Annotated in this window: 86 protein-coding genes and 2 tRNA genes (2 of these 88 cut by a window edge); 49 read left to right on the top strand and 39 right to left on the bottom strand. The window is 43.3% G+C overall.

The features are described from left to right. Window positions 1-1,822 carry the 3' portion of a PAS domain S-box protein gene (locus PHU20_RS11870; RefSeq protein ID WP_274825587.1) on the top strand. It extends 1,421 nt beyond the left edge of the window, so 1,822 of the gene's 3,243 nt are visible here — the last part of the coding sequence; the start codon falls outside the window, past its left edge; its stop codon occupies window positions 1,820-1,822. A 188-nt stretch (window positions 1,823-2,010) separates the two neighbouring features. Further along, complete coding sequence (locus PHU20_RS11865; RefSeq protein WP_274825586.1) at window positions 2,011-3,081, top strand: response regulator; 1,071 nt, start codon at window positions 2,011-2,013, stop codon at window positions 3,079-3,081. Between the two features lie 53 nt (window positions 3,082-3,134). Here PHU20_RS11865 and PHU20_RS11860 read toward each other — a convergent pair whose 3' ends face one another. Further along, a complete protein-coding gene (locus tag PHU20_RS11860) occupies window positions 3,135-5,789 on the bottom strand; it encodes a cation-translocating P-type ATPase (protein ID WP_274825585.1) in 2,655 nt (884 codons plus the stop codon). 108 nt (window positions 5,790-5,897) lie between these two features. Continuing rightward, window positions 5,898-6,362, bottom strand: a complete 465-nt coding sequence (locus PHU20_RS11855) for an Hsp20/alpha crystallin family protein (protein ID WP_274825584.1) — start codon at window positions 6,360-6,362, stop codon at window positions 5,898-5,900. Window positions 6,363-6,690: 328 nt separating this feature from the next. On the opposite strand from PHU20_RS11855, the gene PHU20_RS11850 reads away from it, so the two are divergent. The 10 genes from PHU20_RS11850 to PHU20_RS11805 all read left to right on the top strand — a co-directional run bounded on the left by PHU20_RS11850 (window position 6,691) and on the right by PHU20_RS11805 (window position 17,061). Next, window positions 6,691-8,631: a tetratricopeptide repeat-containing sensor histidine kinase gene (locus PHU20_RS11850; RefSeq protein WP_274825583.1), complete on the top strand. Its 1,941-nt coding sequence runs from the start codon at window positions 6,691-6,693 to the stop codon at window positions 8,629-8,631. A gap of 12 nt (window positions 8,632-8,643) precedes the next feature. Next, the gene (locus tag PHU20_RS11845; RefSeq protein WP_274825582.1) at window positions 8,644-9,312 is read left to right on the top strand and encodes a DNA-binding response regulator; all 669 of its coding nucleotides are present in this window, start codon (window positions 8,644-8,646) and stop codon (window positions 9,310-9,312) included. Window positions 9,313-9,430: 118 nt separating this feature from the next. After that, a complete protein-coding gene (locus tag PHU20_RS11840) occupies window positions 9,431-9,649 on the top strand; it encodes a hypothetical protein (protein ID WP_274825581.1) in 219 nt (72 codons plus the stop codon). Window positions 9,650-10,070: 421 nt separating this feature from the next. Beyond that, window positions 10,071-10,382 carry a hypothetical protein gene (locus PHU20_RS11835; RefSeq protein WP_274825580.1) on the top strand — a complete coding sequence of 104 codons (312 nt, stop codon included), beginning with the start codon at window positions 10,071-10,073 and terminating at the stop codon, window positions 10,380-10,382. A gap of 31 nt (window positions 10,383-10,413) precedes the next feature. Next, window positions 10,414-11,139, top strand: coding sequence for a hypothetical protein (locus tag PHU20_RS11830; RefSeq protein ID WP_274825579.1), 726 nt, complete (start codon window positions 10,414-10,416; stop codon window positions 11,137-11,139). A 989-nt stretch (window positions 11,140-12,128) separates the two neighbouring features. Further along, on the top strand, window positions 12,129-12,533 hold the full coding sequence (locus PHU20_RS11825; RefSeq protein ID WP_274825578.1) for a hypothetical protein: 405 nt from the start codon (window positions 12,129-12,131) through the stop codon (window positions 12,531-12,533). A 2-nt stretch (window positions 12,534-12,535) separates the two neighbouring features. Then, the gene (locus PHU20_RS11820) at window positions 12,536-13,801 is read left to right on the top strand and encodes a hypothetical protein (RefSeq protein ID WP_274825577.1); all 1,266 of its coding nucleotides are present in this window, start codon (window positions 12,536-12,538) and stop codon (window positions 13,799-13,801) included. Next, window positions 13,798-14,715 carry a hypothetical protein gene (locus PHU20_RS11815; RefSeq protein WP_274825576.1) on the top strand — a complete coding sequence of 306 codons (918 nt, stop codon included), beginning with the start codon at window positions 13,798-13,800 and terminating at the stop codon, window positions 14,713-14,715. The genes PHU20_RS11820 and PHU20_RS11815 overlap by 4 nt, the downstream gene beginning before the upstream one ends. Next, entirely contained in the window at window positions 14,708-15,205 is a 498-nt protein-coding gene (locus tag PHU20_RS11810) for a thermonuclease family protein (protein WP_274825575.1), read from the top strand. The genes PHU20_RS11815 and PHU20_RS11810 overlap by 8 nt, the downstream gene beginning before the upstream one ends. Before the next feature lie 1,064 nt (window positions 15,206-16,269). Next, on the top strand, window positions 16,270-17,061 hold the full coding sequence (locus tag PHU20_RS11805) for an aspartate dehydrogenase domain-containing protein (RefSeq protein ID WP_274825574.1): 792 nt from the start codon (window positions 16,270-16,272) through the stop codon (window positions 17,059-17,061). A 96-nt stretch (window positions 17,062-17,157) separates the two neighbouring features. Here the strand turns inward: PHU20_RS11805 and PHU20_RS11800 are convergent, their stop codons facing one another. Further along, window positions 17,158-17,853 (bottom strand): LrgB family protein, encoded by a 696-nt coding sequence (locus tag PHU20_RS11800; protein ID WP_274825573.1) that lies wholly within the window; start codon window positions 17,851-17,853, stop codon window positions 17,158-17,160. Beyond that, on the bottom strand, window positions 17,850-18,215 hold the full coding sequence (locus PHU20_RS11795) for a CidA/LrgA family protein (protein ID WP_274825572.1): 366 nt from the start codon (window positions 18,213-18,215) through the stop codon (window positions 17,850-17,852). The genes PHU20_RS11800 and PHU20_RS11795 overlap by 4 nt, the downstream gene beginning before the upstream one ends. 525 nt (window positions 18,216-18,740) lie before the next feature. On the opposite strand from PHU20_RS11795, the gene PHU20_RS11790 reads away from it, so the two are divergent. From PHU20_RS11790 to PHU20_RS11770, 5 genes are all read left to right on the top strand, one after another. After that, a complete protein-coding gene (locus PHU20_RS11790; RefSeq protein WP_274825571.1) occupies window positions 18,741-19,733 on the top strand; it encodes an N-formylglutamate amidohydrolase in 993 nt (330 codons plus the stop codon). Window positions 19,734-19,757: 24 nt separating this feature from the next. Next, entirely contained in the window at window positions 19,758-21,128 is a 1,371-nt protein-coding gene (locus tag PHU20_RS11785) for a M14 family metallopeptidase (protein WP_274825570.1), read from the top strand. A 466-nt stretch (window positions 21,129-21,594) separates the two neighbouring features. After that, window positions 21,595-22,749 (top strand): iron-containing alcohol dehydrogenase, encoded by a 1,155-nt coding sequence (locus PHU20_RS11780; RefSeq protein ID WP_274825569.1) that lies wholly within the window; start codon window positions 21,595-21,597, stop codon window positions 22,747-22,749. 529 nt (window positions 22,750-23,278) lie between these two features. Next, window positions 23,279-23,803, top strand: a complete 525-nt coding sequence (locus tag PHU20_RS11775) for a sigma-70 family RNA polymerase sigma factor (protein ID WP_274825568.1) — start codon at window positions 23,279-23,281, stop codon at window positions 23,801-23,803. A gap of 354 nt (window positions 23,804-24,157) precedes the next feature. After that, on the top strand, window positions 24,158-25,198 hold the full coding sequence (locus tag PHU20_RS11770; RefSeq protein ID WP_274825567.1) for a zinc-dependent alcohol dehydrogenase family protein: 1,041 nt from the start codon (window positions 24,158-24,160) through the stop codon (window positions 25,196-25,198). A 154-nt stretch (window positions 25,199-25,352) separates the two neighbouring features. Here PHU20_RS11770 and PHU20_RS11765 read toward each other — a convergent pair whose 3' ends face one another. After that, on the bottom strand, window positions 25,353-26,747 hold the full coding sequence (locus PHU20_RS11765) for a hypothetical protein (protein WP_274825566.1): 1,395 nt from the start codon (window positions 26,745-26,747) through the stop codon (window positions 25,353-25,355). A 48-nt stretch (window positions 26,748-26,795) separates the two neighbouring features. Continuing rightward, window positions 26,796-27,533, bottom strand: coding sequence for a beta-ketoacyl-ACP reductase (locus PHU20_RS11760; RefSeq protein WP_274825565.1), 738 nt, complete (start codon window positions 27,531-27,533; stop codon window positions 26,796-26,798). Window positions 27,534-27,917: 384 nt separating this feature from the next. Here PHU20_RS11760 and PHU20_RS11755 point away from each other — a divergent pair, with 384 nt between their 5' ends. The 5 genes from PHU20_RS11755 to PHU20_RS11735 are packed head-to-tail and all read left to right on the top strand — an operon-like array spanning window position 27,918 to window position 35,352. After that, window positions 27,918-29,429 (top strand): sodium:solute symporter family transporter, encoded by a 1,512-nt coding sequence (locus PHU20_RS11755; RefSeq protein WP_274825564.1) that lies wholly within the window; start codon window positions 27,918-27,920, stop codon window positions 29,427-29,429. Window positions 29,430-29,466: 37 nt separating this feature from the next. Continuing rightward, window positions 29,467-30,369: an alpha/beta fold hydrolase gene (locus tag PHU20_RS11750; RefSeq protein ID WP_274825563.1), complete on the top strand. Its 903-nt coding sequence runs from the start codon at window positions 29,467-29,469 to the stop codon at window positions 30,367-30,369. 25 nt (window positions 30,370-30,394) lie between these two features. Further along, window positions 30,395-32,836, top strand: coding sequence for a TonB-dependent receptor (locus PHU20_RS11745; protein ID WP_274825562.1), 2,442 nt, complete (start codon window positions 30,395-30,397; stop codon window positions 32,834-32,836). 20 nt (window positions 32,837-32,856) lie between these two features. Continuing rightward, window positions 32,857-33,843 (top strand): 3-oxoacyl-ACP synthase III family protein, encoded by a 987-nt coding sequence (locus tag PHU20_RS11740; RefSeq protein ID WP_274825561.1) that lies wholly within the window; start codon window positions 32,857-32,859, stop codon window positions 33,841-33,843. Between the two features lie 9 nt (window positions 33,844-33,852). Continuing rightward, a complete protein-coding gene (locus tag PHU20_RS11735; RefSeq protein WP_274825560.1) occupies window positions 33,853-35,352 on the top strand; it encodes a class I adenylate-forming enzyme family protein in 1,500 nt (499 codons plus the stop codon). Window positions 35,353-35,638: 286 nt separating this feature from the next. Here the strand turns inward: PHU20_RS11735 and PHU20_RS11730 are convergent, their stop codons facing one another. The 5 genes from PHU20_RS11730 to PHU20_RS11710 form a co-directional block, all read right to left on the bottom strand. After that, window positions 35,639-36,544 (bottom strand): type ISP restriction/modification enzyme, encoded by a 906-nt coding sequence (locus PHU20_RS11730; RefSeq protein ID WP_274825559.1) that lies wholly within the window; start codon window positions 36,542-36,544, stop codon window positions 35,639-35,641. Between the two features lie 269 nt (window positions 36,545-36,813). Then, the gene (locus PHU20_RS11725; protein WP_274825558.1) at window positions 36,814-37,695 is read right to left on the bottom strand and encodes a polysaccharide deacetylase family protein; all 882 of its coding nucleotides are present in this window, start codon (window positions 37,693-37,695) and stop codon (window positions 36,814-36,816) included. Window positions 37,696-38,029: 334 nt separating this feature from the next. Beyond that, a complete protein-coding gene (locus tag PHU20_RS11720; RefSeq protein ID WP_274825557.1) occupies window positions 38,030-38,407 on the bottom strand; it encodes a hypothetical protein in 378 nt (125 codons plus the stop codon). Between the two features lie 188 nt (window positions 38,408-38,595). Then, window positions 38,596-39,279, bottom strand: coding sequence for a hypothetical protein (locus tag PHU20_RS11715; protein WP_274825556.1), 684 nt, complete (start codon window positions 39,277-39,279; stop codon window positions 38,596-38,598). A 32-nt stretch (window positions 39,280-39,311) separates the two neighbouring features. Beyond that, window positions 39,312-40,061: a hypothetical protein gene (locus tag PHU20_RS11710; protein WP_274825555.1), complete on the bottom strand. Its 750-nt coding sequence runs from the start codon at window positions 40,059-40,061 to the stop codon at window positions 39,312-39,314. A gap of 416 nt (window positions 40,062-40,477) precedes the next feature. Here PHU20_RS11710 and PHU20_RS11705 point away from each other — a divergent pair, with 416 nt between their 5' ends. Then, window positions 40,478-41,569, top strand: coding sequence for a Fic family protein (locus PHU20_RS11705; protein WP_274825554.1), 1,092 nt, complete (start codon window positions 40,478-40,480; stop codon window positions 41,567-41,569). A 100-nt stretch (window positions 41,570-41,669) separates the two neighbouring features. On the opposite strand, the gene PHU20_RS20155 is transcribed toward PHU20_RS11705, so the two are convergent. The 5 genes from PHU20_RS20155 to dnaE form a co-directional block, all read right to left on the bottom strand. Then, a complete protein-coding gene (locus PHU20_RS20155) occupies window positions 41,670-41,849 on the bottom strand; it encodes a GIY-YIG nuclease family protein (RefSeq protein WP_420828678.1) in 180 nt (59 codons plus the stop codon). Window positions 41,850-41,901: 52 nt separating this feature from the next. Then, window positions 41,902-41,975 (bottom strand) — tRNA-Asp (locus tag PHU20_RS11700). 75 nt (window positions 41,976-42,050) lie between these two features. After that, entirely contained in the window at window positions 42,051-42,980 is a 930-nt protein-coding gene (locus PHU20_RS11695; protein ID WP_274825553.1) for a DUF58 domain-containing protein, read from the bottom strand. Window positions 42,981-43,060: 80 nt separating this feature from the next. Then, window positions 43,061-43,378, bottom strand: a complete 318-nt coding sequence (trxA, locus tag PHU20_RS11690; RefSeq protein ID WP_274825552.1) for a thioredoxin — start codon at window positions 43,376-43,378, stop codon at window positions 43,061-43,063. 101 nt (window positions 43,379-43,479) lie between these two features. Further along, window positions 43,480-47,916, bottom strand: coding sequence for a DNA polymerase III subunit alpha (dnaE, locus tag PHU20_RS11685; RefSeq protein ID WP_274825551.1), 4,437 nt, complete (start codon window positions 47,914-47,916; stop codon window positions 43,480-43,482). Between the two features lie 227 nt (window positions 47,917-48,143). Between dnaE and PHU20_RS11680 the strand changes: the two genes are divergently transcribed. Together PHU20_RS11680 and rimM are read left to right on the top strand one after the other, a co-directional pair. Beyond that, window positions 48,144-48,689, top strand: a complete 546-nt coding sequence (locus PHU20_RS11680) for a 30S ribosomal protein S16 (protein ID WP_274825550.1) — start codon at window positions 48,144-48,146, stop codon at window positions 48,687-48,689. A gap of 15 nt (window positions 48,690-48,704) precedes the next feature. Continuing rightward, window positions 48,705-49,232, top strand: a complete 528-nt coding sequence (rimM, locus tag PHU20_RS11675) for a ribosome maturation factor RimM (protein ID WP_274825549.1) — start codon at window positions 48,705-48,707, stop codon at window positions 49,230-49,232. 175 nt (window positions 49,233-49,407) lie between these two features. Here the strand turns inward: rimM and PHU20_RS11670 are convergent, their stop codons facing one another. Both PHU20_RS11670 and PHU20_RS11665 read right to left on the bottom strand, forming a co-directional pair. Beyond that, complete coding sequence (locus PHU20_RS11670) at window positions 49,408-50,865, bottom strand: SusD/RagB family nutrient-binding outer membrane lipoprotein (protein ID WP_274825548.1); 1,458 nt, start codon at window positions 50,863-50,865, stop codon at window positions 49,408-49,410. Between the two features lie 27 nt (window positions 50,866-50,892). Continuing rightward, window positions 50,893-54,012, bottom strand: coding sequence for a SusC/RagA family TonB-linked outer membrane protein (locus tag PHU20_RS11665; protein ID WP_274825547.1), 3,120 nt, complete (start codon window positions 54,010-54,012; stop codon window positions 50,893-50,895). A 531-nt stretch (window positions 54,013-54,543) separates the two neighbouring features. On the opposite strand from PHU20_RS11665, the gene PHU20_RS11660 reads away from it, so the two are divergent. The 3 genes from PHU20_RS11660 to PHU20_RS11650 all read left to right on the top strand — a co-directional run bounded on the left by PHU20_RS11660 (window position 54,544) and on the right by PHU20_RS11650 (window position 58,537). After that, window positions 54,544-55,257 (top strand): tRNA1(Val) (adenine(37)-N6)-methyltransferase, encoded by a 714-nt coding sequence (locus PHU20_RS11660; RefSeq protein WP_274825546.1) that lies wholly within the window; start codon window positions 54,544-54,546, stop codon window positions 55,255-55,257. A 99-nt stretch (window positions 55,258-55,356) separates the two neighbouring features. Next, window positions 55,357-57,108, top strand: a complete 1,752-nt coding sequence (locus PHU20_RS11655) for a gamma-glutamyltransferase family protein (protein ID WP_274825545.1) — start codon at window positions 55,357-55,359, stop codon at window positions 57,106-57,108. 253 nt (window positions 57,109-57,361) lie between these two features. Continuing rightward, window positions 57,362-58,537, top strand: a complete 1,176-nt coding sequence (locus PHU20_RS11650) for an acyl-CoA dehydrogenase family protein (RefSeq protein WP_274825544.1) — start codon at window positions 57,362-57,364, stop codon at window positions 58,535-58,537. A 285-nt stretch (window positions 58,538-58,822) separates the two neighbouring features. On the opposite strand, the gene PHU20_RS11645 is transcribed toward PHU20_RS11650, so the two are convergent. The 7 genes from PHU20_RS11645 to PHU20_RS11615 form a co-directional block, all read right to left on the bottom strand. Beyond that, window positions 58,823-61,264 (bottom strand): glycoside hydrolase family 2 TIM barrel-domain containing protein, encoded by a 2,442-nt coding sequence (locus PHU20_RS11645; protein WP_274825543.1) that lies wholly within the window; start codon window positions 61,262-61,264, stop codon window positions 58,823-58,825. A 123-nt stretch (window positions 61,265-61,387) separates the two neighbouring features. Continuing rightward, window positions 61,388-61,756, bottom strand: coding sequence for a DUF7009 family protein (locus tag PHU20_RS11640; protein ID WP_274825542.1), 369 nt, complete (start codon window positions 61,754-61,756; stop codon window positions 61,388-61,390). Window positions 61,757-61,884: 128 nt separating this feature from the next. Further along, on the bottom strand, window positions 61,885-65,337 hold the full coding sequence (locus tag PHU20_RS11635; RefSeq protein WP_274825541.1) for a methylmalonyl-CoA mutase family protein: 3,453 nt from the start codon (window positions 65,335-65,337) through the stop codon (window positions 61,885-61,887). Between the two features lie 227 nt (window positions 65,338-65,564). After that, window positions 65,565-65,966 (bottom strand): ACT domain-containing protein, encoded by a 402-nt coding sequence (locus PHU20_RS11630; RefSeq protein WP_274825540.1) that lies wholly within the window; start codon window positions 65,964-65,966, stop codon window positions 65,565-65,567. Next, complete coding sequence (locus PHU20_RS11625) at window positions 65,967-66,206, bottom strand: CBU_0592 family membrane protein (protein WP_274825539.1); 240 nt, start codon at window positions 66,204-66,206, stop codon at window positions 65,967-65,969. Window positions 66,207-66,331: 125 nt separating this feature from the next. Beyond that, a complete protein-coding gene (locus tag PHU20_RS11620) occupies window positions 66,332-67,216 on the bottom strand; it encodes a hypothetical protein (protein ID WP_274825538.1) in 885 nt (294 codons plus the stop codon). Between the two features lie 75 nt (window positions 67,217-67,291). Further along, window positions 67,292-68,824, bottom strand: a complete 1,533-nt coding sequence (locus PHU20_RS11615; protein ID WP_274825537.1) for an amidase — start codon at window positions 68,822-68,824, stop codon at window positions 67,292-67,294. Between the two features lie 351 nt (window positions 68,825-69,175). On the opposite strand from PHU20_RS11615, the gene PHU20_RS11610 reads away from it, so the two are divergent. Together PHU20_RS11610 and PHU20_RS11605 are read left to right on the top strand one after the other, a co-directional pair. After that, window positions 69,176-70,474 (top strand): serine hydrolase domain-containing protein, encoded by a 1,299-nt coding sequence (locus tag PHU20_RS11610; protein ID WP_274825536.1) that lies wholly within the window; start codon window positions 69,176-69,178, stop codon window positions 70,472-70,474. Window positions 70,475-70,718: 244 nt separating this feature from the next. After that, complete coding sequence (locus PHU20_RS11605) at window positions 70,719-73,130, top strand: outer membrane beta-barrel family protein (protein ID WP_274825535.1); 2,412 nt, start codon at window positions 70,719-70,721, stop codon at window positions 73,128-73,130. Between the two features lie 20 nt (window positions 73,131-73,150). Here PHU20_RS11605 and PHU20_RS11600 read toward each other — a convergent pair whose 3' ends face one another. After that, window positions 73,151-73,777: a class I SAM-dependent methyltransferase gene (locus PHU20_RS11600; protein WP_274825534.1), complete on the bottom strand. Its 627-nt coding sequence runs from the start codon at window positions 73,775-73,777 to the stop codon at window positions 73,151-73,153. Between the two features lie 398 nt (window positions 73,778-74,175). On the opposite strand from PHU20_RS11600, the gene PHU20_RS11595 reads away from it, so the two are divergent. After that, the gene (locus tag PHU20_RS11595; RefSeq protein WP_274825533.1) at window positions 74,176-74,814 is read left to right on the top strand and encodes a hypothetical protein; all 639 of its coding nucleotides are present in this window, start codon (window positions 74,176-74,178) and stop codon (window positions 74,812-74,814) included. A gap of 14 nt (window positions 74,815-74,828) precedes the next feature. Here the strand turns inward: PHU20_RS11595 and PHU20_RS11590 are convergent, their stop codons facing one another. The 4 genes from PHU20_RS11590 to PHU20_RS11575 form a co-directional block, all read right to left on the bottom strand. After that, window positions 74,829-77,798, bottom strand: coding sequence for a DNA polymerase III subunit alpha (locus PHU20_RS11590; RefSeq protein WP_420828676.1), 2,970 nt, complete (start codon window positions 77,796-77,798; stop codon window positions 74,829-74,831). 184 nt (window positions 77,799-77,982) lie between these two features. Then, window positions 77,983-79,197, bottom strand: a complete 1,215-nt coding sequence (gene dinB, locus PHU20_RS11585) for a DNA polymerase IV (RefSeq protein ID WP_274825532.1) — start codon at window positions 79,195-79,197, stop codon at window positions 77,983-77,985. Window positions 79,198-79,317: 120 nt separating this feature from the next. Continuing rightward, window positions 79,318-79,488: a DUF6747 family protein gene (locus tag PHU20_RS11580; protein ID WP_274825531.1), complete on the bottom strand. Its 171-nt coding sequence runs from the start codon at window positions 79,486-79,488 to the stop codon at window positions 79,318-79,320. Window positions 79,489-79,625: 137 nt separating this feature from the next. Continuing rightward, window positions 79,626-80,561, bottom strand: a complete 936-nt coding sequence (locus tag PHU20_RS11575; RefSeq protein ID WP_274825530.1) for a pyridoxal-phosphate dependent enzyme — start codon at window positions 80,559-80,561, stop codon at window positions 79,626-79,628. Window positions 80,562-80,747: 186 nt separating this feature from the next. Here PHU20_RS11575 and PHU20_RS11570 point away from each other — a divergent pair, with 186 nt between their 5' ends. Together PHU20_RS11570 and PHU20_RS11565 are read left to right on the top strand one after the other, a co-directional pair. Continuing rightward, the gene (locus PHU20_RS11570; RefSeq protein ID WP_274825529.1) at window positions 80,748-81,695 is read left to right on the top strand and encodes a hypothetical protein; all 948 of its coding nucleotides are present in this window, start codon (window positions 80,748-80,750) and stop codon (window positions 81,693-81,695) included. A 274-nt stretch (window positions 81,696-81,969) separates the two neighbouring features. Beyond that, window positions 81,970-82,854: a dienelactone hydrolase family protein gene (locus tag PHU20_RS11565; RefSeq protein ID WP_274825528.1), complete on the top strand. Its 885-nt coding sequence runs from the start codon at window positions 81,970-81,972 to the stop codon at window positions 82,852-82,854. A 97-nt stretch (window positions 82,855-82,951) separates the two neighbouring features. On the opposite strand, the gene PHU20_RS11560 is transcribed toward PHU20_RS11565, so the two are convergent. The 6 genes from PHU20_RS11560 to cobA all read right to left on the bottom strand — a co-directional run bounded on the left by PHU20_RS11560 (window position 82,952) and on the right by cobA (window position 92,711). Next, window positions 82,952-84,382: a rubredoxin gene (locus PHU20_RS11560; protein ID WP_274825527.1), complete on the bottom strand. Its 1,431-nt coding sequence runs from the start codon at window positions 84,380-84,382 to the stop codon at window positions 82,952-82,954. A gap of 30 nt (window positions 84,383-84,412) precedes the next feature. Beyond that, complete coding sequence (locus tag PHU20_RS11555) at window positions 84,413-87,940, bottom strand: nitrate reductase (RefSeq protein WP_274825526.1); 3,528 nt, start codon at window positions 87,938-87,940, stop codon at window positions 84,413-84,415. Window positions 87,941-88,103: 163 nt separating this feature from the next. Then, the gene (locus tag PHU20_RS11550; protein WP_274825525.1) at window positions 88,104-88,772 is read right to left on the bottom strand and encodes a response regulator transcription factor; all 669 of its coding nucleotides are present in this window, start codon (window positions 88,770-88,772) and stop codon (window positions 88,104-88,106) included. A gap of 166 nt (window positions 88,773-88,938) precedes the next feature. Next, on the bottom strand, window positions 88,939-90,243 hold the full coding sequence (locus tag PHU20_RS11545; RefSeq protein WP_274825524.1) for an alginate export family protein: 1,305 nt from the start codon (window positions 90,241-90,243) through the stop codon (window positions 88,939-88,941). A 36-nt stretch (window positions 90,244-90,279) separates the two neighbouring features. Continuing rightward, complete coding sequence (locus tag PHU20_RS11540) at window positions 90,280-91,695, bottom strand: MFS transporter (RefSeq protein ID WP_274825523.1); 1,416 nt, start codon at window positions 91,693-91,695, stop codon at window positions 90,280-90,282. A gap of 242 nt (window positions 91,696-91,937) precedes the next feature. Next, window positions 91,938-92,711, bottom strand: a complete 774-nt coding sequence (gene cobA / locus PHU20_RS11535) for a uroporphyrinogen-III C-methyltransferase (RefSeq protein ID WP_274825522.1) — start codon at window positions 92,709-92,711, stop codon at window positions 91,938-91,940. 125 nt (window positions 92,712-92,836) lie between these two features. Between cobA and nirB the strand changes: the two genes are divergently transcribed. The 9 genes from nirB (at window position 92,837) to PHU20_RS11490 (ending at window position 103,210) form a co-directional block, all read left to right on the top strand. Beyond that, window positions 92,837-95,350, top strand: a complete 2,514-nt coding sequence (gene nirB, locus PHU20_RS11530) for a nitrite reductase large subunit NirB (protein ID WP_274825521.1) — start codon at window positions 92,837-92,839, stop codon at window positions 95,348-95,350. A gap of 90 nt (window positions 95,351-95,440) precedes the next feature. Next, window positions 95,441-95,818: a nitrite reductase small subunit NirD gene (gene nirD / locus PHU20_RS11525; RefSeq protein WP_274825520.1), complete on the top strand. Its 378-nt coding sequence runs from the start codon at window positions 95,441-95,443 to the stop codon at window positions 95,816-95,818. Window positions 95,819-95,839: 21 nt separating this feature from the next. Next, window positions 95,840-96,430, top strand: a complete 591-nt coding sequence (locus tag PHU20_RS11520) for a DUF4202 domain-containing protein (RefSeq protein ID WP_274825519.1) — start codon at window positions 95,840-95,842, stop codon at window positions 96,428-96,430. A gap of 48 nt (window positions 96,431-96,478) precedes the next feature. After that, window positions 96,479-98,320: a sensor histidine kinase gene (locus tag PHU20_RS11515; RefSeq protein WP_274825518.1), complete on the top strand. Its 1,842-nt coding sequence runs from the start codon at window positions 96,479-96,481 to the stop codon at window positions 98,318-98,320. Between the two features lies 1 nt (window position 98,321). Beyond that, a complete protein-coding gene (locus tag PHU20_RS11510) occupies window positions 98,322-98,918 on the top strand; it encodes a precorrin-2 dehydrogenase/sirohydrochlorin ferrochelatase family protein (RefSeq protein WP_274825517.1) in 597 nt (198 codons plus the stop codon). A gap of 558 nt (window positions 98,919-99,476) precedes the next feature. Next, window positions 99,477-99,890 carry a hypothetical protein gene (locus PHU20_RS11505; protein WP_274825516.1) on the top strand — a complete coding sequence of 138 codons (414 nt, stop codon included), beginning with the start codon at window positions 99,477-99,479 and terminating at the stop codon, window positions 99,888-99,890. Between the two features lie 124 nt (window positions 99,891-100,014). Continuing rightward, window positions 100,015-101,163 carry a COG1470 family protein gene (locus PHU20_RS11500; RefSeq protein ID WP_274825515.1) on the top strand — a complete coding sequence of 383 codons (1,149 nt, stop codon included), beginning with the start codon at window positions 100,015-100,017 and terminating at the stop codon, window positions 101,161-101,163. Continuing rightward, window positions 101,163-102,137 (top strand): ABC transporter ATP-binding protein, encoded by a 975-nt coding sequence (locus tag PHU20_RS11495; RefSeq protein WP_274825514.1) that lies wholly within the window; start codon window positions 101,163-101,165, stop codon window positions 102,135-102,137. Before PHU20_RS11500 ends, PHU20_RS11495 begins: the two co-directional genes overlap by 1 nt. Beyond that, window positions 102,134-103,210, top strand: a complete 1,077-nt coding sequence (locus PHU20_RS11490) for an ABC transporter permease (protein WP_274825513.1) — start codon at window positions 102,134-102,136, stop codon at window positions 103,208-103,210. The genes PHU20_RS11495 and PHU20_RS11490 overlap by 4 nt, the downstream gene beginning before the upstream one ends. A 147-nt stretch (window positions 103,211-103,357) precedes the next feature. Here PHU20_RS11490 and PHU20_RS11485 read toward each other — a convergent pair. Beyond that, a tRNA-Leu gene (locus tag PHU20_RS11485) sits at window positions 103,358-103,438 on the bottom strand. Window positions 103,439-103,588: 150 nt separating this feature from the next. Between PHU20_RS11485 and PHU20_RS11480 the strand changes: the two genes are divergently transcribed. From PHU20_RS11480 to pth, 3 genes are all read left to right on the top strand, one after another. Beyond that, window positions 103,589-104,530, top strand: a complete 942-nt coding sequence (locus PHU20_RS11480) for a ribose-phosphate pyrophosphokinase (protein ID WP_274825777.1) — start codon at window positions 103,589-103,591, stop codon at window positions 104,528-104,530. A gap of 38 nt (window positions 104,531-104,568) precedes the next feature. Next, window positions 104,569-105,195, top strand: a complete 627-nt coding sequence (locus PHU20_RS11475) for a 50S ribosomal protein L25/general stress protein Ctc (protein ID WP_274825512.1) — start codon at window positions 104,569-104,571, stop codon at window positions 105,193-105,195. Between the two features lie 78 nt (window positions 105,196-105,273). Next, window positions 105,274-105,906 carry an aminoacyl-tRNA hydrolase gene (gene pth, locus PHU20_RS11470; RefSeq protein WP_274825511.1) on the top strand — a complete coding sequence of 211 codons (633 nt, stop codon included), beginning with the start codon at window positions 105,274-105,276 and terminating at the stop codon, window positions 105,904-105,906. A 9-nt stretch (window positions 105,907-105,915) separates the two neighbouring features. Here the strand turns inward: pth and PHU20_RS11465 are convergent, their stop codons facing one another. Together PHU20_RS11465 and PHU20_RS11460 are read right to left on the bottom strand one after the other, a co-directional pair. Beyond that, window positions 105,916-106,596, bottom strand: a complete 681-nt coding sequence (locus PHU20_RS11465; protein ID WP_274825510.1) for a hypothetical protein — start codon at window positions 106,594-106,596, stop codon at window positions 105,916-105,918. Next, on the bottom strand, window positions 106,593-110,369 hold the full coding sequence (locus PHU20_RS11460; protein ID WP_274825509.1) for a reprolysin-like metallopeptidase: 3,777 nt from the start codon (window positions 110,367-110,369) through the stop codon (window positions 106,593-106,595). The genes PHU20_RS11465 and PHU20_RS11460 overlap by 4 nt, the downstream gene beginning before the upstream one ends. Before the next feature lie 52 nt (window positions 110,370-110,421). Here PHU20_RS11460 and PHU20_RS11455 point away from each other — a divergent pair, with 52 nt between their 5' ends. The 4 genes from PHU20_RS11455 to PHU20_RS11440 all read left to right on the top strand — a co-directional run. Next, the gene (locus PHU20_RS11455; protein WP_274825508.1) at window positions 110,422-111,354 is read left to right on the top strand and encodes a bifunctional riboflavin kinase/FAD synthetase; all 933 of its coding nucleotides are present in this window, start codon (window positions 110,422-110,424) and stop codon (window positions 111,352-111,354) included. Beyond that, window positions 111,347-112,678, top strand: coding sequence for an HTTM domain-containing protein (locus PHU20_RS11450; RefSeq protein ID WP_274825507.1), 1,332 nt, complete (start codon window positions 111,347-111,349; stop codon window positions 112,676-112,678). Before PHU20_RS11455 ends, PHU20_RS11450 begins: the two co-directional genes overlap by 8 nt. Window positions 112,679-112,744: 66 nt before the next feature. After that, a complete protein-coding gene (serS, locus tag PHU20_RS11445; RefSeq protein ID WP_274825506.1) occupies window positions 112,745-114,016 on the top strand; it encodes a serine--tRNA ligase in 1,272 nt (423 codons plus the stop codon). Window positions 114,017-114,083: 67 nt separating this feature from the next. After that, window positions 114,084-115,343, top strand: partial view of a tetratricopeptide repeat protein gene (locus PHU20_RS11440; RefSeq protein WP_420828675.1) — the 5' portion only. Its footprint extends 525 nt past the window's final position; 1,260 of the gene's 1,785 nt are visible here — the first part of the coding sequence; it begins with the start codon at window positions 114,084-114,086; its stop codon lies beyond the right edge, outside the window.

The raw sequence follows: 115,343 nt of genomic DNA, 5'->3' as shown, positions 1-115,343 counted from the left end.
CGGAAAATTGACCCATTATATCGGTATTCAGAACGATGAGACCGAACGCATCAAAGAAATACAGATCAAGGACCAATTACGGCGAATTCTCGAATGTATCGCCAAGCAAGATCCCATAGAAGAAATAGGTACGACCATTGTTGAAGTCGTAGAGGATCATTTAGACTGCTGTATGGCTTCCATATACAAGTTAGACCCGAAAAAGCAAACCCTGCACAAATTGGCCGCCCCCAATATGCCCGAAGGATTTTGCGATATCATTGAAGGTGCACCCTTAGGGCCCGACATAGGCTCCTGCGGAAAAGCCGCTTATCTAAAACAAGAGATCATCGTTACCGATATTACCACAAATCCCCTTTGGAAAGATTACCATGAAGCGGCCATAAAATACGGATTGAATTCATGTTGGTCCTTTCCCATTTTTTCTTCGGAACAAAAGATACTGGGCATATTCGGAATATATTGCAAAAAACGGGTTAAACCCAATGATGCCCAAAGGGACATCATTGCCGATCTCATCCAATTGATCAGCATCGCCATAGAAGACCACCTAACACGGCTTCAACTCGAAAAATCACATTGGTTGTTAGAGGACTACGCCCGTGAACTGGAAGAAACCGTAAATGAACGCACCAATGAACTAAAGGTAACGGTACAAAAAATGGTAGAGGCCAACCTGAACCTCGAGAACCAGATCAGGGAAACGAAAAGGGCCGAAATTAGGGCCTTGGAGAATCAGGCCATGTTTACGTCCATAGCCAAGAACTATCCGAACGGGGTCATTATCGTCTTTAATGCCACCTATGACATTGTCTATATCGATGGTCGGGAATTGCAACGTATGGCCATGGACAAGCATGATTTTGAAGGAAAAAATCTCGAGGATATCCCTGTCTTTTCCGAAGAACGCGTACAGCGTCTTAAAAAGGATATCGATAGGACCCTGAAAGGCGAAACCCTTTCCTTTGAAATCGAGTTCGCCAACAAGTATTTTGCGGTAAATACTTCTCCCTTAATGGTCGAAAGCAATGAGGTCAAATGGTCACTTTTCGTATACAATGACATTACCCAACTAAAACTGGCAGAGACCGAAATACGAAAAGCCTTGATACGCGAACAGGAACTCAATGAATTGAAATCGCGTTTCATCTCCATGGCCTCCCATGAATTCAGGACTCCTTTGAGTGCCATACATTCCTCGGCCATTCTTATCGAAAAACAAAATACCCCCGGAAAAGAAGCCAAGCGCGAAAAATACGTAAACCAAATCAGACGGAATGTAAAGGCCTTGGTGGTGATCTTAAACGATTTCCTTTCCTTGGGCAAATTGGAAGAAGGTCAGGTACGGCCCAATCCCGAACCCATGGATCTGGTAAGTTTCACCAAAAAAAGTGTCATGGAATTCGATCCCAACCGAAAAAAGGGGCAGCATATAAAGGTGAAAACAAATGCAAAAAGCATCGTGGCCCACCTAGACCCCAAACTCATGCACCATGTACTGACCAATCTTTTGAGCAATGCCGTTAAATACTCCCATGAGGGCCAAGCCATTACCGTCTCGGTCGAAAAAGAACAGGATACCGTAACGATCAAAGTGACCGATCAGGGTATCGGCATTCCCGAAGGGGAACAGGACCAACTCTTCGAGAGGTTCTTTAGGGCCAAGAACAGTGTAAACATACAAGGTACCGGACTGGGACTTAATATCGTAAAACAATATACCGAACTTATGGGTGGCAGCATTGGCATGGAAAGTGTTGAGGGCGAGGGATCCTCATTTTGGGTGACCTTTTCAACAACATTCGGGACAAAGGCCGACTAGGTTCGCAAAAATTCCGGAAGACCGGAACGACCAACGTAACTATAAATGTAAACTGAAAAACAAGATGATCCATTAGATGAAAAACAAACCGTGAACGCCCCTAAATTCATGGTGTACATATAATAAGACCTTTATAACAGGAGGTCTGTAGCTAAATTACCTATCGCTATAATGTTACACATAAAGCCATGAAAAAAATACTGTTGATCGAAGACAATAAGGATGTACGTGAGAATACCGCGGATATCCTAAAGCTACATGATTATGAAGTGCTTACCGCCGAAAATGGGCAAGTTGGCATAACAATGGCCAAACAGCACTTACCGGACTTGATCCTTTGCGATATCATGATGCCCGTTAAGGATGGGTATATGGTGTTGGAAGAGTTAAGCAACACTACCGATACCTTGCACATACCGTTCATATTCCTGACCGCCAAATCGGACAGGACCGATTTCCGAAAAGGAATGAACCTTGGGGCCGACGATTACCTCACAAAGCCCTTTGAGGAAAATGAACTGCTTGAAGCTGTCGACACCCGTATCCGAAAGAACAATTTCCTTCGCAAGGAATTTTCGAAGAACTTGGAGGGGATCAACGAATTTTTCCAAGATGCCTATAATTACCTTACCCTAGATCATATCCAAAAGGAATACTATTCGAAACTTTACGATAAGAAGGACTTTATCTTTAGGGAAGACGATGGTGCGCATACCTTGTACTTCATACATAATGGCATGGTGAAGACCTATAAATCGACCGAATCGGGGAAAGAATTCGTAACCGGCATCCATACGACCGGTGATTTCATTGGGCAGCTATCGCTCTTAAACCCGAAAGGAACGTATCTCGAAACCGCAATCGCCATACACGATACCGAGGCCTACGCCATTCCCAAGGCCGATTTCATCCATCTGGTAAACGACAAAAAGGATGTCTCCCATAAATTTATGGAACTCATTTCGAACAACCTTATCGAAGTGCAGGACCAATTGGTGAATATGGCCTACTCCACAGTAAGGCAACGCGTCGCCAAAGCCCTATTGGCACTCTATGCAAAGGGGATCATAAAGGATTCGTACTATGAAGGTCTGGATATTCCCCGGGAAGACTTCGCCGGCATGATCGGTACCGCAACGGAAACCGCCATACGTACCCTTTCGGATTTCAAGGAAGAAAAACTGATAACCATGGGACATGCCCGAAGGATCATACTACTTGACAAGGAGCGCTTGCAGTGCATTGCCGATAATTATTGATCGCCAATATAGCCGTCTTGGCAAAGTAGCCATGCCCATTCGGGGAATACCGCCTAGGGCATTTTATGGCCGGTGATGGGCACCACCACCCTTTTCAACACCTGGGCCAGTACCAAGGAGCCGAAGGCAAACAAAAAGACAACGACAAAAAATCGTTCCGATAGCATCTTAAACGATAGTACTTTCGCTATGGGCGTTATGTAATAGGCCATGGCGGTGATGATGATCGACAACACTATGGCACCCCATACCCATATATTCTTGGTCACTTCGTTCACAAAAAATGACCCTTGGATCTTCGGCATATTGAACACATTCAAAAGTTGGGCCAGTACCAAGGTATAAAAGGCCATGTTATTGATGATGGCCGGTTCCAATTGCAGTACAAAATGGGCATAGGCCACCATGCCGATTACCGAAAAACAGATACTCAACCCATAGATGGCAATGGCAACCCATTGCAACCGATTTATTAACGGGGCCTTGGGATTTTTCGGCTTTTGTTCCATAATATCAGATTCACCCCGCCCCAAACCCAAGGCCAGTGCGGGAAAGATATCGGTGACCAAATTCAAAAACAGGATCTGCAAGGGCAATAAAGGGGATGGCAGATTCAGTATCGCGGCAAAACCTACCGATAATATCTCGGCCAAATTACACGACAGTAGATACACCACGAACTGACCTATATTCTGAAAAATGACCCTTCCTTGCCGTATCCCCAGTTCTATGGCCGTAAACTTATCATTTTTAAGGATAACGTCGGCCACTTCCCGTGCTGCCTCCGTTCCGCGAATACCCATGGCAATTCCTATATCGGCTTTCTTCAATGCCGGCACGTCATTGATGCCATCCCCGATCATTCCCACGATATGGTTGTTTTGTTGGTATAAAGCGACCAGGTTCAATTTCTGTTCCGGGGATACCCGCGCAAAAATGGTGGCGTCGAGCAAGGTATCAATGTGCTTTTTATCCTTATGCCCTACTAGGTCCAGTTCACTCCCTTTAATGGTCTTTGCCTTAGGGGCATTTACGGCCAACAAGCCCACTTCTTCCGCAATTTTCTTGGAAGTACTTGGGTGGTCTCCCGTTACCATGACCACCTTAATACCCGCTTTCCTATAAATATCAAGGGTTGCCTTTACATCTTTCCTTGCCGGATCCAAAAAACCGATGACCCCCAATAAAACGAGTTGATCTAAAATAGTTTCTTTGGTGGGTTCAATGTCGGTTTCCTTATAGGCAAAGGCCAGTATACGCATCCCCTGACCGGCCAAGGTTTCAACTTTTTCATTCCATTCCTGGACGTTTACCAGAGGCTGCTTTCCATTTTCATCCAAATAATACCTACAATGGGAGACCAAGGATTCAAAAGCCCCCTTGGCATAAACGACGAAGTCGCCGTGCCGATGTGCCGTGGCCATAAGTTTACGCTTGGCACTAAAGGGAAGTTCCAGATACTCCGGATAGGCATTTTTCAGCTCGGGGATATCATAGCCTATGGCCCGTGCAAAATCGATCAGGGCCAATTCAATGGAATCACCGATAGGGTCCTTGGTATCCAAATCCACATTATTGCACAGGACCGAAGCCCGTATCATACCCTGTAGTACGGGATTATTCCTGACCCCTGCCCCAAAAGCCCTTTCCTCCACATTGGAAAACACCCTGTCGGCGGTGGCCATAGCGTGTACTTTCATGTTGTCTTCGGTCAACGTACCCGTCTTATCGGTACATATGACATCGGTAGCCCCTAAGGTCTGTACGGCTTCCAGCTTTTTGATGACCACATTTTTTTTGGACAATCGATACATTCCTTGGGCCAGGGCAATGGTAGCCACGATGGGCAATCCTTCAGGAATGGAAGCAACGGCCAGGGCCACCCCGGTTTCGATCATAAAAAGTATTTCCTCTCCCCTAAGCCACCCCATCAAGACAATACAAACGGTGAGGATCAAAGTAAGCCAGATAAGCCTTTTGCTCAATTGGTTCAATTTTATCTCCAAGGGGGTCCGTTCCTTAATGGCGTTTACCCCCATCTGTTGGATCCTGCCCAATTGGGTGGATTTACCCGTTGCGGTAATGACCGCCTTGCCCACACCTGTTAAAACGGTGGTGCCCCGAAAGACCATATTCGACCGATCTGTCAGCGAAGTATCCGGGGGTAAGGTATTTGTTGTTTTGGATACGGGGGTGCTTTCGCCGGTAAGGGCAGACTCCTTAATCGATAAACTGTCTACCGCGATCAAGCGGCCGTCGGCGGGGATCACATCCCCCCTTTGCAAACTGATCAAATCGCCCGGGACGACTTCAGCGGCTTTAATGACCATTTTGCCCCCGTCACGGATGACGGTGGTTTTTGCCTCTCCCAATTTACGCAATGCCTCTAAGGAGCGTACCGCCTGCAACTCCATGAAAAAACCGATCCCTACCGATATCAATATGACCGTTATGATGGCAAAAGCCTCCAGGATATCGCTGAAAATATAGGCCAGTACACCGGCTACTGCAAGAATATAGACAATGGGGTCTAAAAATCGATCTACAAGAATACGGATCCTACTTTTAGGCTTGTGTTCCGGAATCTGATTCACCCCATACTGCTGAAGACGCGATCGGGCTTCATCAGAAGTAAGACCGTTTCGGTAATGGGTCCCTACACGGTCCAAAAGCTCAGCAGACGATATTGCGAAAGGGTTATGGACCATTTTAGGGTATTGAATGTATTTTTAAAATGAGAAATGCCCTAAGGCCAAACCTAATCACATGGACGTATTTTCGGTTAAGGCGTAAGGGCATTTTAAACTCGAAGATCTTTAGGCGATCTCTACCTTTTTAGGCGGTTTTTTCTTGGCCTCCTCTTTTTTCAGAAGATCGAATCTCAAAATACCGTCATTGTACTTCGCTTTTATGGCTTCCTCCTTAACGGATTTTGGCAACTGCAAGGCACGTTCAAAGGCCTTATAGCTGAATTCGCGCCGGGTATAATCATCCTCTTTTTCCTCTTCCGATTTCGATTTCTCGGCAGAAATGTTCAAACAACCATCGTCTATGGTTATTTCAAAATCCTTTTTGGAAAAGCCCGGGGCAGCAAGTTCAATTTCAAATTTATCGTCGGTCTCCTTGATATTCAAAGCGGGTTGGGTGGTCCTACCGTTCCAAAATGTGTCAGGCAACATATTCCTGACCCAGGAACGATTGTCAAAAAAATCATCCATATCGAAAAAATCCTGGCTTACCAGATTTCCGAAAGGTCTTCTTTTAAATTTTACTAATGACATAACATTGTGTTTTTAGGTTAAACATTCCTTTAAATCCTGTGCTAAATTACATGCATAGGCAGGCCTTTGAAATGACCTAGGTCAGTACCTTGGAATTTTTGAAATACCGTATAAATGCTTAAGGCCGGGCAACTGTATTTTTTGGTGTCTTCCCCTATCGACAACCCACCGTACCTGTTATGGCCACGGGCGGCACGGGGCTATTCGCCCTCCCCCTATGGGACAGTACCGCCAGCACCCAAGAAACCCATGGGACATTCTGTATTTATTTGGGCTAAACGGTTGGGGCATAGCCCATTTTTGAATACTTTTAAGGAAAAATTTTTTCTTGAAAGGATTTCTGATTTTAGTGGGTATCGCATTGCTTGTTTCCTGTACCGGGAATCATGGGGACAACCCCTTGGAAACCGAAATGGCCACCGATAGTATCCTACATTATTATGGGATCGCCAAAAACAGAAACAATGACCTGAAAAAGCGGTATGATGCCGTGAACAAATCGTTGCGATTTTTTAAGGAAGGCCAAAAAGACACCCTATTTTCCCAAGTGCTCTATCAAAAGAACCTTATCCTTTTTTCGTTACAGGAATACGACAGCCTTCAAATACTGAACGAATTCCTTCTTGACCATACGTCAAAAATAAGTGACAACGCCATCTTTGCCCGGCAGTACTATTTAATGGCCTACTATTATGACAATATCGCACATAAGCCCGAAAACGCTTTTTATACCTATAGCAACTCCGAAAACTATCAAAATCGCGTCAATGATAGTAGCTGGGTGGGTAAAAACCTGTACAATATGGCGGTCATCCAAAAAATCCATGACGATTTTTTTGGCAGTAAGGAAACCATTACCCAGGCCTTAAAATATTTGAACCCGAAAAAGGACACCAAATATATCGCTTCCAGTTATGATATGCTTGCCACGGACCACCGGGAATTATTGAATTACGAAGAGGCGGTAAAATATTATGGCAGGGCCCTTTCCTACTCCACTTCCAAAAGCGACAAGCTGTTGTACCAAAACAATCTGGCGGCGACTTTTATCGATTACAAAAAGTATGGCAATGCCATTGCCTTGCTCGAGGGGCTTACCCATGACCCCCAAATGCAGGAAAACAAAGGTGAATATGCCCGTGCCCTCGACAACCTGGCCTATGCCCAATGGTTGGCAAACAAAAATGTGAAACCGGAAGCATTTCTGCACCCTTTGAACATGCGTAAGACGGCGAAAGACCACAAGGGACAGATCGCCAGTTACACCCATTTGGGGGAATATTACAGTGCGGTAGACCATTCAAAGGCCTGTACCTATTTTGATACCGTTGTACAACTGTCAAAAACCTTCAAAATGCCTAAGGCGGAACAAGAGGCTTTAAAACATTTGATGCGGTTATATCCGAAAAATATAGCCCTACGCGATCGTTATGTTTTTCTGCAAGACAGTTTGCATAAGCAGGAACTACTGGTCAAAACCCAATTTGCCAAATACAAGTACGACGACACCCTAAAGGAAGAATCCATTTATCGCCTGGAAAAGACGAATGCGGAACATGCCTTGGAAGCTGCCAACCAACGCAACCAAAAGATCATATCGATCGCCAGTTTGGTACTGCTCCTGGTTGCCTCTTCGGCTATCGGGTATATTCTGGTACAGCGCAACAAGCATTTACAACAAAAAAACAAAATCGACATCTTGGAGGCCACCTATGAGACCGAAGCCGCGCTCTCCAGGAAATTACATGATGATTTCGGTGCCAAATTGAACCATGCCATGTTAATGCTCCAAAATGGTTCGGACCCTGAAAAAGTGCTCGATATCGTTGAGGTCCTGTACGACCAGAGCAGGAATTTCTCGAGAAGGATCAACGATGTCGATACCGGGCCCAAGTTCAAGGAGGTATTGTTCGGAATGTTGGGTACGTACTGTAAAACCACCAAATTGATCGTTACGGGTAGCAAGTACATCATCTGGGAACAAATATCGGCCACATCAAAGAAGACCCTTTACAAGGCACTCCAAGAACTTATGACGAACATGCAGAAACACAGTTCGGCCACCATGGTCTACTTGGATTTTGAACAGACCAAGAAAACCCTTCGGGTCGATTATATAGACAATGGGAAAGGGGCCACAGCAGAGGCTTTACAAAATAAAAATGGACTCTGGAATACCGAAAAACGTATTGAAGCCATCAACGGAAGCATTGATTTCGAAACCAAGAAGGGCGATGGTTTTAAGTCCCATATCGAAATTCCCATTTAAACAGTGCAGACCATGATGTTCAAAAAAATTCTGATTGCCGAAGATTTCCAAGATACCAACAAGGGTATATCGGATGCCTTGGCCGATCGCTTACAGATTGAAAACCTACATGAAGAGTTGTATTGCGACAAGGCTTTTAACCGCTTTAAGGTCGCCCATGACCAAGGGAACCCTTTTGACCTTTTGATCACCGACCTTACCTTTAAGGAAGGGCTTATAGACCGTAAGCTTACTTCGGGCAAGGAACTGATCCAGGCCGTACGTAAAATAGACCCGGACATCAAGATCATCGTGAACTCCATGATCGATGATCCCTCCGAAATAAATCCGTTGTTTACAGCCCAAAAGATAAACGGTTATGTGTGCAAGGGCCGCAATAGCCTTAACGAATTGATCAGTGCCCTACATGAAGTGCGTCAGAACAGGACCTTTGTCTCCCCCCAGATCAATTTGAACAATGCCGAAAATATTATCGAGATGGACAAATACGACATCTTGATCCTTAAGGACCTGGCCGATGGGTATACCAAGAAAGAGATCTCGAAAAGACTGAAAAAAAAGCGCATTTATCCCAATAGCGAAAGTACCGTAAATAAGAAGGTAAGTCAGTTATTCGATGATTTCGGGGCAAAAAATACCCAACACCTGATTGCCAAATTGATAAAATCGGGTAAAATTTAGGCTTCGCAGCCCCCTGTTTCATTGGGGTTAAAAAGAAAATGAATTCCCTTACAGATATCTGTAAGGAATTGTCCTTTAAGGGTGTTATGTTTGTAATGGCTTAAACTGATTTGAAAGAATGACCAAATACTATGTCGACCAAACCGCGCAACCCAATGGAGACCATGTGGTTCATAAGGAAGGTTGCCATTTGCTTGCCCTTGCCAAATACACCAAAGGGCTGGGATTACATGTAGACTGTCATTCGGCCTTGGTAAAAGCAATGGATTATTACCCCAATACCGCCAATGGGTGTAAATCATGTGCCATGCAGTGCCATTGCCCCAAAAACGAATAAAATATATACGGGCCGGCTTATTGAAAAGGTGATGGGGGAATCTTCCGATTTGATAAGTTTGGCCTTTATATTTTCCTTTTACGAATGTGCGGGCATCCCATCTTATTTTGCATAGACCATATCCCGTGTTCCACGTTGATCGCCCTATCCCCGATTTTTAAATTCAAATGCCCTTTAATCAATTTTCTGCCCCTATGGTCATTTGAACCACGGAATTTTCGGTTGAGGTAACGACTGTACATAAATGCCCCCCGCAAAGTTGCCAACTTCGCGGCCCAGGGTGCCATCAAGGTAACACCGATCAAATGGAAACAAACCACAACATGCCCCCTCTATAAACAAAAAATATTTAATTACCTTACAGATATCTGTAAGGTATTACTTTTTTTTCACCTTAGTTTTATGGGATTAAACCAATTCCATGAAAACACCTTTATTAATTGTTGCAATAGCAACAGTACTGTACTCCTGTACATCCCCCATGGAGCGGAAATACAATGAAAGATCCTATCATTCCGATATCGAGGTCTTGAAAGAGCACCTCGATCCCGGCGAATTCATGATCTTGGCCGGTACCCTGGTCAGACTTAAAATGGAGAACGGCCCTTTGGAAACCATGACCTATGCCGAAATTTTGCAGAACGGCAAAAAATGGAAACGCCAACAGCAGGCCAAACGAAAAAGGGAAATGGGCATCCATATCGACCGGCGTATCAGCGACCTGTCGAATTGAACCAAAACCGACCAACCCCTAAACCATACCGATGAAAAGAGTCCTTATCGTATTAACCGTATTTCTATCATTGCTGCCTAAACACAACCATGCCCAAGACAAAGGTGCCGTGGCCGCAGGTGCCATAGGCGCTTTAGCGGCCATTGGTGCCGGAGTCGCAGCGGTAGAACAAATGAAAGAGCGGGCAGAACTAACAGCAACCGAATGGTTATTGGCCAATAACCCGGAATTGACCGGCTTTTCATTAAAAACGATGGATTTTGAGGGCAAAAAATTGAAAGACATGTCCGATGTCTCTGTCATCACCTTTAAGATACAGGAGTTCGTACCAGCCGACGACCCTAAATTGGATGGAAAAAAACAAGTACTCCTAGGGTTTACCAGCCATGGCTGGATCAATGAATACGGTATCGATTTCAATAAAATCAAATGGTTTTTGATCGACAAATCCGAATGGACAAAAATGATGACCTCCTATGTACAGGTGGCCTCCGGGGAATGGGAAAATACCCATGTGGCCGAAACCCTTGCCCATGGGAAGATCGTCAACAAAGGGGTAAAGGTCAAAAGTAAAATGGCCATCCCTTTCTACAAACTCTCTGGCGATATGTACGTGGTCACCGATTATTCGGAAGACATGAAGTTTATCTATAACGAGCGCTCGCTAGGCATTTTCTTAAAGGCCACCCAAGACCTGGTACAGATAAAACGGGGAAGCCTTATCGAATTGCACGAGTTCTTTTTTGAGGAAGGATAACCTTTTGGCTAGGGAATTGGAGGCCACTTTGTTTTAAACACCCCCAAAAACCGTGATTCCCACTTGTTCCGAATTTTTGGGGATATGTATACCCGAACTATAACGGGAATAGGACCCATACACGATTATTAGCAAATATTATGAGAAAATTATTCAGAAATATTGGGTTAATGTTACTTCCATTTATGGTAATGTTTTTAGTAAATGAAATTATAAGACCAAGTATTCTCGAGAAACCTCACTTAATTGATGGTATAGAAACAATTAATTCCAATAAAAAGATAATAGATAAATGCACTTGGATTTGTTATTATCAAACAACAAATATTTGTAAAAAACAGCACGTGAAATACTTAAATTCATATTATGGATATACAGATAGCTTTTATTTCAGTATAATTAAAATACTTCATAGCACAGGCAACTACAAATTAGCCAATCTTATTTTCCTTGTGATTTTATTTCCTTTCTTGATTTGGTTTTTTACAATTAAATCTTTGAACATACAAGTCGAAATTAATGAAATAAGGAAAAAACAATGGATAAACTAACCGAATTTTTAAGCTTCATATTCAGTTATTGTACTGACTTTGTTATCAATTTGGCCAACATTTTTAAACTTTCATACTATGAAGTAAACTTTATCTTATTCTGTTTAATTTATCCTGTTTTAATTTTTGGTTCAATAGGGACATATATTATTCAAAAACAAAGATTGAAGAATATTATTAATAAAAATGATGCTAGAAATGGTACAAATCAAAAGTTATGAGCGTATTAAAAATAAAGGGAAATCTGAAGTAATAAACATTTGTTAACACAATAAAATATTAAATGCAAAAGCAGGCCAACTTACTATACACTTCGTGGATTTTCTTACTTGGTTTGTATTTACTAAATGCATTTCTAATCTACGCAAATAACCCTACATAAGACCATTGGACACAAGTCATGAAAAACCATAAGACAAACCAACCAATAAATACGATATGATAAATAATGAACTTAAAGGTCATTTTCTAAACCTTTATATGCTTGCATTAAGTGATAACAATTTCGATGAAACTGAATTAGAAGTAATCTTACAGATTGGGAGAGAAAAAGGTATATCTCGAAAGACCTTTGAAGAAATCATAATCAATCCAACCACGATAGAAATACAATATCCAATCAATTTTATTGATAAAATCAAACTTCTTTATGATTTCACAAGAGTAATTTGGGCTGATAAAAAAGTTGATGATGATGAAAAGTATTCGTTCCTTAAATTTTGCAATAGATTCGGTTTTGAGCCTCAAGAAAGCGAAGAACTATTTAATTGGCTTTTAGATTTAGCTAAAAAAGAAACACCAACAAACCAATTAGATATTGAAATAAAAAAACTCACCAATTAATTATGGCACTATCCAAACTAAAAACATTATTCAAAGAAAATTTGAATAATAAAAAGAATTCAGCTACAGAAGTTGACGAAAGTTATCATATAGAAAAACCTATTACGGAAAATTACGAAGATTGGGGTTTTAAAAAAGGTGGGCATTTGAACGGCTCACATTCAGGATTACTCTCCTGCCTGGCTAGAATTCGTGAGGATCATAAACGAATAGTTAGGAATGATGAGATTAAACAAAGAAAACTCAAAGAGCCATTAATAACTTTGAGGGATACATATTTGGAAGAAATCAAATACAAACAAGAAGAAAGTATCGATATAATTAAAGTAAAATCCCCAGCCTTAAAAAACAAAATAGAAGGATTAGTAAAAGAGATTATATCTATTAAGCAAAACCCAGATAGCATTTTACCGGACAAAATGAGTAAAGTTAGCTTTACTATTGGACTATTTATTCTAATTGCATTAAGTATTTATCTTTTCATTTTCTATAGCTCTGCCTCATTTTCAGCATTTTTTAAAGAATTTACGTTAAACGAAATTGGCGTAGCCAATTCAATCTTTGACCCGCAAGCCATCTCAAAGGCATATCAAGATGGTGTTACCGAATTGATTTTAATAATTTCAATGCCATTTGTATTTATTGGGTTGGGTTTTTTAATCCATAAATTTCAAGAAAAGAAAGGTTTAGGCAAGTTCTTAAAAATAGGACTGTTAATAGTAATTACATTTGTTTTTGACGCAATTCTTGCTTATGAAATAACAGAAAAGATATATAACATTAAGGCAGAAAATAGTTTTCAAGAATTTGAACCATATTCAATTGAGTTAGCGTTTCAAGCAATAAATTTTTGGCTAATAATCTTTGCAGGATTTGTCGTTTATCTTATTTGGGGTTTTGTGTTTGACTTCACAATTGACAGTTATGACAAGATTAATGTAGTGAAACAAGCTATTAAAGCAAGGAAATTAGAAATTAAACTTTATAAAGAGCAACTCGCTAAACTCGAGGATTCCACCAATCAATTAAAAGTTGAAATAAACGAATTAAAAATTAAATGCAAAAAATTAAAAACAAAAATTGACGGAGTTATTATTGATACTGCAGAATTTGACAAAATTCTTCACGAATTTTTAGGAGGCTGGACACATTGGATGACTGCCAACAAAAAAAGCATGGAGGATATTGACCTAGCAAATGCAAAGGCAAATGAATTTATTGAAGTTAACATCATGACTTTAGAAACACATAACTTAACTACCGTATGAAAAACCTATTATTCCTATGTTCGTTAGCACTAGCACTTTTAAGTTGTTCCAACAATAAAAAAGCGAAAACATCTCAGAATGAACCTGCTGTTCTTACTGCAGGAAACATTACCTCTGATAAGCAACTAAACATTACAATTCTATTAGATCTTTCTGATAGAATTGAGCCAACAAAATATCCCATAAAACCAGAACATTTCGAAAGAGATATTGAGATTGTAAATTATTTTACGGAAATTTTCAAAATAGACATGGAGCAAAAAGGCGCTTTTATGGCCAACGGTAAGATTAAAGTGATATTTAGTCCAAGACCAGACGACGACGAAATAAATAAAATAGCTTCGGAACTTTCCATTGACCTTTCAAATGTGAAAAACACGAAAGAGAAGAAGAAAATTTTTGATAATGTATCATCTACCTTTAGAACGAATCTTGAACGGATATATGCTAAAACTATTGAAACTAAAAACTATCCCGGAAGTGATATTTGGCGTTTTTTCAAAAATGATGTTGCCGATTATGCTATATCTGACGATAAAGACTATCGAAATATTTTAGTCGTACTAACCGATGGATATCTTTATCATGCCAGCTCAAAAGACAAAGATGGCAATAGAAGTATGTACTTATTACCAATTGACATCAAAAAAAATGGTTTCCGTTCAAGTAATTGGAAAGAAAAATTTGAAGAAGGTGATTATGGGTACATATCTACCCGAGATAATTTAGACAATTTAGATGTATTGGTTCTGGAAATAAGTCCTACTCCTCAAAATAAAGACGATGAGGACATCATTAAATCATATTTGAAAAAATGGTTTAGAGAGATGAACGTAAATTACTATGAATTGTACAACTCTGACTTACCGCAATACACCAAAACAAGAATTGACAAATTTATTAAGAATGGGTAATAAATTAATTGCCTTTATCCTCCTGCTAACGGTGTTAGGGTGTAAGAAGGAAAGACAAATTAAACAAGACACCTACCCTTTTAATTTTATAGCAAATGTTATTGGGATAAAGGACGGTGATACTATAGAAGTTATTTATAATCAAGTACCAATAGTTATAAGACTTGAACATATTGACTGCCCTGAGAAAAAACAACCTTTTGGGAATAAGGCAAAACAATTCACATCGAATTTTATTTTCAAACAAAATGCTCGTATAGTATCCCAAGGTAAAAAAGACAGATGGGGCAGATTAATAGCAGTTGTTTACAATGAAGATGGTAAAAATTTAAATAAGGCCATAGTTGAAAATGGTTTTGGAATGCATTTCAAAAAGTACTCTTCAGATTTATCTTATAATAAACTTGAAGTAGAGGCCAGAAATAATGAAAGAGGTATGTGGAGGGACAAAAATATAATTGAACCTTGGACATACCGTAAAAATAAGTAAATGATGCATAAAAATATTATCCTAATATTTTTAACCCTTTTATTGACTGTCTGTTAATGCCAATTCGTAAGAAAAAAGAAGCTGAAGAAATAGCTTTATCTGAAAAGCAAGACCGAATTGAGCGTATTGAAAAAGAAACGAAAATTCAAAAACAGAGAAAGAAGAAGCTGTATATTATAAGTTAAAAACTAAATCTATGGTCCATGGGCGGGAAAGGTACCACTTTCCGGCAAGCGTTGATCGATTTCATCGTTGAGAGCTGGCTATCAGAACGTTGGGAACGTACATCAACGCTATGTCAAGGTATGGGAAAAAAATAAGAAAGTCAAGTTTCCCAAGATAACGGCCCTTGGTGAAATACTACGACAGGTCCATCGCCACCCATGTTTCCCCACGAACGCAACCTTAGCGGTCTTGGCGCTAAAATTCATTCGCGGGGACGGATCAAAGTGTGACGGACGAAACGAAACCAATGGGACTGACCCCGTAATTTAAAAAAAAAGCAATAAATTACTACCTACAACAATCTGTATAGATCATGGCCCCTACTCGTTGTTGATCGGAAAAGGGACCACGCTCCATACAGGGACCGTTACCACACATTTCGAAAAAACTAAAATGAAAAAATTATTTAGTCTTTACAATCTAAAACTTGGACTCGTAATCATAGCTGTATATGCTTTATATAATTATTTTGTCCACGGACAAATTGACTGGACAGAGGAAATAGTTACAACTATCTTAGCAGTTGTTATAATGTCTATTTATGATGGAATTAAAAAATCAGATTAGAATCTTCCGATCTGAATACAAATGAATCGTACCCCCCGCTGGCGCGAGCATCCTGCTCGTGCCCGTAACCTATAAACCCTTAGATCCAACCTTTTTTGCTCCTTTAGAAGTCGTAAACCCCGCTGGCACAAACCTGCCCCGTACCGTACAATCGAAAAAAGGACCCGACACTACCCCTTCATTTTCAGCTCTTTACACATTCCCTCCTACAATTAAAACTTATTGTCATAAATTTGGCCAAAATTTTTTAATCAAATTATAAAATCAACCCAGTGAGAATAGCGATAATAGGTTTTGGAAATATTGGTAAATATCTTGGGAAATGGATCATGAACGATCCTTTCTTCGAATTAAGATATGTAGTGGATGCAAAAGAGTTAAATGAAGAGGATATCGATTTCAAAAATCAATCCATACGATTCAGGAAAGAAATTACTTCGGAGCTGATCAATGATGTGGACATGATTATTGAATGCGCCAATAAGGATGTGGTAACCCAGCTATTGCAATTTGACGAAATAGACCGTAAGGGCATGAAATTGATCATCATAAGTACGGGCGGGCTGTACCAAAATCAAGTGAGTTTGAAAAAGTTGCAAAACTGTGAGATCATCATTCCGGTAGGTGCGATTGCAGGGCTTGATGCGATAAAAGCGGTGAATGATGAAATCACTTCAATTAAACTAAAGACCACCAAGCACCCCAATAGTTTGGAAGGGGCACCGTTTTTCGACGGTTCAGCGATCGATCTAGCATCGATCACAACCACCCAGACGATTTGGGAAGGCGACGTAAATGAGGCCGTAAATTTATTCCCTAAAAACATCAACGTAGCCGCAAGTATCTATTTTGCCTCCAAATGTGAAGATCTGAAAATTGAAATCGTAGCCGATCCCAACGCCAGTAGCAATATGCATGAGATAACCTGTGAAGGTGATTTCGGGAAAATTTATACACGTACCGAGAACAAACCTAGTCCGGCGAACCCCAAAACAAGTTTTTTAGCGGTCAAGAGTGTGGTGAGTATCCTCAGAAATATGAATTCCACGATTCAAATCAACTAACATGGCCTAACATGGCGTTGTCCGGTAGGGGATTTTTTCCCTACCGAAAAACAGGCTTTACCCGTCGGGCATAAAAACGACATCACTTACCCCTTATTATATTAACCCAAGCATGGCCAAAATAATAGGGGTACATAGGGCCGTGAACAATCCGTTTAAAATAAGTCCCATACTTGAATACGCCCCGAAACGTTGACTTATGGCCATAGCCTGGGCGGTTCCAAGACCATGGCTTGCGGTACCCATAGATAGACTTTTAGACATGGGGTTCTTTACTTTAAAGAGGTGCAGGATCTTAAAACCCGCTACAGACCCAAAGATCCCTACCATTACGACCATTGAGGCCGTAAGGGACGGTATACCCCCTATGGAAGTCGAAATATCTATGGCCAGGGGCGTTGTTACCGATTTGGGTGCTATCGAAATGATGACCGCATCGGAAGCCCCCAACCATTTGGCGATAAGCACGCCCGAAATGATCCCTACTATGGCCCCCACCAATTGCGAAATAACAATAGGTACGACCTGTTTCTTTATTTTACTCAATTGAAGGTATAGGGGCACTCCCAAGGCCACAATAGAGGGCTTTAGAAAAAACTCGATATACTTACCGGCTTCATGATAGGTATCATAGGAGATCCCCGCAGCTTTTAAAATGGCTATTACCGCGATTATGGTTATTAATATGGGATTCAAAAAAACCGAGTTGGTTTTGTTTTGAAGATACTTTGTTGACCAATAGATCCCTATAGTGAGGGTCAATAGGATATAAGGTTCTGAAATCAGTTTCATTTTTTATCGGTATTTGGTTTCTTGGATCTTGTTTTCCGCAATACCTGATGCGTGAAACTCGTGCTGATCAATACCAAGACCGTGCTTCCGATAACCGATGCCAGTATGGGCATCCATTCTTTGGATATCAAATCCAAATAACACATAACGGCGATGCCCGGTGGAATAAAGAAGAACACCATATTGTCCAAAAGAAAATCGGCAATACCTTGGATCCATTTAAGTTTGATGATTTTAAAATGAAGGCCTGCCGTCAACAACAGCATGCCTATGATGCTCGAGGGGATCTTAATACCCGTAAAATAAACGACGATCTCACCCAGGGCAAGACATACGAGTATCAAGAACATTTGTCTGATCATAATTAATTTTTTTCGACCACAAAAGTACTACCCACCTAGAACTATAACTAATAATGATGGTTGAACATTCCTATTCTTTCTTTGGGGTTTACAAGAACCCCCCACTTATGCGCGCACATGTCCACTTGATGCAAAATAGGTTCAAAGCATACGGCACGTACGAAATGGATGGAACCACTGATTGACAGGGGAACCCGACTGCACCCTATGCAACCCTTAAGATAATTTCCACCACCAAAACGCAAAATGTACCTTCTCTGACAACACCTCAAGGACACCAATATAGGTCATCTACGCCCTAGGGCGATCTTGATACCATCGTTGGTCATATGGACCATTCGATAATCTGTAATCAAGACCTGTAAAAATTACATAAAACCAAAAAAAAGGACTGAAATATTCAAGGAGAAGCAATCATTTCAAAGAAATACCCCTTGGATTCGGAAGGCTAAGGAAAAGGTTTATTTTTACAGGATATGGCCTGTAACGGGCCACAAACGAGCATAAATCACTTAAATCCCCCTCATGAAAAAAAACCAGGTATCCTTTATAAAAGTGCCGCTTTTAAAGACCATTGCAAAACGATTCAACACTAAAAATGGAGCTCTATTTTTACTTGCGCTCACCGCTCTTTTACAAGTGCAGTGTGGTAGTACGAAGAGAATCGCCGAGAAGAAAGACCAATCCGATAGCCAGGGGATACCGGCATTAGTAGATGAAGCTTGGCTAGAAGCGACCCAAGGGAATATGCCCCTGGTCATCAGTGTTCCCCATGGCGGCAGTATAAAACCTACCGAAATCCCCGACCGTACCTGTGGTGCCAGGGTTGCCGATAACAATACGGGATTATTGGCGTACGACATCAGCGATGCACTGGAACAACAGGGCAAAAAACCGTTTTTAATCGTCTCACAAATAGCGAGGACCAAGATCGATCTGAATCGCGATAGGGAAGAAGCCACTTGTGGTAATGCCGTAATGAACGATACCTGGGACCAATACCATAAATATATTGAAGAAGCAATTTCCGAAGCGGTGGAAAAATATGGTTATGCCCTATACATCGATCTTCATGGGCAAAGCCATAAGGTAAAAAGATTGGAATTGGGCTATCTGTTACGTAAACCCGATTTAGAAAAAAACAGGAACAATAACGGGATTGACCCTGAATTGGATGCCAAATCATCGCTCCGCAATCTATTGAAACTCACCAAGGACCAAACCTTAAAAGAACTGCTGATCGGGGAAAACGCCTTGGGCACCCTATTCGAAGCCAACGGATACCCGGCCGTACCCAGCTTAGGGGACCCCTACCCCCAAGAGGATGAAGCCTATTTTACCGGAGGTTATAACACGAGACGTTATACTTCCTATGACAGCCCCCAAGTATTTGGATTGCAGATCGAAGCGAATTTCACGGGGATTCGGGATTCGGAAGAAAACCGAAAAAAATTCGCAAAGGCATTCGCTTCGACCATCAATGATTATTTAGGTTTCGTAGCATCAGCAATGAAATAAATTCAATGCCTAACCAGAGTTCCCATGATCGTACATCCATTCAATAGCGGAAATGCCAACCCCAACCAAGGGTCTTACTTGATCCCATGGGGAAATCCGAATAAAAATATACTCCAAGCCATGAAGAAAACCCTATGCTTATTTTTCCTGTCCGGTTTGTCCATTATGCATGGGCAGGAGCAAAAATACCAAGGCCAACCTCCGATAAAAATCATTGCGACCGATTCCAAACCGGTACAAAAACAATGGAAGGGGAAATTCAACTTCCCCGACCATAACGTAACCTTTTCCAATGAATTTGAAGGGGCAAGGTTGAACGGGATCACCCAAAACAACGATAGCACCTATACAGCACTGATCACTTCAGAAAACACCCCTATAAATATTAGTCCGTGGTACGCTTTTAAAGTTTGGGCGAAGAAAAAAGAGACCATCGATTTGTTTTTAACCTACCAGCAATCCATAAAACACAGGTATTACCCTAAACTGAGCAAGGACGGCATTCATTGGTCTGCATTGGACTCCAGTCGCTACAAGGCCTATGAAAAAGGCGATAAGGCATTTGGTAGTGGTTCCTTACCTCTAAAAGTAAAGTTGACATTGGAAGTGGGCCCCGATACGTTATGGGTTGCCGGACAGGAGTTACAGAATTCACCCCTCGTCAATAGCTGGATGGACAGTTTAACGCAAAGAAAATATATTACCAAAAGCACCATTGGTAAGAGTACGGAAGGCAGAAACCTGAACATGATCAGTGTGGGCAACACCGACTCCAAAAACATGATCATGATCATTTCGCGCCAGCACCCCCCTGAGGTAACCGGCTATCTGGCCATGAAAGCATTTGTGGAGACCATTTCATCAGATTCCAAACTGGCCAGAAGATTCAGGAAGAAATTCGCCACCTATGTGGTTCCGTTAATGAACCCGGATGGGGTTGACAACGGTTTTTGGAGGCATAATGCAGGGGGCATTGACCTGAATCGGGATTGGGCCAATTTCAATCAGCCGGAAACACGTGCCGTAAAAGGGTTTATGGAAAGTTTGGTCAAAAAAAACCATGGCAAATTCTACTTTGGCATCGATTTCCACTCCACCTGGGACGATATTTATTATACGGTAGATCCAAAATTAAAGGGGAATATGCCAAATCTGGTATCCAACTGGTTGGATAAATTGAAAGAGAATATCGATGGGTACGACCCTAACATAAGTCCTAATGATAAATTAAACCCCACCACGGTCTCACGAAATTATTTCTTTGTGGAACACGGGGCGGAGGCCTTGGTCTTTGAAGTGGGGGACAATACCCCTAGGGAATTTCTAAAAGAGAAAGCCGTAACGGGAGCCAACGAACTCATGAAGCTCATGCTCAAAGAAATCAAAAAACAATAGTTTGAGGTCTTCCTTGCTGGTGCGAATTTCCTGCTCCTGCCCACAACTGTCGCAGGTATATTGCGACCGTTATGGAGTAGCGGCATCAACCTAACGAACCGTGACCGTACCAGCAAAGGACTGAAATGGGATTTGGCGCTTTTTTCTTATCAGCCCGGAAGTGAACCACCAATTTCCAATGCTTTATGGAAGTACCGAACTAGTATTGAAAGGCACTTTTCGCTCGTTTTCCGATGAATTCCTGATACTTCTTCAGGTTGTAGGCGATCCCATCCCATTGCCCCCACCCCTACAAAAGGCATCAAAAGATTCCCTTTTGCCGATTGCGATACACGGTCCCCGATCTTATTTACATTAAATAAAAATGAAGGTATCATGATAAAAATCATGAAAAAACGATGGGATAATCGTGTTCTTCGCGTTCATTTTTGAATTAAATATCCATTGTAAACAAAAACCAAACAAGATGTTGCAGAATCGAAGGATTTATTTACCCCCACTTAGCTTAATAGGACCAGGGGCACTGAACGACCTAGGAGAAGAGTTAAAAACACTCCCTTATAAAAAAGCCCTTTTTGTTACGGACAAAATATTGGTACAAATAGGAGTTGCCCAAAAAGTGTTGGACGTTATCGCGGCTTCCAATATTGAAGTGGTCATTTTTGACGATGTCAATCCGAACCCAACCGTTAAAAATGTCAATGATGGTCTAAAGTTATTGCAAGACAACGCCTGCGACTTTATTTTAACACTCGGTGGTGGTTCTCCCCAAGATTGCGGTAAAGCAATCGGTATTCTTGCCACGAACGGCGGTAATATAGAAGATTACGAGGGCATACACCTATCAAAACACCCATCGTTACCCATTATTGCCATTAATACCACGGCAGGTACGGCAAGCGAAGTAACGATCAATTATGTCATTACCGATCAGAAGCGCCAAATAAAAATGGTAATGGTAGACAAAAACTGTTTGGTATCGATCGCTGTTAACGACCCTGAATTAATGATGGGAAAACCAGCTGCATTAACGGCCGCCACGGGAATGGACGCCTTAACGCACGCCATAGAAACCTATGTGACCAAAGGGGCTTTCGGGTGGTCGGATGCCTTAGCCCTTGAAGCCATAAAATTGATTTCCCAAAGCTTGGAAAAAGCCGTTGTAGATGGTAATGACCTGGAAGCCAGAAGTAAGATGGCGTGGGGGCAATTTATAGCGGGGCAGGCCTTTTCCAATGCCGGATTGGGATATGTGCACTCCATGGCCCATCAATTGGGAGGCATGTACGATATGCCCCATGGTGTGGCAAATGCGATTTTATTACCGCATGTGGAGCAGTTCAATATACCTGCCTGTGCGCATAAATTAAAGAAAGTGGCGCGGGCCATGGGCATCGGTGTGCTTGAAATGAGTGATACCCAGGGGGCCAATGCTGCCATTGAAGCCATAAAGGCCCTATCAAAATCAGTAGGCATCCCTTCCGGTTTAAGGGAACTGGGTGTCAAGGAAAAAGATTTTGAAGCAATGGCCAAAAATGCACTTGCCGATGTATGTACGGGAGGAAACCCAAGAGCAGTGACCTTGGAAGACACCATAGCGCTTTATAAAGCCGCTATGTAGTGCTTCGAAAAATAGCGCATGCTTTATGCCCCGATACCAATTGGGGTACGGCGTTTAAAAACCACCTTGTCTAAAGGTGGTTTTTTTTTGGGTCATGTATTAACTGCATTGGCGATGGTGGGCGTACGGCCAACCTTTAAGCGGATCGGTGCCCCGATCTGGTCGCCGCTCCCTATATTTTCCATTTTGAGGTTCCAATACCCCCCTAGCGGGAGCAACTCCTTACCCCTAGCCCTTTGGTGCCCCAGAAAAACAGGCCGTCACAAGTGCCGGCTTTATTTCTTGGGCGAAGTAAAAAAAATGGGGTTTTTCCGTATCCTTTTGGCCATTTATGGGTCTACCTAATGAACCATAAAATCATACACCCATGAATACATGTACATGCACCGACTGTGATTGCACCAAATGCAATTGCGGCAATTGTTCAACAAACAACTGTCCTTGTGACCCATGCGAATGTGATAAATGTGATTGTTGTTAAACCCCATAAAGGTTGGCCCAAAAAGCCGACCTTTTGTTATTTTTACCTATGGAAACTCAAGATTTATGGGATAATTTACAGGGAGAATTGTATTTTTTCATCCTTAAAAGCGTAAAGGACAAAAACGCTGCCAACGATATTTTCCAGAATACCTTTTTGAAAATACACAAACACCTCCCCCAATTAAAAAAAGAGGATAAAGCCAAGGCTTGGGCCTATCAGATCGCCCGGAACGAAATAGCGGACCATCTGGCCAAGGCGTCCCGCTATGTGCCCCTATGGGACAATGAAGAAACCACCCCGCAACAAGATGCGGACCCCTGTTGTTTCGACAGGTTCATCAACGGGTTGCCCCACCCCTACAAAGAGGTCATAACCCTTGTTTATATCAAAGGCCAAAAACAAAAGGAAGCTGCACAAACCCTGGGCATAAGTCTGGAAAACGTAAAAATAAGGATACGGCGGGCCAAGGATATCCTAAAGAAAAACTTCAAAGAGTGCTGTAAATTCGAACTCGATGAAAAGGGCCGTTTAAAAGGGGAACCCAACTGTACCGTTTGTAATACCGAATAGGACCCCCTACCCATTTTACAATGAAAAACCGGTGACATAGGACACCGGCTCCCCTTGTAAACCAACTAAATTAATTGAAACATAAAACGGTCTAAAAGTAACCTTTGGATATTGCTTACAGGTTAATTTAATATGATTTTATCATCATTATGGGCCATCGGATACAAAATCCGTAATCAATCCTTATTTCTGTAACCAAGGTTACTTTAAATCCCTTGTCATAGCATTACCTTCTTGGTCTAAATCGGGAATCCTTTTTCTTTCGGGTTTTCCGAGTACTCCATGACCACGACCAAAACGATTGGAATCAACGGCACTGACCTTTAGTATTGGAACAAATTAAATACTATTTATATGAAAGCGTTAGTATACCATGGCGAACACCATATCGCCTTAGAAGAAAGGCCAAAGCCCAAAATCCTAAAACCTACCGATGTCATCGTTAAAGTCGTAAAAACGACCATTTGCGGTACCGACCTGGGGATCTACAAGGGAAAAAATCCCGAGATCGAGAGCGGAAGGATCCTCGGCCATGAAGGGGTGGGTATCATCGAGGAAGTGGGGAGCAGCGTTTCCCAATTCAAGGTCGGTGACAAAGTCATCATATCGTGCATTACCTCTTGCGGGTCTTGTGAATACTGTAAAAAACAGATGTATGCCCATTGTAAGGACGGTGGTTGGATCCTAGGGTATATGATCGATGGGGTACAAGCGGAATATGTACGTATACCACATGCCGATAATAGCTTGCATAGGATCCCGGACACCATTGATGATGAAGTGGCCGTCTTATTGAGCGATATCTTGCCGACCGGACATGAGATCGGGGTGCAATATGGCCAGGTAAAGCCCGGGGATGAAATTGCCATCGTAGGTGCCGGACCTGTGGGCATGTCCGCCCTCTTGACCGCACAGTTTTATTCCCCTTCCAAGATCATCATGATCGATTTGGACGATAACCGTCTTAAAATGGCGCTCGAACTGGGTGCGACCCATACCATCAATTCCGGGGAGCACAATGTGGAAACGGCCATCAAAGAGATCGTAGGGGAAGAAGGGGTAGATGTGGCCATAGAGGCCGTAGGATACCCGGCCACTTGGAACATCTGCCAAAAAATCGTGAAGCCGGGAGGCCATTTGGCCAATGTGGGGGTACACGGTCAAAAGGTGGACTTTGAAATCGAAAAACTTTGGATCAAGAACCTTACCATTACCACCGGATTGGTGAATACCAATACCACCCCCATGCTTTTAAAGGCAGCCAGCACGGGTAAACTACCATTGAAAAAAATGATCACCCACCATTTTAAGCTCAGCGAACTGGAACATGCCTATGGGGTATTTTTGAACGGGGCCAAGGAAAAAGCCCTGAAAATAATCATTACGAACGAATAGACGGTCTATTTTTTATTTTGACAGGGGCGATCCATTTCCATTTTTGAAGTTGGGTCGCCCTATTTTGTTTTCGCTTTAACATAAGTGGATATGGCCTTCGGCCCGAATGGCATGGACTAAGGGTTTGGGAAGATAACACCCCTAAAACCTCGGATTATTTGGACCTATTGAGCGACGCTTCCAAGAGGTGCATCACCCTTTCCGATGGCTCCACCTGGTAGGTGGTACGCATCCTATCGATCTCTTTTCGAATACCGTTCCAGAATTTAGCTTCGGTAATATTCCCCTCTTTATGGTTGGCCAAGGCCAAAAACCATTTGAAATACGGAAAAGAGACGTAATTCTTCAGAAACTGTGCCTCCCGGTCCAGGAGATTGTACTTCTTGATGGCTTTTTTTGCCTTTGCGTACTCCCCAAGGTGGACAAGGGTCTCAATATAGGTCCTGAAAAATTTATTCCAGTTGTGTTCCAAAATGTCCTTCCCGTACATGGCCAGCCTATTCTCGGCATATTGTCGCGCACTTTGATACTGGCCATTGTCGTTGTAACACTTCATCAACGATGAAATGAACAAGGTCCTGTAGTACTTATTGGACATTTGCCTAACAAAAGGGCGTGCCGCTATCAAAAGGCTCAGGGCCTCTTTGGGCCTTCCCAATTTCAATAGGTTGAAACAATAATTGTTGAGGTACATGATGTAATCGTTGCCTTGTTCGCTCACCGACAACTTGCCATAATAGAGCGCCAGATCATACTGATGCAACTTCATTAAAATAAGCTGCTTGTTGCCGTAATAATTGAGCAGTAACTTTTTGGAATAGTAGGTGCCGTCTTTCAATTGGGCCTCCAGGTCTTGGTAATACCCCAGCACTTCCTCTAACGAATCGTTTTTGAGCAGGGCCACATAGCTCAATAAAATAAGCGTTTGATAGCGATTATACCCATCTAGGCCGGTATCGGCCCAAAGCCGGGTAAGCCACGATATCCATTTGACGGAATTCTGGGAAACCATCAAATTGTGATAATCGGTAACGATATCGACGGTAGCCTGGGTCATGCGGTTGCTCACCTCTTTAGACCGGGCATAATCATCATGGTAATCATGGATGAATTTATGGATGAGCTCATAGTCGTTGAGCCTTACCCGTACCAACAAGAACATCAGATAGTTCTTTACGACTTCATAAAACCGTAAAAAATGGAAATGGTGCGGCTCATAGTGTTTGATCAGCTGCAGAAGTTCTTTTTCCTCATCGGAGGAGATGGTATCGGTCTTAATTCGGATATCGAAGTAATTGAGCCTCTCATAATACCCATCGGTACAAAAACCATCCAACTTCGTCTGCATCCAGTTCATCAAATGCGAATACTTGCGCTTATCGATGGTAGGGTCGTAATCCTTTAACGGCACCCCGTGGCGAACATTATGGTAGAGCGTATTGAAAATATGGTTCCTATCATCGTCTTGAAACTGTTTTACACGATTTAGGAGCATGACCTCGTGGGGCAGCAATGTGGCTACATAGGTTTGGAATTTTTTTAATTTCATCGTTATCTTCCCATTCTTTTCATACCGCCCACGAATCCCGAAAGGCGATCAGATCACCAATCCGCCATCGACACTCAGGACCGTGCCATTTACAAAGTTCGATTCGTCCGAAGCCAAAAACAAATAGGCATTTGCAATATCTTCCGGACTCCCCATTCTTCCCAAAGGGGTGCGCTCTTCCAGGTTCTTGATTACTTTTTCGGGTATGGTACCCACCATCTCGGTAGCGATAAAACCCGGGGCAACGGCATTTACACAAATGCCCTTTCTACCCAGTTCCCGTGCCCAAACCTTGCTCATTCCGATAACCCCCGACTTGGTCGCCACGTAATTGCTCTGCCCAAAATTTCCGTAGAGACCTACGATGGATGCGGCATTTACGATTTTACCGCTTCCTGCCAAGACCATATGCTCGGCAATGGCCTGAGTACAATTAAAGACCCCGGTAAGGTTTACGTCCAAAACCAACTGCCACTGTTCGGGCGTCATCTTTTTCAAGGTGGCATCGCGGGTGATGCCCGCATTATTGATAAGCACATCAATACGCTTATGGGTAGCCATGAGTTCCGAAATGGCATCCGCGATCGATTGCCGATCCACGGTATCCACCTTTTGAAAATGCAAGGGCCTGCCCTTGTTCCCTTTGAGCAGTTCAACGGCCGCCTTATCGTCTATATCCCAACAAACAACCGTGGCCCCTTCATCCAAGAATTTTTCCACAGTGGCTTTTCCAATCCCCCTGGCGCCACCGGTAATGATCGCTACCTTATTTTTTAATCGTTCCATGTTTTTGTTTTAAGATAAAACTAACCCATAATGGCAACCAAAATGATACCGGAATTGATTTTTATAACATTGACTTTTTTGTTTTAATGTTCTTATATTATTGTTTATTAGCTTTTTATGATTTTTATTAAGATATTGACTAATTATTTTTATTGACCCATTTTTAAAGCCGTATTCTCAAATTTAGCCATAAAAATCGCCATAAACCCAATTTTTACCTCCTAATCCGCAGAAAATCGCAAAAAAGTCCATAGGTAATTTTTTAATAGTACATGATGTTAATTCAAAAAATAAAATAATCTTTAAATGTGATATTCCCATTATTTTATTATTCGTATTGTTGAATATCCATTTATCATACGTTAATATCATCATTTATATATTATGACAGATTCGTACCAAGTAACCACTCTGATCGTACTTATTGGATTCATGTCCATCCTGTTTTACATGGTATATAAGTCAAGGGTTTCAACCGACAGCCTCGAAGTTTATGCCGTGGGCAACCGCTCTTTCTCCCCTTTGTCCGTTGCCCTGTCATTGGCCGCATCCATTACGAGTGCGGCGACGTTCATAATAAATCCGGGATTTATCGCCCTGTATGGGTTAAGTGCCTTTATTGCATTTGGGGTGGTCATGCCCTTTGCCATTTATGCGGCACTTATCATATTCATAAAGCGGTTTCGCAAGTACGGCATGGATGTTAAGTCCATCTCCATAGCCGATTGGGTAGGCAAACGTTACGATTCCCGGCCTTTAAAGATCCTTTTCGGCTTTTTAAGCATGCTCTTGATCACCTTTATCGTACTTATATGTGTCGGCATGACCAAGGTGGTTTCCAAGGCCCTGGATGCCAATGAACTTACCATTTTGATCTTGATCGTCGTGGTGGTGTTCACATATATGATGATCGGAGGGGCCAATACCATGGTCTATACCAACTCGGTGCAGGCTATCCTGATGATCATCGTGGCGGTTTTACTTTTGGGTTCGGGCAGTGATATCCTCTTTAAATCGGGCGGTGAAGGGTTTCTGTTCCAGTTGGATCAAATAGACACCTCCCTGACCGCGACCTTCAATGAACAAAGTCCGTTATTCCGCGATTTCTTTGAAGTCGTGGTCTGCAATACCTTGGTCGGCATTGCCATCGTCTGCCAGCCCCACATTCTGACCAAATCGCTATTGATCAAAAAAGACGACCAAGTAAACCGGTTCCTCCTCTATACCGTTGTGGTCTTGGTCCTTTTCTTTTCGGTGGTATTGGTAGGCTTCTATGCCCGATTGAGTTTTCCCGACCTGATGTTCAACGGTGCCCCATTGAAGATGGACGGCATTGTATCGGCCTATGTGCTCCACCGCTTTCCGGTGTATGTGGGCATTGTAGTGATCTTGGGATTATTGGCTGCCGGTTTATCCACCTTGGAAGGACTGATCCAATCGATACCGACGACCATAACCAACGATTTTATCGTCCCCATTGGTGAAATGGCCCATCTAAAAACAGCCCCCATGAAAATAAACAAAGGCGTAACCGTTATTGTGGGCATACTGGCCATCGTCCTATCTTACGATCAATTGGTGAACCCGAGTCTGAGTGTGGGCATATTTGCCCAGAACGGGGTGTATGCCTTCTTCTCTGCCGCCTTTGTTCCCGTGTTTTTTGGGATCTTTACCAAAACACGGAACAAGTGGATCCCCATTGCCGCTTCCTTGGTGGCCATCCTTACCCATTTTGGGGTCTACTATTTGGAACTTACCCCTTATATGGAAGGCATGACGATAAAAAACCCAGCCATCGCATCCGCCTTGGCCTTGATCGCATCAACCGTTACGGGACTCACCATTTACGTCATAAACCCCATGAACAAAAATGTACATGCATATGCAAGACCATAGGAAAAATAGAATCAAATCATGGCAAAAAACGTTCCTTATGTTGGCCGCCATAGCTTTTACCCTAACAGGAATGGGACAGGAAATAACTTCGAAAAAAATAGCGCTTCCGGAAGAAGGCCTCGAAATGCACTACCTACAGGCGGGGCACGGAAATACCAAATGGGTATTGATCCACGGATTGGGCAGCTATGCCAAAGCCTACACCAAACTAATGGGCGCCCTCCCCAAAGGGGTTGAAGCCTATGCCTTAGACCTTCCCGGTTTTGGGGATACCCCCAAGGGCAACCAAAAAACGACCATGGCAGCCTATGCCAAGGTGCTCGATGCCTTCGTCAGGGCATTGGATCTGGATGATGTGGTATTGATGGGACATAGTATGGGGGGACAAATCGCGATGACCGCAGCCCTGGAGAACCCGGACTGGTTAAAGGAAATGGTTTTGCTGGCCCCGGCAGGGATAGAACGGTTTACCGAGGAAGACCGCCAATGGTTGCGTACCGTGACGACCGAAGCCTTGTATTTGAACCTGACCGATGCACAGATCCGACACAACTTCAACATCAACTTTTATGGGGGACAACTTCCCAAGGAGGCCCTGTTCATGTACGAAGACCGATTGAAGATCAAACAAGACAAGGACGCCTATGCCGCGTACTGTGCCACCATTGTTGGTTGTGTACAAGACATGCTTTCCGCACCGGTATATTCCCAGTTGGAAAGGATACAAGTGCCCACCCTGGTACTTTTCGGAAAAAACGATGCCTTGATCCCCAATAGGATACTGCATCCCACCCTCACCTTGGAACAAATGATGGCAGACCTACACAAAGACCATCCAAGAATACAAAGCAAACTCTTGGACCAAGCCGGGCATTTTATCATTTGGGACCAAGCCAACGGAATCATAAAAGAAACGGAACAATTTACTCAAACTCCTTAATAGATTAACTAAATCGAATAACACAATGAAAAAATTACAGACAGTATTAGTATTGTTCTTGGGCATGGCAGGTATGCTGGCCCAAGACGTTGCAGTGACCGGTACGGTCACCGATGATGAAGGCAATCCTTTGGAGGGCGCAAGTGTGTATGTTTCAGAGATCAGCGTGGGTACGTCTACCGATGCGAATGGAAACTACGAGCTCTTATTGAAAGAAGGAAAACACATGCTACGGTTCTCCTATATCGGTTTTGCCCCAGTGGCAAGATCCATTATCCTGGGCCCTGAAGGAATGACCATAGATGTTTCTTTGCAAGCCAGCCTGCTTTTGGATGAAGTGGTCATTATATCGGGATCGAAAAAACCGGAAAAAATCACGAACTCCCCGGCAACGGTAGTCACCATTTCCCCACGACAGATCGCCGAATATGCGGGAAATCCGGCGGAGCTCTTGGCGCGTGAAAAAGGTATCGATTACTTTAGGGCCGGTATTGCCGTTCCGGCCTTCAACATCAGGGGATTCAACTCCAATTTCAATTCCAAGAACCTTCAAGTGACCGATGGCAGAAACTCCAGTTTAATTGCCACGGGACTGCCCATGGGGCCATTGACCACGACCATCAAAGAAGATATTGAACAGATAGAGGTGGTCCTGGGACCCAATGCCACCTTGTATGGCCCTAACGCACATAATGGCTTGATCAATACGATCACCAAAGACCCCAGAATATATGAGGGCACTACGATCGCCACCAACCTAGGGGTAAATAGTGACGGAAACGGGTATTATTCGGCACGACTGCGGTTCGCCAAAAAATTCAGTGATAAATGGGCCTTTAAGGCGACCGGGGAATATACGAAAGCGACCGAGTTCATCTATGCCGACTCGGTATATATAGACCGCAATGCCGATGGGATCAAGGAAGGATATCCCGAATACGACCTCGACAACGATGTGGAATTTTTCAAGACCGAAGCCAGTGCCTATTTCTCCCCTACCGAAGGAACGGATTTCATAGCGACCTACGGGCATAGCAACAGTACTTACCTATCCCCTACGAATGTGGGTAGAAACCAGATTATAGACTGGAGGATCAATTTATGGCAATTGCGCTTCAATACGCGGAATTTCTTTGCCCAGGCCTATTTCACCAATAGTAAAACAGACGATACCTACTCCATTGATGAACGTACGAAACAATATTATAGGGGTATAGATTCCGGACTGACCGAAGAAGAAGCCTCCGGGGAATATTCCTATGCCAGTGCCGCAAAATTCATCGATGATTCCAAAAGGTTCAATGCCGAGGTCCAATACTCCAACACCTTGTTCGACGATAAACTGGAACTGGTAACGGGCCTGCAATGGCAATTGGACAAAGCCAATAGCCACGGCACCTACCTCCTTGACGAAGATGAGGACGACTATATAGATGTGGCACAAATCGGGGGCTACGTACACCTCGACTATAATTTCGGCCACGGATATAGGGGGATTGCCGCCGCACGTATAGACAACCATGAGATCTACGGCACCAATTTCATTCCGAAATTAGGTCTGCTCAAGGCGTTTGACAAGGGGACATTAAGATTGACCTATGGACAGGGTATTGCGGCCCCGACCATCCTCAACCTATATGGCGACCTGTTTTCCGGATTGATCTTGGGTAATGCGGAAGGCTTTACATTGACCGATGGCAGTATGGTCGAATCCCAGGGGGTCGAAAAAGTGGACACCTATGAAATCGGGTACCGTGGCAGTTTGTCGTCAAGATTATATGGGGACTTCAACGCCTACTACAATATCAATAAAGACTTCCTTAGCCCGGTAACCGTAATCGGTGTGGCCACCCACCGCGGTGATACCCCCATTGAAGAGGTACAATCGGGATACGCCTTTTACAATGGCTTGGTCGCCACGTACATCAATTTCGGTAAAGTCAACACCTATGGGGCCGACTTTGCGCTCACCTATAGCATTTCCCCAAAATGGAACCTTACGGCGAACTATTCCTATTTTGATTACTCCTTTGATGAAGACAATATGGACAATGATTTCAACAATGACGGAGAGGTCAATTTCCTTGATTTCCTGATCAATTCCCCGACACACAAATTTGGTGCAGGCGTAAATCATAATGGCGAAAAGTTCTTTGCCTCCCTTTTTAGCCGATGGGTGGAAGAGTACAATTATTTTTCGAGCTACCAGATCGCTTCGGAAACGTTACCCGATTACACCTACCGGGGCTCGCCGATCATAGAGGATGCACCGAGCACGGATTCATATAACTACGGACCCTTAGGGGGCTTTGTAACCTTTGACCTTAACTTCGGGTATCATTTCTCCGATAGTTTCACCTTATCCTTTGCAGCGACCAATTTGTTCAATACCGAAATGAGGGAGTTCACCGCATCGCCCCCAACAGGTGGTTTATATGTACTGGAAGCAAAATTCAATCTGGATTAAATAACCTTCAATTCTTTTCGATGAGAAATGCAAAAATAATTTCCTCGGGGATGTACGTTCCCGAGGATATATATACCAATGCCTATTTTGACAGGCTATTGGGGGAAGATGTGGACAGCTGGTTGCGGACCAATGTCGAGATTTTTGAGCGAAGGTGGTGCAAAGAAGGGGAATCTACGGCCGATCTCTGTGAAAAAGCGGCCAACGCCGCCCTAAAGAACGCAGGGTTGAAAGCCATTGACCTCGACTTGCTCATTATTGCCACAGACACCCCGGAATATATTTCCCCTTCCACATCGGCCGTGGTACAGCATAGGATAGGGGCTGTAAACGCAGGGACTTTCGACCTTAATTCGGCCTGTGCCGGGTTCGTCACCGCTACCGAAACGGCGACCCATTTCATCAAAAGTGGCGGTATGGATACCGTGATGGTGATCGGGGCCTATGGCATGAGCAAATACCTGGATAAAACCGACAAAAAAACGGTAACCCTCTTTGCCGACGGGGCCGGGGCGGTCATCCTTACCGCTACCGAGGAAAAAGACAAAGGGCATCAGACAGGTAAATTGATTTCCAAAGGGGAATATGCCGACTGGATGGGTATCTATGGCGGGGGCACCAAATATCCCGTCACCCAGGAAATTTTGGCAAACAAAGACCATAAGCTGAAGTTCATAAAAAAATTCCCTCCGGAATTGAATCCGGAGATGTGGAGCCAATTGGCGAAAGGCCTTGCCACGAAAATGGGTATCGACGTTACCGATGTAGATCAATTCTTGATCACCCAAATCAATATCAATGCCATAAGGGAAACCTTGAACCTCTTAGGGGTCCCCATGAACAAGGCCTTTACCGTAATGCACCATTATGGGTATACCGGATCGGCCTGTATCCCCATAGCGTTCCATAAGGCATGGGAAGAAGGGAAAATAAAAGAAGGCGACACCCTGTTCTTTATAGGTTCGGGGGGCGGACTCGCCTTTGCAGCGAATGCTTTTATACTGTAACTTTAGAAGATGATCAATACTTTTGATTGGTTCCATAAATGGGCGGCCTATACGCCCGATAAAATCGCCTTGAAGGATGCCGATTCGGGTGAGGGGCTCACCTATGCCCAAATGAACAAGGCTGCGGACGGTATTGCCCACTACTTTAAACACAAGCACCAACTACAGAAAGGGGATCGTGTTGCGATTATTTCAGAGAACAACCTTGCCCAAGTACTTCTTTTGGGGGTTGCCCAAAAAATGGGGGTGATCTTGGTGCCCATAAATTACAGATTGGCCCATGAAGAAGTGGAATACCTGCTCAATGATTCCGCCTGCCGATTGGTACTCTATGGCACCTCATCCTATGACGTGCAACAACTAAAATACGAGGCCACCTATGAGCCCATTGAACCCTATATCCATTTTACAAAAGACGAAGGCCGGCACTACCATGAGGAGCTCCATGAAGACGAACCCGTGTTCATTCTTTACACCAGTGGTACCACGGGGTTTCCCAAGGGCACCTTATACACCCATAAAATGCTTTTTTGGAACAGCATCAATACGGCCTTAAGCCTGGTTATCAGCAGTACGACCAAAACCCTTAACTGTATGCCCCTTTTCCATACCGGGGGGTGGAATGTGCTTTTGGCCCCTGTATTGCACAATGGGGGTACGATCATCCTATTCAAAAAATTCGATGCCTCCCACATATTGCAATGCATCGTTCAGGAAGAACTCGACCTTTTTATGGGCGTTCCTACCATGCTGAAGATGATGGCCGAACTTCCCGAATTCGAAAAAACGGATATCGGCAACCTCAACTACATCATCGTAGGGGGCGAAAGTATGCCTTTGGACCTCATCCAAAAATACCATCATAAAAAGGTACCCATCCGACAGGGGTATGGACTTACCGAAGTAGGTCCCAACCTTACCTCCCTGCACCAAAGGGAAGCGGAGCGAAAGCAAGGCTCTATCGGCAAACCCAATTTTTATGTCAAAGTGAAAATCGTGAACGACAGCGGTAAGGCCGTAGGTACCGGTGAGCCGGGGGAATTATGTATTTCGGGCCCAATGGTAACCCCAGGATATTGGAAAAACCCCGAGGCGACAAAAGACAGTATAAAAGGGGGATGGTTCAAAACCGGGGATGTCGCCAAAATGGACGAGGAAGGTTTTTTGTATATCGTAGACCGCAAAAAACATATGTATATCAGTGGAGGCGAAAATGTGTATCCCGTGGAAGTGGAACGTGTGCTCTTGCAGCATGACCTGGTGAAGGAAGCCGTGGTTTTCGGCATTCCCCACAAAAAATGGGGCGAATGTGGCGTCGCCTTATTGGTAACGTCCAAAGCAACCACATCAGAGGTGATACGCGAGTATTGCTTGGGAAAATTGGCCAAGTTCAAAGTGCCTTCCGAAATACATTTCATCGATGCCGTACCCAAGGGAGATACGGGTAAAATAGATCGGAAAGCACTGAAAGCCAATTTTATGTCACAAAGGAAAGTCGATCCGATGTAATCAATCCTCCAATCATTGTCTAGTTTTCATTCACAAAAGGCAATTTCAAAATTGAAAATGCCTTTTTATTTATACCATATCCTGTTCTAAAACAAAAAACCACTTTCGTGGAACTTTGCAGTCTGGAACACTCCTAAACAGTCAATTTTCGAATATTTAAAAATAGAGGATTTGGAAGAAATTATAAATTCCCGATTAGCTAAATTAACACTAGAATATTTTAGTGAATACCAAACAACATTCATATTACTGATAAAAGAGCCTATTCTAATTAAAAGACTCTTTTTTACTTTATGTCCATCTTATCTATTTCTTTCATTAACCCCTCGATTTCAGATAGTACACCAATGATTTTTTGATAGTGCAGTATATCTTCAGGTTCAAGGGTTCGCCCTTTGCGGTCTTTCAACCATTTTTGGGCAGGTTGATAACCGCCTAAATAAAATTCCCAAGCAGCTAGGGGAACGGAATCAAAATACTGTTCTTCATTTATCCATATTCTACCAAGTCTGTTTTCTTCATCATAAAACTCCCAATCCTTGTTGCTGGTATTTGTGGTTATGGTGTTACTTCCCATTTTAGGATAACTTGTCATATAGGCTTCAACCCCTGAAACCCCGGAAACATATAACCGACGTATTTCCCCACCTAGTTTCGCCAATTTCCAAAAGGTAGCTGCCTCTTTTGGGTAAGGTACTAAAGGAACATCCATTTTTAAAAACTCCTTGTATTTTTCCCTATAGTTTGGGGAATGCCAAACAGCATGGATATAATCGAGGATGTCTACGGCCGCAAAATTAGTCCTGAAATCATCTCGTATTTCTGGACTGTTGACAAAGCACACATTGCAATCCATATCTTTAATGGCAACAAAAGTCAACTGTAACTTTTCTGCCAGTTGATCTATAAATTTTGGGTATTGATCATATGGTATGTTTTTTTTCGTCTTTCTTCCACCTTTATAAGCCAACTCCCCAATCTCCATAGCCTCGATAAAACCTATGGAAAAATCCTTTAACTCCATATTAGAACCAAGCACACCATAAAAGGGTTGTTTTGGTTCTTCGGTTATGCCCGCATCGTATACCAAGCGCTCTATAAGGAGTTCCAAAGCAGCCTGAAAAATAGGTTCTGCAAGTTTTCCTAATGGATTACGTTGGGGAACATTCGTACTATTCCGCTGTATGGCCATTGCGTTACAAGATTTTTTAGACAATGCACATTACCCAATACCTAAAGATACCTATATGAAATGAAAAAGGCATTGTTAGTACCCTGAAAAGGAATGTTTTATGGGTAGTTGACGCAATGGGATTGGAGAAAATAAAAAAGCCCCACTTTCGTAGAGCTTTGCGGTATTTTAATTACGACCGATTCGTTGCCCCTTTCCAGATTTCTAAAGAAAGTACATATGGGTGTTTGATGAACTTGGAAATCCATACATAAAACCAATTGACCCATTTATTTCATTTCATGTCTGAACATATCAGCAACCTGGCCATAGGATTTTAGTTCAAACCCCATGCTTCTTGCGGAGTTGATTATGTGTTTATGGATTTCAAATTGTGGGTCATATTCCATTACCGCCCATGGATGTAAACACAGCGCAATATTTACAACAGGTAGGTCAATGTCATTTGCCTGTAAAAGCAATTCGTCAAAATGTTTACATATCTTCTCTTGGGAATCCGGTTCGCGCCCTAAAAATATAGCTGCTTTCTCTTTCGTGAAAATGACATCCTGCCATCCATGGGAAGGCATTTCAACAATTGTCGGATAGCCTATATTTCCATAATCATGAGGTTGTCGATTCCTATTCAGTGGGGCTTCCAAAGAATCCTCACTTCTTAAATTTGAAGATACGTATCTAATTCCCATTCCCTGCATCCCTTCCAATATTTCAGGCATATCGGATAAATCATGGTGATAGCCGATAGGTGTGCGGACCCCATTCGGATAAACCCCTAATATGTTTTCTATTACTTCCCCTGCCTGTTGCAGGTCCTTTATGAATTCCCCGGATGTAATCACTTTCTTTTCCTCCCTGCCTTTGATCTTTCTTATAATGGGGTGGGAATAACTATGTTGCTGTAGCTCTATAAGTGGATTATCCTTATGATAAACTTCCCGTAAAGCATCTATATCATAATCGGTTAAACAAGCCTCTAAATAGTGTCCCAAGATAAAGAACGTTCTTGGAACATCCTCTTGGTCGAACATGCCATTGAGCTTTCGGATAAAACCCATCAGCTTTTTTCTAAGCTCACTACCGATTTTAGTTTGGGCAAACTCACCATAGGGTCTTTCGGTATCATAACCAAAAGATAAATATTTACGGGTCATTGAAATTATGTTTTTGATTTATAAAGTGGATTAAACCTAGTAATAAAAAAAGGCAAATGCCAAAATAATCCACAAGAAATCAAATTTAGTCCATTAAGTGTCAGTATATTAGAATATTTCTCTTTTTCAAAATCATTAATGACGTTTTTAGCGAAAGTTAGAAGTCGATTCCTTTGCTATACACAACCCATGATTTTGAAATATAAAATGGAAAACTTGAACCTACCAATCATTTGGGAATTGGAGAAAAGAATTTCCTTTAAGATTTATTTTTCCATAGAGTACGGTTATAAGCAAAAGAACTTACCCACCTCCACTATTATTAAATATTGATTTACAGGTATTTAGCGAATAGGTAATTTATGAATGTGGTCACTTCCGTTACAAGATGGTTGTCAGAACCAAGCGGCAACACGACGAAAAATCCAGGGCTTCCAAACGCAGCCTCGACTCCCCTTTCCCTGATACTTACATAGGGGTAAGTCAGTGTATCCGAACCTAAAATGCTGTGTTTTCTTATCGTCTTTCTCTTAGCTTTACTTAGAAGCTCAAATAATCCGGAATGGTCTTCAGCCGAAAGTTGGCCCGTTTTTCGATTTCCGTTGGATACAATGGTAAATTCGGTATTATTTTTAAAAACATATAGCGATTGATAGCTATTTGAGCTATCATGAACCTGAATATCAAGACCTGTTTTCACTAAAGGTTCCATATCATTTGAACACCGATTTGTAGTGGTGGGATATACTAGGATGAGCAGTAGCCAAGTTATTATTTTTATTGAGTTTCCCACAATTTAGGAGTAAAGCCATCCCCTGTCAAATTACGTGTTTATTTTGTATTTACCATAACGGCAGGTGTGACCGGAGAGGCTTATTAGTGTAATGAAATTAAATCGACCTAGGCGATGTTGAAACCCGGATGAGTGGCAAAGGCGTTATCAATGACCAAGTTGGCCCTCTGCCGAGCAGATTGTTTCAGTGCATTTGTGGTACGCCTCCCATCGGCATAAAACCACCAAAGATAAAGTGCGCCATACATCCAAGCCCCGTTAAAGGACCAAGTCGAATCCGCACCGCTTCCTCCACCTCCAAAAACCGATCCAGTAGGGAAATTGGCATTATGCGATTTTCCGCCCATGTGTCTGGATTCATGAATGAAGGTTTCCGCTCGCCCGGGAACATCTTTACTATAAAAGAATCCCATATAAAGCTCTACCCTATCATCCACAAAAAGACCTCTGAAAGCGGCCGCAATAGCCGATCCGTCGCCACATTTTGACCGCAGATCATCGATCTGTTGTCTGACATATCGCCTTCCCCAATGGAGAATGTTATTACTCCATTGTTCATTCCAATAATCTTCTGCGGAATAATTGAGAAGCCAAAGTGCGGACAGGGTACGACAAAGGGGTTTGTTGTTATCACAAACATCATAATACCCGAAACCATCGTCCCAATAATTTTTCCTAAAACCGTGGGCATTCCATGCCCAGTCGATAAATGCCTGCCAACATACTCTAGGTCCATAGAGGTTATCACCACTGATATCTTTGTTGGGAACTGTATACGTACAAGTAGCCATATTTCTATTTTTTAATATTTAGTTGAATTCTTTTAATTATCACCATCAAAGCGTGGAGCCTCTGGCTTTTCTCTTCTTTTGTCTCCCTTTCGTAAAGGTTTAAGATGACTTTCGGGATCTTTGATCTGCTCTACTTTCTCCACCGTTGTGGGCTTTATCTTTAAGATAAAATGCCTGTCTTTTGGAAGCAGTTCTCTGACTCTTTTCTTCATTTTATCATCTACTAAATCGGCCTTAACAAGAGTTTGGAATGCAGCTCTGGCGATGGAAATCGAAGGCAATGCCAAACTTTCCATGAGAACTTCTGTGGCCTCCTTTTGAGGTTTTCCATTCCTATCCTTCAAAAAGAACAGCAATCCCTCCACTGCCGTTGTTCTAAGAATGGTCTCTTCGGCTACGGTCGAAAAAGAGTGTGGATTCTTGGAACGCTCCTCTGGAATAGGCGTGAATATCAATCGCTTGAGAAAGGAATAGGCTGCACTGTGCTTGAGTTCCGTGGCCAAGTAAACCAATCCCCATTTTACAGGGTATGCATCCCTTTGACATCTGTCGTCAAAAGCTTGCGCCAATTCAAGCACGACCTCTTCCGGTAGTTCACGGAGTTCTTTTAGCGAACCTTGGAATTTTTTTTCCGCATCATCCCCAAAACCATTAATGGCATGTAGGGCGTTTTCGAGTAGGATACCTGCCTTGCTACGGGTAAACAAAGGGAGCGTTGGCAGATTCACTTGAAAAGTGTCTGAACTCGATGGAAAATCGTTCATTTGTGGTGTTTCCTCCATAACGCATAAATTTTTAAAAGTGACTTATTTTTGTGGGGAGGGGGAGGAACCAAAGTTTTAGATAGAAACTTTTCTGATAGGACTATTTCGAGGTAAAAATTTACCGCAATTTTCTTATAAATTATGTAAGAATTGTACGATTGGGCGTGAAATCTGTATATTTGGGCTTAGTTTATCTCTCTCGCTCAATGACCGTAGGCATAATATTTTGACGATACATCCTACTTTCATATGGATTTTCCCATAATTAGTCCTCAGAGCGTCAACGGAAGACATTTTTGCATTTTGGAAGTTATATTAGGACAACTTTTCTAGCTGTATATAAAACTCGCTATTCACCAAATCGAACCAAACAATTCTTTTATTCAGCTCACTTTTTGATTATATTTGAGCCGTTTTATACTTATAATCGGCTCATGCGATACAATTGGCAACAAAAAGACTGGCCTAAATTTCGATACACAACCGATGCTATTGAAGATATCCTCTTTGATTTTGCCCGACGAACAGGTCGAATCAGCGGGGTATTGGAAGGCTTTTCCGAAACGGAGCAAACCGAGGCCATGATAAACTTAATGGTTTCTGAGGCGATAAAGACCTCGGAAATTGAAGGGGAGTATCTGAGCCGAAAAGATGTAATGTCTTCCATCAGAAGAAATTTGGGTTTAAATCCTGATCTTCCTATCTCCAAAGATAAAAGAGTGGAAGGGGTAACGGAGTTAATGTTGGCTATTCGCAAACATGTTACCTCTCCTCTTACCAAGAAGATGTTATTCGATTGGCATACCATACTCATGAAAGGTAGTAGTGGAATACATATAGGGCAATGGCGAACGCATGAGGAACCTATGCAAATCGTGTCGGGAGCAATTGGAAGGGAGGTAGTTCACTTTGAAGCTCCACCATCACATAAAGTACCTTCTGAAATGAGTGGATTTATCTTATGGTTCAATGAATCCCAAAACAGAATCAAAAAACCGATCATACGATCCGCTATCGCCCATCTGTATTTTCAATCCATACACCCTTTTGAGGATGGTAATGGCAGAATAGGCAGGGCAGTGGCGGAAAAAGCACTTTCACAAAGTATAGGTCGTCCTGTTTTATTTAGCCTATCCAAATCCATAGAGCGTAATAAAAAAGAGTATTATGATGCTTTGCAAAGCGCACAGCGTTCCAATGAAATCACCGATTGGATACACTACTTTGTCAAAACAGTTTTGGATGCCCAAATCGATGCCGAGGAAGAAATCGAGTTCACCTTAAAAAAAACCAAGTTCTTTGACAAACATCAAAGTGAACTAAATGAACGACAACAAAAAGTGGTTCGTAGAATGTTGGAAGAAGGCCACCAAGGTTTCGAAGGGGGCATGAACGCCCGTAAATATATTTCCATTGCCAGTACATCGAAAGCTACAGCCACTAGGGACTTACAAGACCTGGTTCATAAAGGCATTTTCAAACCCTTGGGCGGAGGTCGCAGTACACGATATGAAATTAAGCTATAATAAAGATTACCACAATTCCAATCTGGAAACTTATTGGTAAAATCTCCCATTTGATCGTGTGGTTCGATACTCCGTAGAACAAACATTGTAGAAAGGAGAATCACAAAAGTTGTGTGTGATTTAGAAAAAAATAGCATAAACCATCCCAGGTTTGGGTTCTTTTCTTTGTTCCATTAACCTTTGTATAGGTCGACTTCCCTTGATTGTGCTGCTCTAATCGAACTGCAAAATCCGTAGAATAACCCTTGTAGTAAACATCGTGGGAAATCGAATAAATGATGTAGACGTAATATTACATAAAATAAAAAAAGCCCCACTTTCGTGGAGCTTTGCGGTCTGGACGGGACTCGAACCCGCGACCCCCTGCGTGACAGGCAGGTATTCTAACCAACTGAACTACCAGACCGTGGCGTTTAGCGAGTGCAAATATACACTGCTAATTGATATCCGCAAACATTTTTTCAAAAAATATTCATCTCCCTTATAGGAAATTTTGCCGCTCTACCATAAAAGTGTTCAATACCTTTGAGAAATCGCCCCGTACATCGACCTCTACATACTTGATCTTATATTGGGCACATTTTAATTTCAACGTATCAAAATAGGTCTTAATGGCTTTTTCATACCCGGTTTTTACCGTATCGGAGAACAAATCGATATGTTCGCCGGTCTCCACGTCCAAAAATCGCTTTGGGGAATTCCCGAAATCAAAGTGCAATTCCTTATCCACATCCAACAAATGGAACAACACTACCTCATGCTTGTTATATTTCAAATGACGTAGCGCCTCAAAAATACGATCATCATCCGTAGTATTCTGGAACATATCGGTAAACAAAAAGATCAAGCTTCTTCTTTTTATCTTTTCTGCTATTAAATGAAGATACGCGTAGATATCGGTCTGTTTTGCAGGTTTGGTATCCAAACTGATCTCACTTAATTTGGACAGGAGCATATGATGGTGCCTTTCGCTGCCTTTTTCCGAGGAATAGAAACTGTAGGTGTCCGAGAAAACACTCAGACCTACGGCATCACGCTGCCGTTTAAGTATGTTCATTATCGCAGCAATGGCCAAAACCCCGAAACCGATCTTGTTTAGGTTGTCGATGGTGGGTGCTGCGATTTCCGGATAATACATCGAGGCCGAATTATCCAGGATCATATGGCACCTTAGGTTGGTTTCTTCCTCATACCTTTTGGTATACAGCTTGTCGGTCTTGGCAAACAATTTCCAATCGATATGTTTGGTACTTTCCCCTTTGTTATAAATCTTATGTTCGGCAAATTCCGCGGAGAATCCGTGAAACGGACTCTTGTGTATGCCACTGATGAACCCCTCTACAACCTGTTGTGCCAAGAGCTCCAAATTCTGGAATAAACCCGCCTTATCCAATTCCGATCTAAGATCCATACCGATATTTATACCTCTAATTTAAAACAAAAAGGCCCCAACGCTATCGCAAGGGCCTTTTAAATCGAAAAAAAATCTTTTTACAATAGTGCATCAATGGCATCGGTATAGACCTTTTTAGGAGACACCCCTACTTGTCTATTCACGATCTCACCATCTTTGAAGACCAACACGGTCGGAATATTACGCACACCGTATTTAGCGGCAAATTCTTGGTTCGCATCCACATCGACCTTTCCTACTACGGCTTTGCCATCATACTCGGTACTTACCTCATCGATGATAGGACCTACCATTCGGCAAGGACCACACCATGCTGCCCAAAAATCCACTACTACCGGTTTATCACTTTTTAAGACTACCTCGTCAAAAGTAGCGTCTGTTATTTCTAATGCCATTTCTTTTTGTTTTTAGTTATACAAATTTAGTCAATTATTTTGCCTTACCCTTACTAACGCAATATACATTTTACCTATTCCGGTATCAAAGAAATTTATCGCTAATTTAACTTATAGTGTACTTGCTTCGCTTCCAATTGATGCAACAATTCGCTGGTTATCTGAACTTTCTGCTTTCTACTCATTAACGTCACCTTTATTTCCTCCTCCATTTCATATACGATAAAATTCAACGGATGGTCTCCTTTATGTGCCACCAAGGTATGCTTTAAATCATCGATACCCTCTTCCCGAAGCTCATCGATATTCAGGTTAATGGTCAATTTTTTGGCAAAGGTTTCCATTACATCCTGGAGCAACATAAAATTATTGAATTGGATCCGTGGATCACCTTTCGTCCCCGTATCCCGATTCACCCATCCATCCCGAACGAACACCTTTATATAGACGAAGTTGTTGATCATAAGGAAGTGTCTGAATTTCAAGTATTCTTCCCCAAAAATACGGAAATCAAAAGAATCGGTGTAATCTTCAATGTTGAAGGAGGCCCATCCTTTTCCGTTTTTCGAAACACGGTGTTGCACATCGGTCACAACACCTGCAATGGAAACTTCGCGATTTACGATTTCCCCTAATCTTTGAAGATTGGAAACACTTGCATTGCAAAAAGCATCGATCTCGGTTTTAAAATCATCCAAGGGGTGGCCCGAAATATAGATACCGACCACTTCTTTTTCCCTTCGGAGTTTTTCCATGGTCCCCCATTCTTCGCACGGAGGCACTTCAGGCTCGGGGATCTGCACCTCACTGGCGTCGCCGAACAGGCTTACTTGGGAAGAGTTCTGGTTCTCTTGATATTTGGAGCCATACTTTATCACTTTCTCCAAAAAGGTAACTCCGTCACCTTCCTGATGAAAATATTGGGCCCTATGGGTGGTCCCAAAAGAATCGAACCCTCCGGCAACGGCCAAACTTTCAAAAGCTTTTTTGTTAGAGGCCCTTAAATCGATACGCTTGGCCATATCGAAAACGGATTTATACGGACCCTCTTTTTTCCGATTTTCGACAATGGTCTCGACCGCGGCACGACCGACCCCTTTTACGGCCCCCATTCCAAAACGAACGGCACCGTCCTTGTTCACGGCAAACTTATAGTAGGATTCATTGACATCGGGACCCAAAACATCCAAGCCCATACGCTTACATTCTTCCATAAAGAAGGTTACCTGCTTTATGTCGTTCATGTTATTGGAAAGTACCGCCGCCATATATTCCGCAGGGTAATGCGCTTTACAATAAGCGGTCTGGTAGGCTATCCAAGCGTAACAGGTGGAGTGCGACTTATTGAAGGCATAAGAGGCGAAAGCTTCCCAGTCTTTCCAGATTTTTTCAAGTACATCTTCAGGGTGCCCTTTGGCCGCCGCCTGTTTGATGAACTTGGGCTTCATTTTATCCAGGACGTGCTTTTGCTTTTTACCCATGGCCTTTCTCAAGACATCGGCCTCACCTTTGGTAAAGTCCGCCAGCTTTTGGGAAAGGAGCATCACCTGCTCTTGGTAAACCGTAATTCCGTATGTTTCCGCCAAATACTCTTCGCAGGCATCCAAATCATAGATAATCTCTTCCGTACCGTGTTTACGGGCAATGAAACTCGGTATGTATTCCATGGGTCCCGGTCGGTACAGGGCATTCATGGCGATAAGATCCGCAAATACGGTAGGTTTTAACGACCGCATGTGTTTTTGCATCCCTGGGGATTCATATTGGAACACCCCAACGGTTTCCCCTCGCTGGAAAAGCTCATAGGTTTTCTCGTCATCAAGGGGGAAATTCTCGGGATCCAACTCGATACCATGCTTCGCCTTTACGATCTTAACGGTATCCTTGATCAGGGTCAAGGTCTTCAATCCCAAGAAATCCATCTTCAACAGTCCGGCACTTTCAACCACCGAGTTGTCAAATTGGGTACAATACATATCCGAATCCTTGGCCAAGGCCACAGGCACGAACTTGGTGATATCATCCGGGGTTATGATCACCCCACAGGCATGGATCCCCGTATTCCGGACCGAACCTTCCAAAACATAGGCCTGGTTCAAGGTTTCCGACTCCAGTCCCTCCCCTTCCGAAATATTCAACAACTCATTGATCTTGAGCAGTTCCTCACTATTGAATTTTTTCTTCAAAACGGCCTCATCTACCCCAATGATCTTTTTGAGTTTTGACATATTGGGGATCAATTTCGCCATACGATCGGCGTCACCCAAGGGCAGATCCAACGCCCTAGCGGTATCCCGTATGGATGATTTTGCCGCCATGGTACCGTAGGTGATGATCTGGGCCACCTGATTGGCACCATATTTATCGATGACATATTCCATAACACGTCCACGGCCCTCATCATCAAAATCGATATCGATATCGGGCATGGACACACGATCGGGATTCAAAAAACGCTCAAAAAGCAGATCGTACTTAATGGGGTCTAAATTCGTGATCCACAAACAATAGGCTACCACCGAACCTGCTGCGGATCCCCGACCAGGACCTACCGACACATCCATTTTACGGGCGGCCCTAATAAAATCTTCGACGATCAAGAAATAGCCCGGATATCCGGTTTTCTCGATGACCTGCAACTCAAAATCGATACGTTCCTGAATTTCAGGGGTGATTTCACCATACCGCTTTTTCGCCCCTTCGTAAGTAATATGTCGTAAGTATTTATTTTCCCCGCGTTTTCCCCCATCCAATTTATCCTCTTCAAACTGAAATTCCTCGGGAATGTCAAAGGCCGGCAACAGTACATCCCGGGCAAGGGTGAACACCTCTACCTTATCAATGACCTCCTGGATGTTGGTGATCGCTTCCGGGATATCCTTAAAAAGGTCCTTCATTTCCTCGGAGGACTTAAAGTAATATTCCTGATTGGGCAACCCATATCGGTAACCACGCCCCCTTCCTATGGGAGTCGCCTGTTTTTCCCCGTCTTTTACACAGAGTAAGATATCATGCGCATTGGCATTCTCCTTCTTCGCATAATAGGTATTGTTCGTGGCCACCAGTTTAATGTCGTGCTTTTTCGCAAATTGGATCAACACCTGGTTTACCCGGTCCTCATCTTCCTGACCGTGACGCATGATTTCCATATACAGGTCGTCGCCAAAAGTCTTTTTCCACCAAAGCAAGGCTTCCTCAGCTTGTTTTTCCCCAACGTTCAGTACTTTGCTGGGCACCTCACCATAAAGATTACCGGTTAGGACGATAACATCCTCCTTATACCGTTCTATAATGTCTTTATCGATCCTAGGCACGTAGTACTTTCCATCAACAAAAGCGATAGACGACATTTTTGCCAAGTTATGGTAGCCGTTTTTGTTCTTGGCCAACATCACTATTTGGTACCCATTGTCTTTTTGGGACTTATCGGCGTGGTTCTCACAGACCTGGAACTCACATCCTACGATAGGGATGATTTCCTTTTCGAGTGGGGGCAATTCGTCCAAAGGCTCTTCCCCCTCTTCCAAGGTGCCGTTTTGAGTGGCCTCATAGCGTCTTTTCAGCGCTTCATTGCGGGAAACCACACCCTTATTATGGTTCATGACCCCGTTGACAAAATGGAAGGCCCCCATCATATTCGCATGATCCGTCATGGCCACGGCAGGCATTTTGTTCGCTGCGGCCGCCTGGATCAAATCGGGCACACTGATGGTGGACTGCAAAATGGAAAATTGGGTGTGATTATGCAGATGTACGAACTCCGCCGTTTCCAACGTGGCGAGGTTTTCCTGTATCTCTTCATGGGTTGCCCCACCGGTATCTTTTTCCCAAAGGGCATCGGCAATCTTTTTCGAAGCCTTTTTAAGGTTGATGTGTTTAAGACCGATGAGTGCTATCTCTTTCGGATTGGCTTCGGAGAACCGCTTAAAATAATCGGGTTGTACATCAAGCTGCTCGCGGGTATACTGTTCACGGCGCACCAATTCCAAGAAACACCTCGTCGTCGCCTCCACATCGGCCGTAGCATTGTGTGCCTCGGCAAACGGTTCGTTAAAAAGATGTTCATGGAGTTCGGTAAGGGTCGGTAGTTTGAATTTACCCCCCCGACCGCCGGGAATCTTACAGAGCATGGCCGTCTCCTCGGTACAGGTATCCAAAACAGGAAGTTCCTGTAAGGGGTTGTCTACCCCCATACGGTGATACTCAGCCCCCATGATATTGACATCGAAACCTACATTCTGCCCAACGATGAACTTGGTTTTGGCCATGGCGGTATTGAACTTCTCCAAAACCTCGGACAAGGGAACCCCTTCCTGTTCGGCCAAGGCGGTGGATATCCCATGTATCTGTTCGGCATCATAAGGTATATTGAATCCGTCGGGACGTATCAAATAATCCTGACTTTCTACCAGTTTACCCATATCATCATGCAATTGCCAAGCAATTTGTATACAGCGCGGCCAATTGTCGACATCAGTAATGGGAGCATCCCATCGCTTGGGCAATCCAGTAGTCTCAGTATCAAAAATCAGGTACATCCAGTGTGTTTTAGCATCAAAAAAATAGCCTGTAAAAATATGAAAAAAGAGGCTTTGGCCCCATAGCTAGTTATCATGAGTTATCAACCTACCCACCTCATCGGTGTAAATAAACAAAAAACCTATTGTGCATTTCAAGAATTGAAGTATATTTGCAGCCCCTTTTAAGGGACAAACAAAAAAGAATTAATAACCGAGGGTCGGGCACCCTACAAAATTAATGTGATATGCCAGTAAAGATTAGATTACAGAGACACGGTAAAAAAGGTAAACCTTTTTATTGGATCGTAGCCGCGGATTCCCGTGCAAAGAGAGATGGTAAATTCTTGGAAAAACTAGGAACTTACAATCCGAACACCAACCCTGCAACCATCAATATCAATGTAGACAGTTCGGTACAATGGTTGAGCAATGGGGCACAACCCACTGATACCGCAAGAGCGATACTTTCCTATAAGGGTATTTTATTGAAGCACCATTTATTGGGCGGTGTTCGTAAAGGAGCATTGACCGAAGAGCAAGCGGAAGAAAAATTCAATGCCTGGATCGCGGAAAAAGAACAAGCCGTTGCTTCCAAAGTAAGTGGATTGGACAAAGAAAAAGCGGATGCCAAAGCCAAAGCCTTGGCCGCTGAAAAAGAAATCAATGAAAAACGTGCTGCTGAAGCTGCAGCTGCCGCATTGCCGGAAACTCCAGAAGGGGAAGAAGCCGAGGCTGAAGAGGCCGCACCTGAAGCACCAGCTGCTGAAGAAGCTACTCCTGAAAAAGAGTAATCAATATACGGAACGATGGACAAGGCATCTTGTTTTTACCTAGGTAAAATCGTTTCAAAATATAGTTTTAAAGGGGAGGTACTTGTTAAACTCGATACCGATGAACCTGAAATTTACGAAAATATGGAATCAGTATTTGTTTCTTTGGGAAACAATCTGGTTCCATTTTTTATTGATAGATGCCGTCTTCACAAGAGCAACCTCTTACGAATCGACTTCGAGGAAGTAAAAACCGAAAGCGAGGCCGACCGCATCATGGGCTCCGAACTATACCTTCCCCTCTCCTTTCTACCCAAATTGAGCGGTGATAAATTCTATTTCCATGAAGTTATCGGATTTACGCTTATCGACAGTGCACATGGCGATATCGGAATCATCAAAAGTGTCAATGACCATACTTCCCAAGCCCTTTTTGAAGTCGATAAAGAAGGTAAGGAATTATTGATTCCGATTACCGATGAGATCATTACCAAAGTAGACCGCGAAAACAAGACCATTTTTGTACATACCCCGGAAGGGTTGGTAGACCTTTATTTAGGGTAAATCGGAAGGGATTTCTAAATAGGACCCTTATATGTATAGGGCATTTTTTCAATTTCATGTACAAACGACCATGCCGTCATTATCCACATTGTATGTTTGGACCAAGAAAAAACAAAAGCCACGTCCCTTTCGGTAACGTGGCCTTCTCCAGCATTGCATACTAAATCAAAAACAATTATTTATTGGTTATCGGGTGTACTTTGTCCCACCAGATATTCGTATTGAGATTATCGGCCCCTTGCGCACTTATGGCCGCATTGTAATTCTCCGTATTGTTGGTCGGGTAATCCGAGTCATACCCTTGTCTTACGGGAACGTCGTCACCGTTGTAAGGAAGGGTTGCTGGCTCGAGTTCAGGGTATCCCAACCTTCTCCATTCACTCCACGATTCCCAGCCTTGAAGAAATAAGGATTTCCATTTTTCTTCCGCTATTTGCTGCATTGCCGTTTCCGCATCGGCACTCAAGGGATTTGCCGCAATATAACTATCGGCATCCCCAGCTCCCCATAATTCAAAAGAAGCTGAAATCCCATCTTCATAATATGCGGCCGCATCACCACTGATCCAACCCAATTCAATGGCCTCTGCCAAAGAAAATGCGATTTGCGAATACGTATATATAAATCCTGGGGCCTCGCTGTTGTATATGACGTCGCTTGAAATGAAGGAAACATCGGCTGCCAACCATTCAGAATTGGGGATACCATATGGCATTCCCACATACTCGGGAGACCCCAAGGAAACAGAAGACCTGGTATACTCCGCATATGCCCCTAACCTAGGGTCGTTATCGGCAACAAACCTATCGATCAATACATCGCTTACCGCATAATCCTCCCTAGTCTGAAAATTATCCTGCCATGGATTGTCATTGTTATCATCTGCCAAGAAAGGATAATAAATGGTTTCATCGTGGGAGGTAATGGCACCTGCAACGGCCTCCTGGAATTTGGTAGCGGCATAGCCATTAGGTTCGGGGTATACATTTGAAAGCCTTAGGGCCATAACCAACTTCAGGGTGTTCGCAAACTTTTTCCATCGATCCATATCCCCATCGAAAATAACATCCCCTGTCGGGCCCGACCCGTCATCTATCATGGCCAAGGCTTCATCAATATCGTTAAAAAGCCCATCGTAGACCACTTCTTGACTATCGAATACCGGATACGTGTTATCGGTACCCTGAAGTGCCTCGGTATAAGGGATCATACCCCAACGATCGGTCATGAATTGAAAGAAATAAGCCTTCAAGATCATGGCTACCGCAATTTGGTTGGCATTGGACCCATAAGCCGCTTGATCCGAAGCATACTGTTCATCGGAGTTAAAAGCAATTATGGTATTCAAGTTCACCAATGGGTTTTGATATAGGTAATCGGAATCCCAACTTAGGGTAACATACCTAGAGGCATCGGTATAGGTGATTTGCGAGATATGTTGGGTGTAAAGGTCACCGATCTCATCGGTCACGACATCACCCACATAGCGTTCGGCATAGGTAAGTAGACCGCTACTAACGACTACGGTGGTCACATCGGGATCCACATTGGTATCTCCAAAATCCACATTATCACACCCTAGGAAAAAGGCTGACATCAGGATAGGACAAATTATTTTTGAATATACTTTCATGATATGTATTTTTTTATTTTAGACAAGTTAAAAAGTGAGCTTAACGCCTACACCAAACGTCCTCTGGTTAGGGTCTTGGGCATATTCAGTCCAACGTATATCGTCATCCGTACTGTCATAAGCCTCAATTTCAGAAGGGTCAATACCATCGATTTTCGAGTAAATCAACCAAAGGTTGTTGGCATAAAAACTTATATCTATCGATTCTACAGGTAACTTTTCGATTATTTTTTGGGGAACATTGTAGCCCAATGTCAATTGACGGAGTTTAACGTAACTGGCATCATAGATCCATTCGCCGGCTTTTCGGTTCATACTCTTAAAATAAGTATATGCGCTGGTATAATAGGATACGGGAGCCCCTGTGGTCTCATCTACCCCTTCCACGAGGACACCCCCGGAATTCGCACCTACATTTGTCGCCAAAACCGCGTTGACTTCGTTGCCGTTGGTATCTATAACCTGATCACGTAAAGGATTACCCAATTCATTATTTCCCACGGTAAAGTCTCCCAAACCTGAATAAGCCAACAGTTGACGGGTAACGGAGTAGTACTCACCACCTCCTTGGAAGTCTATGGATACGCCTAAATTAAAGTTCTTGTAACGGAAAGAGTTGATAAACCCTCCGTTGAAATCAGCTTGTACATTCCCTACTTTTTCATAGTTATCGGTATATACCTTTGTGCCGCTACTGTTGATCAAAGGCACCCCATCTTCATTGGTCACGACGTTATAGCCGTAGATATTTCCCCAATCGTCGTTGGCATCGTGTACCAGATAGGCCGTTCTACCACTGGCCACCTGTACAGAGGTTACCAGGTCATTGATTTTAACGACTTTTTTATCAAAACTGGAGATATTGAAATTCATGTCCCAAGAAAAATCGTCGGTACGGAATGGGGATGCACTGATGGCTACCTCCCAACCTTTGGTATCTATGATCGACCCGTTCCCAACCGTTGAGGAATAACCCGTGGCTCCCGTTAGGGTCAAGTCGGTAGGAAGGTTTTTATCACTTCTCGTAAAATAAGTAAAGTCTAGCCCCAATCTATTTTGAAGGAACTTCAGTTCGGCCCCTATTTCCTTTTCTTCCCTGACCCCACCTTTTAAATTGGGATTGGCCAATGAGGAGGGCACACTAAGGGCCACACTGGATTCGTAAGGGTTCGCTATTGAATAAGAGCTTTGAAGTTGGTACACATCGGGGAAACTTGGAGCCTGTCCTATTCCCGCCCTTATTTTACCGAAGTTGATAAAGCTATCGGGGCTTAAAAGTTTGGAAAATATAAAACTACCGGTAAGTCCATAGGTATTCAATTTATTTTCATCCGCGGTAGCGGTAGATCCCCAGTCCCTCCTAAAGGAACCATCCAAATACAACATGCTTTTATAACCAACGGAAGCCGTTGCAAAGAGGGAATTCAACTTTTGGTGCTCGGTATCCCTATCATAATCCGGGGTATCCACGGAAGTATTTATACTGTAATAACTAGGAATCTGCAATCCTCCAACAGTTTGGGCCCTGAGCCACTTATATTTTCTTTGGTTCGATTGCCCCCCTATACTGGAAACCACATCTATATCGCCAAAATCCTTATTGTAACTAATTTGGCCATAGGCTTCAGTAAAACTGTTCTGTGAGGTCTGTTCCTTATACCAGGGTAAAGATCGTCCTCCCCACCCGATCCGATCATCGAAATTGGTAAGGTCGAACGTTCTTCTGATGTCCACAAGGGCCGTTAAATTTTCGTTGAATTCATATTCCAGCCCTATGCTGCCATAAACCGCGTTTTTGGTTTCATGGTTTAGGTTTTCATAAACTTCGAAATAGGGGGAGTCCCAATACAAAGGGATGGGATTGTCATAAGACCTCATATTCCATGAAACGATCTGACCGTTACGTTCGTAATCTTTCAACCGATCCATATCCAATTGGCGTTGCCACCATTCATTGAAGTTCCCTGCATAACCCCGGGTTTCCGGATTATTGAAAGTATATCTATATTGATAGTTGAAAACCCCTTTGAATTTAAGTTTCTCGGTTACATTATACTCGCCTTTCATCGAGATGGTCGTCTGCTCCCTTTTGTTATTCGGATTGATGAGTTTAGTGTTGAGATTGTTGATGGTCGTTTTTATATTGTAATTTTCGCCACCCTTTAAAAACCCAAGGGTAATATTGGAGGTTGTCCCCGTTTCATAAAAATCGCGCACATTATCAGGATTTGGAGACCAGGCCCTTAGTTGCCCATATTCCGGATCACCCTCGATCCAACTGTCCCAATGGCGCACTAAAGTCCCATCTAGCCTAGGACCCCATGACTCATCAGCAGAATAATTCGGGATCAATTCCCCGTTGAGTTCAGAAAATTGTTGTGTATAACCGCCACCATATTCATTTTGATATTCGGGCAGTAAATAAAGATTGGATATGGAAGAGGCAACATCCAACGTAATTTTGGTTTCACCGCTCTTTGCACTTTTGGTGGTAATGATTACCGCACCGTTACGGGCTTCAGGGCCGTATAATGCCGTACCTGCAATTCCTTTTAGTACCGAAATATCCTCTACATCTTCCATATTGATATCCGCTGAGGAATTCACTTTGATCCCATCAACCACATACAGGGCACCAACTTCGCCTCGAAGCCTGATATTGGAAGCCTCATAGGTAGAACTAGGCGAGCCTACCAATTGTACCCCCGCTATTTTCCCTGCAAGCCCTTGACTGATATCAGTCTCTTTGGCCATAACGATATTCTCGCCGGCAATGCTCTGCTGGGAATAACCCAAGCTTGCTTTTTCCCTTTTAATACCGAGTGCCGTAACCACTACTTCGTCCAAGGCCTGTGCATCTTCCTCCATGGAAACACTAATGGTGCTCTCAGACCCTAGGGTGATTTCCTTATCTTTTAACCCTATATACGTAAAAAGCAAAGTTTGGCCTTCACTTGCCTTAATGGTGAAATTCCCGTCAAAATCGGTCAGGGTTCCCGTTGTAGTGCCTTGAACTACAATATTAACACCGGGAAGAGGAATGGCACTTTGGTCGGTAACCGTTCCTGTGATTGTTTTCTCTTGCGCTGAAACACAATGTAACGCAAGCACCGAAAACAACAACAATAGTAGTTTTGGTTTTGTCATCGTTAAATAATTTAAAGTTTGGTATGGGTTAATTTATTGTCAAATTATCAACGTTTTTCATGATATTGCAAAATTTATTTAATTTCTTTTGACATTTTGTTGATATATTATCGATAATGTAATTTACCTAGGTTGTTTTTCTTCAAAAGAAAAATTCATCGGACTAATTTTTAGCGATATAGCAGATAAAAATTAACAACCGATATTCCTTTGAATTCGAAATTTTATCGTAAGGGAAGCAAAAGGGTTAATTTTCAATCCTATCCCATGGATGATGAAGTACATAGGGGCGAATGGATTGGCCTATCCTAAACGATGTTCCCCAAAATGCGCATTACAGCCCCATAGGGACAAAACATCCCGAAATGTAAAAATTCGCTAAAACGTTCCCTCCCATCCTGACAAAAGATTTTACCGATTGATCATTCCCCATAGCAGAATTAAGTCGATTGCCCATATCTTTGCCATAAAAATCTCCTTTAACCGCAAAAACATCGGGGAATCTTTATCCATTTTTAAAAGACCTAAACCTTGACAAAACCCTTTAAATTCAAACAATTCGAAATCTACCAGGACCGTTGCGCCATGAAAATCGGTACGGACGGGGTACTCTTAGGGGCATGGACCTCTTTGATGAACCGGCCCCAATCCATTTTGGATATCGGTACGGGAACCGGTTTACTCGCATTAATGTTGGCCCAACGCAGTAGGGCCGAAACCATCGATGCCTTGGAAATAGATGAAAATGCCTATGAACAATGTGTTGGTAATTTCGAGGCCTCCCCTTGGGGAGACCGGCTCTTTTGCTACCATGCCGGTTTGGATGAGTTTACCGAGGAAATTGAGGAAACCTACGACTTGATTATTTCGAACCCCCCATTCCATTCCGAAGAAGTTTCCAGTGGCAATGTGGCCAGGGACCTCGCAAGACAAAATCAATCCCTGCCCTTCGAGGAATTGATCGATGGGGTATCCTTACTTTTAAACCCTAACGGCACTTTTTCAACGATCATCCCTTTTAAGGAAGAAAGGCCATTCCTGGCGTTGGCCTCCCATAAAGGATTGTACCCTGAACGGATTACCCGGGTAAAAGGCACCCCAACATCAGAGATCAAAAGGAGTTTGCTGCAGTTCTCATTTACTGAAGGCAACGTTGATATGAACGAACTCATTATCGAGAAGGAAAGGCACCAATACACTGATGATTATATTGCCTTGACACAGGATTTTTATTTAAAAATGTAATTGTACCCTGGTTTTTTTACATAAAATGAGGTCGTATTTTTTTTACTTTTGAACAAGATCGACCGTTCTTTTTAACCAACCACCATAAACCAAAAATCCATGAAGCTTTTTAAAATCGTACTGGCCGTACTATTCCTGGCCTCGACCTCCTGTAAAAACAAAAGTGAAAAAACCGTTCAAACCATTGATGATGGGGATGCACAATTTGCCACCTCCCAAAATGGGATGGTCGCGGCCGCCCAACCTTTAGCCACCCAGGCCGGACTTGAAATGCTTGAAGCCGGGGGAAATGCTGCCGATGCAGCCCTGGCTACCGCTTTTGCCTTAGCCGTGGTAGAACCCACCATGAACGGAATCGGCGGACGGAATTTAGTTTTGGTACGTACCAAAGAAGGTACTTTTCAAGGGTATAATGGCATGACCGAAATACCGATAAGCTATGTAGCACCCGAAACCCCGGTAAAATCAGGGCATAAAACCATCGCTACCCCCGGGGTAGTGGCCTCATTGATGCGCTTGTACAAAGAACACGGATCCCTACCCCTATCCCAGATCATGGCTCCCTCGATCAAGTATGCCTCCAATGGCTTTGAAGTTTTACCCGGGGAAGCCATAAGACAGAAAATGGCCCTACCGGACATTAAAAACGACCCCGGGTTCAAGAAACAAATGCTCAAAAATGATTCGATTCCGTATGAAGCCGGGGAAATACTCAAACAACCGGATTTGGCCAAAACACTTCAGGGAATCTCGGATTCGGAAGGTGCTGACTTTTACCAAGGATCCATAGCCGAAAAAATTGCCTCCGATATGGAAACCAACGGAGGTTACATCAGTCTGGAAGACCTAAAGAATTACAAGGCCACCGATATGCGCTATGTAACCACCGACTACAGAGGTTATAAGATCCACTCCATGCCCGCACCTTCAGGAGGTGGACTATTGATCAAAACCCTTAATATTTTGGAGCAATTCGATTTGACCCATATCAATGATGTTCAATGGGCAGCCATAATGAATCAGGCCCTCGCCATTTCATTGAATTCCATGAAGGATGATTATACAGAGCGTGATCTGGCACGGGTACAAAGTAAGGAATGGGCCAAAGATCAGGCAACATCCATAGAGGTCCCGGAAATGGAAAGTTCCATGGCAGCCTACGATTATAGGAGTTTTGAATCAACCGATCTACTTGCCGACAATACGGATTGGAGCGGCAATACCTGGGGCACCGACAGCCACCATACCACCCATTTCGTAACTTCCGATTGTTCAGGGATGGTAGTTTCGATCACGCAAACCGTGGGTCCATTATTCGGATCAAAGGTCATTACCCCCGGGCTGGGGTTTGTATACGCTTCGACTATGGGATCTTATTTGTCAGATTCAGACCAAGCCCCCGGGTCAAGACCAAGGACGACCATTGCCCCTACCATCGTTACCAAAGACGGTGAAACGGTCATGGTTCTCGGTGCCGCGGGCGGCATACGGATCCTTTCCGGAATTGCCCAAACGATTTCAAGATATATCGACAGGAATCTAGGGATAAAGGAAGCGGTTTCCGCACCTCGGATCCACCCTGGAAAGTCTGTAATCGAGGAAACAGGGGAAAGCCTTTTTGACGGTAAAAAATTCAGTGCGGAATTTACCCCGAACAACGGCTGGGTAGCTGCCGATAGCATTGCGTGGTCCAAAGCACATTTTCAAGCAAAGCCAATTGAACGCTATGGGGCATTTGCCCGTGTACACGCCGTTACCTTCGATCCGGAATCGAGAACATGGACCGGTGTAGCCGACCCGGACTGGGAAGGCACCGCTGAAGGCCCCATGAAATCCGATTGTGAATTCTGAATATTCCCAATCGTGCCAAGGTTGCAATCGTGGGCTTATCCCAAATACTCCGATATAGGCGGTATTCTTCGAATAACCACGAATACCACTTTTGCATACAACACATTGGCGTTTGGAAGGTAGGCCCTATCAGGATATTCCAATGCACCAAGGTTTGGCCAAAAATGCGAACCTTAATTAATTTTTTAAATATGTAACATCGCGGTGTTGATATGTTATATTTCTTTATTTATATTTGAGTAAAATCAACTCGATGAAACCCGACGTATTTGAAGCACCTGATTATTACCATCTCGACGATCTATTTTCGGAAGAACATTTGTTGGTGCGCGATGCGACCCGCCAATGGGTAAAACGCGAAATCTCGCCAATTATCGAAGCTTATGCCCAAAAGGCGGAGTTTCCCAAACAAATCTTAAGTGGTTTGGCCGAAATCGGGGCTTTTGGCCCCTACATTCCGGAAGCTTACGGCGGTGCGGGATTGGATCAAATAAGTTACGGACTCATTATGCAGGAAATTGAACGGGGCGATAGCGGCATACGCTCCACGGCCTCGGTGCAATCTTCACTGGTAATGTATCCCATTCTCAAATATGGGACCGAGGAGCAACGTCAAAAGTACCTGCCCAAATTGGCTGCCGGCGAACTCATAGGCTGTTTTGGACTTACCGAACCCAACCACGGCTCCAATCCGGGGGGGATGGAAACCAAATTCAAGGAAATGGACGACCATTACCTATTGAACGGGGCAAAACTTTGGATCTCGAATTCCCCCTTTGCCGATATTGCCATCGTATGGGCAAAGAATGAAGACGGACGTATCCATGGTTTGATCGTTGAACGCGGCATGGAAGGTTTTTCTACCCCGGAAACCCATGGCAAGTGGTCTTTACGTGCCTCGGCCACCGGCGAACTTATTTTTGACAATGTAAAAGTGCCTAAGGAAAATCTATTACCGGGTAAAAACGGATTGGGGGCCCCTTTGGGTTGTTTGGATTCCGCACGGTATGGAATCGCATGGGGCGCCATCGGAGCGGCCATGGATTGTTATGACACCGCATTGCGTTATGCCAAGGAACGCATACAATTCGGAAAACCCATTGCCGCCAAACAACTACAGCAGAAAAAATTGGCCGAGATGATCACCGAGATTACCAAAGCACAATTATTGACCTTTCGATTGGGCCAATTAAAAAATGAAGACCGCGCAACTACGGCACAAATCTCCATGGCCAAACGCAACAATGTGGATATGGCCTTAAAAATTGCCCGGGAAGCAAGACAAATATTGGGCGCTATGGGAATTACCGGGGATTATAGCATTATGCGGCATATGATGAACTTGGAGAGTGTCGTCACTTATGAAGGTACGCATGATATCCACCTTTTGATTACCGGAGCCGATATTACCGGGCTACCGGCTTTTTAATCGGAAAAATTCATAAAACTCTTCCGATCATTCCCTTTTAAGACCTAATGGCTTGTAAACGACCATAAGTTTTTCCCCTTTAAAACAAGATACAAGGCGGACACCACAACTTTTGGGCACTTCACATCATTTCTTTTCAACGGGGTGTACATTACCCTACTTTTACCATGTAATAAAAACGAAATAAGATTTTTCATTTTCATATAGTGTTCTCGTAAAAGAGTCTGGTCTTTATTGATCGGACTCTTTTTAGTTTAACACCTTTCTATAAGTTAGGGCCTTGAATTACAAAGGCTTTTTAGAAGACAAAACGATTTCAGCACTTTTCAATCCTTTACCTGTTACGGATAATTCAATTGAACCGGCCTTTTCGGTAGTTGTTACCAAAACGACCAGTTTTCCACTAAACAATTTCATGGTCGGATGATGGAACATCTCTAGGGATGTAGGATCCCCGTTGCACGCAGCCCTATACTTACCTTCACCCTTGACCTTAAACTTTAATTGGTTTGTAGCTGTCGGGCATAAAATCCCATGTTTATCAACTACAGAAACGGTAACGAATGCCAAATCTTCGCCATCGGCATTCAATTGGATCCCATCGGGATCAAGTACTATTTTATAAGGTTTACCCGCAGTGACCATCTCTTTCTCCGCCGCTATCTTACCCTTTCCATCAAAAGCAACAACCTTTATTGTACCAGGTTCGTATTGAACATCCATCCACATAAGGCGATATCTGTTCTTTGCTGTTCCAGAATGCTTTTTCCGAACACCCATACTTTTCCCGTTCACGAACAACTCTGCGCTGTCATAACTTGTATAAACGAAAACCGGCGTAATCTCGCCTTCACGTCCTTCCCAATTCCAATGGGGCAGTATATGTAATGTTTCCTCATCGGTATTCCATCGACTACGATATAAATAATAACGGTCTTTTGGTAGCCCTGCCAAATCATTGATGCCAAAATATGAACTTCGCGAAGGCCACTTTTCATCATATGGCGTAGGCTCTCCCAAATAATCAAAACCTGTCCATACGAACTCACCAAGGACCCAAGACTTATCATCTTGCCAAACAAAATCGTCATCAGGAATATTCGACCAACTGCAGGATTCCAAATCATAAGAAGAACTTTGATAGTCCTTGTATTGTTTCATTTTAGCCTCGACCACTGGAAATTTGTAAATACCACGCGAACTTACCGTTGAAGCAGTCTCTGACCCCAAAATGAACCCTTGGGGAAATTTTTCATAAGCTTCTTCGTATAACGGTAAACGATAATTAAGTCCTGGGATATCGAGAATGGCACCAAAGCCGGATTCCATCGAATTCTGTACTTGATCCATACCTACCGTAACCGGTCGTGTTGGGTCCTCACGATGAAAAATGTCCTGTATCCATTTTGCCCGTTTTACCCCAACTAGGCCATATTGATCGGGAACTTCATTCCCCGCACTCCACATTACGATACTTGGGTGATTACGGGTTGCCCGAACCAAATTGACGATATCTTTCTCAGCATATTCTTCAAAAAACCGATTATATCCGTTTTCAACCTTAGGTTTTGCCCATTCATCAAAGCTTTCCGCCAAGAACATAAAACCCATCTCATCACACAACTCCAGTTGTTCCAACGACGGCATATTATGTGAACTTCGAATGGCATCGCAACCCATATCTTTTAATATCCGTAATTGTCTTTTTAACGCCGAACGGTTAACAGCGGCACCAAGGGGTCCTAAATCGTGGTGCAGACAAACTCCTTTGAACTTTCTTATTTTGCCGTTTAAGCTAAAACCGGTTTTTGAATCATATTTTATTTCACGTATTCCAAAACGAGTGGTTACTTCATCTTTCAACTCGTCACCAACAAACAATTGAGAAACTGCCGTATAGAGATAAGGTGACTCGGGACTCCATAATTTAGGATCAGGCACTGCAATGTTCTGATCGAATTCATTACCGAATTTTAAGTGGGCTATATCGGTGGAAAGGGTATCACCTACCGCATCGATTATCCGAGTAACCAAATGAACACCATCGCCGGATGCTTTTGTCTTAATGTTCACTTTTGCCATTTCGGGGGAAATAAACGGTGTGGTTATAAACGTTCCCCATAGATCTATACTCTCTTTATTCTTGACGATTACGCGAACATTCCTGTATAGTCCGGCTCCTGGATACCAGCGCGATGAAGATTCAACATTCGTAAGTTGTACCGCGATCGTATTTAACTTATCGGCCAAAACCTGCTCTGTAATATCAAAATGGAAATAACTATATCCATAGCCCCACTCACCTACCTTGTTGCCATTTACGTAAACTTTGGGTTCGCTCATGGCCCCTTCAAAAAGCAAAATTACCTTTTGTCCTTTTTTATACTGGGGAATCCTGAACTTGTTTCGATACCATCCTTGGCCAACATATGGCAAAGCTCCGGTTCTCCCGGTTTTCTCAGTGGCCACCTTCTCATTATTCTGTTCAATAGCAACCACCTGCTTATCTATTTCCTTATCAAAAGGACCATAAATAGCCCAATCATGGGGAATGGTCACCGATTGCCATTTAGAATCGTCGAAAGCCATCTTATAAGCCATACTATCCTGGCCTTTGTGGAATTTCCAATTTTTTTTAAGGGTCAAAACACTACGAACTTGGCCTAGAACGATGGCGGGAACACATAAGAACAGAAAAAAGAGAGGGCGAAATCGGTTTAATACCATGCTGAATGTTTAAAGTCAATATCATTACATATGCCTGAATCTAACACTATTATCAAATCGGGCCTTTCACTAAAGATGTACTTTTTCCTAATTCGTATCAAACGATGAAAAAGGAAAGTCACATCAGCATTGCCCTGCCTTGGGATTCGGGTATTTGTCGGTCTGGTCCTCATGGGTATTGTCCAAACAAGCAAAGTCTTTCTCCAATAAAAGAAAGAACGTACTCCCATCCGCAAGGAGTTCACGATGGTCTATACCCACCACGTCATTATCATACCATTCTTTTGCAAAGCTTTCAGGCACGTAAAGTGTTATGGTATTGCCATTGAAATCTACCTGCAAATTATTGATCTGTTTCTGCTTTACCCCGTAATTAAAGGTGGTTGAACTGAACTGGGTAGATTCCTTAATGGAACCTTCGGTACAGAACTTTTTCACCTCGGTAGGTGTCAATCGAAAACGGACGGAATTTTCTTTGATACGTATTTTCATAACTCGTATTATGGTATTTCAAAGATACGGATTTTGATGGCACAATGCTTCCTAACACGACCCAAAACACCAAGAAATACCCTTGATTAATTCCTGATTATCCCCATTGCATCCGAAGGACTTAAAGCTCACATATTCCTACGATACCGCCCTCCTACTTCGAACAGGGCAGCGGTAATCTGGCCCAACGAGCAACACTTGGTGACCTCCATAAGATGTTCAAAAAGGTTTTCGTTATGTATTGCAGCTTGCTGCAATCCCTGAAGTATGGGCCCCACCTCAGCGGAATTTGCCTTATGGAGGCTTTCCTTGGTCCGGATTTGAATTTGTTTTTCCTCTTCTGTCGCACGGATCACCTCCGCAGGCATTAAGGTAGGTGACCCCTTGGAACTTAAAAAGGTATTTACCCCGACAATAGGATAGCCTCCCGAATGCTTTAAAGTCTCATAATGAAGGCTTTCCTCTTGTATTTTGTTTCTTTGGTACATGGTTTCCATAGCCCCCAATACCCCTCCACGATCGGTGATACGGTCAAACTCCAACAAAACGGCCTCCTCGACCAGATCGGTCAATTCTTCAATGATAAAGGCTCCTTGGAGCGGGTTTTCATTCTTGGCCAATCCCAACTCCTTGGTAATGATCAATTGGATGGCCATGGCCCTGCGTACCGATTCCTCGGTAGGCGTAGTGATGGCCTCATCATAAGCATTGGTGTGCAAGGAATTGCAATTGTCATAAATGGCATATAGGGCTTGTAAGGTGGTTCGTATATCGTTAAAATCAATTTCCTGGGCATGCAAACTTCGTCCTGAGGTCTGTATATGGTATTTGAGCATCTGTGCCCTTTCGTTGGCCCCATACTTTTCTTTCATGGCCTTGGCCCATATTCGGCGGGCAACCCTACCGATGACCGCATATTCGGGATCGATGCCATTGCTGAAGAAGAAGGAGAGGTTCGGACCAAAATCGTCAATATCCATTCCCCGGTTCAAATAATACTCTACGTACGTAAAACCATTCGAAAGTGTAAATGCCAATTGGGAGATGGGGTTGGCCCCTGCTTCGGCAATATGGTACCCCGAAATGGATACCGAATAAAAGTTCCGCACCTTTTCCCTAATGAAATATTCTTGAACATCACCCATTAACCGCAATGCGAACTCCGTGGAAAAAATGCACGTATTCTGGGCTTGGTCCTCCTTTAAAATATCGGCTTGTACCGTCCCGCGTACTTGGTATAAGGTGCTAGACTTTATCTTTTCATAAATATCCTGTGGTAGCACTTGGTCCCCGGTAACCCCCAACAACAATAAGCCCAGACCATCATGGCCCTCAGGAAGTTCCCCATTGTACTTTGGCCGTTCAAGCCCTTTCTTCCCATAAAGGGATGCTATCTTCGTTTCAACTTCCTTTTCCAATCCGTTTTCCTTGATATAGCGCTCACACTGTTGGTCTATGGCCGCATTCAAAAAGAACCCCAGCATCATTGGGGCCGGACCATTGATGGTCATACTCACCGAGGTCTTGCTATCGGTAAGGTTGAATCCTGAATATAATTTTTTGGCATCGTCCAAACAACATACCGACACTCCGGCATTTCCGATTTTCCCGTAAATATCGGGGCGATCGTCGGGGTCGTGCCCATAAAGGGTGACACTGTCGAAAGCCGTTGAAAGCCGTTTGGCAGGCAAGCCTTGGCTAACGTAATGGAAACGACGATTGGTACGTTCCGGTCCACCTTCACCGGCAAACATTCGGGTCGGATCTTCCCCCGTTCTTTTAAACGGGTATAAACCTGCAGTATAGGGAAATTCCCCTGGCACATTCTCTTGCAACATCCATCGTAGAAGGTCGCCCCAAGCTTGGTATCGTGGCAAAGCCACTTTAGGGATATGGTTGAAGGATAGCGTCTTGGTATGGGTTTCAATATTGATTTCCTTACCCCGAACCTTAAACGAATAAATTGGGGCTTTGTATGTACCGACTTTTTCATCCCATTGCAACAACATCTTCCAATAATACGGGTCAAGATCCATTTTTAAACGATCGAATTCTTTGAACAATAACACAAGAAGCCGATGTTTTTCTTCATCATTCAGAACTTGTTCCAATATTCCTCCCTGTTTTAACCCTGACTTGTTTAAATAGGATTTCCCCCTATCGTCAGAAAGGCCCGCAACAGCACAAATTGTTTTAAAGATGCCGTAAAGCTGCTGCGCAACTTGCACCTGCCCATTGACCTTCTGATCATAGGCCCGGTTACGCTCCGCAATTTCAGAAAGATATCGGGTACGGGCCGGTGGAATCACATATACCTTCTCGGATTGTTCCTTGGAAATGGCTAAGCTTGATTTTAGGTCCGCCCCGGTCTTTTCAACCAATCGATCCATAATGGCCCTGTAAAGGGTATTCATGCCAGGGTCGTTGAATTGGGATGCGATGGTTCCGAAAACAGGTAATTGATCCCGGTCCAAATGCCACAGATCATTGTTGCGCATGTATTGCTTCCTTACATCCCGCAAAGCATCCAGGGCACCGCGTTTATCAAATTTGTTAATGGCCACCACATCGGCAAAATCGAGCATGTCTATTTTCTCAAGTTGGGTAGCTGCCCCAAATTCGGGGGTCATCACATAAAGTGACATATCGCTATGTTCCAATATCTCGGTATCGGATTGCCCGATACCGGAAGTTTCGAGAATGATAAGATCGAAATGAGCGGCCTTTAAAATATCCACTGCTTCCTGTACATGCCTAGAGAGGGCCAAATTGCTTTGGCGGGTTGCCAAACTACGCATATACACCCTAGGGGTATTTATGGCATTCATCCGTATCCTATCACCAAGCAAGGCACCTCCCGTCTTTCGTTTGGAAGGATCCACAGAAACGATCCCGATAGTCCTTTGGGGGAAATCCAACAAAAAGCGGCGTACCAACTCATCTACCAAAGAAGATTTCCCAGCACCTCCTGTACCCGTGACCCCAAGTACGGGAATCTTGGAGAACTTGATATTGGCCCGTATCCTTTCCAACGCACTATGAGCCACATCCGGGAAATTTTCGGCAGCGGAAATCATCCTTGCGATGGCCTTATGTTCCTTTTTCCCGATACGTTGAAGTTCATCCGACAACCTGTCCCCAATGGGAAAATCGGACCGACGGACCAAATCATTGATCATTCCCTGAAGGCCCATGGCACGTCCATCATCGGGCGAGTACACCCGGGTAATCCCATAATCCATCAAATCCTTGATCTCGGCAGGAAGAATGACACCGCCCCCGCCACAGAAGATCTTAATATGGTCGACCCCTCTTTCCTTGAGTAAATCGAACATATATTTGAAGTACTCATTATGTCCACCTTGATAGGAGGTCATCGCAATGGCATTGACATCTTCCTGTATCGCGGTATTCACCACCTCATCGACACTACGGTCATGACCAAGGTGAATGACCTCGACCCCTGTGGCCTGAATGATCCGGCGCATAATATTTATCGTGGCATCGTGCCCATCAAAAAGTGAAGCTGCCGTAACAATGCGCACTTTATTTTTAGGATGATAAGGAGTTACTTGTTTCATCTGTAATGAATGGTCTTTTTCAGTATATTAATTTACGGAATATTCAATGAAAAGAATCAAAATTTTAGAATAACCCAATGCAACTGCAATAAGAAGTACATCTATGGGTTTTCTTGGGTACTTTTCGCTCATGGATAACAACCCCCTGTAAAGGCCCTATCCACTTATAGCCATTCAAGGGATCTGTAAACGCAATCGATCGACACCCCTGTTTATCGGAAAGCCCTTTATTCGTAGGTAGCGGACAACCCGGTCAATACCCCAATTGCCTTTTCCGCATCCTTTCGATCTACAAAAACATGATCATGGTAATACCCGGCAATCACATTACAACTAATAGCACTTTCTGCCAAGGCTTTGGAAAACAATGCCGTTAGTCCTACGGCCTGCAATGAGGAATGGACCTTTAAGGTAATCCAAGCGGCTACAAAGCCATATTCGAGACCCAAAGCATCGGCCCTTTGTCTATTCATGACCAACGTAACCCCTTCTTCCTCCTTGAATTCACAAACCGTATCGTTTCTATCGATTTTTTCCAAGTCCTTTACCGTAACAAAAACATAATCCCCATTGTGTAATTCGGGTGCCATACTTTTGATTAATTTGGAAAGATCCGTTTCACCTGCCATCTATACACTTTTTTTATATTTGATCAGGGTAATAAGGGATACCATGGCCCAGACCCCTTCCAAGATAATAAATGGCATATACTGCATTAAAACGGAAGCTGTACAGGCCAGACTTGCGCCCGCAAAATTCAAGATAATGAAGGTAAGGTCTTCCTTCTCCAGTTTCCCGAATACATTCAACATATATGCAAGCAGTATTTGAAACACGCCTATAAATCCTATCCAGTCTACCGTATCCATCCCATTCTCTTTTATATTGTCCCAAAATTAACCTTTCGCCCAATAACCCGTAACGATTACATCGATGAAACGGCACCCCTTGTATCTAAACCCTGGAAACGCAGGGTATTTTTTTGGGAATAGTTTCACGCCATCCTAAAAATGGTATAACCCCGAGACCACTTGGAGGTTTCACCGGGCTGAATGACAATAGGAAAGAACAACTCTGGGGAAATCACATGTTTCCACCCCCATACATTTACCTTATCGGTCTCAAAATCGGCTTTCCCACGAATGGCAACTTTGTGTTTTAGGTTTTGTAATTCCCATGAAGCCCCAATCCGTTCATTGCCCGGAAGATTACTGAAAAAAAATTGGTCATTGGGTGTCCCCGTAAATCCAATTCCATTCTCCCCTATAACCACCTTTCCTTCAATGTTCACATACTCCCCAAAAAGTGCGGGTTTTAAGGAAAACGGGAATTTCAAGATATAATCACTTCCCATGAATTCGTTGTTTATGGCCATAAAATTATGAACATACTCATCGGTTTTGATCTCTTTCTGCCCAACGTTCCGCAGCATATAATCTATGGTAAAACCATTCTCCCTCAAGGTGATTTTCTTTTTGAGCACATAGCCATACCCATTGACCATTTCCGACGTACAGGTTATTGCTATATGGTCGTCACCAACAACGACCATGAATTTGGCCGGTCTGGTTTCATACGTACGATGGAATAGGTATTCAGGATCCTCTTTCTTTAATAGGCCCACCCCTATTTTATGGAACCACCCTCCTAGGGAGGTCTCCTCAAAACCCAAGGGGGATGTAATACCGAACTCATTGTAAAACCCCTTGCCCAAAACGGCATTATCCACATAATCGATGTTTTCGGCTATGGTCAATGGTAAACCCTGGAATTTTACGGTGGTGATTTTCCCCGTCCAGTCAAAGCGTGCGGCACTATACCCTTCCAAGGGGTCGTCTATTTGAATTTCCAGATCGTTGTTTTTCAATATATAGGTCATTCCAAAAAGTGGTTTTGGTTTCTATTAATTTGGTTTTACTTTAGCCCTCTAGGAGAATACGTTTTACCTATGTCCCTAGGGATCCATTCTCGGAGGCTTGCGGTTTTTGGTACCTTGTTCGTAGGCATAGGCAAGTTTCACCAAGGTGGCTTCGCTATACATTCTTCCCAAAAACTGGAGTCCGGCAGGTAAGTCCCCCTTTGAAAAACCCATTGGGACCGTAAAGGCCGGCTGTCCCGTATGGGGTGCGATTACTTGATTGTTATCCCCCTTGTATTCCGTATCATAATTTTCGATCCTTGCCGGTTTAAAGTTCCAGGAGGGGTATACCAAAGCATCGAGTTCCAAAGAATCCATTACCTTTTCAATAGCTTCCCTAAACGCGATTCTCCGATCATCGTGGTAGGCATCCAAACAGGGCTTTCCTTCGCTTTTCTTGCCACTGCTTTCCACATGTGCCTTTAATCGTTTATTTGAAAATTCGGAGGTAGAGCCGATACGGACAACATCCTCCAAGGTTTTAATGGTATCCCTTTTTACATAAGCGGCCAAAAACGATTCAAGGTCTTCCTTAAAGGTGGCGCACCACTGATCTTGCCTTAATTCGGAGAAACCCGGAATGTTCCCGGGATCTATGATTTCTGCCCCCAAGGTATCCAAATCCGCGATGGCTTTTTTGAACAGTTCCTTTATTTCAGGGTCTATCCCACTTTCGCTCAGTTCGCGCAACACCCCGATCCTAGCACCTTCCAATCCGTTTTTTATCAGAAAACCACTATAACTTCCCTTTGTTTTCCCCAAAGAATTTTTAGTGATCGGATCCTTCGGGTCCATACCTACCATGACTTCCATCATTCGTGTAGCATCCGCAACGGTACGGCACATGGGACCTACCACGTCATTGCGTAAATAAAGGGGAACGATCCCTTCCCTACTTATCAGCCCCAATGTTGTTCTAAACCCTACCAATGAACAATGGGATGATGGCCCACGAATGGAGTTACCTGTATCGGTACCCAAGCCCCCAACGGCAAGATTGGCGGCAACGGAAGCAGCAGTCCCCCCACTGGATCCTGCCGGCACATAATCCGGATTATATGGATTTCGGGTTATACCCCCTGTAGAACTTTCGGTATGCATAGGGGAAAAGGCCCATTCGGCCATATTGGATTTTCCAATGATTATGGCCCCCGCCTGTACTAATTTCTTTATTACAAAGGCATCTTCCGTCGGAAAATAATCCTTTAGGGCAAAAGCTCCTGCGGTCGTCGGCATTCCGACTGTATTTATATTGTCCTTTATGATTATCGGTATACCGTGTAAGGGACGTAATACGTTGGTTCTTTCATACTCCGCATCGAGTTCCTTGGCAATTGCAAGGGCATTCGGATTTACGATCGTAATGGCATTTGTTTTCGTATTGAACCGTTCGATCCTTTTTAAATAAACCGCCACCAATTCCTGGCTCGTGTAATTGCCTTGTTCGTAATTTCCATGGATATCCCCAATGGTCAGTTCCTCTACCGCTATTTCAGTTTTGGCCTCAGGGGATTTACACCCGAAAAAACTTAGGATCAAACAGCAAACAACAAAAATATTCCTTTTCATTTATGATGGTTTTGGTTGGTTTCATGGTTCCTCCAATACCATCTACCGAAACAAATGGCAATCGAAAAACAGGTTATGGCCCTTGGGGCCAAGATAAGAATTAAGCCGGAATTTCGGCCGAAGTTATTTTAAAGAGGGTTTGCCCTTTGGAAAGAACGAATTTGCACATCCGACGAAAACCATTTTGATGTTTAGACCCCTAGAATTGGCTTCAAATGGAATTTCCCATTCCGGATAATGTTAAAAACATTTAAAATTGATCTAAATACCATAAGAAAAAGGGTATTTCAACCGTTATTTAAGTATTTCATCCTATTTTCACAGCCCTCAAACTATCAAAGAACCGTTTCAATGCAGAGAAATAAAATAGTAATCGCATCTGCCCTCGTTATCTTAACCTTGTCGGCACTTACCTTACGTCTATACGACTCCAAACCCTCGGATAATCCCCAAAAGAAAGCTGTGACCGCGGTAGCAACCCGTGAAAAAGCGGCGAAGGATAAAAAGGATGCCATGCTTTACGCATCCAGACAAAAAAAATTGCAGACTGCTTTAACTGCGTATTTCAAGAAAGCCATAGCCGACGGGAGGGTCGTTGGAGCAGGAGTGAGTATTGTAAAAGGGGATTCCATTGTCATCTATGGGGGATTCGGAAAAAAGAACAGTCTTGGCAATAGTACGGTAAATGGGGAGACCGTTTTTAGATTGGGTTCTTTATCAAAAGGTTTCGCCGGTATTTTAGCCGCAAATATCAAAAGTGAAGGCAAATTGAATTGGACGGATAAAGTGAGTGACTTCCTTCCTGAATTTCAATTGGGTGATGGCACGAACACCAATAAGGTAACCTTAGCGAATATTTTATCACATACCTCGGGTACGCCCTACCACAGTTATACCAATCTTATTGAGGCGGGTCTGCCCTTAAGCGACATTGCCAAACAATTCAAGGAAGTAATGCCCATAAGCCAACCGGGCACTATGTACAGTTATCAAAATGCCATGTTCGCACTTTGTGGTGAAATGATGTGTAAAGCCACCGGAAAAAAAATAAACACCTTACTCTACGATAGGTTTTTTAAGCCTTTGGAGATGTGTACAACGACTACCGACCATGAGACCTTGGCACATACCGACAATATTGCCTTGCCCCATGTCAAAACCTACAGCGGTTGGAAGGCGGCGCACCTTAGAAACAACTATTACAATGCGGTCGCAGCAGGGGGCGTCAGTTCCAATGCCCATGATATGGGCCGTTGGATGCGTTTTTTATTGGGCCACAATCCCGACATCATGAAAAGTACTGCCATTCATGAGGCGTTCAACCCTTTTATCGAGATTCCGGGACACATGAAATATTATCAACGTTGGCCGGGACATACCGAATCGTATTATGGCTTTGGATGGCGGATCCATAAGTTCATTGAAGGGGATACCACTATTGAAAAAACCATCTGGCACCACGGGGGAAGCGTTAATAATTATAGAAATGAAATTGCCTTATACCCGGAATCCGATTTAGGTATTTGCGTATTGATGAACAACAATTCACCCATTGCGAAAACGGTAATCCCGGATTTATACGAAATAGTCAAAGAGGTCTATGGCCAAACAACCCCCAAAGAATTAAAGAAGATCGCAGCTACCTTATAACACCGCTTCCTTTCGCGACCGGATAATGGGCAATCACCATGCCATACCAATATAAACCATGGGAATCCAAAAAACAGGCAAAGAAAAACCATGATCCATTAGGCGACGCCATACCCTACAAGGCCCTGAAATAATTCATTACAAAGGAATTGACGGATTATCAAATGAATAAATTACAAACAAATTAAGTTTTTGTAGGAAAAATGACATTTTTTAGTAGATTTGATGTCTAACCAAATTTTACGTGAAATTCCTTCCGCATCTTTCTGCAGTGCTTATTGCACTTACGATTCCCATGAATGCACAGAACTATGGGGTTTCTGGTTCAGTCAAGGACACCGAAGGCCAAGGTATTGCCTTTGCGTCGGTCTATTTATTGGACGTCACCGACAGCACCATGGTAAAGGGTGTTTCTGCCGATGAAGAAGGAAAGTTCAACATCCCTACCGTACCCCCTAGCTTATATTTCATCAAGGCCAGTTATTTAGGTAAATCATCGTCTTTTGTCGGTCTCGATGTATCCAAGGATGTTACTTTGGGATCCATTGTCATTGATCAAAATATCGAAAATCTGGACGAAGTGGTGGTTACCTCCATAAAACCCAAGATAGAACGGTTATCCGATCGCCTTATTTTCAATGTGGAGAATACGGTGGTGTCCCAAGGAAGTTCCTGGGATGTCCTTAAACGTACCCCGGGGGTTATCGCCATGCAAGAAAACTTACTTGTACGTGGTCAAAATGCTACCGTTTACATCAATGACCGGAAGGTTCAATTATCGGACGAAGAAATAAATGAACTTTTGGAAAATTACCCGGCAGATCAAATAAAATTAATCGAGGTCATTAACAATCCCCCGGCAAAGTACGACGCTGAGGGTGGCCCGGTCCTGAACATCGTGACCAATAAAAATATTTCCTTGGGTTATAAAGGCAACATCAATGGCACCTATACCCAATCCGTATTCCCCAAATTCACTTTTGGATCTTCCCATTTTTACAAAACCGAAAAATTGAACTTGTTCGCTTCCTATAGATATGGCCCCAAAAAGGACTTTAAAACCACCGAAAGTACGGTTAATTTCATCGATGACACCGGAATTTTTTCCCGTTGGAAAACCGATTTCGATCAGACCATAAGAACAGAAAACCATACCGCACAATTCAATCTGGATTATACGATCAATGACAGGAATACCCTTATTTTAGCCTCGAACCTATCACATTCCCCCGACAAAACATACGACTTTATGCAGTTTACCGAAATGCGGAACGCAGCAAGTATTTTAGATTCGACCTTTATAACCCAAAGTGATCTTTTGGAAAATAAGGACAATTTTTCTGCGGATTTAACGTATGAACACCGTTTTAACGGGGAAGGAAGCCTGGTATTGAACGGCCATATTACAAAATACGATAGTGACAACTCCCAAGATGCATGGTCGGACTATTATGATGCCAATGACGAATTTTTAAGATCCTTCGGTTTTTATACCGATATGGCCCAAGATATTGACATCTACACCACCCAATTGGATATTACGACCCACATCGGAAGTTTTGATTTTGAAACCGGGCTGAAAGGCTCATTCATTAACTCAACCAGTGGATTTGCCTATTATAATACCACAAATGATGACCCGGTTTACATCTCCAGCCTATCGGACGAATACAGTTATGATGAAAAAGTCTTTGCTGGTTATTTCAGCCTATCCAAAGATTGGGAGAAAGTAAGCTTAAAAACAGGACTGCGCGCCGAACAGACCCAAAGTACGGGCTTTTCTGCCTCCCTATCCGAAATCAACGATTTAGACTACTTTGAACTGTTTCCTACCTTACACCTAACCTATAAGCCCCATGACAACCATAGCTTGGCATTCGATTATTCCCGAAAACTTATCCGACCGAGATATGAGGATCTGAATCCGTTTCGGTATTATATCAACGAAAATAATTATAGTGAGGGTAACCCGAACCTTAGCCCCAGTTTTAGCCATAACCTCAACCTGAACTATACCTTAAATGAGGAATATTATTTCGATTTTTATTATCGGGATAATGGCAATTACATATCTACCCTGGCCTTTCAGGACAATGAAAACCTCGTACTTCGCGATGTTACCCAGAATGTTTTGGAAAGCACATCCTACGGGTTCGACTTCAATTATGGAAAATCGCTGACCGATTGGTGGTATCTCTACAGCTATATTTCCATTTTTCATGAAGATGAGACTTTTGTTGCCCAGGAAAGCGACGATCAAATCGTTACGAATGAAATCGACGGGGGCTATATTGACCTCACGAATTACCTCAGCCTATCCAAAAATGGGACTTTTAAGGGGGAAATAGGGGTTACTTATCTTTCTGGTTTTTTAGAGGGGTCCTATACGTTGGAAGAATCGACCAACTTGACCCTTGGGTTACGAAAAACTTTATGGGACAATAGGGCCGTCATCAGTGTACAGGTCAATGATCTACTGAACAAGGTCAACAATTACACGACTTCAAAATACCTGAACCAGGACAATGCCTATTTTGCGCAAGAAGAGACCCAATACGTACGTTTAGGGATCACCTTTAATTTCGGTAATTTCAGGTTGGAGGACAATCAACGCGATATCGATAAAATTGAGCGCGACCGCCTTAGTGCCAACTAGTATATTACCGGGATGGGAAATTATCCGATTTTCTTCCCTATAAATCGAATGACCTTACTGGCTCCATTATGGAAGTTGCCTTCTTTGAGGTCAACGTTCACCTCTTCCAATTGCATGACCTCAAAACCGGGGAAATCCCTTCGTATCGAATCTTCCGAATACAGCATATCCACATTGCCCGGGCCACCGACTTTAGGATTCGCCTTTCTCAATGCCAAATGCCCCACACTGAACCCTTCTATAATCAGTAGTCCGCCCGGTTTTATCAACTCCGCGATTTTCCGGTGGTATTTTGATGCGATATTCGGTGGGAAATGTGCAAAAATCAGGGCTGCGGCATCAAAATTCCCATTTACAAGCGATAGATCGAAAAATTCCCCGACTTCATAATGTATGCCCACCTTTTCCCGTTCCGCCAATTTAAGGGCTTTATTCTTCCCCTCATTACTAATATCGAAGGCACTTACCTGCAAACCGTTTTTTGCCGCATATACCGCATTACGACCTTCACCTTCGGCAGGCAATAATAGGCTCCCTGTAAGTCGCTCTTGATCTATAATGGTCTTAAAAAATATATTGGGTGTCGTACCATAGGCATAATCCTCACTGGCATACCGGTCGTCCCACATTGTATTTTCCTTGTTCATTTATTCATGAAGTTGATTATATAGTACGGAAAGTCCCCTTTCAAAGATACGTAGTCTAGGTAACATCATGAACCTTACAGCCCCATGATTAAAGATCGGCTCCAAATCAAAATCGAGCGCATGGGACCTTCAATTTAAAGGAAAATTACCGTCGAAATCAAATCCGTTGTAATCTTTTGAACCATAAACCTTTTATAATCACCACATTTATTGCTTTAAAAGCATGTCAACAATATACCATTGACAATATTTAGGCTGATTTAGTAAAGGATTTTAATCTACACTCCCTTCTTTTTAGCAAAAACAAATAAATAATACAGGCCAGTATATTTAGTACTTTTCAGATTGACTTATATAGGGTTGAAGTTTTATCTTTTTAACGTTAAAAAGCATCCCCCATGCATATAGTCAACACGCCATTAGGTTTGATTAAAGTCCCCGCTATTCTCCTTTCCTGGATCCTGGACCTTGGACCTATTTTTTTTATTTCGATTTCCATTACGCCATCGCTCTTTTTATGTTGGTATTTTTATGAATTTGCCAAACAAAGCAGGGAGAAACGGTTGTGGTTAATGGAAAACGCCGGTCTATTGATGAAATACCGTCTGTTTACCGACCATCTTGAACATTTGGGACAATTGACCCCTGGCTGTAGTCATTGTAATGATCATAAAATGCAACTTTGGAACCATGAAAAACAGCGATTGTTGGTGGTACGCTGTAGATCATGCAAAATGACCTATACGCTTACCAGGGAACATTGCAAATACACCCGATTTATCCTTTCGGAGTTGGATTGGGCCATTTCCCTTACCAATACCCTTACCCATAATAGGCATAAGGCTTTGGGGAAATCCTTAATCAAAACCTTAGCCTTGGACCCCTCGTGTTTAAGGCCTGACATCAACCCTTTGGAGGTTTTTCATTTTTCATCACAAGAACTGGATCACCCGGAAACCGAATCCGCCAAGGACATTGTATTGAATGAATGGGAAGAGGTTTCCCCCATGGCTACTATTGAGCTACGGGTCATCTAGCAGGGTAAAACACTTCATTTTTTACCGGAAAACACCTTCACACTTGTACGCATATCCGCATACCTTGGATCCTGCACATAATCCTGTTTCAGCATTTTAATGACCTCAATGCTCAAAAACCCAAATTCGCTCACCACCTTACCGTAAAAACGGTATACCCCCCTACCTCTAAAATAATATTTGGCTGCTACCGGCGGAAACAATACCGTATCGAACACCTCACCATGCTGGTCCAACAACGTGGCAAAATGCATACGTTTACCCTTATGGGTATTGGTGTTCTTTACCGTGACCAAATAGCCGTAGATATCGATATGGTTCCCTAAATAGCGTTCCAAATCCCTACTGCCATGGTCGTTCTTTGGCGGCTCTTTCAAGAGTTCAAAAGGGCTGCACAGGCAAAAACCCAAAAGTTCCAATTGGGTAAAGGCCCTCTCCAGATCCGTGGTATGCATCTTGGGAATGTTGAACTTTTGGTGTCGCGGAGGAAACAATTTGGGGTGCTCTACCAACATCCCTTTGGATAGGAACAGATGTGCTTGCCACAACAACTCGTGTTGGTTGACTTGGGTAAACCGAAAAGCATCGATTCGGATAAGGATACTTACCTGCTCTATGGATATGACCACCCGATCCAGAAAATCGGCCAAAGCCGTAAAGGGTCCGTTCATCGTCCGTTCCTTAAGGATACGATCCATGACCCTACTTTCCAACTCCTTTAAATACATGAAACCCAAATACAGGTGGGTGCCATAAATACAATTGGCGGGTTGGCTTTTGTTTATACAGGGGGCATGAATGGTGGCCCCCAGCATACGGGCTTCGTGTATATAGCTTTCGGCCCGGTAGAATCCGCCCCCATTATTGAGTACGGCCACCATATACTCCAACGGATAATAGGTACGCAAAAACAGGCTTTGGTAACTTTCCACGGCATAGGAAGCCGAATGCCCCTTGGCAAAGGCATAACCCGCAAAACTGGCTATCTGTTCCCAAATCTCAAAGATAAGCTTGTCATCATACCCCTTTGCCCGACAGTTATCGATAAACATATCCTTTACTTTTTGAAACTCCTCACGTGAACGGAACTTGCCGCTCATCCCCCTTCGCAATACATCGGCCTCGCCCAGATCCAACCCCGCGAAGCAATTGGCCACTTTGATTACATCTTCCTGATAGACCATGACCCCATAGGTCTCGGGCATGATATCCAACATTACCGGATGCGCTTTTTCCTTTGCCCGTCCTGGATTACGGTGCCGTAGGATATACTCCCGCATCATCCCACTTTTGGATACCCCGGGGCGTATGATCGAACTTGCCGCCACCAACCCCAGATAACTGTCTACCTGTAATTTTTTGAGCAGCATACGCATGGCCGGTGATTCGACATAAAAACACCCCATGCACTGGGCGGTCTTTATCATGTCATTGATATTGGGATCGTTCTTAAAGGCCTTGATATCATGGATATCGAATTTTGAGGTTTCCTCGGGCCGACTGTCTTCCAAGATCTCCAAGGTTTCCTTGATCTTTGCCAGGCCCCGTTGCCCTAAAATATCGAACTTATACAGTCCCACATCCTCGGCAATGACCATATCGAACATGACCGTGGCAAAACCTTTCGGGGGTAAATGGGTGGCCGAAAAATAATGCGCCGGTCTTTCGGTGATCAGGATTCCACTGGCATGGATGCTCAAATAATTGGGCATGCCTTTGATCAATTCCCCATACTTCAAGACCAAGTTGGAAACCCCATCCAACCGTGAAGGCTGGTACCGCCCATCGGCCAATAGATCGATCTCGTCCTTGGGCAGCCCGAATACTTTCCCCAGCTCACGCACGACCCCCCGATGTTTAAAGGTGACGTAAGTACCCAAAAGTACCGCATTCTTGAACCTATCAAAAATATACTGGGTCATTTCCTCCCGGTCGCGCCATGAAAAATCGATGTCGAAATCGGGTGGATTTACACGGTATAGGTTAATGAAACGCTCAAAATACAGATCAAGTTCTATGGGATCCACATCGGTGATCCGCAACAAATAGGCCACGATACTATTGGCGCCACTACCCCGACCCACATAAAAAAAACCTTTTTTCCGAGCATGGGAAACGATGTCCCAATTGATCAGGAAGTAGGAGACGAACCCCATTTTCTTGATCAGGCCCAGTTCCTTGTCCAACCGGCTCAAAATCGTATCGTTTACCTCGGGATAGCGATACGGCAACCCCTTTTGACATAGCTCCTCGAGCAATCTTTCATCCGCTTCCCGAGTCTCCAAATACGTCTTTTGGTTCTGGGGTTCGCGCCCTTCCGAAAAATCGAAATGTATACTGCAGGAGTTCATCAACTCCTCGGTATTCTCCAAAATAAAGGGATATTCCGAAAAGGCGGCCGCCAGATTCTGTACGGGGAACATCTTCTCGTCCTCTGGGGCCTCTTCGGTCTTCGGAAGTTTGCTCAACAATACATTATTGTCAATGGCCCTTAGGAGCCGATGGGCATTAAAATCACGTTTATTCCTAAAGGTGACGGGTTGCAGCACCACTAATTTAGACCTGAGTTCTACCAATTTGGAAAAAGGCAATCGCCGTAGATCGGCAATCGAAATACCGATATATTCATCTTCGGAAAAGGTGATCTGGTCATTGAGCAATACTTTTTCAAAAGGGTAGATGATATAGGCATTATCAAAATGTGGGGCAATGGCGGGCAACTTTTCCCCTTCATGTAGGTGCCATGATAAAAAGGCATTCAATTCTTGGTAACCTTCGTTGTTTTTGGCAATGCCCACAAAACAGGCATCTACCCCATTCCTAAAATCGATGCCCAAAATAGGCCGTATGTTGAATTGCTTGGCCTTACGCACGAAATTGAGTCCGGCCGAGGTATTGTTGATATCGGTAAGGGCCAATTGGGTCACATGGTTCGCTTGGGCCAATTGCAGGAGTTCGAGTTCGGAAAAGGTTCCGAAGCGCAAGCTGTAATATGTGTGACAATTGAGATAGATAGACGTTAGATTTTAGATGTTAGATTTAGATATTGGGTGTTGGCAAAATGAATCGTTACATACTGTCTGGTCGAGCGCAGTCGAGACCCATGTTGATAGTTGCAATGCCTCAAAGACCTCTCGACTGCGCTCGAGGTGACAGCAAACCCAAAACCTACTGTTTCCGATGTGCCAGTACCGTCGGTGGTTGTCCGTTGAACGGATTATGCATTCTGCCGATGGTCCTAGCACCCATGGCCGAGGCCCGCACCACACTTTTATCGCCATAGCGTTCCCGCATACGATCCATGGCCGCATAAAGGTTCAGCGCTTCCTCGGTATCGTCAAAAAGGTTGATCTGGTAATTGCCCGATACCAAATGGCTGAACCGTATGCCTACCAAGCGCACCAACAACCTTCTGTTGTACAATGTCTTGAAGAGCTCCAAGATCTTGGGAATAAGAATATGGTCGGCACTCGTATACGGAATACGCATTTGTTTGGTATAGGTATTGAAATCGGAATAACGGATCTTGACCGCAATACAGGCGGTCAACTTTTCCCCTCTTCGTAACTGAAAGGCCAGGTTCTCGGTCATCGCAATAAGAATGCCCCTCAGCTTTACCACATCTATGGTATCCTTATCAAAAGTACGTTCGTTGGATATTGATTTTCGCTCGCAAAAAGGGATTACGGGCGTATGGTCTACCCCATTGGCCCTTTTCCAGATGACCTCCCCGTTCTTGCCCAATACGCGTTGCATCAGATCCATCGGCATTTCCTGGACCGTCTTTACTTTCCGCAACCCCAGATTGCGAAGCGTCTGGTAGGTCTTATCGCCTACCATGGGTATTTTTTTAATGGACAAGGGAGCTAAAAAAGGTTTTTCATACCCCAAATCGATTTTCAGTTGATTGTTCGGCTTGGCCTCGCCGGTAGCCACTTTGGAAACCACTTTATTTGCCGAAAGTCCGAAAGAAATGGGCAATCCCGTCTCCTTAGTGATTCGTTGTCGCAACTCGGTAGCATACTGGTAGCAGCCAAAAAAACGGTCCATTCCCGAGAGATCGGCATAAAACTCATCAATACTCGACTTCTCGAACAAGGGCACCTGTTCCTTGATGATATCGGTGACCATATCGGAATGTTTACTATAGGTACCCGCATTACCCCTAATGACGACCGCTTCGGGACATAATTCCCGTGCCATTTTCATGGGCATACCCGAATGCACCCCAAAACCACGGGTCTCATAACTACAGGCCGCCACCACCCCCCGATCACTGGTACCCCCCACTAACAGGGGGCGGTTTTGCAATTCGCTGTTCAAGAGCCGCTCTACTGATACGAAAAAAGTATCGAGATCTAAATGTAATATGGTTTTGTTCATAGCTATCCTTTTCGGATAGCTTATGGTTCTTATCCGCTATCCCAAAAAGGGACAACTAATTTATGGATTATTTCCCATTTTTTGGATTATTTCCATGTTAATGTTTTGGGATTTTTCAACCTAATCAAAAGGGAATCCTGTAAACACCCTATAGATAAAGGCATAAAGTACCACAAAGAACAGTATGAAACTGAACCATGCAAAAACCTTGAAATAGTTTTTGACGATCATATGTCCTAAATTCCTGAATGCTTCCAAATAAATCTCCTTGATAAGTAGTGCTGTCTTCATAACCAAATAATTTTAACCTTACACTACTTAAACAACAAAGGCCGTGCTAATCCCTACGCCAAGGCCCATATATTAGTCCAAAGGATTTCAAAAGTGGATGAAATACACGTTTCGGATCGCATGTCATCAAAAAAAACTTAAAACGGAAGATTTTTTAGGTCTACGTTTCCACCGGAAATGATGATCCCGATTTTTTTGCCCTTGAACGACTCCTTCTCACGAAGTACCGCGGCAAAGGCCACCGCACTCGAAGGCTCTATAACGATCTTCATGCGCTCCCAGATCAACTTCATGGCGGCGACGATTTCCTCTTCGGTTACCCGGATAATACGATCCACATATTCTTGCATCAACGGGAAACTCTTATCCCCCAGTTCGGTCTTGAGTCCGTCCGCAATGGTATTCGTAGTTTCATTCGATTCTATCTTACCGCTTATTAAAGAGCGGTATGCATCATCGACCTCAAAGGGTTCGGCACCTATAACGCTGCAACCCTTCCCAAAATAATGGGCTGCAAGAGCCGTACCGGCAATGAGTCCACCCCCCCCAACAGGCACGACGACAACATCGAGATCAGGCTGCTCGTTCAACAGCTCCATACATGCGGTACCTTGTCCTGCGATCACGTTCAGATCATTGGACGGGTGTATAAAAGTCGCTCCGGTTTTTGATCTGATTTCTTCGGCCATTGCATTCCTAGCTGCTAAAGTAGGCTCACATTCGATAATCGTACCGCCATAACCTTTAACCGCATCTTTCTTCACTTGGGGTGCCGACGAAGGCATCACAATATAAGCTTTGACCCCCAAGCTTTTGGCGGCCAATGATAAGGCTTGTGCAAAATTGCCCGAAGAATGGGTGACTACCCCTTTTTCCCTTTGGGCATCGGTCAATTGCGAAATGGCATTCGTAGCCCCGCGCATTTTATAAGCGCCCATTCTTTGGAAATTCTCACACTTGAAAAAAATGTCGGCCCCTGCGATTTCATTCAATAAACGGGAGGTTAAAATCGGGGTTTCGTGAATGAATGGAACAATTCTTCCATGGCATTCGATAAGATCTTCTTTTCTCATTTCAATATTCATTTTACGGGCATCCAAAAGAAAAATGCTCCGCCAAATCTACGAAGAAATCCATTTTCCCCATATTGCACGTATACAAATGACAGGAACACCAAATATTTATGCCGTATCTTCGTTATAATAGGGATTGGCATGGCCTTTGATTCTTGGTAACTGTCAATCGGATCAGGTTATACTATGCGAATCATTTTTATACTTACTATTTTTCTTTTGTTTCAATCCATTCAGGGGCATGCCCGGGGGTTTGATTTTTCTTTGACCCACAACGCCTTTATAGATTCTTACAATGCCCTTAATGTCCCAACCCATTCGGAAGTCGTAAATGGATCCGATGGATTCGATATTCTGAAATCGGCCATTACCATTACCGCCCCGAACAGCAAAACCATCTGGACCATCCCAGGGCCGGCAGAGCTGGAATGGAACACCAAGAATATCGCTGCCACAAAATCCATTCGTTTTTTCCTGGCCAAGGACGATATGGTGGTCCAGGAACTGGGAACGTTTAAAAATACCGGAAAGGCCGGTGGTATCGTACTGGCCAAGAATATCAGCTCCGGGGATAATTATCGGGTCGTAGGCATCGAAATGTTCCCCGATGACAAGTTTCATATCGCAAAGGTATCGACTCCCTATTTTTCTATCAAAAACAAAGAATCCGATGCCAGAAAAGAACAGTACAAACTACTGAGTGCATCAAGAAACAAAACAGCGGAACTTCCAAAAAAAACAAAGAAACCCGAACCACCAAAAATTGACGACGCCCCTAAGAGAATGGAGTTCGATGGGCGAAATATCACCTATGTCAAGGAATTGTCATTCAAAAATGAGAATATAAAGATAAGTGTGTGGGACCATGGGCGCCAAGATGGCGATATCATCAGTATCTACCTCAATGGGTACACCATAATTTCGAAACATTTACTCACCTATACCAAAAAAGAGATTGAAATCACCCTTGATCCCAATACGAAAAACGACCTGTTTCTTTATGCCCATAACTTAGGGGAATACGCCCCCAATACCGTTTCGGTCGAGATTGCCGACGGAACGACCTCAGAGAACATTATCCTGAATTCGGATCTGAAAAGTTGTGAGGCAGTGATGATCAGTGTAAACAAGTAACGGCCCTTACAATAAATCCACTTAGTGGCTGTCCTTAAAGCTAGGTACTCCCTTTAACCCATTACGTTCGATACGAATGGGAATCATTCAATTCCCATAGACACGACACTCCAAGTGCGACACCACCTTGTAAGAGACCGTATATTCACCCAACCACCCTATAGGCCATATTTCGGCAGTCTCTTGAAAGCCAACAACACCTGCGACCCTTTTTAGAAAACATATTGCAAGAATTCGTATCTTTCAATAAAATGGTCAATTAAATTCCCGGGACATGAAAAAATTGAAAAAAGAAGACATTAAACAAGAGGTGTTCGACCTTTATGACGATTACGCCCATAATAGGGTCAGCAGAAGGCTATTCCTAGACAAATTATCGACCTATGCCGTTGGCGGACTGACCCTTCCATCCTTGTTAAGCTTTATTTCCCCCGATTATGTGAAAAAAATCCAGATCAAACAAGATGATCCGCGACTAAAATCGGAGTACATCCATTACGATTCCCCTAATGGCGGGGGATCTATAAAAGGACTACTTTCCAAACCTTCGGACGTTTCCGGAAAACTTCCGGGAATCGTTGTGGTTCACGAGAATCGTGGATTGAATCCGCATATAGAGGATGTTGGTCGACGGGCCGCCCTTGCCGGATTCGTTTCCTTGGCCCCTGATGCTTTAACCCCATTAGGTGGTTATCCCGGAAACGACGATGATGGCCGTGAATTGCAACGCAAACGGGACCGGAATGAAATGTTGGAAGATTTTAAGGCAGCCTTCCATTATTTGAAAAACCATCCGGACTGCGATGGTCATGTAGGGGTCGTCGGTTTTTGTTTTGGGGGATGGATCTCGAATATGATGGCCGTTGAACTTCCCGAATTAGAAGCCGCAGTTCCTTTTTATGGGGGACAACCTACCGAGGATATTGACAAAATAAACGCTCCGCTACTCCTGCATTTCGGGGAATTGGACAAACGGGTGAATGCGGGATGGCCGGCATACGAAGCTACCTTGAAAGCACATGGCAAAAAATACGAAGCCTACATCTATGAAAAGGCCAATCACGGGTTTCATAACGATACCACCCCAAGATATGACAGGGAAGCTGCGGAATTGGCATGGGATAGGACCATAGCTTTTTTTAAGAAGGAATTGCAATAGCCAATGACCCAATAAGGGCCTTGGTTCTTTTCGCCAATACCCATCCCCGTGAAGATCATAGGTGGTTGCCCCCCTTTTCGACAAAAATCCCGTACATTCAGTAGTTGATAGCCCCAAATTCCGATGTTGGGGCTTCACAAACGGGACAATGGTAATCTTCAGGTAAATCATTAAAATTTACACCTTTTGATATTCCCGCTTTTTCATCTCCATAAAATTCATCGTAAACCGTAAGACACGATTTGCATTGGTGTACGGTCCGCAATACCTTTTCTTCTGTCTTTTTCAGTGGTTCTTTGCTTAGTTTCACCTTTCCCAATTGTTCGAAATACTTTCTACTCAATTCCATCAATAGCCCAGGGAGTTCTATTTTGTCCACATCTTGGGCATGTACGAGGTATTTTCGGGTATTCGGGTCAAAATTTTCAAAATGGAGTACGTTGTAGGTCGGTCTGACCTCAAAATCCTTTACTATGATCGGTGCACTATTCTTCTCTATGATAATGGATGCGAAATGTGAACGTTTCCCCACATCGTTACTTATACCAAAAGTAAGTCCGTAAGTACTAATATCATTTTGATCAAAGCTGCGCACCAAGAATTTTTTGAGTTCCAAGGCTTCGGTATCATCCACAGGAACGTGCCAGTTCATTTCCAATTGGGAATGCCTTATATTGATGCCCCATTGGCCTAAAAAGCGTTCCAAATCAGGTCGGCTATTTTGTTTGATTCCTTTCACAATAAATGACTTCCATGGGGTAATGCATATTTTTCCTATGCTATTATCCAAACAAAATCCACAAAACTCCTTTAAGAAAGATAAATCGTATTTATTGTTCCGCCAGTATAATCCCAACCAATAAAGATCCAATCCCATCCGGTTCATCCCCTCATAATATGGAAACGTAAGATAGGGCACGTTCAATGGCTTGTCCACAGTCTTATTGTTCGTATCGATTTTCTTGCTTATAACATAAAAAAGTTCGTCCACATCGGAAATATCCCCATATATGGTTTCAATAATTTTGGAAATGGTGACCAAGTCCCAACTATAGACCAATACGGGATAAAAGGCCGAGTTTTGCCAATGCGGGAGCTTTACATTCAGATACCAATAATCCTCGCTTTCAGAAGCGATAAAATTAAGGTTCCCACTAAAAAGCGGCACCAAACGTTGTTTTGGATCCGTGATATTGATCTTTAATTGGGGGAGGTAGTCGAATCCCTCTAAAATATAGAGATAGGTAGAACCTTTTAACCAATAGGTCATATCGAATATGTCGGCCGAAACATAGGAGCTTACAATATTCTGACATCCCCTGTCGGCCACAATATCCGTATTGAATTTTGACAGGCTTTCCAACTGTTCTTCGGCCTTTACCCCTTTTAAGGGGAACAACAGATCTTGCCGTGATCCAAAATGCACTTCTTTCAAACCAGCGGTTTCCAGCATTAAAATAATGTCTTTCAATTCTCCTGGGGACGTGACCCCACCTTTGAGCAATATGCGATGCAAATCGTCGTTCATAATTCTCCTCTTTGGGTTCAAGCTTATTTTTTATTTCAGGCTCAATTCTTTATCCAATAGCGCTTTAATTTCGGGCTTACAACTTCCACAGCCCAAACCCGCTCCGGTTTGTGAGCAAAGGTCCTTGAAATCGGAGCACCCGCCAATAATCGCATCGGCAAGGTTCCCTTCGCCCACTTGGCTACAGGAACAGACCAATTTCCCTTTTAGTGAAACGGTATTCGACGCTCCCCTAAGCAGTTCGTCCCTTTTTTCCGAAAGTTCGATTTCCTCCTCTATCAAACGCTTAAATTCGGGAAACTCATTTTTATCCCCCATTAAAATTGCACCTTTCAAAGTATCATCTTTTACGATGCATTTCTTATAGAAGCGCTTACTGACATCCATCAGGATTATTTCCTCATAACCGGGGTCTTCTTTTGGGGTATTTACCATCCCGATACTGCACAGGTCAAGATTTTCGAACTTTAATATATTCATTAGCACGGAGCCTTTATAGATACTGCTGAAATCGCCTAGTATATAATTTGCCGCAATATCCGCTTGTTGCTCCGCAGCGGATGTGATTCCGAAAAGTGAATTCTCGAATTCCGCAATTTCACCCAACCCATAAATGTCGGGATCACTGGTCTGGAGATACGGATTGACCACAACGCCCCTTCTTGTTTCCAAATTCGCGGCTTTGGCCAATTCAATATTCGGTCTTGTCCCTATCGCATATACGATCGCATTACAGTGTAATGTTCGGCCTGTTTTTAGATTGACCAACAAATTGAACGGATTATCCTTTTCCTCAAAAACAGTACTGACCTCGTTGTCAAAATACAGATTGATGTTCCTTTCCGAAACATCTTCGGCCAGAAGCCTACTGGCCACACTATCCAACTGGCGTTCCATTAATCGCGGGGCACGTTGAACAATACTGATATTGATATTTATTTTCTTTAATGCCGCAGCCAATTCCAGACCCAACAACCCCCCGCCAACAATTACAACGTGTTGCTTTTCTGCCGGAAGGCCGGTTTTTTGCAAATATTGCCGTAGCCTATCGGCATCGGTACGTTCGCGCATGGTAAATCGCCCAGGCCTTTCCATTTGTACATCATTGGGTACGAAGGCCCGACTACCTGTGGCCATTATCAGAATATCATAAAGGTGTTTTTCTCCCTTGGAGTCGGTAACCGTTTTTTCGTTAGTATCAATGCCGGTAATACCGACTCCTGAGTGCAAGGTCACGCCCAATTTCCCAACTTCCCCTTCCTTTAATTTTTGCAAGGCGTCCCAAGACAGTTCCTGGCTCACATATTCGGGTAGCAAAACACGATTATAGAACGGATCTTTTTCTTTCGAGAACACATGTATCCCATCTTTGTCATCTTTCTCCCGGTACGATTGAACAAAACGATATGCTGCAGCACCTGCACCTACCACGATGATCTTTTGTTTGGGCTTTACAAACTTTGATACCTGAACGGCACAGTACTTAAAATCGGGTTCTTTCGAAATGGGATCTACAATATCGTTGGTAATATTATTGGCCCTACCAAAATCATTGTTAAGTACTTTCCCCCAATGCATGGGCAAGAACACCACATTCTCGCGAATATCATAATTCACCTTTACTTTCACCTGTACTTGTCCCCTCCTACTCTTTATTACAGCGATATCCCCTTCTTTCAATTTACGCAAATAGGCATCCACTTTATTCATCTCTAAATAGGGTTGTGGAATGTGGGTCAAGAGACGTTTTACTTTCCCTGTTTTCGTTCGGGTATGCCATTGATCCCTAACCCTACCCGTGGTCAATACCAACGGATAGTCCGCATTGGTTTGCTCAGAGGTATTATCGAGCTTTTTCGGGGCATTGAAATGCGCTTTTTTATCGTTTGTATGGAATTGAAAATCGGTAAACAGTCTTGGCGTACCTTTATGGGTGTTATGGGGTACGGGCCATTGAAAACTGCCTTCATTTTTCAAGCGATCATAAGACAGACCTGAGATATCGATATTCGTACCTTGGGTAAGTAGGCAATGCTCGTCAAATACCTCACTGGCATTTTTATAGTCGAAACCTTCAAAACCCATGGCCTTGGCAAATCGCCACAGTATTTCCGCATCGGCCATTGCTTCTGCCGGAGGATCTATCACTTTTGGCAAGTAACTGATCCTTCTTTCCGAATTGGTCATTGTCCCTTCTTTTTCCAACCAGCCGGCAGCAGGTAAGAGCAAATCGGCATATTTTGTGGTCTCGGCATTATGGGAAATATCCTGGACAACCACAAAACTTGCATTTTTTAGGGCTTTTTCTACTTTATGGGCATTGGGCATACTCACCACGGGATTGGTACAAATAATCCAAATGGCCTTTAGCTTGCCCTTTTCAAGGGCATTGAACATCTCGGTAGCCGTATAACCAGGTTCTTGTCGAATCTCCTTCCCCCCCCAAAATTCAGCTACTTCCTTTCGGTGCCTGGGATTACCCAAATCTTTATGTGCGGCCAATAGACTGGCCATACCCCCTACTTCCCGACCCCCCATGGCATTAGGCTGTCCGGTCAAGGAAAAAGGCCCCGAACCCGGTTTCCCGATCTGCCCGGTTAGTAAGGATAGGTTCATTAGGGCAACATTTTTATCTACCCCGATAATGCTTTGGTTCAACCCCATCGTCCACATACTGATAAACTTACCGGCATCACCGATATAAGCCGCGGCTTTTCGAATCTCGGAAATGGAAATACCACATTTTTCCGCTGCTTGACGCAGGGTAAGGGTAAAGGCACTTTGCTTGCAAGCCTCGAAATTCGAAGTATGTTTTTTTATGAAATTTTTATCTATTTTCCGTTTTTCGATCAACCATCGGGCCATGGCATTGAACAATATGACGTCGGTACCGGGTAGGATCTGCAAGTGTAGGTCCGCAGCAGCGGCTGTTTGTGTCTTTCGGGGATCCACCACGATAATCTTTATTTCTGGATTATCCGCTTTGCGTTGCTCCAAGCGCCGGTATAAAATCGGGTGGCACCAAGCCGGATTCGCCCCCGCGATCAAAAAACAATCGGCAAGTTCAATATCTTCATAGGAAATGGGCACGGAATCTTCCCCTACCGTTTTTTTATAACCTACCACGGCCGAGCTCATGCACAGACGGGAATTGGTATCTATATTATTCGTACCGATAAACCCTTTGGTAATTTTATTGGCCAGGTAATATTCCTCGGTCAAACATTGACCGGAAACATAAAAGCCGACACTATCCGGACCATGTTTGGCGATGATACTTTTAAAAACAGCCGCAGCACGCTCAAAGGCGGTATCCCAAGAAATTTTCTGCATGGGATGGTTCCTACTCCATCGCATTTCAGGATAGCGGATACGATCACTGGTGTCTTGGGCCACATAATTGAGATTTCGCCCCTTTGAACACAACATCCCCTTGTTGGCAGGATACTCGGGATTGCCAGCCACGGAAATGGTACCCTTGGTATCCACATCTACCAATACACCACAACCCACCCCACAATAGGAACAAATGCTCTTTTCTGTTTTCTTTTTTCGCATTGCATAGTATTTTGATGACATACATCAAATTTCACGAAGCAAAATACAAAAAATACGTATTAATACGTAGTTTATATGATAAAAGTACGGAGTTATTCTACGAGTTTGATAAAAAACAAGGTGAAAACAATCCAATCTTCAATTCAAGTACCCTAAGATCATACTAAACGATCTTGTAAGCCCTGGCTTTCTTGGATAGGTCCATCAAATTTTTGACCTCCATTTTTCTCATTAAATTAAAACGATGGGTTTCAACGGTACGTTTGCTGTTCTGCAATTTTTCGGATATCTGTTTATTGGTAAGTCCGGACAAAATCAACTCCAATATCTGGATTTCCTTATTGGTAAGGTCAAACGGATTATTTGTACGCGTTTTCTTTTTGGGGCTATCCAAAATATTGGCCGTAGGGTTCAGTAGGTTGTTCACCAAAACATTCGAGATGTCACCACTATAGTATTTACCCCCATCGCGAACCGTATGAATAGCTTTGATGAACTCAGCCTTGCCCGTGTCTTTAAGCAAATATCCCTTTGCTCCTGCCGCAACGGATTGCAGAATATACTCTTCGGAATCATGCATGGACAGAATAATACATTTCATGTCGGGGTACATTGCATTCAACTTTTCAACAGCTTCGATTCCCGTCATTTTAGGCATGCGGATATCTATGACCAGTATGTCGGGTTTCTTTTCCCCCACCAATGCAATGGCCTCGGTACCATCGGCACCTTCACCGATTACTTTGAGGTCTTGTTCACTTTCCAAGAGCGCTTTTATGCCGTCCCTGACCAAAGAATGGTCATCTACTAAAACTATGGTTGTTTGATCCAAAATACAGGTAGTTATACGTACAAAGATAAGAAATGTCACCTTTAAACTAAACCCCGTTCCCACAAATGTAAAGCATGAAGGAATGTATTCTACAAAAAAACTACCACAACCTAAAAATGGTCGTGATAGCCTTTTCCGATCACCATCGATTAAGTAGTTGTGGTATTCAATCTTTTTTGGTTACATTCAAGAATTTAGGTTTTACGGTCAATTTTACCCATGCCCAATTTTGATTGCCTGCTGCAGCTTCCTCGGCAACATCCTTCAATTCATACATCCCATCGCTTGCGAACATTTGAGAATACCCAAAGGCCAAACCAAAACCATTAAAACTTTGGGAATACACCAAATCGAGCTCGGTACCCAATGATTTTTCTCCACTGGGCAATTCTTGGTCCCCACTAAAATTCAACACTTTGACCAACAAACTGGATTTTTCGCCCAAAGTAAATTTGGTACTAGCATGAACGTCGGTCAATCCTACGGAATTTGCATGGTTACCTACGTAGAAATAATCCATAAAACCATTGAATTTATGATTGGTCCCGTAAAGAGGGAAAAACGCCTCTGTCCTATCCGTAGTACTGGCATCGTTACCGCTTATCAATTCAGCTCCCAATCCCAAAACAACTCCTTTAGAAACTTTATAGTTAAGATCCAGTCCCAACAAATATGCTCCGCCCACATCAACGCTGTTTTGCCGCTCACCACTCTGCAGATAACCATTGAAAGCAGCTCCGAAAGCACCTTTTTTATAATTTAAGTGTGTTCCTACTGTTAAAAGGTTACTGACCCCATCGGCAACTTGGGCTTCATCACCAGTAAAGTTCTGATATCCATTGTTCATGATCAACGCACTGGCCGAAAACGTATCCCACTTTTGCTTCAAATAAAGGTATTGCATGGTTTTATAGGAAAAGAACCCTGTGGTATTATAGGCCGTGCCCACTGATTGGAAACCTCCTGGATTACCGGTCGTAGTACTGAAATCCTGATTGAAGGCCAAAGCAGCATCCATCATAAAATTTCCTTTGTTATAACGCAAGAGAGCCGCATCGTGATTACGTGCTTGCTGGGCCCAACCGACCGAACCTAAAATACGTTGATCATCATATACCAAAGTTTGGCGCCCAAGTTTGGTAGTGAACCCTTCACCCAATTTTATATCGGCCCAAGCTTCAAATACTGAAAAAGAGTTATTACTGTCTTCTGGTTTCAACTGTCTATTTTCCCCCCATACCATTACATCTTGTAAGCTCATATAAAACTTGTACGATTCGAATTCATAGCCGGCATTTAGTCGCAGTCGGGTAGAAATGGCGAAACCGGCATCCGTATCTTTGGGAAGGATACTTCCAAAACCATGGCGGTACTCTGCCCGTGGCCTGAATTCCCCATCCAAAACAAATTGTGCAAAGGTCAAGGCAGACCAAAGAAAGGCTGCTGCAAATAGTATGTATCGTCTATTCATAGGATATATAATTAGGATAAAGGGTGAATTTCAGTATTATTTATCGGTAGTGGCCATGGCCAGTTTTGCTTCCATTTCCACTGCAACATCTTGTTCATCGGCTTTAGAGAATTTTATGGCCAAGGTGGTCAATGCACTCACGACCACAAATCCACCGATGATAAAATAACCACTTGACACGGCGCTAGCTGCTGCTGCCGATTGCGCAGCTTTCATGGCAGCCTCCCCCAAGTCCGCATTCGCAGCCAAAGCTTCGGTTTCCGCAACAGCGGACTTCGACTTTAAGAACATCGCCGCAAGAAATGCACCTACGTTACCCCCAGCTCCTACGATACCGGAAATGGAGCCTATTGCCTTTTTATTGATAAAAGGGACTACCGAGAAGGTAGCACCTTCGGCCATTTGTACGGTTAAACTAAATGCGATCAAGAATACCATTCCTACGGCTAAACTTGTTGTGACCGAAAATATGGATAGCATTAAACCCTCAGCAGCCATAATGACCGTAAGAAAGAGGACCCTACCCCTAAGTCCTTTCAATTTTCCGAATTTATCTCCGAAAAATCCCCCCAAGGTTCGGGCAAAAATATTCATCAAAGCAAAAGATAATACCAAATTACCCGCAGTTGTCCGGGCAAGACCGAATGTATTCTGTAAGTAGTCATCCATAGTACCATAAACAGTAAGCTCCATACCAAAACACGCCGCATATACCACAAAGAGAATCCACACCCGATAATCCTTTAAAACACTAAGGAATGTTTCCTCATCCTTTTTTATGGTAGGCATTTTACCGTCTTTCTTCAATTCGGCAAAATTTCCTTCAGGGGTATCTTGGGTAAAAAAGTAGTACACTACACCCATCAACATCGCAACAACACCCGCAATGACCATGGAATAGCGCCACGCAATCTCGTCCGCAACACCAAAACTTACCACTGCAGCCGCAATCAAAGGCATCCCAAGGCGATTGGCCCCACCCCCTAGATTTCCCCAACCTGCCGAAGTAGCATTCGCGGTCCCGACAATGTTGGGTGCAAACATAATTGACGTATGAAACTGGGTAATCACAAAAGAAGCCCCGATAAACCCAATGAACAGCCTACAGACCAAAAACTGGATCGGGGTCTGTACAAAACCAATAAGAATAACGGGGATGGCCCCAAAAATCAACAAATAGGTATAACACAGACGAGGTCCGTATTTATCACAAAGCTTGCCGATCAACAATCTAGCAAAAACAGTTCCCGTAACGGCCAATATGATGGAGTTCCATTTTTGATCCGGGGTCAGCCCTAAGTCCCTGACTACATCGGGCATAAAAGGCACAATACCGAACCATGCGAAAAAGCAGATAAAAAATGCTATCGAGGTAATCCAAAATGTACGTATGGGCATACTTTTGATTTCCGATAGTCTTAAGGTGGTCGCTTTTTGATTATTTGTTTTCATAATACTGAGTTTAATTGTTCAACGAGAGCCAAACTTACGTATTTCTACGTACTTATACGTATTTTCGCTAAATAAATCTATTATTTCAGACATTTTTTACGTATCTGCCCAATATTCAGTGGTTATTATTTTAAATTGACAATTAACTCCAATGGTTTTTATCTTTTTATCGCTTTCATAGAGTTAGCAAGAACATAAAAGGACCATCCCATCCCTGAAGTACTTAGTTGAACCGATAGGAACTACATTTTGGAATGAAGCACACGCTGAACTTCCTCTTCGAAAAAAGTCGGGTGTTTTGCTATAACTTCCCCAATAACGATTATTCCAGGTTGTGTCACATCTATGGCACCTATTATACTATTCACATTCCCTAAACTGGAAATTTCACAACTCTCATTGGCTTTGGTGCCATTTTGAATAACAGCTATAGGGGTTGAAGAACCCCTATACTTACTAACCTCAACAACAATTTCACTTAGTTTACGAATACCCATTAAGATGACCATGGTAGAGGATGATCGTGCTGCGAATTCCAAATCTTCGGTAAACGAACCATCCCGTTTGGTTGCGGTCATCACCCAAAAACTACTACTTACCCCACGGAGTGTCATGGGCACCCCTTGACTGCCCGGAACGGCAAGCGCACTCGAAACTCCCGGAACTACGGAAACAGGAATACCAAATGATTCTACATATTCAATTTCTTCCAGCGCTCTTCCGAATACGAAAGGGTCCCCTCCTTTCAAGCGTACCACATGTCCATATTCAAAGGCACTCTCCACCATTAATGTATTGATATCATCCTGTGTATAGGAATGTTGACCACATCTTTTACCTACGTATATTTTAGGTATTTCCGAATCGATCAGGGAAAGTAACCCACCACTGACCAGAGCATCGTACAAAACAACATCGGCACTCTGTAAAACCCTCATACCCCTAACGGTTATAAGGTCTTCACTCCCTGGTCCGGCCCCTACTAAACTCACTTTTATCTCTTTCTTCAATTTCACGAACACAATTCTTTAGGTATTATTTTTAGAATTCCACAACAATAATACGTAATTATTTTCGATTAAATACTTAGTTTATACGTATTTTTACGTATTATTGTACTGTAGTCTTAAACTAAGAGCGTATGAAAACTATTATAGTTGTTGGAAATGGAATGGTCGGATACAAATTCTGCGAGAAATTGGTTTCCCGCGAAGCGGGCAAACAGTTCAAACTTTTGGTTTTCGGGGAAGAACCCCGAGCCGCATATGACCGGGTGCATTTAAGTGAATTTTTCGAAAACCAAGATGCTAAGGCCTTAGAGCTGGCACCTATGGCCTGGTATACCCAAAACAACATTGAATTGATCGTAAATGAAAGGGTGACCGATATCCATCGGTCCAAAAAATCAATAACCACAGCTAGCGATAAAGAATTCTTCTATGACCATTTGGTCCTGGCCACCGGGTCGGCTCCCTTCGTACCTCCCATAAACGGGATTGAAAAAGAAGGTGTATTCGTATATCGCACGATAGAAGACCTTGAGGCCATGTTGTCCTATGCAGAAAAAATAAAACAAACGAACAAACAAGGTAAGGCAGCCATTCTAGGCGGCGGACTGTTAGGCCTGGAAGCCGGTAAAGCGGTTATGGATATGGGGCTCGAACCCCATGTCGTTGAATACGCCCCTAAACTGATGCCAAGACAATTGGATAGCAGAAGCAGCAATGTCCTTAAACTTACCTTGGAATCGACTGGCATGCACATCCATTTAGGAAAAGCCACTAATAAAATATTAGGTAACGGTTCCATTACCGGTTTGGATTTCGGGGAAGATGACACTTTAAACGTAGAGATGTTGGTCATTTCGGCCGGAATCAGGCCCAGGGATGAGTTGGGAAAAACCTGTAACCTGAAGATGGGCGTACGGGGAGGAATAGTCGTAGATGATAAAATGCAGACCTCAGACCCGAATATATACGCCATAGGAGAGGTGGCCCTTTACAATCAAATGATCTACGGTCTGGTCGCCCCCGGTTATGAAATGGCAGAAGTAGCCGTAAACCAAATTCTACAAAAGGAGGTATTGATGCAAAAGAACATCGACATGTCGACCAAACTGAAATTGATAGGGGTAGACGTTGCCAGTTTCGGCACCCCCTATATGCCAGCAGACAAAGGACTTTCAATAATCTATGAGAATAAAACCAAAGGGGTATATAAACGGATCAATGTAAGCCATGATGGCAAAACCCTTTTAGGGGGTATAATGGTGGGAGATGCCGAAGACTACAGCATTTTACACCAAATGTACCTCAACCACATACCCCTCCCCGAAAACGCTGAAGAGTTGATCGTAGGGGCACGAGGGGATGGTGGTTCCCCCTTCGGCAGTGCAATGGACCTACCCGACGAGGCCGTGATCTGCTCCTGTGAAGGGGTTACCAAAGGTGCCGTTTGTTGTTCCGTTTTGGAAGATGGGAACGAGACCGTAAAAGCCGTGGCCAAAGCTACCAAAGCCACCTCTGGTTGTGGAGGCTGTAAACCTATGGTCGCCGATTTAGTAAAGGAAAGTCTAAAGACTTTAGGTAAAACGGTAAAAGAGCGCATCTGTGAACACTTCGATTTTTCACGCCAAGAATTATTCGATATCGTAAAACTCAGGGATATCAATGATTATTACGAATTATTGGACGAAGTGGGAACGGGTCATGGTTGCGAGGTTTGCAAACCGGCAGTAGCCGCGATATTTGCGAGCATACATAATGAAACCGCCAACCGACAAGAAACGATACAGGACACCAACGACCGCTTTTTGGCCAATATCCAACGTAACGGCACCTACTCTGTCGTACCTAGGGTCGCAGGTGGTGAGATTACCCCAAAACAGTTGATTGCCATTGGTAACATTGCACAGAAATACGATTTATACACGAAAATAACAGGGGGACAACGAATAGATATGTTTGGGGCCAAACTGCACGAGCTGCCTTTGATTTGGGAAGAACTGATCAAAGAAGGCTTTGAAACAGGACAAGCATATGGAAAATCGTTGCGTACCGTCAAAAGTTGCGTAGGTTCCACCTGGTGTAGATATGGAATGGACGAGAGTGTGAGTTTTGCCGTAGCGATAGAAAACCGCTACAAAGGCATTCGCTCCCCTCACAAATTCAAAGGCGGGGTATCCGGATGTATTCGTGAATGTGCCGAGGCAAGAGGCAAGGATTTCGGTTTTATAGCCGTAGAAGGAGGATGGAACGTATATGTCGGAGGAAATGGCGGAGCCAGCCCTAAACACGCCGAATTATTGGCCGAAAAAGTGGACAAAGCCACCGCAATTAAATATGTAGACCGTTTTATCATGTACTACATTAAAACCGCAAAACCCTTACAACGAACCGCCCCATGGCTTGAAAAACTGGAAGGTGGCATTACCTATTTACAAAATGTGGTCATTAACGATTCATTGGGTATCGCCGACGAACTTGACCAAGAAATGCAAGCTTTGGTTGACTCCTATAAATGCGAGTGGAAGGAAGCGGTGGAAACCCCGGAAATACGCGAACGTTACACCCATTTCGTCAATTCGGACGAAACCGACGGCAATATAGAATTCGTTGCCCTTAGAGAACAAAAGATGCCCAGGGAATGGGCATAGGAAAAAACATTGCAACAATTACGCGACGACCTTACAAACATAACAACCCAAGGCCCCATCGGATTGGGAGCCCTATATAAAAATATCGATATGATCTCAAGTTTAAAAACATACAAAACCGTGACCCCGGATCAAGTGAAAGTCTGGTTCAATGCAGCGCCAGTATCCAAATTCCCCAAAAATGGCGGGGCATGCATCAAATACAAAGACAAACAAATCGCCGTTTTTAATTTTACTAGGGAAGGCCGTTGGTATGCTTGTCAAAATTTATGTCCACATAAAATGGAAATGGTATTGTCGCGAGGAATGATCGGCGAAGAGAACATGGAACCCAAAGTGGCCTGCCCATTACACAAGAACACATTTTCATTGGAAAATGGAAAACATTTAAATGGAGGACTGGAGGCCATTGCCACCTATCCCGTAAAAGTAGAAGGCGATATTGTGTATGTAGGCTTTTCTGAATAGTTTTGGTTAAATTTATACCCTATGCCAAAATCAGGAAAACTTCAATCCGCGTTTCAACTTTTTAATGCTGCCAATCAGCAGGATCCAAATACCGAGATCTTTCAAGGAAAACCCTATCCGAAAGAACTGTTGTACGCCCATCGAATGACGGAACAATTAAATGCTTTCGCCCCCGATGCGTCCGAAGCCTTACAACTGACAGCCCGTTGCCAACATATTTGCCGATGGGAAATTCCGAGGGATTCATATGCCATGAATAGGGAAGGATATTTAAGATGGCGCCAAGACCTGAAAAAATTCCATGCCAATAAAGCAGCGTCCATTTTGGAAAAAGTGGGATATTCCGAAAAAACCATCAAGAAAGTCAGGTTTCTTTTAGAAAAGAAGCAGCTCAAAAAGAATGAAGAAACGCAGACCTTGGAAGATGTGATCTGCTTGGTTTTCCTTGCCTATTATTTTGAACCTTTTGCAGGCAAACACCCTGAAGAAAAGACCATTGACATCCTTCAAAAAACATGGCGCAAAATGTCTGAAAAAGGACATATGGCGGCCTTGCAACTGCCATTTTCAAAGAACGCCCATGAACTGATATCAAAGGCACTGGGTGCTTGAATACACGACGTGTTCCTTTGGGTTAAAACAATTATACACCCCAATTAAATGCCGAAAAGCAACTTCCAAAGACCACTTGACACCACTACCTTTCGTAGATTACGAAAGTGGTACATCTTGGCATTGACCGGTATAGCCCTTACCATTATTATTGCCCAAATCCTTATCCAAGTACATCTAAATTCACAATTGGACGATTCCAGGGTAATCAACGTTGCGGGAAGGCAAAGGGCCTATAGTCAAAAGTTGACCAAAGAGGCCTTGTTATTGAAAGATGCAGTGGAACCCGATAAAAGAGAGCTCATCATTTCAGAATTGCACAAAACTTTACAGGTTTGGAAAACTTCACACCATGGCCTTCAAAGGGGTGATACAACGATGCACTTACCTAAAGAGAAGGCCCCGGAAATCCTAGGTTTATTTCAAGAACTTGAACCCCATCACTCCAAAATGGTACATGCTGTAGAAGCTATCCTTGATGCAATCGCACAGGATGGGAAAATAGCTGAACAAACCCTAAAGGCCAACACCACCATCCTTCTGGAAAATGAACGCCCTTTTTTAAATCTAATGGACGTCATAGTCAACGAATATGATCAACGCAGTAAGGAAAAACTACAAAACCTGAAACAAAAAGAATATCTATTATTGGCATTTTCCCTTCTCATTTTGATATTGGAAATGCTTTTCATCTTTCGCCCATTAACGATACAGATCCGAAATACGATCTCCGATTTAATGAAGAGCCAATCTGAATCGGAAATTAATTCAAAACGAATAGAGACCCTTTTATTCGAAAAAGAAAAATCGTTAAAGGAGTTGCAGGAATTGAATTTCGTAATAGACAATGCGGCACTGTTCGCCAGTGCGAAAAAAGATGGAAGCATTGTATTCATCAGTAAAAAATTCCTAACGCTTTTGGGCATTGAAAATGAAGAACTCAACAAACCTTTGTCCGAATTATTGACTGCAGACGAGGGGCAACAACAATACCTAAAAGAAATACTGAAAAGTAATCGCAAGAACAGTATTCGAAAAGAAGAGATCCAAATAAAAACCCTTTCAGGAAGTCGAATTTGGCTCGATATTTCCATTATTCCCTTGCACCAAGCCAGCAAGGAACAAAGTATATTGATTTTGTGCTCCGATATTACCGAGCGAAAGAAAAATCTATTGAAAGTTGAGCAGTTGACGCAGCAAAATTTTGAGGAACGCATGCGGCAAAAAAAAATGCAGGCCAGCCAAATTGTAGAAGGACAGGAAGAAGAACGCAAACGTATTTCCAAAGATATCCACGATGGCATAGGTCAAATGTTGACCGCCTTAAAATTCAATATTGAATCCATCGATATTGAAAACAAGGAAAAAACCATTGAAAAAATAGCCTATTTAAAAAACCTGACCGCCGATCTTATAAAAGGAGTACGTACCGCTACCTTTAATTTAACACCTCCCGAATTAAGCGATCATGGCATTTTTCCGGCGATCCATAAAATGACGGTGGAGCTATCCAAACTTACCGGTAAGACCATTCTGTTCGAAAATAAAGCGAAAGAGAACATACGTTTCGATTCCTTGGCAGAAACGAATATTTATCGGGTTACCCAAGAGGCCGTCAATAATGCCATCAAATATGCCAATGCGGGTTATATTTTGGTCACCATTAATTTCAACAATGACATGTTGAGCGTTGTTATCGATGACGATGGGCAAGGTTTTGACCCCTCGATCCTAACCCAAGTCCCCAAAAACAACAGTGAAGGCGGAATGGGTCTGTTTTTCATGAAAGAACGCATCAGTTACATAAACGGGCGTCTATTCATTAATTCCGAATTAGGTAAAGGAACCCGTATAACCATTAATTACAAAACCGATAAATCAACGGAATGATATGGAACGGAATCAATTATACCCGATTTTTTTAAAAGTATCACAACTGAATATCTTGATTGTCGGAGGGGGCAATGTGGCCGAGGAAAAATTGAGGTTTTTGTTGAAATCGAGCCCCGATGCCCAAGTACAAATGGTCGCCCCTCTGTTTCGGGAAGCTACTGTAGCATTGGCCAAGAGATTCAATATTGAAATGGTCGTTGATACTTATGACCCAAAATATCTTGTAGCAAGGCATATGGTAATCGCAACGACCGATAATACTGCCGTGAACGAAAAGGTGTATCATGACTGCAGGGTAAAAAACATATTGGTCAATGTAGCGGACAACCCTCCCTTCTGTGATTTTTACATGGGCGGTATCGTTACCAAGGGGAACGTAAAAATAGCTATTTCCACCAATGGCAAATCCCCTACCATTGCCAAGCGCTTACGCCAATTTTTAGAAGAAGTCATTCCCGAGAACATCGATGACTTGGTCCAAAACCTCAATGAGTATCGCAAAACCATTAAGGGCGATTTTGAAGAAAAAGTGACGACCCTAAACGAATTCACAAAGGGTTTGGTGCCCAAGCAAAAAGGGAATGACAAAAAGTAACTTTCATTTGTTCCCATAGTACAGGATAACGGCAAATAAAAGACCTGGATTGAATAGAAGACGGGGGTATTCTTAAAAGCTTTGCTTTTGTAGATCCCTCCAATGAAAAAGTGACAAGGACAAACTGACATTTTTACATTTTTTAACTTTTGGTATCTTTTTTGAATCCCTATTTTTAATGAAAATTTGAAATAGCGATATCATGCAATTCGGTAAGCACGAAGATGACTTTTTGTCCACGTTTTCTGTTTGGTCGATTGAAAAAACATCGGACCACCTATTGTCAAATCATATGGCCCGTGGACATTATCCGGGATTTCTTCCCTTAAAGGCCTTGTTCCAATACCTTTTCCCGATTTTTATTTTTGGGAACAACCTGTTCGAGTTTAAGTTTTACAGATGAGTACCCTATTGGCCTTTCGTGTGGAAGTATACGCAGCGTATACATTAGGCCCCTTAGGAAGCTGATAGGGCCTCCTTTAACCCCTACCATCACTTTTCGTTCTGTTTCTTTAGACGAATACTTTTTAAAACGAAGTATAATTTAAAAAAATAGTTATGGAATCACAGTATAACAAGACAAAAAACCAATGGGATACAACCTCCTATTCTCCCTTTAAATTCAATAAATTCCAAATGAAAATGGAAGAAACGGGTATTCATATCCTTATTTCTGCCAATTTCCTTAAAAAGGGCAACCATTCGGTAAGGGTGCGCCAAGGCACCCTGTACCTCAAAATCGAAAATCCTGAACGTCATTACGATCCTTATGGCAAGTATTTGTCCTTTGAAGGGCATAAAAAAGATATGGAATTCCGCTTTAGCATTCCGGATAAAAAGTATCGGTATATACACTCGATCCGTTTTGAACACCCTGTATTGAAAATACACCTTACCGATAAACGAAGGGCGAGGCGCGAAATGACATTTGCCCATGCTTCACCCAACCCCAATGGCCTGATTGTGTCATGAGTGCATTATACCAAGGGGAAGGTGATACCAATAAAACCACAACCCATAAATCAATAGACCATTAAACATAACCGCCGATAAAACGGCCGATATTTTTAACCCTTTTCGAATTAAAACATTTGATATGAAAACCAGTAAACGTTATGTACAAAGCGTATTTTATTTGTTCACTTTCCTGTTTTTTTATGGCCAAGTAGCCAAAGCCGGCGACGGTATACTTTTATATACCCCTTACACCAATATTTCGGTACCTCCGGGTGAAACGATAGACTATTCCATTGAAGTTAAAAACTATGGAAGTCACATGAAAAATGTAGCCATTGACTTAGCCTCCCTTCCGGAAGGATGGAATTCCACTTTAAAGGCCGAAGGCTACTCCATTAATCAAATAGCCGTACTTCCGGGCGAGAAAAAAAACTTGTCCCTAACAGTAAATGTCCCATTAAAGGTAGATAAAGGAAAATACACCCTTAAACTGATTGCCAAGAATTATGATGTCCTTCCCTTGGTGGTCCATGTATCGGAACAAGGAACTTTCAAGACCGAATTCAGTTCGGATCAAATCAATATGGAGGGAAATGCCAAATCCAACTTTAATTTCACCACCAAATTAAAGAACCACACAGGTGAAAAGCAAGTGTACTCTTTGATCGCCGCCCCCCCAAAGGGCTGGGATGTGGCATTTAAACCCAATGGTAAACGGGCTACAGCAGTTGAGATTGCACCCGGAAAGACCACCAATATCAATATAGAGGTAAAGCCTTCTTCCCTAGTACGTTCTGGATCCTACAAAATACCCGTAAAAGCCACGAACCGCTATAGCACGGCCGAATTGGTACTGGAAGTAGTCATCACCGGCACCTATGATATGGAACTTACCACCCCTACAGGATTACTGAGTTCCAGTATTACCTCGGGAAGGGAAAAGCAAATAGAATTACTGGTGAAAAATACCGGATCCAGCGAATTACGGAATATAACATTCAACTCCTCCAAACCCAAGGATTGGGAAGTTACCATAAAGCCCGATACCGTTTCCCATATAAATGCTGGCGGAAGCGCAAAGGTACAGGCGACCATAAAAGCTGCCGACAAAGCCATTCCTGGGGATTACCTTCCAAAGATAACGGCAAAAACCCCGGAAATCTCATCGGTTGTCCCCATTAGGGTTTTGGTCAAGACCCCTTTATTATGGGGTTGGCTCGGAATCTTTATCATTCTAGGGACCTTAGGATTGATCTATCACCTATTTAAAAAATACGGCAGAAGGTAATGGATGAAAAGTGTATAGAAATCAACGGTTTGACCAAAAAGTATGGCGACCATGTGGCCGTAGACAACTTAACGTTGTCTATAAATAAGGGTGAGATCTTTGGGCTATTGGGTCCCAATGGGGCCGGCAAATCAACGACCATCCTTTCGCTACTTGGGCTTACCGCATTGGATCACGGGAGTGTTCAGGTTTGTGGTATAGATGCAACCAGGTATCCCCTGGAAGTCAAAAAAAAGGTAGGGTATTTGCCTGAGGATGTCGGTTTTTACAATGAATATACCGGATTACAAAATCTGTTGTACATCGCACGTTTAAACGATATCCCCATAGAGCAAGCCAAGGAAGACGCCACAAAGGTCCTGACCGATGTGGGTCTCGAGGAGGCGATGGACAACAAGGTAGGGAGTTATTCCAGGGGAATGCGACAAAGGCTGGGTCTTGCGGATGTCCTGATAAAAAACCCGGAAGTAATCATTTTGGACGAACCTACCCTAGGGCTTGACCCGGAAGGAGTGAAAAAATTCCTCCAACTAATTGTCCGTTTAAGCAGAAAAAAGGGGATTACCGTCCTGTTTTCCTCCCATCACTTACACCAAATACAACAGGTGTGCGATCGCGTAGGGATATTCGTAAAAGGAAAATTATTGGCAAAAGGGGAAATAAGCTCTTTGGCAGCCCAATTGTTTTCCGAAAATGCCTTCACCCTAGAGCTTGGAATTTCCGCTATGTCCCAAAGCTTGAACGAACCTCCCCTAACCATAAACGCACTGACCCATAAGATAAAGGGGCTTAAGGAAGTCGAGCAATTGGACGTAAAGGAAAACCACCTTGTAGTCGGATCCCAAAAGGACATATCGATTGCCTTATCCAAGCTGATCGTGGAATCGGGTTATGGACTCAGCTACCTCAGCAAAAAGGAATATGGTCTGGACGATATTTATCATCAATATTTTCAAGTAGAAAGCAATTCATGAAAAGTAAAACACTACTGACAGAAGCAACAAAATCGACTTCATTCAAAATTCTTGGATGGTTAACGAAACTACGGTCCATTTCCTTTCCCAAAAAGATCGGGACGGAAAAAGAACCTACCATTCCGTGGGGCCCATTTAAAGCCATGGTACAAAAGGAAATAGGCGATCACATAAGGAATTGGCGTTTTATCATCCTTTTTTCGATCATTGCATTGGCCTGTACGGGTACGTTATTTGCTACGTTGAGCGATGGAATGAAGGCCCTTGTGACCGACAATTCGGAGCATAGCTTTTTTTTCCTGAATTTATTCACCAAATCCAATGGTGCCTTACCCCCATTCTTTGTGTTTGTGGGGTTCTTGGGTCCCTTATTCGGTATCGGTTTGGGGTTCGATGCCATCAGTTCCGAACAGCAAAAAGGCACATTAAGTCGGGTTTTGGCACAACCTATTCCGCGGGACAGTATACTCAATGCCAAATTCATAGCAGGAATAATCGTTATCGGTTTAATGCTTTTCTCCTTGAGTTTCCTGGTTATGGGCATTGGATTGATTGCCGTTGGAATACCTCCTACGGCTGAAGAATTCATGCGGATCATGGTGTATACGGTGTTGAGTATTGTCTATGTGTCTTTTTGGTTGAACCTTTCCATATTATTCTCCGTACGCTTTAGACAGCCGGCAACCTCCGCTTTATTGGGCATTGCGGTATGGTTGTTTTTTACCATCTTTTACCCCTTGATCGTCAACCTGATCATAAAAGGGTACGAGCCTTCGAAATATGCGTCTTCCCAGGCCCTATTTTTCTATAAACAGTTGAAATTTTATTTGGTTCAAATCATTCCCAATGAATTGTTCGATGAAATCACATCGGCCATATTAACGCCATCGGTCCGGAGCTTGGGACCATTGACCATGGAACAGATCCATGGGGCCATTCCCAGTTCCCTACCCCTTGGACAGAGCGTTCTATTGGTTTGGCCACAAATTACGGGTTTACTGGCCCTCACCTTATTGTGTTTTTTGTTATCCTATCTGATTTTCATGAAACGTGAAATCCGCTCAAGGGGATAAGCAAAGTTTCCGTAAAGTACGGTGGGGTATTGGCCGAAAGGAGTTGAAATCCTGGATTGCCCCGGTTTGGCCCAATGGCCGAAAAGCCATATAAAAACAGGTTTTCTAAACAAAAAAGCCAAGACTTCCGTCTTGGCTTTTCTTTCGTACTCGAGGTGGGAATCGAACCCACACTCCAAAGGAACTGGATTTTGAATCCAGCGCGTCTACCAGTTCCGCCACTCGAGCATTTCAAATAGGACTGCAAAACTATAAAATATTTTTGTTTTAAGAACAAAAAATAAAAAGATTTATCCTTTAGCAACCCGAATAAATTTCTAAATTTGCACCTCCTTTGGCCAAAAAGGGTATTTTAATTTGAAAAACAACGTATTGAACATGGCATACCAACGACCTGAACCTAAGATTTTTGCCTGTACCCAAAGTACGGATCTTGCAGAAAAAATTGCAAAGGCCTACGGCACCCATTTAGGTAAGGTACAATTTTCAAGATACAGCGATGGGGAATTCCAACCTTCTTTCGAGGAATCGATACGTGGGGCCAGAATATTCATTATCGGTTCTACCAACCCGAGTTCAGAGAATCTTATGGAAATGTTGCTGATGTTGGATGCCGCCAAAAGGGCCTCAGCAAGGCACATTACCGCTGTAATACCTTATTTTGGATGGGCACGACAAGACAGGAAGGATAAACCCAGGGTACCTATCGCGGCTAAATTGATTGCCAAAATGCTCGAGACGGCAGGTGCGACCCGTATCATTACCATGGACCTTCATGCCGATCAAATCCAAGGTTTTTTCGAGAAACCCGTAGACCATTTGTTCGCATCTACCCTATTCTTGCCGTATTTGAAGAAATTGAATTTGGAGAACTTGACCATTGCATCACCCGATATGGGAGGTTCAAAAAGGGCCTATGCCTATTCCAAAGCACTTGATTGCGATGTGGTCATCTGTTATAAACAAAGGGCCATGGCCAATGTAATATCGCATATGGAGCTCATCGGGGACGTTAAAGGCAAAAACGTGGTATTAGTTGATGACATGGTAGATACCGCAGGGACATTGACCAAAGCTGCGGATTTAATGATGGAGCGCGGGGCGATCAGTGTACGGGCGATTACGACCCACGGACTATTATCGGGCGATGCCTACGAAAAAATAGAAAAATCCCAATTAAAGGAATTGATCATTACCGATTCAATTCCAATAGAAATCAAAAGTGATAAGGTCAGGGTCATCAGTTGTGCCGATCTGTTCGCCGATGTCATGCACAGGGTACAACACAATACATCGATAAGTTCCAAGTTCTTGATGTAGTCAAAAGAAGCATATTTTATTAATTTTTAAATATAACAATGAAGTCAATTACAATTAAAGGATCAGAAAGAGAAAGCGTGGGCAAAAAGGCAACGAAGGCCCTACGTAATGCTGGAAAGGTTCCTTGCGTGATATACGGAGGGGATAAACCATTACACTTTTCAGCGGATGAACTAGCGTTCAAAGAATTGGTTTACACTCCAAACGCACACACTGCTGTGATTGAATTGGAAAATGGTGAGAAAATCGATGCTGTAATGCAAGACATACAGTTTCATCCTGTAACCGATAAAATCATCCACATTGATTTTTATCAACTATTCAAAGACAAAGAGGTGACCATGAAAATCCCTGTACAGTTGGTAGGAAACTCCCCTGGGGTTAGAAGTGGTGGTCGTTTGTTGTTCAGAAACAGAAAACTTACCATCAAAGCATTACCCGATAACCTTCCCGATTTTTTCAATGTGGACATTTCCAAATTGAGGATCGGTCAGAATATTTCCGTCGGGTCATTGAAAAGTGACGATTTCGCCATCTTACACCCAGACAACACCGTTGTGGTACAAGTTAAAACTGCCCGTACTGCCGTTGCTGTTGATGATGAAGAAGATGAAGATGAAGACGCAGAAGCCCCAGCAGCCGAAGCAGCTGAGAGCAATGAATAAATCGGGTTCTACCCTAATTAAAAAGCATCCCGATTTTTTGGGATGCTTTTGTTTTTTCATACCTATCCGTTCGTTATCATGATACACTTTCTAAAGGACCTATTCGGTGGTAACAAAAAATCATATTTAGAAGAAAAAGACCCTATGAAGAAGTTTTTGATCGTAGGCCTCGGGAATATCGGCAGTGAATATGCCGAAACGAGACACAATATTGGATTCAAGATTTTGGACCAACTGGCAAAGGAAAAAGAATTCACCTATGAAACCGCTAAACTTGGCGATGTGGGCTCTTTTAAAATAAAAGGCCGTACCGTGCTCTGCCTTAAACCATCCACCTTTATGAACCGAAGTGGAAAGGCATTGAAATATTGGATGGAAAAAGAAAAAATCCCCTTGGAAAACGTATTGGTGGTCACCGATGACATCAATCTGCCCTTCGGTACCTTACGAATGAAGACCAAAGGTAGTGATGGAGGCCATAACGGCTTAAAGGACATACAACTCCTCTTGAACACTACGAATTACAATAGATTCCGTTTTGGCATAGGTGCCGAATTCAGTAAAGGAAGACAAATAGAGTACGTTCTTGGGGAATGGAACGAAATAGAAATGGAAACCTTACAGGAACGGTTGGAAAGATCAACGAAACTTATCGTTTCCTATGTTCTTTCGGGCGTAAAATTAACCATGAACCAATTTAACAACACCTAAACCCAAGGATCAAAGTGCCTTAAAACCAAATACCGCGGATTGCGAACTATTACCTTCCCCATCAATGGTGATTACCTGCCAATAATACGTGGTATCGGCAGTAACACTAACCACCTGTTCCAATGTGGTGGATGTCGTAGTCGAAATTAAATCTACTGGGGGAGTCACTGTAGAAAAATAAACCTCATACCCGACGATATCGTCGTCCAGATCCACCCCATACCATTCCAAGGTAATCTCATTATTGCTATCCCTAAAAATCGAAGTGCCATTTTGAGGGGTAACCAATTGGGCCGGAAAAGGGCTGTATGTCGTTACGGCACCCGCATTGTAGAAATACCAAACATCACTACTTGCCGTATCCGAAACGTCTGTATTCCTTGAACGCACATACCAGGAAAAAGGTTCTCCCTTCGCTAAGGGCAATGTTGCGGAAACAGCTGTAGTGTTAACCGTTTGGATCACATTCGTCGTCAAATTGGTCACCCTCAACTCATAACTATCGGTGTAGTCAGAGGCTGTCCATACAAACTCGATCTCACTTGTGGTATCATTCAAATCACTTCCCGTGGTACATTCAGAATCCTTTTCAGGATAAACCAAAACGGCCGCCTCCGGTGAATTCGGAGTGCTGTCCTTATTACATCCGAACAAAAGGGCTCCTAGAAACAAAAGTGCGATTACCCTCATTGTTTTATGATTTTAGTGGTTCCTTTTATGGTTTTACCCGTAAACTTAACAATATATACCCCAGCAGGCAATAGGGCCATATCCAAAGGCAATTCCGCTCCGTTGACCATATAGGTTTCGACCATGACCCGGCGGCCTTCGATCGTATATACCTCCACGTTAATTTCACTTTCCCCATCACCTAAATAAGCCGTAGTCGATGTTGCAAACGGATTGGGGTACACCACGGGTTGGGTACCTAAAAAGATACTCTCCTCATATGCCCCTTGGCAAGACAAGCCCGTATAAACCTTCAACGCATTGATTCCTTTTTTTAATCCCAGGGAGATTTCTGAAGCCGTAGTCTCAATAGTTTCCCCGTTCAATTCAATCGTATAGCTATCCGACCCTTGCAGCGTCAAAACGGTCAGTTCATCCTCGTAGGAAGTTTTTGAACTCACCGTTAGGGCATCCGGTTGGGTTATTACCACACCAAAGCAATATTCCTCATAATCCACAAGACCATCGGAACCCCCAATACATACCGTATAGTCACCGGCCGACAAACCACTTAAGGTATAGGCACTGGTAAATGGCTCACTTATATTTACATTGTCCCCTGTAATGCTTACGGTATAATCCATAGACTCTTCCGCCGAAATTGCTATGGCTCCATCATTATTATCCCTACAGGATTCACTCTGTAGGCCCAGCGTAAAATTATCACTGGCGAATCGATATACCGCACATCCATTTATATCCACTTCAGTTCCCAAAGGCGTATCCAAGCATAAATCGTCCCCATCATCAAAAACACCATCTTGATCCCCATCGGGTCTAAAGGTGCCTTCGATACAAACATCCATCGTGAACGTCTTTAAGGAACCCCCATCCGAAGCGGCATTGTCATTTATTTCAAGCGTCCATTCGCCGTAAAGCGACTCCCCGTTAAAGGAACTCAAAGCCCCTAACGGCTTTATCGTTCCACTGATGGCCGGATCCCCACTACAGATAAAATTAGAGGCATCATCATCGAAGGTAGCATTCACGTTTTCCAAATCCCCACAGGAACTTGACAACAACACGACTTCGGTCCCTGCGGGGGATGTCAAGGTCACCACAAGATCGGCCAAATAGCTGTGGTCGATTTCCAGGTAAACATTTACATCCGCAATGGGCATGTCGTCATAAAATGCGATCGTCGAGGTTATGGTGGGCGTGTCTACCGAGGATATCGTTATAGGTACGTCAGTCGCCTCCTTGGAGGTACAATTATAATCGATCGTCGTAAAACTGTAGGCTTGGGAAGCATTTCCTTCCCCACAACTGTTCAGGGGTTTAACCCTCCAATAATAATCCGTTTCATTATCCAGATTCTGTGGGGAATAAGTATTGGAGGAAACCGTGTCACTTTCAACGATATCGGTAAAAGCCGCATCAGTCGCCACTTCCACTTCATAAGTGGTATAAGAAGCGGAGTCCTCCCACTCCAAAAAGGTATTTGCAGAGATATCTACGGCCCCATCCGCCGGAGCTATGAGTGCAACATCGGGAAACACGTCATCGTATACCTGTAGATCCAATACGATGTTTTTCGTAATACTGGCCGAAGTTGCTTCAATCTCGATATCATAAAGTGCTTCCGGCACACTGGCCGTATTGGAAAAAGTAACGGTTACCGTGGTATCATTGACCGCGGTTTCGGGAGAAAAGGCAATATCCATCCCTAAAGGGGGATTGGGCGCACTGAACGTCACCTCCTCCATAAAATCATTGTACGTCTCATATTCGAACGTTGTGACCAAATCATTGGGTTGGCACACCTCTAATTCAAGCTCGGCGAAATTCAATACTATTTCCGACTCTTCAATCGTAAAATCGGCCGCATTCACGGCATAGAAAATATTATCCCTGGCCTTCACCATAATACGGGCGGAGGTAGTTGGGGTTCCGGGCAAGACCACATTGTGCTCCCCGTCATTGGTCACGTCCTCTGCCAATGTCTCGGTAAAGGTCAACCCTCCGTCGACAGACAATAAAATGTCGACCTTTTCCGCATTTACGGGAGCCATATCGGTATTGGCCACATCCCAGACAATATTCTGGATGGTACCGGCGGTATAGGTTTGGCTTGCGGACTGGGAAATCATTTCGAACGGACCTGCACTATTTACCACGGAAACCGTCATCAAATCGAATACCACTTGTCCGCCCCCTATGGCATTGTCCCTTACCGTTAGGGCAAAATTCATTTCCCGTTCGACTTCCGAGACCGTCTCCCAATTGGAATTCACGGTAGGATTGGTTTCCGTTAAGTTACCCGCAAGGACACTGGATAACTTCGGAAAATATCGCGTTGGATCGTAAGATGGTTCTTGGGACCTGAAATTTGCCCCACTGGGATTGGTAGGACCAAAAGTGGATTGGGTGACTACACCGTCATCAATTTGCTCCCAAGTATACGTAAGCTTATTGCCATCCACATCGGTTGCACTCCCGGTAAGGGCAAATGCGGTCGATATGGGAATGACATAATCCCCCATGGGATCGATCGTAGGCGGATTGTTGGTAAGTTCGATGATTTCCCCACAATCCACTGTTTCCAAATACTCCGATATTTGATAAATGCTGTAATAATGGTAATAATCATCCCCTTGGGTAGCAACATTGTTGACACCGGTAATCCCGGCATACCCCATTATCGTCGTCCCACTTCCGGGTTCTGCCTGTACTTGGGTGCCCTCGGATTCGAACGACCACGTATGGTTCGCCCCAAATTGATGCCCCATTTCATGGGCCACATAATCCAGGTCGAAATTATCCCCCTCCGGACTTTCTTTTGAAGAATAGGCACTGGCCTTTTTAGTATCCTCGCAAACCGCCCCGATATAACCGGCATTTCCCGAATTTTGGTCACTGCTTTCCACCCTGTGGAACAAATGGCCGATGTCGAAGTTTGTAGCCCCGATACTGTCGGTAATGACACCCTGTGCCTCTGAATTTAAATCCGAACCATAGGGATCGGCAATACCATCGGTAAAGATGATCTTATCATTATCGGAAACAATCTCCAAAACCACCCCAAGATCCGACTCAAAAACTTCGTTGACCCTGGTGATCGTGGCATTGACCGCTGCCAAAGCATCGGCCACCGTACCACCATGATAAGCGGTATATTCCCCAGTAGTGGAAATGGCCAACCTAAACTTTCGCAATTGTCGGTCATCCACTTGCTTCGCTGTGAGGGTAGACAGTTCTTGGTCTATAGAACTTTTGGTGTCGCAAATAAACGTCTTGTCCACCTCATTCTCCCCTCCACGGGAATACATGATATAATTGTCATTCGACGTCTTTTGCAAAAACGAGTTCCCTTTTTTAGTCCCGTTGATCAACATGGCCTGTACGCCCCGATGGGAAACACTAAAACGCACCTTGTTGTTTTCATCGTTTACGCTATAGCCGGAATAGGATTTTATGGAAGGATATTTCTCTGCAAGTTTTTGTGAAAAAACAGGTGTTTCAACCACGACATACTCCACCATCTCCCCTGCTTCATTGGGAAAACTGACCGTTATGGAAGTATTCTTACCTGCATTGTTCGATTTTATCGTATTCCTGAACCCCTCCTCATCAAAGGAATAAACCTTGGCTTTTTGTACATTGAATCGTTTTGAAATCGTTGATTTTACATCGGTAAGTCCAGATTCCTGCTTCCAATAGTTATTTTGTGCATATCCGCAAAAGGAAAGAAATATTATGGATATTGAAAAAACTAGACGTAATTTTGAAACCATTAAGGGGCTTTTAAACAATTCCAAATATAGGTATTTTTATTTTTTAGTTTTCGTGATAACAGTTCAAAGCATCGATAAATATGATAAAGAACATCCTACGGCCATTACCATAGGAACCTTTGACGGGGTCCATATCGGGCATAGGAAAATTTTGGGTAAACTTATCGAAAATGCCAAAACCCATAACTTAAAATCGGCCGTACTTACGTTCTTTCCCCATCCCAGAATGGTGCTTCAAAAAGACACCGATATAAAATTATTGAACACCATTGAGGAGAAAAAGACCATCTTGGACAGCTTGGGATTGGACTATCTCATCATTCATCCGTTTACCAAGGAGTTTTCCCGTTTGACCGCAACGGAATTTGTTCGTGATATCCTGGTCAATTCGTTACAGGCCAAGAAAATCATAATTGGGTATGACCACCGATTCGGAAGAAATAGGGAGGCGAACATCAATGATCTCATTGCCTTTGGAAACGCCTTGGATTTCGAGGTCGACGAAATTCCCGCACAGGAAGTAAATGAGGTATCGGTAAGCTCCACTAAAATAAGGAAAGCATTGGAAGCAGGGAATATCGAAGTTGCCAACAGCTATCTGGGCTACCCCTATATGTTGACCGGTGTCGTGCAAAAAGGAAAGGGATTGGGACGCACCCTGGATTTTCCCACGGCCAACCTTTTCATAAAGGAATCCTATAAGTTAATACCGAAAAATGGGGTGTATGTGGTACAGACCAAAATTGACGATGTCATGGTCTACGGAATGATGAATATCGGCTACAATCCCACCGTTTCGGGCAAGGAAAAGAGCATAGAAGTACATTTATTCGATTTTAAGGGCAACTTATATGATCGGCAATTGCAGATCGGTATTTTAGCATTTATCCGTGAGGAACACAAATTCGAATCGATTGCCGCTTTACGGGATCAATTGGAAAAAGACAAGGAAACTTCACGGACCTTACTGAAAGACCATGCTTAAGGGTTTATTTTTCAGCAAGATCGATAATGCCCCTTTACTTATTTTCAGGGTATTCTTCGGAATCTTGATCGCTTTGGAAAGTTTTGGCGCCATAGTTACAGGTTGGATAAAAAGCACCCTCATCATCCCAAAATTCACTTTTTCGTTCATTGGGTTTGAATTTTTGCAACCCTTACCGGGCCCGGGTATGTACTTTTATTTCATAATCATGGGAACTTTAGGGATCCTTATCGCCCTTGGGTATAAATATCGATGGAGCATCATTGCATTTACCGTTTTATGGCTTGGGGTTTACCTAATGCAGAAATCGTCGTACAACAATCATTACTATTTGTTGTTCTTGATCTCCTTGATGATGTGTTTTTTTCCGGCAAACACCGGGTTATCCATCGATGCCAGACAAAATGCGGACATTCGCACCAATGTCATGTTTTCCTATGTCAAATGGATGATCGTTGCACAATTGTTTATCGTGTATACCTACGCCTCCGTTGCGAAATTATATGGCGATTGGCTCGATTTCAGCGTAATAGAGAGTATGATGCAATCCAAAAACGGCTACCCTATTATCGGTCCTATTTTACAACAACCTTGGGTACATAAGACCATTGCGGTCACTGGGATCGTATTCGATGCCTTGATCGTACCGGCACTTCTCTGGAAACCGACCCGGAAAACGGCCTTTATCATCGCCATCTTCTTCCACATTTCCAATTCCGTGATTTTTCAAATAGGTATTTTCCCTTATTTGGCCCTGGCCTTTACCGTATTCTTTTTTGACCCCAATACGATCCGGAGCATTTTCTTCAAGGACAAAAAACCTCGATTGGAGCTAGGGACAAAAACCCCTTCAAGCCACATTTTCATAATAATGTGTTGCAGCCTGTATATACTGGTCCAGATCATCCTCCCCGTGAGGCACCATTTTATCGAGGACCATGTCCTTTGGACCGAGGAAGGGCATCGCTTAAGTTGGCGAATGATGTTACGTAACCGGGTCGGCAAGATCCATTTCAAGGTGGTAAACCATACCAGCGGAAAAACCGAACTGGTTCAACTGAAAGACCATTTGACCCGGAAACAATTGCGAAAGGTTGCGGCCTATCCCGATTTTATCTGGCAATTTTCACACTATTTGCGCCAAGAATACCGATCCCAAGGGGATAGTATATCGGTCTACGCCCATAATTCACAAATCAGTATCAATGGGAAACCCTACAAACCCTTTATAAATCCAGCTATCGATTTGGCCAATGAAAAATGGGACCACTTTAAACACCATGATTGGATATTGCCTTCCGACCTTGATGACCAAAGGGAATAAAATAGTTAAACCCCCGATTGATACATTGATCAATTAACCTTAAATTTGCCCCTTAATTAAATTTCCATGCTACAGCTACAGGTCGTAAGAGAAGAAAAGGACAAAATCATCAACGCTTTACAAAAGCGAAATATCGATGCTGCCCCTATATTGGATAAAGTACTTCAATTGGACGAAAAAAGACGTACCACCCAATCATTATTGGACAATACCTTAGCGGAATCCAATAAATTATCGAAAGAAATCGGCATGCTTTTCAAATCGGGCAAAGCCCAGGAAGCGAATGTTTTAAAAGAAAAAACGGGCAGCTTAAAGGAAGACTCCAAACGTTTGGGCGAGGAACTGAACGCTACAGCAAAGGAATTACAGGACCTGTTGTACCAAATACCCAATATCCCCAACGAATTGGTCCCTGCGGGCAATACCGAGGATGACAATGAAGAAATCTTTAAAGAAGGGGACATCCCTTCTTTAGACCCTTCCGCATTACCACATTGGGAACTCGCCAAGAAATATGACATCATCGATTTTGAACTGGGTGTTAAGATCACCGGGGCCGGATTTCCCGTGTACAAAGGAAAAGGGGCCAAATTACAACGTGCGTTGATCGCTTATTTCCTCGATAAAAATACAGCGGCCGGCTACACCGAAATGCAGGTACCGCTTTTGGTCAATGAGGCATCGGGATATGGCACGGGACAATTACCCGATAAAGAAGGGCAAATGTACCATGTCGGGGCCGATGATCTTTATTTGATCCCGACGGCAGAAGTACCCGTAACCAACATTTTCAGGGACAATATTATCAACGAAAGTGATTTTCCCATTTGTCTGACCGGTTATACACCTTGCTTTAGAAGGGAAGCCGGTAGTTATGGGGCCCATGTACGTGGACTGAACCGATTGCATCAATTTGACAAGGTAGAAATAGTACGTCTGGAACACCCTTCCAATTCATACAAAGCTTTGGACGGAATGGTAGAACATGTAAAGACCCTATTAAGGGACCTAAAGCTACCGTACAGGATTTTACGCTTGTGCGGCGGGGACCTCGGTTTTACCGCTGCCCTAACCTACGATTTCGAAGTATTCTCCACCGCTCAGGACCGTTGGTTGGAAATAAGTTCGGTTTCGAATTTCGAAACCTATCAGGCCAACCGACTCAAACTGAGGTATAGGGACGAAAATGGAAAGACCCGATTGGCGCATACCTTGAACGGTAGTTCATTGGCCTTGCCAAGGGTTTTGGCCGGTATCCTGGAGAATTACCAGACTCCCGAGGGCATAAAGATACCCGAGGTACTTGTTCCCTATTGCGGCTTCGATATGATCGACTAAATCGGGTTTTTTGTAAACCTTAACATTGGCTTATTCCATTCTGCGTATCTTTGGGAAAAACGTGCTTTTGAGGATATTCTTGCTATTTCTTTTTTTGTGCAGTTCACAAATGGCCTCGGCCCAAGATGATTTTTTGGCCAAGCAGTATTTTAATGATGGTGCTTTTGAGAAGGCCTTGGTCTTCTATGAAAAATTGGTTGAAAAAAATCCGAGGAGGAGCGATTATTCGGAAGGATTGGTTGCTTGCTACCAGCAATTGGAACGGTATTCCGATGCGGAGGAATTCCTACTTAAGAAAATAAAGGCAGGGAACACCTATCCCATCTTACTTATAGAATTGGGGCATAACCACGCCCTACAGAACAATTTTGAAAAGGCTACGGAATACTACGACCAAGCCCTGACCAGAATCGACGAGAATCCCAACTTAGGTTATAGTATGGCCCTTCGATTTCAGAATTATTCCCTATTGGATTATGCTTTGGCAGCCTATAAAAAGTCCATGGAGCTGAATCCGAAATTGGATTACAACTACCAAATGGCCCGTATTTATGGGGAGCAGGGCCATATCGATAAGATGTACGATGCCTATATGAACTTACTCATCAATGGCAAGACCTCAAAATCGAACGTCCTCAGGAGTATCGAGGATTTTATCTCGGACGATCCCGAAAACGAGAACAACATCAAACTTAAAAAAGTACTGCTCGAGCACGCCCAGAAAGACCCGGATTTGTTGTGGAACGATCTTTTAAGTTGGCTGTTTGTACAACAGAAACAATACAGTAGTGCCTTTCGGCAAGAAAAAGCGATTTTTAAACGGATGGAAGGCGGTACGGTTCAACGTCTGGACCATCTTGGGCAATTGGCCCTGAACGATAATGAAATCGAAACGGCAAGTTCCATTTTCAACTACATTGCCGAAAAGTCAACGGACGAAATCGCCCAATTGAATGCCCAATTACATTTGATCGATATCGATTTGTTGGACATAGACCAAAGAAAACTGAATACCATCGACCAAGAGTTCAAAGCCCTTATCGCGATCCATGGTTACAAAAGCCAAACCCTACAACTCCAAATTGCCTATGCCAATTTCCTGACTTTTAAAAAAGACAGCCCTGAACCTGCCATCGATATCCTGAAAAACTGCTTGGAGCTGCCCTTGAACGTCAGGGGAAAAGCGTATGTAAAATTGGCCTTGGGGGATATTCTGGTGTTTGACAAAAAATTCAATCAGGCACTTATTTACTTCTCCCAGGTGCAAAAAAGCCTTAAGAACGATGTGCTCGGTCAAAATGCACGGTTCAAAGTGGCACAAACCAGT

Origin of the sequence: Maribacter polysaccharolyticus, from assembly GCF_028882255.1 — a bacterium.
Taxonomy (GTDB): Bacteria; Bacteroidota; Bacteroidia; order Flavobacteriales; family Flavobacteriaceae; genus Maribacter_A; species Maribacter_A polysaccharolyticus.
Note: the sequence above shows the minus strand (reverse complement) of the source record. Positions and strands in the feature narration are given on the sequence as shown.

Bases quoted from the DNA above. Each gene is read 5' to 3' on its own strand.
- PHU20_RS11755 (WP_274825564.1), top strand. From the start codon at position 27,918: ATGACAGATTCGTACCAAGTAACCACTCTGATCGTACTTATTGGATTC.
- PHU20_RS11760 (WP_274825565.1), bottom strand. From the start codon at position 27,533: ATGGAACGATTAAAAAATAAGGTAGCGATCATTACCGGTGGCGCCAGG.
- PHU20_RS11820 (WP_274825577.1), top strand. From the start codon at position 12,536: ATGGCACTATCCAAACTAAAAACATTATTCAAAGAAAATTTGAATAAT.
- PHU20_RS11860 (WP_274825585.1), bottom strand. From the start codon at position 5,789: ATGGTCCATAACCCTTTCGCAATATCGTCTGCTGAGCTTTTGGACCGT.
- dnaE (WP_274825551.1), bottom strand. From the start codon at position 47,916: ATGTACCTGATTTTTGATACTGAGACTACTGGATTGCCCAAGCGATGG.
- PHU20_RS11810 (WP_274825575.1), top strand. From the start codon at position 14,708: ATGGGTAATAAATTAATTGCCTTTATCCTCCTGCTAACGGTGTTAGGG.
- PHU20_RS11545 (WP_274825524.1), bottom strand. From the start codon at position 90,243: ATGAATAGACGATACATACTATTTGCAGCAGCCTTTCTTTGGTCTGCC.
- PHU20_RS11465 (WP_274825510.1), bottom strand. From the start codon at position 106,596: ATGAGGGTAATCGCACTTTTGTTTCTAGGAGCCCTTTTGTTCGGATGT.
- PHU20_RS11665 (WP_274825547.1), bottom strand. From the start codon at position 54,012: ATGACAAAACCAAAACTACTATTGTTGTTGTTTTCGGTGCTTGCGTTA.
- PHU20_RS11510 (WP_274825517.1), top strand. From the start codon at position 98,322: ATGGAACGGAATCAATTATACCCGATTTTTTTAAAAGTATCACAACTG.
- PHU20_RS11800 (WP_274825573.1), bottom strand. From the start codon at position 17,853: ATGAAACTGATTTCAGAACCTTATATCCTATTGACCCTCACTATAGGG.
- PHU20_RS11625 (WP_274825539.1), bottom strand. From the start codon at position 66,206: ATGGATACGGTAGACTGGATAGGATTTATAGGCGTGTTTCAAATACTG.
- PHU20_RS11770 (WP_274825567.1), top strand. From the start codon at position 24,158: ATGAAAGCGTTAGTATACCATGGCGAACACCATATCGCCTTAGAAGAA.
- PHU20_RS11745 (WP_274825562.1), top strand. From the start codon at position 30,395: ATGAAAAAATTACAGACAGTATTAGTATTGTTCTTGGGCATGGCAGGT.
- dinB (WP_274825532.1), bottom strand. From the start codon at position 79,197: ATGAACAAAACCATATTACATTTAGATCTCGATACTTTTTTCGTATCA.
- PHU20_RS11835 (WP_274825580.1), top strand. From the start codon at position 10,071: ATGAAAACACCTTTATTAATTGTTGCAATAGCAACAGTACTGTACTCC.
- PHU20_RS11720 (WP_274825557.1), bottom strand. From the start codon at position 38,407: ATGGAACCTTTAGTGAAAACAGGTCTTGATATTCAGGTTCATGATAGC.
- PHU20_RS11600 (WP_274825534.1), bottom strand. From the start codon at position 73,777: ATGAACAAGGAAAATACAATGTGGGACGACCGGTATGCCAGTGAGGAT.
- PHU20_RS11790 (WP_274825571.1), top strand. From the start codon at position 18,741: ATGAAAAAAAACCAGGTATCCTTTATAAAAGTGCCGCTTTTAAAGACC.
- PHU20_RS11775 (WP_274825568.1), top strand. From the start codon at position 23,279: ATGGAAACTCAAGATTTATGGGATAATTTACAGGGAGAATTGTATTTT.
- PHU20_RS11645 (WP_274825543.1), bottom strand. From the start codon at position 61,264: ATGGTATTAAACCGATTTCGCCCTCTCTTTTTTCTGTTCTTATGTGTT.
- PHU20_RS11540 (WP_274825523.1), bottom strand. From the start codon at position 91,695: ATGAAAACAAATAATCAAAAAGCGACCACCTTAAGACTATCGGAAATC.
- PHU20_RS11715 (WP_274825556.1), bottom strand. From the start codon at position 39,279: ATGGCTACTTGTACGTATACAGTTCCCAACAAAGATATCAGTGGTGAT.
- PHU20_RS11725 (WP_274825558.1), bottom strand. From the start codon at position 37,695: ATGACCCGTAAATATTTATCTTTTGGTTATGATACCGAAAGACCCTAT.
- PHU20_RS11595 (WP_274825533.1), top strand. From the start codon at position 74,176: ATGCATATAGTCAACACGCCATTAGGTTTGATTAAAGTCCCCGCTATT.
- serS (WP_274825506.1), top strand. From the start codon at position 112,745: ATGCTACAGCTACAGGTCGTAAGAGAAGAAAAGGACAAAATCATCAAC.
- PHU20_RS11750 (WP_274825563.1), top strand. From the start codon at position 29,467: ATGTTGGCCGCCATAGCTTTTACCCTAACAGGAATGGGACAGGAAATA.
- PHU20_RS11740 (WP_274825561.1), top strand. From the start codon at position 32,857: ATGAGAAATGCAAAAATAATTTCCTCGGGGATGTACGTTCCCGAGGAT.
- PHU20_RS11495 (WP_274825514.1), top strand. From the start codon at position 101,163: ATGGATGAAAAGTGTATAGAAATCAACGGTTTGACCAAAAAGTATGGC.
- PHU20_RS11780 (WP_274825569.1), top strand. From the start codon at position 21,595: ATGTTGCAGAATCGAAGGATTTATTTACCCCCACTTAGCTTAATAGGA.
- PHU20_RS11475 (WP_274825512.1), top strand. From the start codon at position 104,569: ATGAAGTCAATTACAATTAAAGGATCAGAAAGAGAAAGCGTGGGCAAA.
- PHU20_RS11855 (WP_274825584.1), bottom strand. From the start codon at position 6,362: ATGTCATTAGTAAAATTTAAAAGAAGACCTTTCGGAAATCTGGTAAGC.
- PHU20_RS11765 (WP_274825566.1), bottom strand. From the start codon at position 26,747: ATGAAATTAAAAAAATTCCAAACCTATGTAGCCACATTGCTGCCCCAC.
- PHU20_RS11615 (WP_274825537.1), bottom strand. From the start codon at position 68,824: ATGAAAAGGAATATTTTTGTTGTTTGCTGTTTGATCCTAAGTTTTTTC.
- pth (WP_274825511.1), top strand. From the start codon at position 105,274: ATGATACACTTTCTAAAGGACCTATTCGGTGGTAACAAAAAATCATAT.
- nirD (WP_274825520.1), top strand. From the start codon at position 95,441: ATGATCTCAAGTTTAAAAACATACAAAACCGTGACCCCGGATCAAGTG.
- PHU20_RS11710 (WP_274825555.1), bottom strand. From the start codon at position 40,061: ATGGAGGAAACACCACAAATGAACGATTTTCCATCGAGTTCAGACACT.
- PHU20_RS11730 (WP_274825559.1), bottom strand. From the start codon at position 36,544: ATGGCCATACAGCGGAATAGTACGAATGTTCCCCAACGTAATCCATTA.
- PHU20_RS11560 (WP_274825527.1), bottom strand. From the start codon at position 84,382: ATGAACGACGATTTGCATCGCATATTGCTCAAAGGTGGGGTCACGTCC.
- PHU20_RS11840 (WP_274825581.1), top strand. From the start codon at position 9,431: ATGACCAAATACTATGTCGACCAAACCGCGCAACCCAATGGAGACCAT.
- PHU20_RS11670 (WP_274825548.1), bottom strand. From the start codon at position 50,865: ATGAAAGTATATTCAAAAATAATTTGTCCTATCCTGATGTCAGCCTTT.
- PHU20_RS11580 (WP_274825531.1), bottom strand. From the start codon at position 79,488: ATGAAGACAGCACTACTTATCAAGGAGATTTATTTGGAAGCATTCAGG.
- PHU20_RS11865 (WP_274825586.1), top strand. From the start codon at position 2,011: ATGAAAAAAATACTGTTGATCGAAGACAATAAGGATGTACGTGAGAAT.
- PHU20_RS11520 (WP_274825519.1), top strand. From the start codon at position 95,840: ATGCCAAAATCAGGAAAACTTCAATCCGCGTTTCAACTTTTTAATGCT.
- PHU20_RS11830 (WP_274825579.1), top strand. From the start codon at position 10,414: ATGAAAAGAGTCCTTATCGTATTAACCGTATTTCTATCATTGCTGCCT.
- PHU20_RS11630 (WP_274825540.1), bottom strand. From the start codon at position 65,966: ATGGCAGGTGAAACGGATCTTTCCAAATTAATCAAAAGTATGGCACCC.
- PHU20_RS11500 (WP_274825515.1), top strand. From the start codon at position 100,015: ATGAAAACCAGTAAACGTTATGTACAAAGCGTATTTTATTTGTTCACT.
- PHU20_RS11735 (WP_274825560.1), top strand. From the start codon at position 33,853: ATGATCAATACTTTTGATTGGTTCCATAAATGGGCGGCCTATACGCCC.
- PHU20_RS11705 (WP_274825554.1), top strand. From the start codon at position 40,478: ATGCGATACAATTGGCAACAAAAAGACTGGCCTAAATTTCGATACACA.
- PHU20_RS11655 (WP_274825545.1), top strand. From the start codon at position 55,357: ATGAAGCTTTTTAAAATCGTACTGGCCGTACTATTCCTGGCCTCGACC.
- PHU20_RS11610 (WP_274825536.1), top strand. From the start codon at position 69,176: ATGCAGAGAAATAAAATAGTAATCGCATCTGCCCTCGTTATCTTAACC.
- PHU20_RS11845 (WP_274825582.1), top strand. From the start codon at position 8,644: ATGATGTTCAAAAAAATTCTGATTGCCGAAGATTTCCAAGATACCAAC.
- PHU20_RS11570 (WP_274825529.1), top strand. From the start codon at position 80,748: ATGCGAATCATTTTTATACTTACTATTTTTCTTTTGTTTCAATCCATT.
- PHU20_RS11575 (WP_274825530.1), bottom strand. From the start codon at position 80,561: ATGAGAAAAGAAGATCTTATCGAATGCCATGGAAGAATTGTTCCATTC.
- PHU20_RS11450 (WP_274825507.1), top strand. From the start codon at position 111,347: ATGCTTAAGGGTTTATTTTTCAGCAAGATCGATAATGCCCCTTTACTT.
- PHU20_RS11785 (WP_274825570.1), top strand. From the start codon at position 19,758: ATGATCGTACATCCATTCAATAGCGGAAATGCCAACCCCAACCAAGGG.
- PHU20_RS11565 (WP_274825528.1), top strand. From the start codon at position 81,970: ATGAAAAAATTGAAAAAAGAAGACATTAAACAAGAGGTGTTCGACCTT.
- PHU20_RS11815 (WP_274825576.1), top strand. From the start codon at position 13,798: ATGAAAAACCTATTATTCCTATGTTCGTTAGCACTAGCACTTTTAAGT.
- PHU20_RS11620 (WP_274825538.1), bottom strand. From the start codon at position 67,216: ATGACCTATATATTGAAAAACAACGATCTGGAAATTCAAATAGACGAC.
- trxA (WP_274825552.1), bottom strand. From the start codon at position 43,378: ATGGCATTAGAAATAACAGACGCTACTTTTGACGAGGTAGTCTTAAAA.
- PHU20_RS11505 (WP_274825516.1), top strand. From the start codon at position 99,477: ATGGAATCACAGTATAACAAGACAAAAAACCAATGGGATACAACCTCC.
- nirB (WP_274825521.1), top strand. From the start codon at position 92,837: ATGAAAACTATTATAGTTGTTGGAAATGGAATGGTCGGATACAAATTC.
- PHU20_RS11515 (WP_274825518.1), top strand. From the start codon at position 96,479: ATGCCGAAAAGCAACTTCCAAAGACCACTTGACACCACTACCTTTCGT.
- PHU20_RS11635 (WP_274825541.1), bottom strand. From the start codon at position 65,337: ATGAAACAAGTAACTCCTTATCATCCTAAAAATAAAGTGCGCATTGTT.
- PHU20_RS11825 (WP_274825578.1), top strand. From the start codon at position 12,129: ATGATAAATAATGAACTTAAAGGTCATTTTCTAAACCTTTATATGCTT.
- rimM (WP_274825549.1), top strand. From the start codon at position 48,705: ATGGACAAGGCATCTTGTTTTTACCTAGGTAAAATCGTTTCAAAATAT.
- PHU20_RS11460 (WP_274825509.1), bottom strand. From the start codon at position 110,369: ATGGTTTCAAAATTACGTCTAGTTTTTTCAATATCCATAATATTTCTT.
- PHU20_RS11555 (WP_274825526.1), bottom strand. From the start codon at position 87,940: ATGCGAAAAAAGAAAACAGAAAAGAGCATTTGTTCCTATTGTGGGGTG.
- PHU20_RS11795 (WP_274825572.1), bottom strand. From the start codon at position 18,215: ATGATCAGACAAATGTTCTTGATACTCGTATGTCTTGCCCTGGGTGAG.
- PHU20_RS11490 (WP_274825513.1), top strand. From the start codon at position 102,134: ATGAAAAGTAAAACACTACTGACAGAAGCAACAAAATCGACTTCATTC.
- PHU20_RS11695 (WP_274825553.1), bottom strand. From the start codon at position 42,980: ATGGATCTTAGATCGGAATTGGATAAGGCGGGTTTATTCCAGAATTTG.
- PHU20_RS11650 (WP_274825544.1), top strand. From the start codon at position 57,362: ATGAAACCCGACGTATTTGAAGCACCTGATTATTACCATCTCGACGAT.
- PHU20_RS11640 (WP_274825542.1), bottom strand. From the start codon at position 61,756: ATGAAAATACGTATCAAAGAAAATTCCGTCCGTTTTCGATTGACACCT.
- PHU20_RS11480 (WP_274825777.1), top strand. From the start codon at position 103,589: ATGGCATACCAACGACCTGAACCTAAGATTTTTGCCTGTACCCAAAGT.
- PHU20_RS11680 (WP_274825550.1), top strand. From the start codon at position 48,144: ATGCCAGTAAAGATTAGATTACAGAGACACGGTAAAAAAGGTAAACCT.